This is a genomic window from Streptomyces sp. enrichment culture (assembly GCF_964273255.1).
In the GTDB taxonomy this organism is placed as follows: domain Bacteria; phylum Actinomycetota; class Actinomycetes; order Streptomycetales; family Streptomycetaceae; genus Streptomyces.
This window is the reverse complement of the sequence record NZ_OZ186835.1, coordinates 4,214,215-4,328,144: the sequence shown is the minus strand read 5'-3', so window position 1 is coordinate 4,328,144 and position 113,930 is coordinate 4,214,215. Positions and strand designations below refer to the sequence as shown.

The window sequence follows — 113,930 nt, the reverse complement described above, 5'->3', positions numbered from 1 at the left end:
AAGCCGGACTCGGACGACGTGCGGGACTCGCCCGCGCTGAACGTCGCCGGGCAGATCCACCTGCAGGGCGGCCAGGTCACGGTGTACGACCCGAAGGGCATGGACAACGCCCGTACGGTCTTCCCCACCCTGGGCTACGCCGATTCCGCGCTGGAGGCGGTGCGGGGTGCGGACGTGGTGCTGCACCTGACGGAGTGGCGGGAGTTCCGGGAGCTGGATCCGCAGGCGCTGGGCGAGGTGGCCGCGGAGCGGCTGATCCTGGACGGGCGCAACGCGCTGGACGCCGAGGTGTGGCGGCGGGCGGGATGGCGTTACCGCGCGATGGGACGTCCCACGGCCTGAGGCGCGACCGGGCGTGTGGCCCAACCGCCTGGGAGGCGACGGGCGTGCGTCCGACCGCCCGAGGGGCGATGGGCGGCTCACTGCCCGGGGGGCCGACGGGCGGCTCACCGTCTGAGAAGTGACCGGGCGGAACGCTCCGAGGACGACGGAAGGACGCCGGTTCGGCCGAGGCTCAGTCGGCCGAACCGGCGTCCCGTTGCACATTCTGCACCACGGGGCCCCGCCCGGGTGTGGTCACGGCCACTCCCGGGCCCGCCTCGTCGTGCCGACGCGCCCCGCGTCCCGGCCGCCCGGCGCCGCTACCGCGGGTCCTTCGCCCGGTAGCGGCGCATCTTGGCGCGGGCCCCGCACACCTGCATCGAGCACCAGCGGCCGCGTCCGGCGGGGCTGCGGTCGTAGTACGCCCAGTGGCAGGTGACCGCCTCGCAGGCCTTGAGGCGGGTCCAGGTGCCCGCCGAGACGGCTTCCGCCACGGCCGCGGCGATCCGGGAGAGCAGGGGGGCGCCGTCGAGGGGCGCGAGGGCGGCGGAGCCGTCGGCGGGGTCGACGGTGACGACGAGGGGGGCGCCGGCGAGCAGGTCGCCGAGCGGGCTCACCGGGCGGTGCGGCGGGTGGCCGGCGTGGGCGAGCAGCGTGGCGCGCAGCGATTCGCGCAGTTCCCGGGCGGCGGGAAGGTCCTCCTCGGTGAGTCCGAAGGGCGCGCGGCCGTCCGCCGTGTCGAGGGCGTCGGCGCCCGACTCCAGGTCCACCGTGTTGACCAGGGCCTGGATCAGCGCCGGCCCGCCGGGCGGGGCCGCTCTCTCACTCATGGCTGGACGGTACCTCTCGTCTTTTCCCTTGCGAGGTTACCGGCTATACGGGAGCATGCAGTAACCGTTACTGGTTACCCGCTTCAATGGGTAACAACCGAGGAGGAATCATGTCCGTTGCCAAGGTGGGCGCCGTCGTCCTGGACTGTCCGGACCCGCGGGCCCTGGCCGGTTTCTACGCCGACGTGGTCGGCGGCACCCCGGAGGGAGAGGGCGACTGGGTGCAGGTCCAGGTGCCCGGCGGACCGCTCCTCGCCTTCCAGGGCGCCCCCGGTCACGTGCCGCCGCAGTGGCCCGCGCCCGACCACTCGCAGCAGTTCCATCTCGACCTGGAGGTGGAGGACCTGGACGCGGCCGAGAAGGAGGTGCTGGCGCTCGGCGCCCGGCCGCTGGACACGGAGGACCGCACGCGGACCTTCCGGGTTTACGCGGACCCGGCGGGGCACCCGTTCTGCCTCTGCGCCTGCTGACCCAGGGAGGACCCATGGCCGCCGTGGCGCGTCTGCGCTCCGTCGTCGTCGACTGCCCCGACCCCCGTGAGCTGGCCCGCTTCTACGCGGCCGTCGGGGGCGGCGTCCCCGAGGAACAGGACGCCGACTGGGTGGTGCTCCAGATCCCCGCCGGGCCGCGGCTCGCCTTCCAGCGGGCCGAGGGGTACGCCCCGCCGGACTGGCCGAGCGCCGATCACGACTCGCAGCAGTTCCACCTCGACTTCGACGCCGGGGGCACCTGGGCGGAGGTCGACGAGGCCGAGGGCAAGGTGCTGGCGCTCGGCGCGCGGGTGCTGGACCGGGAGGACGACGAGAAGAAGGGCTTCCGGGTGTACGCCGACCCGGCCGGGCACCCGTTCTGCCTGTGCCGGGTCGAGCAGCCGTAGCGGAGCCCTATGCGTGGCCCGTCCCGTCGAGGTCGGTGAGGGTGGCCGTCGACGGGGGCCGCCGGTGCCGGGCCGCGCGGGCGGTGAAGTCCGCGGCGCGCAGCACCCGCTGCACGTTCCCCCAGGTCACGAGGCCCACCTCGGCCTCCGACCAGCCGCGCCGCAGCAGCTCGGCGACCAGCGTCGGGTAGGCGGCGGTGTCGGGGAGTTCCTGCGGGTGGGCCGAGCCGGTGTCGTAGGTCCCGGAGAGGCCGACGGACTCGGGCCCGGCCGTGCGGCGGACGTGGTCGAGGTGGTCGGCGACGTCCCGGACGGTCGGGCCGGCCTGTTCGGCGGTCAGCGGCACCAGGCACAGCCCGCCGGCCGCGCCCACCTCGGCGAGCAGGTCGTCGGGCAGGTTCGCCGGGTGGGGGCGCAGGGCGCGGGCGGCGGACCGGGTGAAGAGGACGGGCGCCCGGGAGACGTCGAGGACCCGGCGGACCGTCCGGGCGGAGGCGTCGGTGAGGTCCGGCAGCACGCCCAGCCGGTTCATCTCGCGCACCACCTCCTCCCCGAACCGGGTCAGCCCGGCGGCGCCCGCCCAGGAGGTGCCGTGCAGGGACAGCACCCGCAGGCCGAGGCCGTGCAGCGCGCGCAGCACCGCCGGCGAGTCACCCATCGCCGCCGCCCGGACGGGCCCGAACAGCACGGCGATCCTGCCCCGGTGGCGGGCGTCGGCGACCTCACCGGCGCTGCCGGCCGGGAGCAGGCCCTCGTCGTGCGCGGCGACGACCGACCGGGCGAGGTCCAGCTGGTCCAGGGCGGCCACGACGGCGCGTCCGCCGTCCCCCGCGTCCGGCAGGTCCAGCGACCAGAACACCGCACCGACGTGTCCCGCGCGCAGCCGCGGCAGGTCCGCCTCGACGGCGCTGTCCCCGAGGTCCAGGTCGTACCACGGCAGGGACCGCAGCACCTGCGGCAGCCCGCTGCACCCGTCGGCGACCGGGTGGACGGCGAGGACGGCGCGGGCACGGGTCAGCGGGCTGTCGTCCGGGCCGGAGAGGGGCGGGGCGGGGTCCGGGGGGACGACGATCCCCTCGTCCACGAAGGAGGGCGGCTCGGCCCGCTCGTCGAGGCGGCCGACCTCGGTCGCGGGGTGCAGGTCGTCCTGGAGATCGGCCATGACGGGCTCCGTACTCGTGACCTCGGGGCGCGGTCGCCGTGGCCGACCGCGTGTCCGTGTGCTCGCAGTGCTCGCAGTACGGCCACCGTGGCACGACGACCCACGAGAGTGCCTGGTGGGCGGGGCGTATGGGGGTACGGGCGGCCGGGGCCGGTGCGGCCGACGGCGCCGTGCGGCCGGGCATCGACGACGCTGCCGGTGCAACCCCGGCGGCTGGGCCGGCCGACGGCTTCCCCGCTGCCGGCCGTCACGGCCACATCCGGCCACAGCCTGAGGAGACGGTCCCGGACAGCCTGCCGGGGTTCAGCCGTAGCGGGCGAACAGGGACGCGATGTAGTCCTCCAGCCTGTGCGTCAGGACACGGGTGGTCAGATCGGTGCGGCCCAGTTCACGCCAGGGACCGGCGACCTTCTCCGCGTCCGGGGCGAACCCCAGCGCGTCCAGCAGGCGCCAGTAGAGGTGGTCGGTGCCGTCCTCGGCCAGTGTCCCTCCCGCCGCGATGTAGCGATCGGCGAAGCGCATACCCGCAGGAACCCCGTGCAGCAGGGCGAGAGCCGTCGAGCAATGCGCCACATCCAGGTCGGCCGGGCCCCAGGACGTCTCCACCCAGTCGACGACACCACTGATCCGGAGGTCATCGCCGGTTCCCGTGAAAAGGACGTTGCCGGGATGGAAGTCCCGGTGCAGGAAGCATCCCTGGTGGGCCGGGGGTTCGCGGCGGATGACGTCGACGGCCCGCTGCCACAGCCCGGGCCGCTCGGTGGCCGCGGGAGGAGTCACCCGCCCGGGCACGGCCCAGGGCTGGTAGGCGCGGGGGCGTCGCTGCCCGGTCACCGGCAGCCGATGGATGCGCACCAGTTGCCGGGCCAGCAGGTCGGCGCGGTCGTCGGCCCCCTGATCGCCCAGACGCACGGTCCCCGGCAGCAGCGACATCAGCAGCGAGGGGTGCTCGCAGTGCTGCGCCGTCGCATCCACCGCAGCGAGGGTGGCCGCGGGCACGTCCGTGTCACCGAGCAGGCGCAGGACAGTCGCCTCACGGGTCAGCAGACCCTCCGCGTGCCGGACGAAGAAGGGCTTGACGAAGGACCGCAGGACGAGTGAGCGCCGGCCGTCGGGACCGCAGAGGTCCAGGCGGCGCATCTGTGACGTCCAGCCGCCGCGCAGCCGCACCACCCTGTCGATGCGCTCCGCCCCCGACAGTTGCTTCTCCACCCAGGAGCGGGTCGCACTCCACCCACCACCGTCAGGATCCGTGCCCATGCCCGCGCCCCCTCACCCGGCACCGTGGAGGCGGACGGCCCGCCCCCGGCGATTGTCCCTGCGTCCAGCGCACCCCTCAGCCGTCGAGCGCCGCGAGCGTGGCGTTCGACGGGGCGCGGGTGGTGCGCAGGCCGCGGGCAACGTCCTCCGCCGCGCCCAGGACCCGTACCGCGTTCTGCCAGGTCAGCTTGGCCAGGTCGGCGCGGGACCAGCCGCGGTCCAGCAGTTCCGCGAGGAGGTTGGGGTAGCCGGAGACGTCGTCCAGGCCGTCGGGGGTGAAGGCGGTGCCGTCGTAGTCGCCGCCGATGCCGAGGTGGTCGATGCCGGCGACCTCGCGCATGTGGTCGAGGTGGTCGGCGACCGTGGCCACCGTGGCGACGGGGCGCGGGTGGCGCTCCTCGAAGGCGCGGTGCACCTTCATCGCCTCGGGGGTGGTGTCGAGGTGGTGGAAGCCGTGGGCCCGCATGTTCTCGTCGGCCGCGGCCGTCCAGTCGACGGCGGCCTGCAGCACGAACTTCGGCACGAAGGTCACCATCGCGACGCCGCCGTTGGCGGGCAGCCGTTCCAGGACGTCGTCGGGGATGTTGCGCGGGTGGTCGCAGACCGCGCGGGCGGAGGAGTGCGAGAAGATCACCGGCGCGGAGGTGGCGTCCAGCGCGTCCCGCATGGTGGTGGCGGCGACGTGGGAGAGGTCGACCAGCATGCCGAGCCGGTTCATCTCCCGCACGACCTCGCGGCCGAACGCGGTCAGGCCGCCCGCCCGGGGCTCGTCGGTCGCCGAGTCGGCCCAGTCCACGTTGTCGTTGTGGGTGAGCGTCAGATAGCGCACGCCGAGGTCGTACAACCCCCGCAGGGTGCCCAGGGAGTTGGCGATCGAGTGGCCGCCCTCCGCGCCCATCAGGGAGGCGATGCGGCCGTCGGCCCGGGCAGCCTCCATGTCGGCGGCGGTCAGCGCGGGCGCCAGGTCCTTGGGGTGGCGTGCCAGCAACTGGCGTACGCAGTCGATCTGTTCGAGGGTGGCGGGCACGGGGTCCGGCTGGTCCGCGCGGACGTACACCGACCAGAACTGCGCGCCGACGCCGCCCGCCCGCAGCCGGGGGATGTCGGTGTGCAGGTGGGCGGACTGGTCGCCGGCGATGTCGCGGGCGTCGAGGTCGTAGCGGACCTGTTCGCGCAGCGCCCAGGGCAGGTCGTTGTGCCCGTCGACGACGGGGAACTCGGCCAGCAGCGCGCGGGCGTCGTCGCGGGACGTCATGGCACCCACCCCGCTCACTTGCCGAAGCCGAAGCCGGCGCCGGAGCCCTCGGCACGGGCCCGCAGACGCTTGCCCTTCTCGGTGGCCTGGTCGTTGAGCTCCTGCTGGAACTCCCGCATGCGGCCGAGGAGTTCCTCGTCGTGGGCGGCGAGCATGCGGACCGCGAGCAGGCCCGCGTTGCGCGCGCCGGCCACGGAGACGGTGGCGACCGGGACGCCGGCCGGCATCTGCACGATGGACAGCAGGGAGTCCATGCCGTCGAGGTGCTTCAGCGGCACGGGCACGCCGATCACGGGCAGCGGGGTGACCGAGGCGAGCATGCCGGGCAGGTGGGCGGCGCCGCCCGCACCGGCGATGATCGCCTTCAGCCCGCGGTCCGCGGCCTGCTCGCCGTAGGCGATCATCTCGCGGGGCATGCGGTGCGCGGAGACGACGTCGACCTCGTAGGCGATCTCGAACTCGTCGAGGGCCTTGGCGGCAGCCTCCATGACGGGCCAGTCGGAGTCCGACCCCATGACGATGCCTACGACCGGGCTCGGGCTCATTCGGTGATCGTCCCTCTCAGGTAACCGGCTGCGTGACGGGCGCGCTCCAGCACGTCGTCGAGGTCGTCGCCGTAGGTGTTGACGTGGCCGACCTTGCGGCCGGGCTTCACGTCCTTGCCGTACATGTGGATCTTCAACTGCGGGTCGCGGGCCATGCAGTGCAGGTACGCGGAGTACATGTCCGGGTAGTCGCCGCCCAGGACGTTGACCATGACCGTCCACGGCGCGCGCGGGCGCGGGTCGCCGAGCGGCAGGTCGAGGACGGCGCGCACGTGGTTGGCGAACTGCGAGGTGATCGCGCCGTCCATGGACCAGTGGCCCGAGTTGTGGGGGCGCATCGCCAGCTCGTTGACGAGGATGCGGCCGTCGCGGGTCTGGAACAGCTCGACCGCGAGGTGGCCGACGACGCCCAGCTCCTTGGCGATGTTCAGCGCCATCTCCTCGGCGCGCAGCGCGAGCTCCTCGTCGAGGCCGGGAGCGGGCGCGATCACCGTGTCGCAGACGCCGCCGACCTGCCGGGACTCCACGACCGGGTAGGCGACGGCCTGGCCGTGCGGGGAGCGCACCACGTTGGCGGCCAGCTCGCGCACGAAGTCGACCTTCTCCTCGGCGAGCACGGGCACGCCGGCCTTGAACGGCTCGGCGGCCTCGGCCTCGGAGCCGACGACCCACACGCCCTTGCCGTCGTAGCCGCCGCGGACGGTCTTCAGCACGACGGGGAATCCGTCGCCCTCCGCGGCGAACGCGGCCACGTCCCGCGGGTCGGCGACGATGCGGTGCCGCGGGCAGGGCACGCCGATCGCGTCGAGCTTCGCGCGCATGACGCCCTTGTCCTGGGCGTGCACCAGCGCGTCGGGGCCGGGGCGGACGGGGATGCCGTCGGCCTCCAGGGCCCGGAGGTGTTCCGTGGGGACATGCTCGTGATCGAAGGTGATCACGTCGCAGCCGCGGGCGAACGCGCGCAGCGTGTCCAGGTCGCGGTAGTCGCCCACGACGACGTCACCGACGACCTGCGCCGCGGAATCCTGCGGAGTGTCGCTGAGGAGCTTGAACCTGATGCCGAGCGGGATGCCCGCCTCGTGTGTCATACGAGCGAGCTGACCCCCGCCGACCATGCCGACTACCGGGAATGTCACCTCCCCAGGGTATCCGCCGCGGCCCGGTGGCCGGTTCCGTCGGGTCCGCCCGGCCGGTCCGCCGCACGTCACGCCCGGCGGGGCCCCTCGCCCGGCCGCCCACCGGCGGTTTCCGGCCGGTTCGTCCATCCGTCCGCAGGAAGATCGCGCGAGCGGGTGGTTAGCATGGCTGGGTTGACGCATCCGACGGACGGGAGCCTGCTGGCGATGGAACGCGGTTCCTCGGGGCTCCGACGGCTCTGCCGCGAAGTGGCCAAGTTCGGCGCGGTGGGCGGGGCCGGTGTGCTGGTCAACCTGGGTGTGTTCAACCTGGTACGGCAGGTGACCGACCTGCAGGTGGTGCGGGCGAGTGTGATCGCGACGATCGTGGCGATCGTCTTCAACTACGTGGGCTTCCGCTACTTCACCTACCGCGACCGCGACAAGTCCCGGCGCACCCGGGAGATGTCGCTGTTCCTGCTGTTCAGCGCGGTCGGCCTGGTCATCGAGAACGGCGTGCTCTACACGGCGACGTACGGCTTCGGCTGGGACAGCCCGTTGCAGAGCAACATCTTCAAGTTCCTCGGCATCGGCGTGGCCACGCTGTTCCGCTTCTGGTCCTACCGCAGCTGGGTGTTCCGGGCGCTGCCGGTGCGCGAGCCCGCGGCGGGTCCGGTCGCCGGGGGCGGTCCGCAGCGGGCCCCCGCCCGGCAGCGCGTGCCGTAGGAAGGCAGCGCGGCACGTGCCGTGACCCCCGCCGTCCCTGCGGTCAGCGGACTGTGCGGCCGTGGTCGTCGGGGGACTTCTGCGGGGGTGTCCGGGACAGGAACAGGCCGAACACCGGAGGCTTGGCCTGCAGCATCTCCAGCCGTCCGCCGTCCGCCTCCGCGAGGTCCCGGGCGACCGCGAGGCCGATGCCGGTGGAGTTGTGACCGCTGATCGCCCGTTCGAAGATGCGGGCGCCCAGCTCGCCGGGCACCCCCGGCCCCTCGTCGGTGACCTCGACGACGACCTGGTTGCCGGTGACCCGGGTGCGCAGGGCGACCGTGCCGCCGCCGTGCATCAGGGAGTTCTCGATCAGCGCGGCGAGCACCTGGGCGACCGCCCCGGGCGTGCCCACCGCCCGCAGGTTGCGCTTGCCGGAGCTGACGATGGCGCGGCCCGCGCTGCGGTAGGCGGGGCGCCATTCGGCGAGCTGCTGCTGGATGACCTCGTCCAGTTCGAAGGTGACGGCGGAGCCGGTGCGCGGGTCGCGGGCGTTGGTCAGCAGCCGCTCGACCACGTCGGTGAGCCGTTCCACCTGCGTCAGCGCGATGGTCGCCTCCTCCTTCACGGTGTCCGGGTCGTCGGTGAGGGTGATCTCCTCCAGGCGCATGGACAGCGCGGTGAGCGGGGTGCGCAGCTGGTGGGAGGCGTCGGCGGCCAGGCGCCGCTCGGCGGTCAGCATGCGGGCGATGCGCTCGGCGGAGGAGTCCAGCACGTCGGCGACCCGGTCCAGCTCCGGTACGCCGTAGCGTCGGTGCCGGGGGCGGGGGTCGCCGGAGCCGAGGCGTTCGGCGGTCTCCGCGAGGTCGGTGAGCGGGGAGGCGAGCCGGTTGGCCTGGCGCACGGCCAGCAGCACCGCGGCGATCACCGCGAGCAGCGCCACCAGGCCGATGATCAGCAGGGTGCGGCCGACCTCGCGGGTCACGGAGGAGCGCGGCTCCTGCACGGTGACCGTCTCGCCCTCCTTGCCGGGGGCGGAGGCGCTGATGACGTCGCCGTCGGGTTTCGTGCCGATCTCTATGGGTGCGCGCCCGGGGATGGCGACGACGGCGTAGCGGTCCTCGGTGATCTGGTCGCTGAGGATCTCGGCGCTGATCTTCTCCTCGACGAGCAGCCGGCTGTCGACGATGCTGGCCAGCCGCACCGCCTCGGACTCCACGCGTTCACGCGCGGTCTCGCTGATGGTGCGCGTCTCGACGATCACCAGGGAGACGCCGAAGACGGCGATCACGACGAGCACCACGGCGAGCGTGGACTGGATCAGACGGCGACGCATGGCCTGTTACGCATGTCTCTCGTCCGGCGGCGGCCCCGGCGGGGGCTCAGCTCTTCTCGAAGCGGAAACCGACACCGCGCACGGTGGCGATGTAGCGGGGGTTGGCCGCGTCGTCACCCAGCTTCTTGCGCAGCCAGGAGATGTGCATGTCGAGCGTCTTGGTCGACGACCACCAGGTGGTGTCCCAGACCTCGCGCATGAGCTGGTCGCGGGTGACGACCCGGCCCGCGTCCCGGACCAGCACCCGCAGCAGGTCGAACTCCTTGGCGGTGAGCTGGAGTTCCTCCTCGCCCATCCAGGCCCGGTGCGACTCGACGTCGATCCGGACGCCGTGCGTGGCGGGCGGCTGCTGCGGTTCGGCGGCGCCGCGCCGCAGCAGGGCCCGGACCCGGGCGAGGAGTTCGGCGAGGCGGAACGGCTTGGTGACGTAGTCGTCGGCGCCGGCGTCGAGTCCGACGACCGTGTCCACCTCGTCGGCGCGGGCGGTCAGGATCAGCACGGGGACCGTGTGCCCCTCCGAACGCAGCCGGCGGGCCACCTCCAGCCCGTCCATGCCGGGCAGCCCGAGGTCCAGCACCACCAGGTCGACGCCGCCGCGCAGTCCGGCGTCGAGCGCGCTGGGGCCGTCCTCGCGCACCTCCACCTCGTACCCCTCCCGGCGCAGGGCACGGGCCAGCGGCTCCGAAATGGACGCGTCGTCCTCGGCGAGCAGTACACGGGTCATGGAGTGATGGTAGTCCCGCCGCCACCAGGCCAGGGGCGTGATCGCCGGGCCGGACCGCCCTCCGGTGCCGCTTCCGCTCCCGGGGCCGCCCGGGCGGGGGCGGCGGCCGGTGGTGCCCCGCCGTGCGTCCTGCGGCTGTGGGGTGCGAGGGTGGGACGGGCCTTCGAATGGGCGATCGAAGTGCCCGGAAACCTGTGATTCACGTCTCAAGTCCTTCCATGTCCGGTACTGTCCTGCCGTATGGTGAACCAACGCCTGTTGCACCACGGGGACCTTTGGCGCAGTTGACGCTGAAGGTCTCTTTTGTGTGCGGGCCGGTGCGGGTTCCGGCCCCGCCGGTCCCGGAAGGAATGACCTGTTGCCGGGCCTGTCGCGCGCATCGCCGCGCGGAAGGTGTGGATCCCGGTGGCCGCCGTCCGCCGCTCCGCGATCCGGAGCGGGATCCCCCGGGCGTGGGGGGGACGCACGGCCTGCCGGTGCCGGCTCCCCCCACCGGGCGCGTGCACCCTCGCGCGGACGCGTCCCGACCAGCAAGGAACGACCATGGCGTCCAGCCTGACGAAGGACTCGGTCAGTCCGGGTACCCCCGGTAACGAGAAGACCTTCTTCGGCCACCCCCGCGGACTGGCCACTTTGTTCATGACCGAGATGTGGGAGCGGTTCTCCTACTACGGCATGAAAGCCCTGCTCACCGTCTACCTGCTCTCCGGCGGTCCGGACGCGGGCAAGGACAGCATGGGCGGCGGCCTGGCCATGGACGTGGCCACCACCACCGTCATCGTGTCCGTCTACTCGGCGATGGTCTACCTGCTCGCGATGCCCGGCGGCTGGCTCGGCGACCGCGTCTGGGGCCCGCGCCGCACGGTGGCCATCGCCGCCGTCACGATCATGTCCGGCCACGTGGTGCTGGCCCTCCCCGGCGGCCAGGCTCCGTTCTTCGCCGGCCTGGCGCTCGTCGCGGTGGGTTCGGGCCTGCTCAAGGCCAACATCTCGACCATGGTCGGCCACCTGTACGACGGCCCGGAGGACCCGCGCCGCGACGGCGGCTTCACGATCTTCTACATGGGCATCAACATGGGTGCCTTCTTCGCCCCGCTGGCCATCGGCACCGTCGGCCAGAAGGTCAGCTGGCACCTCGGCTTCGGCATGGCCGCGGTCGGCATGGCGATCGGCCTCGCGGCCTTCCTTCTGGGCACCCGCAACCTGAGCCCGCAGAGCAGCGTCGTGCCCAAGCCGCTGGCGGCCGAGGAGCGCGTCGCGTGGCTGCGCAAGGGCCTCGTCTGGACGGCCGTCACCGCCGTCTTCTACGGCATCGTCGGCTTCACCGGCCACTTCACCCTGAACTGGGCGATGATCCCGCTGACCGTCATCGGCCTGCTCGTCCCGACGGGCGTGCTGGTGCGCATCAAGCGGGACAAGGAGCTCTCCTCCGACGAGCAGTCGAAGATGACCGGCTACATCTGGTTCTTCGTCGCGGCCGCCGTGTTCTGGATGATCTACGACCAGGGCGCGTCCACGGTCCAGGCGTTCGGTGAGGGCAAGGCCTCCGGCTCGCTGCTGGGCTTCGACTTCCCGTCCTCGTGGTACCAGTCGCTGAACCCGTTGTTCATCATGGCCCTGGCGCCGGTCTTCGCCTCGCTGTGGCTGTGGCTGAACCGCAAGGGCAAGGAGCCGAGCACGATCGTGAAGTTCGCGATGGCGCTGGTCCTGATCGGCGTGTCGTTCTTCTTCTTCCTGATCCCGCTGGGGATGGCGGCCGACGGCACCGCGGTCAGCCCGATGTGGCTGGTGGGCATCTACTTCATCATGACCGTGGGCGAACTGTGCCTCTCCCCGGTCGGTCTGTCGGTGACGACGAAGATGGCTCCCGCCAAGTACGCCAGCCAGATGATGGGCGTGTGGTTCCTCGCCGTCACCGCCGGCGACTCGATCACCGGCCTGATGTCCAACCCGGCCGTCGGCGGGGTGGACCTCAGCGGCTCCGCCGCGGTGGCCGTGCAGGCGGCCCTCGCCGCACTCGCCGGTGTCGCGGTGTTCATGTACCGGCGCAACGTCAAGGCGCGGATGGGCGACGTCCGCTGACACCACCTCACGACCGCGCGGAGGGCCGCCGCACCTTCAAGGTGCGGCGGCCCTCGCCGTGAGCGGATCCGGGCGTCCCGCCCGTGTGCCCGTGCGCCGGCTCGGCCGTCAGGCCTTCGTCTGCACGCTCCAGGACCGGGTGAAGCTGTACCGGTGGCCAGGAGCCCGGGGGTAGTGGAGCCCGGGGAGCGTGGAGCCCGGGGAGCGTGGACGGACGACCGGACACGGCCGTCCCGGGTGGCCGGGGCGCGGGGAGGGAACGGGCGGCTGGAGCCCGGGGGCAGGCTGGGGAGAGTGACCGGAAGCGCAGGGGGAGAGACGGCGCACGCCGGATCCGTGGTGATCCGGCGAGTGCGTGCGGGGTGACGAGGGGCGGAAGGGCCGGGGCGGCGTCAGGCCGGGGCGCCGAGTTCCGCCCAGACGGTCTTGCCGGGCATGCCCGGGGTGCGGACGACGCCCCAGTCCAGGCAGAGGCGCTGCACGATGAACATGCCGTGGCCGCCGGGCCGGCCCGCCCGGTGCGGGGTGCGCGGGGCCGGCTGTCCGGTGCCCCGGTCGGTGACCTCCACCCGGATCACCTTGTTGTCGCAGGTGATGCCGAGCTGGTCGGGTCCTTCGGCGTGCAGGCAGGCGTTGGTGACCAGTTCGGACACGACGAGCAGGACGTCCTCGGCGGCGGCCCGCTGCTCGGCGCCCGCGGCGGGCAGCCAGCCCCACGCGTACAGCGCCTGGCGGGTGAAGTCCCGGGCGAGCGGGACGACGCCGCTCTGGTCCTCGAAGCTCAGTCTGCGGGTCTGCCGTCCGCCCGGCCCGGGCGTCCCGCCCGCTGCGGCCGACGAGGCGTCCGTGGCCTTCTCCGCGGCGGGCTGCCCGGCCGGGGCGCCCCGCGCGCCGGACGCCTTCGTCATCCGCGCGGTGCCCCCGGACGCACCGGAAGCGCCGCTGGGCTCCGCACCGCGGTCGCCCGGCGGGTAGGGCCGGGTGGTGCTCATCAGCGCTTCACCTCACCGTGTCACCAGTTCACCATTCAAAATGTCCATGTTCAGTCAGTCACGCCGCGACGGCCCGGCCGGTTCCCGCCGGCGCCACGACCACGGCTTCCGATCCGTTCAGCATGTCTCCTGCCCGGGGGTACGCACGGGACACCCCCGTATTCGCACGAAAAGACACGACGGCCGGATCACGCGTGTCACCGCGGCGGCCAGGGAGCCCGTCGCCCGCGGCCGGCCCGCGTGCCCGGGTCACGCGGAATCGTCGGCCAGGGCCGCCTCGAGCGTGTCGTGGACGGCGAACACGGCGTCCGCCCCCGTGATCTCGAACACCCGCGCCACCACGGGCTGCATGCCCGCGAGGTGCACTCCGCCGCCGGCCGCCTCGGCCTTCAGCCGGGCGCCGAGCAGGACATTGAGTCCCGTGGAGTCGCAGAACTCCAGCCGGGAGCAGTCGATGACCAGCCTCTTGAATCCCTTGGCGAGGCAGCCCTCCAGCGGCTCGCGCAACAGGTCGGCGGTGTGGTGATCCAACTCACCCGCCGGTGTCACGACGGCACTGGGGCCTTCTTCTCGCACCTCGACCAGAAGCCGGCCCGACTGTGCGCTGCCGACCGTCCCGCGGTCCATGCCGCTCTCTCTCCTGCCGTCGTGACTGCTTGCTGACGCTCTCGAACATTACGCCTTCCCGCCGCGCTTCGACAGCCGAACAATCCCCCGCAAATGGACATATACCAACAAAACGCACTTGCGGCGGGCTCGGCAAAGCGGGTAGGGCTAGTAAAGACACGTACCCGACACGGCCGGCTTTGGAGGCGCCGCACACCGCAGTGCACGTATTTGGCTTCGGCAGCCATATGCCGAGAACGATGGAGGACATCATGTCACCCCGGCTCGACGCATCGCCTACCCATACAGCGACGTCGACACGCACTCCGGAACATCTGGATCCCATCGAGCCGGACGACGACCCCGTCGTCCTGGACGACCTGCTCGCCGGTCTCCCGGAGATCCCCCCGTACGACGAGGTGGCCCCGGTCGACGCCCGGGCCCTGTCCAAGACCCTCTTCGAGCGCCTCGAATCGCTGGACGAAGGCACCCACGAGTACTCGTACGTACGCAACACGCTCGTCGAACTCAATCTCGCCCTGGTCAAGTTCGCCGCCTCCCGCTTCCGCTCGCGCAGCGAGCCGATGGAAGACATCATCCAGGTCGGCACCATCGGCCTGATCAAGGCGATCGACCGCTTCGAGATGTCGCGCGGGGTGGAGTTCCCCACGTTCGCCATGCCGACGATCATCGGCGAGATCAAGCGCTTCTTCCGCGACACCTCGTGGTCCGTGCGCGTCCCGCGCAGGCTCCAGGAACTCCGGCTGGACCTGGCCAAGGCCGGTGACGAACTGGCCCAGCAGCTCGACCGCGCGCCGACAGTGGCCGAGCTCGCCGCCCACCTGGGCATCACCAACGACGAGGTCGTCGAGGGCATGGCCGCGTCCAACGCCTACACCGCCTCCTCACTGGACGCCCAGCCGGAGGAGGACGACGCCGAGGGCGCGCTGGCCGACCGGATCGGCTACGAGGACCACGGCCTCGAAGGCATCGAGTACGTCGAGTCCCTGAAGCCGCTCATCGCCGAACTGCCGTCGCGCGACCGGAAGATCCTGTCGCTGCGCTTCGTGGCCGGCATGACCCAGTCGGAGATCGGCGAGGAGCTCGGCATCTCCCAGATGCACGTCTCCCGGCTGCTCTCCCGCACCCTGGTGAAACTGCGCAAGGGTCTGACCGTCGAGGAGTGACCCGGCAGCGTCCCGCGTCCGTCCGGCACCGGCGCCCTCCTGGGGCACCGGGCTCCGGACGGGCGCGGGACGCTCTCGTTACCGATGGTCAGCCTTGTCCTCGCACGCCGTCTCCTCCACCCGGCTGACCGGCCTGCTGTGCCCCGCGCCACGCCCTCCCCCGTCCGGCGGTGACGCCGTGTCCGTGAGGGGCGGTCGGGCAGGGCGGCCAGCGTGGTGGGCGGGGAGCCGACGGGCGCTGCGCGGCGGGGGAGCCGCCTGCTCCGCCGTCCGCGTCGGCCCGCCGCCGGTCACACCACGCGTGCGCCGCGCCGCCACACCCCCGCGACCAGCGGGACGCCGGGGCGGTAGGCGAGGTGCACGTGGCTGGGGGCGTCGAGGAGCACCAGGTCCGCGTACGCCCCCGGGGCGATGCGCCCGACGTCGGTGCGGCGCAGGGCCGCCGCGCCGCCCGCGGTGGCCGACCAGACGGCCTCGTCGGGGGACATCCCCATGTCCCGCACCGCGAGGGCGATGCAGAACGGGACGGAGGACGTGAACGAGGAGCCCGGGTTGCAGTCGGTGGACAGCGCGACGGTGGCCCCCGCGTCCAGCAGGCGCCGCGCGTCGGGCCAGGCGGCCCGGGTGGAGAACTCGGCGCCGGGCAGCAGCGTGGCGACGGTCCGGCTGTTCGCGAGGGCGTCCACGTCGGCGTCGGTGAGGTGGGTGCAGTGGTCGGCGCTGGCGGCGTCGACCTCCACGGCGAGCCGGACGCCGGGGCCGTGGGTGAGCTGGTTGGCGTGGATGCGCGGGTGCAGGCCCCTGGCCCGGCCGGCGGTGAGGACGGCGCGGGCCTGGTCCCCGTCGAAGGCGCCCTTCTCGCAGAAGACGTCGATCCAGCGGGCGTGCGGCGCGCAGGCGTCCAGCATCTCCCCGGTGACGAGGTCCACGTAGGCGGCCGGGTCGTCCGCGAACTCGGGGGCGACGATGTGGGCGCCGAGGTAGGTGACCTCGTCGGTGTGGCGAGCGGCCAGGCGCAGGGCGCGGGACTCGTCGGCGACGGTCAGGCCGTAGCCGGACTTGGTCTCGAAGGTGGTGGTGCCCTGCCGCAGTGCCTCGGCGAGGTAGCGGGTGAGGTTCGCCTCCAGTTCCGCGTCGGAGGCGGCGCGGGTGGCGGCGACGGTGGTGCGGATGCCGCCCGCGCTGTAGGGGCGGCCGGACATGCGGGCGTTGAACTCCTCGGTGCGGTCGCCCGCGAAGACCAGGTGGGAGTGGGAGTCCACGAAGCCCGGCAGGACCGCCCGGCCGCCGGCGTCGACCCGGTGGTCGGTGGCGGGTGCCGTGCTTGCTTCACCGGTCCACACGACGCGCTCGCCCTCGATGACGACGGCCGCGTCGCGGATCAGGCCCAGGGGGGAGTCCCGTCCCAGGGAGGGGTCGTTGGTGACCAGCATGGCGATGCCGGTGATGACGGTGCTGCTCATGGTGTCCTCGTGGGTGGCTCGGCGGGCACGTCGGGCGGGGCGTCGGGGATGCGGGCGTCGGGGGTGCGGGCGTCAGGAGTGCAGGGCCCGGACGGCGTCCGCGAGGGCTCGCGGCACGTCGGGGACGAGGGTGTGCTCCCCGTCGCGCACGACGTGCCGGCCGCCCACGACCGTGTGGCGCACGTCGGCCGCCGTCGCGGCGAAGACGGCCGTCTCGGCGCCGAGTCGCGGTGGGGGCCCTGCGGTCCTGACCGAGTCCAGCGCGAGGGTGGTGAGGTCGGCGAGCGCTCCGGTGGCGAGGGTTCCGGCCCGGTCCCAGCCGAGGGCGGCGTGCCCGTCGGCGGTGGCGGCGCGCAGCAGGGCGGCGGCCGTCCAGTGGCCGCGGGTGCGGGTGCGCAGCCGTTCGTTCAGCTCCAGTGCGCGGGCCTCCTCCAGCAGGTCGACGACGGCGTGGCTGTCGGAGCCGAGGGAGAGCGGGGAGCCCTTGCTCTGCAGGGCCGCCGCGGGGCCGATGCCGTCGGCGAGGTCGCGTTCGGTGGTGGGGCACATGCAGGTGCCGGTGCCGCTGCCGCCGATCAGGGAGATGTCCGCGTCGGTGAGGTGGGTGTTGTGGACGCCGGTGGTGCGCGGGCCGAGCACGCCGTGGTCGGCGAGCAGTCGGGCCGGCGTGCGGCCGTGCGCCCGGTGGCAGGCGTCGTTCTCGGCGGTCTGCTCGGACAGGTGCACGTGCAGGGGGGCCCGCCGCTCCTCGGCCCACCCCGCCACGGTCGCCAACTGCCCGGCGGGCACGGCCCGTACGGAGTGCACGGCGGCCCCGATCCGTGCGTGGTCCGGCGCCGTGAGGCGGGAGACGCGGTCGGCCCAGGCGTCGGCGGTGCCGTCGGAGAAGCGCAGTTGGTGGTGGTTCGGGGGCTGCCCGAAGCCGGACGAGAGGTAGCAGGTGTCGAGGAGGGTGATGCGGATGCCCGCCTCGGCGGCTGCGGCGATCAGGGCCTCGCCCATGGCGTTGGGGTCGGCGTAGGGGGTGCCGCCGGGGCCGTGGTGCAGGTAGTGGAACTCGCCGACGGAGGTGATCCCGGCGAGGGCCATCTCGGCGTACACCGCGCGGGCGAGGGCGTGGTAGCTGTCGGGGGTGAGCCGGTCGGCGGCGGAGTACATCATCTCGCGCCAGGTCCAGAAGGTGCCGCTGCCGACCTGGACGATGCCGCGCAGGGCGCGGTGGAAGGCGTGCGAGTGGGCGTTCGCCAGTCCGGGCAGGGTGAGTCCGCGCAACACCTCGGCGCCGGGCGGCGGGGCGGTGACGCCCGGGACGACGGCGGTGAAGACGCCGTCCCGGACCTCCGCCGTGACGCCCGGTTCGACCCGGTCGCCCAGCCAGGCGTGCTCCAGCCAGTAGGTCCGCGCGGTGCTGCCGCCCGTGCTGCTGCCCTGCGTCACCTGCACGCCAGTCCCTCCAGTACGTCGGCGAGCGCGATCACCCCGGCCACGCAGTCGTCCTCGGCGGCGGACTCGGCCGGGGAGTGCGAGACGCCGGTGGGGTTGCGTACGAACAGCATGGCGGTCGGGATGCTCGCGGAGAGGATTCCGGCGTCGTGTCCCGCGCCGGTGCCGAGGACGGGCACCCGGTGGCCGGTGTCCCGGGCGAGGATGCGGCCGAGTTCGTCGCGCAGCGCGTGGTCGAAGCCGACCTCGGGCGTGAAGGACTCGCGCACCACGTCCAGGTCCACGCCGTGCGCGGCGGCGTGGTCGCGGGCGGCCTTCTCCACGGCCGCGGTCACGGTGTCGAGGGCCGCCTGGTCGGCGGCGCGCGAGTCGAGCCAGCCGCGCACCAGGGAGGGGATGGCGTTGACCCCGTTGGGTTCCACGCTGATCTTGCCGAAGGTGGCGACGGCACCGGCGAGTTGGGCCTCCCGGCGGGCGGCGAGGACGGTCTCGGCGTAGGGCAGCATGGGGTCGCGCCGGTCGGCGAGGCGGGTGGTACCGGCGTGGTTGGCCTCGCCCCGGAAATCGTAGCGCCAGCGGCCGTGCGGCCAGATGGCGGAGGCGATGCCGACCGGGTCGCCGGACAGGTCCAGGGCGCGGCCCTGTTCCACGTGCAGTTCCACGAAGGCGCCGATGCGGGCGAGGCGTTCGGGGTCCGGTCCGATCGCGTCCGGGTCGTACCCGGCGGCTTCCATGGCCTCGGGGAGGGTGATGCCCTCGCCGTCGGTGAGCCGGTGGGCCTGTTCCCGGGTGAGCTGCCCGGCGGTGAGGCGGGAGCCGACGCAGGCCAGGCCGAAGCGGGCGCCCTCCTCGTCGCCGAAGTTGACGATGCCGAGCGGCCGGGTGGGCCGGGCGCCCCGGTCGCGGAGTGCGTCCAGGGCGGCGAAGGCGGACACCACGCCGAGGGGGCCGTCGAAGGCGCCGCCGTCGGGCACGGAGTCCAGGTGCGAGCCGGTGACGACGGCGTCCCCGGCGGCCGGGTCGCCGAGCCAGGCCCACTGGTTGCCGTTGCGGTCGGTCTCGTGGGCCAGGCCGCGGGCGCGGGCCTGCTCCTCGAACCAGGCCCGGCAGTCGGCGTCGGCCCCGGTCCAGGCGTAGCGGCGGTAGCCGCCGGTGCCGGCGTCGCGGCCGACGGGCAGCAGCTGGGCCCACATGCGGTGGAAGCTCACGCCAGGTCACCCTCCCGCATGGGGATGCGCACGCCCCGGCTGTCCGCCACCGACTCCGCGAGGTCGTACCCGGCGTCGACGTGCCGGATCACGCCCATGCCGGGGTCGTTGGTCAGCACGCGCCGGATCTTCTCGCCCGCCAGGGCGGTGCCGTCGGCGACCGTGACCTGGCCGGCGTGGATCGAGCGGCCCATGCCGACGCCGCCGCCGTGGTGCAGGGACACCCAGGAGGCGCCGGACGCCACGTTGACCATGGCGTTGAGCAGCGGCCAGTCGGCGATGGCGTCGGAGCCGTCCCGCATGGCCTCGGTCTCCCGGTACGGGGAGGCGACGGAGCCGCAGTCGAGGTGGTCGCGGCCGATGACGACCGGGGCGGAGAGTTCGCCGCTGGCGACCATGTCGTTGAAGCGTTCGCCGGCCCGGTCGCGTTCGCCGTAGCCGAGCCAGCAGATGCGGGCGGGCAGGCCCTGGTAGTGGACGCGTTCACCGGCCATGCGGATCCAGCGGGCCAGCGACTCGTTCTCGGGGAAGAGGTCGAGGACCGCCCCGTCGGTCTTCGCGATGTCGGCCGGGTCGCCGGAGAGGGCGGCCCAGCGGAAGGGGCCCTTGCCCTCGCAGAACAGCGGGCGGATGTAGGCGGGGACGAAGCCGGGGAAGGCGAACGCCCGGTCGTAGCCGGCGAGCCGGGCCTCGCCGCGGAGGGAGTTGCCGTAGTCGAAGACCTCGGCGCCGGCGTCCAGGAAGCCGACCATCGCCTCGACGTGCCGGGCCATGGACTCGCGGGCGCGGGTGGTGAAGCCGGCCGGGTCCTTCTCGGCGGCCTCGGCCATGTCCTCGAAGGCGGTCCCGGCGGGCAGGTAGGCGAGCGGGTCGTGGGCGGAGGTCTGGTCGGTGACGATGTCGACCGGCGCACCCATGGCGAGGAACTGCGGCAGCAGTTCGGCCGCGTTGCCGAGCACGCCGATGGACAGCGGGCGGCGGGCGTCGCGGGCCTCGACGGCCAGCCGGAGGGCGTGCTCGGGCGAGTCCGCCTTCACGTCCAGGTAGCGGTGCTCGATGCGGCGGTCGATGGCGCGCGGGTCGCAGTCGACGCAGATCGCCACGCCGTCGTTCATGGTCACCGCGAGCGGCTGGGCGCCGCCCATGCCGCCGAGTCCGGCGGTGAGGGTGATGGTGCCGGCGAGCGTGCCGCCGAACCGCTTGGCGGCGACGGCGGCGAAGGTCTCGTAGGTGCCCTGGAGGATGCCCTGGGTGCCGATGTAGATCCAGGATCCGGCGGTCATCTGCCCGTACATGGTCAGGCCGAGGGCCTCCAGGCGGCGGAACTCCTCCCAGGTGGCCCAGTCGCCGACGAGGTTGGAGTTGGCGATGAGGACGCGCGGCGCCCACTCGTGGGTCTGCATGACGCCGACGGGCCGGCCGGACTGGACGAGCATCGTCTCGTCCTGCTTGAGGGTCTTCAGCGTGCGGACCATGGCGTCGAAGGAGCGCCAGTCGCGGGCGGCCTTGCCGGTGCCGCCGTAGACGACCAGCTTGTCGGGGTGCTCGGCGACCTCCGGGTCGAGGTTGTTCTGCAGCATCCGCAGGGCGGCCTCCTGCTGCCAGCCCAAGGCGCTCGGTTCGGTGCCGCGCGGCGCTCGGACGGTGCGGGGTCCTGACATGGTCTGCCTCCTGGGACGGCCACGGCTGCTCCTACGGTTATTCACATCCTCGTCGCCTGAATAGAACTAGTCAATACATCGGTGTGCCGACACGGGCGCGCGCCGGATGTTTGGCTGGACCCATGGGCACCGACGGGAAGAACGACGGCGGCTTCGGCCACGGTGACGGCGACGCCCCCGGTGCCGCCCGGGACGCGGCGGACCGGCGGAACGCGGCGGTGCGGGCCGCGGTGGAGCAGGGGCTGCTCGACCCGGACCGCCCCCTGGTGGCGCTGCTCGACGTCACCGGGATCCGGCGGTCGGCGGCGGCGCTGCGGGCCGCGTTCGCGGCGGTGACACCGCCCGGGACGCCCGTCCTGCACGCCTTCGCGGTGAAGGCCGCCCCGCTGGTGCCCGTGCTGCGGCTGCTGTACGAGGAGGGCATCGGCGCGGAGGTCGCGAGCCCGGGCGAACTGGCCCTCGCGCGGGCGGCGGGAGTGCCCGCGCGGCACACCGTGCTGGACTCGCCCGCGAAGACCCCGCGGGAACTGCGCGAGGCGCTGGCCCTGGGCATCGCCGTCAACGCGGACAACCCGCAGGAGCTGTCCCGGCTCGACGGGCTCGTCCCACGCTCCGGCAGCCGCTCCCCGCTCGGCCTCCGGGTGAATCCGCAGGTCGGGGCCGGCTCCATCGAGGCCCTGTCCACGGCCACGGCCACCTCCAAGTTCGGGGTGGCACTGCGCGACGAGGGCGCGCGCGAGCGGGTCGTACGGGCGTACCTGGACCGGCCGTGGCTGACCCGGCTGCACGCGCACACCGGCTCGCAGGGCGTCGCCCTGTCCCTGATGGCGCGCGGGGTGGCGGACGTGTACGCGCTCGCCGAGGAGATCAACCGGCGTGCCGGGCGGCAGCAGGTCGACACCCTCGACATCGGCGGCGGGCTCCCGGTGAACTTCGCCTCCGACGCCACCGACCCCACCCACGCGCAGTACGCGCGGCTGCTGAGCGAGGCGGTCCCGGGCCTGTTCGACGGGCGGTACGGGCTGGTCACCGAGTTCGGCCGGTCTCTGGTCGCCAAGCACGGCACGGTCGTGGCCCGGGTCGAGTACACCAAGAGCGCGGGCGGCCGGCCGGTGGCGGTGACGCACGCGGGCGTGCAGGTGGCGACGCGCACCGTGTACGCGCCGGGGGCGTGGCCGCTGAGGATCGCCGCCTACGACGCCAAGGGCCGACCGAAGGAGGGCCCGGCCGTGGTGCAGGACGTGGCGGGCCCGGCCTGCTTCGCGGGCGACCTGCTGGCCCGGGGACAGTCGCTGCCGCTGCTCGAACAGGGCGACCACGCGGCCGCCCTGGACACCGGCGCGTACTACTTCGCCCACCACTACGCCTACAACTCGCTCCCCCGGCCGGCCGTCCACGGCTTCGCCCCCGACGGCCGGGGCGGCATCGTCTTCTCCCCGGTCCGGCGCGCGCAGACCGTCGAGGAGGTCGTGGCCGAGTCGGGCGGCGGCTCCCCGGACGCCCTGACCCGCTTCCCGCCGGGCTGACCCGCTACCCGCCGGGCTGACCTGCTTCCCGCCGGCTCGGCCTGCCTTCCGCGGGGGCCTGCCTCGCGGAATGCGCGGCCGGACCGGGGGCCGGGCTGCCGGACCGGGCCATGCGGCGCGACCGGGCCATGCGGCGCGACCGGGCCCGGTCCTCGGTGAGCGGTTTCGTTCGGGCGAGGCGCCCGGGCCGGGGCGCCGGGGGCCTCGGGGCCGGGCAGGGGCCGGATCAAGCGCCGGGCGCCTCGGGGCCGGGCAGGGGCCGGATCAGGCGTCGGCCGGACCGGTCGGCGGCCGGGGGCGGTGGCGCGCCGGGGGCGGTGGCGCGCCGGTGTCCCCGGCGGCTGGGCGGCTGGGCGCCGGACCGGGCGCGGGCCTCGGAGTGGCTGCGGCCGGCCGTAGGGCGCCGGACGCACGGCTCGACGCGGGCGTCCCTCAGACGCCTGCCGGGGTGCGGCGGCGGGCGCCGCCGGGGGCCGCGTCGCCCGCGGCGATGCCGGTGGTGCGGTAGCCCTTGACCCGCTTGCCGCCGGCAGCGCCCGCGCGGCGGTCGAGCCAGTCGACGCGCACCCAGAGCAGGGTGTCGCCGGCCTGCTCCAGACGCCCGACCCAGGCCGCCTTCAGCCACAGGCCGACGCCGCAGCCCGCCATCAGCAGACCGCCCGCGGCGGGCAGCGCGAACGCGCTGCCGACGGCGGCGAGGAAGGCGAGCAGCAGCCACCAGCGGTGCCCGCGACGCCAGTTGCGCGCGGTCACCGCACGGTCCTGGAGCACGTCGTGCTTGCCCGCGCGGGCCGCCGAACGGGCCAGGGCGCGATACCGGCCCCGGCGCGTGTACGCCACGGCGGCCACCGCCACGAGGAACAGCGCCGCACCGGCGAGCACGCCGATCCGCCGCCCGGTCAGGCCCGGCACCAGCGCCCCGGTGCCCGCCGCACAGATCCCGGTCCACCACAGTGGCGCGGCTCCGGCCCGTACGACGACGGCCACCCGGGCCAGCCCCTGTCCTCCGCGCGTCACGTCCGGCCTCCTGTTCTCCCGTCCCACACGTCTGTCCCACCCGTCGGGGTGCTCCCGGGCGGTCGTCCCGGAAGAGGCAGGCTAGCGAGCCAAGGTGAGACGAGTCTGAGAATCGGCGCGGCCCGCCGCCTCCACCGTCACTCCCGTCACCCGGTCACCTCCACAGCCGTCGCCGGACCCCGCCGCCGCGCGCCCCGCGTCCGCCGTCATTCCACGAACAGACCGCGCGCCGCCGCCCGGGTGTCGAACTCCTCCAGGCGGGCCTGCGCGTCGGGCAGGCCGTCGCACATCGCCTCCAGCAGCACCCGCCCCAGCAGCATCGGCGCGCACGCCGTGTCGAAGGCGAGCCCGGTGCCGACGGCGGCGGGCAGCAGCAGGTCGGACACCTTGGCGACCGGCGCGAAGGCGGAGTCGGCCACGGTGACGACGGTCAGCCCCGCCTCCTTGGCGCGGGCGAGGGCGTCGACGACCTCACGGGGATGCCGGGGCAGGGCGAAGCACAGCAGCGCGTCCGCACCGGCCCGGGCGGCGGCGTCGATGCGGTCGTGGAGCATCGTGCCGCCCTCGTTCAGCAGCCGGACGTCGGGGTGGACCTTGGCGGCGAAGTAGGCGAACCCGTGCGCCTGGGCCGCCGCGGCCCGCAGGCCGAGGACGGGCAGGGGACGGCTGTGCGCGAGCACCCGGCCCGCCCGGCGGACCGGCTCCGGGTCGGCCAGCGCCTCCGCCAGGTGCCGCAGGTTCTCGATCTCGGCCTCGACGGCCTGCTGGTACTCGTTGGCGTCCGCGGCGGGGGGCGCGGGGTCGGCGGGCGCCACCTCGCGCAGGTGGCGGCGCAGGGCCGGGTAGCCGTCGAAGCCGAGCGCCACGGCGAACCGGGTCACCGAGGGCTGGCTGACCCCGGCCAGCTCGGCCAGTTCCACGCTGGACAGGAACGGCACGTCGGCGGCCCGCCGCACCATGCTGTGCGCGATGCGCCGCTGCGTCGGCGTCAGCCGGTGCCCCTCGAAGAGCGCCTGCAGACGCGCGGCGGGGCTGTCGGTGACGCTCATGGGCGGCTCCCCCTCGACCTCTTCACCTTCGCGGCCTCTTCACGTCCCGCAGGTCCTGTATGACTCCATACAACCGCACCGGGCGCCGGGCGGGCGGGTCAGGGAAGGTTTCGGCCCCAGGTCTGCAGGGCGTAGGGGCGCCCCTTCTCCTCGCCCTCGATCAGCGGGACGTCGAGCGGCCGGAAGCCCGCGCGGGTGGCGACGGCGACGCTGGCGGCGTTCTCGGGCTCCAGTTCAAGGATCACGCGGTCGGCACCCAGCTGCTGGTGCGCGTAGGCGGCCATCAGCCGGACCGCTCGCGCCGCGAGCCCCTGGCCGCGGTGCGCCGGGCCCACCGCGTAGCCGAGTTCGATGCCCGCGTCGCTCCGGCGGAGCATCACCTCGCCGCACGGGGTGCGGCCGTCGACCGTGATCGCGAGCAGGATGACGCTGCCCTCCGCCCGCAGGCGCCGGTCCCGCTCCAGGCGGGCGCGGGCGGCGGCCTCGTCGAAGGGGCTGGCGAGGGGCGTCCAGTACGCGATGTCCGGGTGGTCGAAGAGGGCGGGCATGGCGGGCAGGTCGTCCTCCGTCCAGTCCCGCAGGACCAGCCCCTCGCCCCGCAGTTCGAGGGGGGCCGGAAAGGGCGGGGCGGCGCTCGGCATGATGCGGGACCTTCCTGGTCGGCGGTCGGCGGTCGGCAGTGGCAGTCGGCACTCGGCCGTCGGCAACCGGCAACCGGCAGCCGGCGGTCGGCGCGGACGGCGGCGGCGACGACGCAGGATAGCCGGGACGGGGCCCGGCCCCCGCCCGGTTTTCCGTGCCCGGCCGGGCCGGCCGTACCCCGGCGGCCCCGCTCCCGGCCCCGTACCCCGGCCGGCCGTCCTCCGGGACCCCGCGCCCCACCCCCCGGCGCGCGGGCGCGCGGGAGCCCGGCAGGCCCGAGCCGCAGACGGGGGCTAACCCCAGTGCCGTCGGCGCGGGGCCTGCCTACCGTGGGTCCCATGACCGGAATGGAAGCGCGGGACGCCGATGTCAAGAAGGAACTCGCCGCCACCCTGCAGGCCCGCAGGGAACTGGGCGAGGAGTACGAGTCCGCGCTGGTCGACTCGTTCCTGGAGAAGGTCGACCAGCGCATCGACGGCGCGGTGGAGCGGCGGGTGCGCCGGCAGATGGCCGAACAGCAGATGACGGCGGCCCGCGACTCCCGCGCGCCCAAGGCCACGGACAGCTGGGGCGAGCGGTTCGGGTTCGGGATCGTCTCGCTGGTGCTCGCGGTGCCGCTGTCCGCCATCGGCGGCGGCGTGGGCCAGCTTCCCGGCCTGCTCGTCGCCTGGGCGGGCATCGTCGGCGTCAACGTGGTCCAGGCCGCCCGCATGTATCCCGGTCTCTTCGGCGGCCGGGGCGGCCGCGGGCCGCGCAGGGACGACGACTGGACGGAGTGATCCGCGGCGGGCCGGACGGGCCCGCGGCGGGCGCCACCGGGATGCGCGGGGACCGTCGTTCCCCCGTTGCCGGGGGACGGGACGACGACGGTCCCCGCGAGGGACGCGGGCCGGCCCACGGCCGGGAGCGCGTCCGTGGCGTCGGTGGAGATCCGGGAGCCGCTCCGGAAGGTCCTGACGCCGCTCGGTGCCGGCCGGGAGCGAAGTCTCCCCGGCGCTGTGTGCCCGGGAGGTGCGCCACCGCCCCTTGCCGACACCCCTGACTGTGCCGGACGCGTGTTAAGCGCGTGCTGCGTGCACGTGACACCCGCGTACCAGGTGCGCGAAGACCCCGGCGCGCCTGCCGCCGGCCGACGGTTTCCCTGGTCGGCGGGGCCGAGGAACCCGGGGTCCTCATGGCCGCGCGGCCGTCGCCCCGGCCGCCGCCCCGAGGCGGGAGGCCGCCCGCCGTCCGGCTCACGGCTCCCCTGCCGCCCGCCGTCCGGCTCACGGCTCCCCTGCCGCCCGCCGTCCGGCAGGCACGGAGCAGCGGGCGGAGCGGTCGGCGGGTTCAGCCGGCGGGCGCGAGCCCGTGCGTCACTTGCCGCCCTTGGCGAGGAACGCCAGCAGGTCCTGGCGGCTGACCACGCCGGTCGGCTTGCCCTCGACGAGGACGATCGCCGCGTCGGCCTTGCCCAGCACGGCCATCAGGTCCTCGACCGGCTCGCCCGAGCCGACCTGCGGCAGCGGGGCGGACATGTGCTTCTCCAGCGGGTCGTCCAGGGAGGCGCCCTTGCTGAACAGGTGGTCCAGCAGTTCCCGCTCCACCACGGAGCCGACGACCTCGGCGGCCATCACGTCCGGGTGACCGGCGCCGGGCTTGACGACCGGCATCTGCGAGACGCCGTACTCGCGCAGCACCTCGATGGCCTGGCCGACCGTCTCGTCCGGGTGCATGTGGACCAGGGACGGCATGTGGTCGCCGGCCTTGTCGTCCAGGACGTCGCCGACCCGGGCGCTGGGGCCCGCGTCCTCCAGGAAGCCGTAGTCGGCCATCCACTCGTCGTTGAAGATCTTGCTGAGGTAGCCGCGTCCGCTGTCCGGCAGCAGGACCACGACGACGTCGTCCTCGTCGAGCCGGGAGGCCACTTCGAGGGCCGCCACGACCGCCATGCCGCAGGAGCCGCCGACCAGCAGGCCCTCCTCCTTGGCGAGGCGGCGGGTCATCTGGAAGGAGTCCTTGTCCGACACGGCGACGATCTCGTCCGCGACGGTCCGGTCGTAGGCGGTCGGCCAGAAGTCCTCGCCGACGCCCTCGACCAGGTACGGGCGCCCGGAGCCGCCGGAGTACACGGAGCCCTCGGGGTCGGCGCCGATGACCTTGACGCGGCCGTCGCTGGCGTCCTTCAGGTAGCGGCCGGTGCCGGAGATGGTGCCGCCGGTGCCGACGCCCGTCACGAAGTGGGTGATCTTCCCCGCCGTCTGCTCCCACAGCTCGGGGCCGGTGGAGTGGTAGTGCGACAGCGGGTTGTTCGGGTTGGAGTACTGGTCGGGCTTCCAGGCACCGGGCGTCTCACGGACCAGCCGGTCGGAGACGTTGTAGTACGAGTCGGGGTGCTCGGGCGCCACGGCGGTCGGGCACACCACGACCTCGGCCCCGTACGCCCGCAGGACGTTGATCTTGTCCAGGGACACCTTGTCCGGGCACACGAAGATGCACTTGTAGCCCTTCTGCTGGGCCACGATGGCGAGTCCCACGCCCGTGTTGCCGCTGGTCGGCTCGACGATGGTGCCGCCCGGCTGCAGTTCCCCGCTCTTCTCGGCGGCCTCGACCATGCGCAGGGCGATGCGGTCCTTCACGGAGCCGCCGGGGTTGAAGTACTCGACCTTGGCCAGGACGGTCGCCCTGATGCCCTTGGTCACGCTGTTGAGCCTGACGAGCGGGGTGTTGCCGACGAGGCTGATCATCGAGTCGTGGAATTGCACCGTTGTCTCCGGATGCTGCAAAAGATGCGGTCGTAGTGGTCCAGCCAGCCTAGGCCCTTCACGACACGGACGGTCCGCGCCGGGCGCGGGCCCCGGCCGGGTCGTTCACTCACAGGTGAGATTGGACCACCGTGCGTACGGGGCAAGCACTGGGTGAGGGCTTCGGAGGAGGTGGCGGCGAGGCATGACGAGCATGTCGAGGGCGAGAGCGGCCCGGCGGATCGCGGCCGGCGCGGCGTACGGCGGCGGGGGCATCGGTCTCGCCGGGGCGGCCACCGTGGGACTGCTGGTGGCACAGGCGCAGCTCGCGCGGCGCCGGGTGGGCAACGGCAGGTCGCCGCACGTGCCGAACGCGGACGGCCTGTACGGCGCCGCCTACACGGTGCCCGGACGGCCGGCGCTGCGGTTGACCATGCTGGGCGACTCCACGGCCGCCGGGCAGGGCGTGCACCGGGCCGGGCAGACCCCGGGGGCCCTGCTGGCCTCCGGCGTGGCGGCGATCGCGGAGCGGCCGGTGGGGCTGAGCACGGTCGCGGTGCCCGGGGCCTGCTCCGACGACCTGGACCGGCAGGTGTCGCGGGCGCTGGCGGACCCGTCCCGGGTGCCGGACATGTGCGTGATCATGATCGGGGCGAACGACGTCACGCAGCGCATGCCGGCCACCCGCTCGGTGCGCCACCTGTCGGCGGCGGTCCGGCGGCTGCGGACGGCGGGCGCGGAGGTCGTGGTGGGCACCTGCCCCGACCTGGGCACCATCGAGCCGGTCCAGCAGCCCCTGCGCTGGCTGGCCCGGCGGGCTTCCCGGCAGCTGGCGGCGGCGCAGACGATCGGCACCGTGGAGCAGGGCGGCCGGACGGTGTCGCTGGGCGACCTGCTGGGCCCCGAGTTCGCCGAGAACCCGCGCGAGCTGTTCGGCCCCGACAGCTACCACCCGTCGGCCGAGGGGTACGCGACGGCCGCGATGGCAGTACTGCCGACCGTGTGCGCGGCGCTGGGCCTGTGGCCCGCGGAGGAGGAGCGTCCGGACGCCTCCCGCCGCGAGGGGTTCCTCCCGGTGGCCCGGGCGGCGGCCGAGGCCGCGTCGGAGGCCGGTACGGAGGTCGCCGCGGCGATGCCCTCGGGCCCGCGCGGCCCCTGGGCCCTGCTCAAGCGCCGCAGGCGCCGCCGCGTCCAGGAGACGGAGCCCGCGGCCCCGGCGGCCCCCACCACGTCCCCGTCCCGGCAGCCCTGAGGGCGGGCCCGGCCGGTGCGGTTGGCGTGCGGCGTGCTGGGCGACAGGCCCGGGGCATCGGGCGGGGCACGGGCGGTGCACCGGCGAGCGGGCGGGCGCGGTGGCCCCGGGAACCGGGAGGGGACGCCGGCGCCCCATCGCCCCGGTGAGGCACGTGGGCGGGCGTCACGGGGCGGCCGCCCCGGCTGCACGGTCGTGGCGGGCGCGACCGAGTGCCCGGCCTGCACGGTGACCGGGGCCTGTCGGACCGTCGCGGCCCGCCCGGTCGCCGCAGGCGGTACGGCCCCCGGCCGGGGGCGGACCGCCCGGCCGGGCGAAGGGGCCGGTGCAATCGGCGGTACCCGCCGTATCATCGGAGAGGACAGAAACAAAGCAAGCGCTTAGACAGTTGCGGCCCATGTCACACCGCGCCCCCCGTGACCCCGCCGATACGGCCGGGTAACTTCCCAGGCAGCCCTGCCCGACCGCGCGGTATGCGTCCCGCCGCCCGACCACCACCCCGACCGGCGCGAAGCGCCGCCCCTTCCCTCAGGAGCCGTGATGCCCGAAGCCGTGATCGTTTCCGCCGCCCGCTCCCCCATCGGCCGCGCCTTCAAGGGGTCCCTGAAGGACGTGCGTCCGGACGACCTCACCGCCACGATCGTCCAGGCCGCCCTCGCCAAGGTGCCCGAGCTGGACCCGAGGGACATCGACGACCTGATGCTCGGCTGCGGCCTGCCCGGCGGCGAGCAGGGCAACAACCTGGGCCGGATCGTGGCCGTGCAGATGGGCATGGACCACCTGCCGGGCTGCACCGTCACCCGCTACTGCTCGTCCTCGCTGCAGACCTCCCGGATGGCACTGCACGCCATCAAGGCCGGCGAGGGCGACGTGTTCATCTCGGCCGGCGTCGAGACGGTCTCCCGGTTCGCCAAGGGCAACTCCGACAGCCTCCCCGACACCCGCAACCCGCTGTTCGCCGAGGCCGAGGCGCGCACCGCCGCGGTCGCCGAGTCCGAGGGCTCCACCTGGCACGACCCGCGCGAGGACGGCCTGGTGCCCGACCCGTACATCGCGATGGGGCAGACCGCCGAGAACCTGGCCCGCCTCAAGGGGATCACCCGCGAGGAGATGGACGAGTTCGGCGTCCGGTCGCAGAACCTCGCCGAGGAGGCCATCAAGAACGGCTTCTGGGAGCGCGAGATCACTCCCGTCACGACGCCGGACGGCACCGTGGTCGCCAAGGACGACGGCCCGCGCGCCGGGGTCACCATGGAGGGCGTCGCCGGGCTCAAGCCCGTCTTCCGCCCCGACGGCCTGGTCACGGCAGGCAACTGCTGCCCGCTCAACGACGGCGCCGCCGCGCTCGTCATCATGAGCGACACCAAGGCCCGCGAGCTCGGCCTGACGCCGCTGGCCCGGATCGTCTCCACCGGCGTCTCCGGTCTCTCCCCCGAGATCATGGGCCTCGGCCCGGTCGAGGCGTCGCAGCAGGCCCTGCGCCGGGCCGGCCTGACCATCGACGACATCGACCTGGTCGAGATCAACGAGGCGTTCGCCGCCCAGGTGATCCCGTCCTACCGCGAGCTGGGCATCCCGCTGGAGAAGCTGAACGTCAACGGCGGCGCCATCGCCGTCGGCCACCCCTTCGGCATGACGGGCGCCCGGATCACCACCACGCTGATCAACTCGCTGCAGTACCACGACAAGCAGTTCGCGCTGGAGACGATGTGCGTCGGCGGCGGGCAGGGCATGGCGATGGTCATCGAGCGCCTGAGCTGAGCAGCGCAGCGTAGCCGCGGCGGCACCCTCCGTCCGCGTTCGGCCCGGAATCCCGGAACTGCCGGGGCTCCGGGCCGATTTGTGATCCAATCGCCCTCAGGATGTGACCTATCCCTCCCGCCACAGGGATTCACGCAGGTCAGAGCCCCACCCCTCACCCCCCTGGAAACAACACTCTGTCCGTTTCGTGACGTTACGCACTGACAGATGGTTAGTCCACCCTTCAAGCTGATGTAGGAAGTCGGGGGTCGACTTTGAACCGGGAGTACGTCAGTGAGCGCCATGCCGATCGCCCTGCTGATCACCACGGCCGCCACCGGCGCCGTGGGCGTCGCGGTCCTGCGCAGCATCTTGGTGCTGCGGCGACAGGTCGCGGCCCTGCACACCGAGCTCGTCGAAAGCCGAGCCGCCGCCACCCGCGCGCTGCTTCCATCGGCCCGGACGGCCGACGCCGACGAGATACGCGCGGCCGTCGCGGAAGCCCTCGCCGAGGAGCGGGAGCGGGAGCTGGCCGAGGCGCGGGCCTTCTGGGCCGCCCAGGAGGCGCGGGACGCCTCCGACGCGCCGTCCCTGCTGGGACTGTCCGACAGTGAGCTGTTCCTGCCCCGGCAGGCCGACTTCGTGGGCCTGGAGCCGGTGACCGAGGCGGGCCCCGAGGCCGACGAGCACCCCGCGGACTCGCCGGAGCTGGCCGCCGCCCGCCGCCGCCACCCCTCGCACCCGGACTTCGTGCCGAACCCGCCGCCGGCCGTCAACGACCACGAGCGCACCGTGGCGACGCTGGAGGAGCTGGCGGCCACCCGGGTGGAGCTGGCGGACGTCCGTCCGGGCCCGCTGGGCACCCTGGACGTCTACGTCTTCGCCGACGGCACCACCCTGTGCATGACGCCCGGTCACCGGGAGACCGCGGAACGCCTGGCGACGGCGCTGCAGGCGGGCGAGAGCCCGTTCCTGCTCGGCGGCTCCGGCATCTCGGGCGCGTACACCCTGACGTTCTCCTGCGGTGAGGACAACGTGTACATCCTGGCGGACCGGGTCATAGCGTCCCTCTGACGCCCCGGCCCCCCGGCCCCCGGCCGCGGGACCGGTCACGGGATCACCGGTCACCGGGTCACCGCCGCCTCGGACGCCGTACGCGTGTCCGCGTCCCGGCCGGCCCGCCGGACCGGCCCGCCCGCGGCCGTGGCCGCTTGGCGCCGGGTCCCCCCTCAGACCCCGGCGCGTTTCTGCGCCTCCTCCACCAGCCGGGCCGCCTCGGCGACCTCGTCCTCGTTCTTCAGTACGAGCGCCAGGTCGTGCCCGGCGACGGTGATCTGGTCGGCGGCGGCGAACATCCCGGCGTCGGGCATCTCGCGGGGCTCGGATCCCGGCTCCTCCGCCAGCTGGGTCCGCCGGGCGAACTCCCTGGCCAGGGCGAGCGCCTCGGCGGCCGCCCCCCGTTGCAGCCGGCTCTGCGGCGCGGCCCGCAGGCGGTCGGCGAAGTGATCCACGGCACGGGTGAGGGATGTCGTATCAACCACGCGGCGAGCGTACGCGGCGCGGCAGGACTGTTGCCAACGGACGAACGCTCGGGCACGGTGACCTGAAGGACCGGCTTTCATCCCCTGCGTCCGGAGGCGCCGATGTCCCAAGTCTTCTCCGAGGAGACCCATCGCAACCTGCTCGCCCGCATCCCCCAGTGCACCGGTCGTGAGATCTCCGACTGGCTGCGCACCGTCGACGACGGCCCGGCCCTCCGCTTCGAGGAGAAGGTCAGCTGGCTCCGTCACGAATACGACCTGGCGTACGGTCACGCCAAGGCGATCGTCCACGAGTACGACCTCAGAAGGGCCGCGCGCAAACTGCGCTAGCGCCGCCCGCCGGCACCGGCCGCGGTGCGGCACGACGAAGGGCCCCGGGACGGATCCCGGGGCCCTTCCGCGTGCCGTGCGGCGCGACGCGTCAGTCGCTGCTGTTGAAGATCGCGATGAGTCGCAGGAACTCGAGGTAGATCCACACCAGCGTCAGGGTGAGGCCGAAGGCGGCGAACCACGCCTCCTCGCGCGGCGCGCCGTAGGCCAGCCCGTCCTCGACCTGCTTGAAGTCCAGGGCGAGGAAGCAGGCACCGAGGATGATGCCGACGATGCCGAAGACGATGCCGAGCGGGCCGCTGCGGAAGCCGAGGCCGTCACCGCCGCCGAAGACCGCGAACAGCAGGTTCACGCCCATCAGCAGGATGAAGCCGAGCGCGGCCGCCATCACGAAGCCGTAGAAGCGGCGGTTGACGCGGATCCAGCCGGCCTTGTAGGCGACCAGCACACCGGCGAAGACCGCCATGGTGCCGAGCACGGCCTGCATGGCCGCACCGTCGGCGATGCGGTTGTCGACGATGCTGGAGATCACGCCGAGGAACACACCCTCGACGGCCGCGTACGTCAGGATCAGCGCCGGCGAGGCCTTGCGCTTGAACGACTGCACCAGCGCCAGGACCATGCCGAGCAGCGCGGCACCGATGCCGATGCCGTACGACCGGCTGATGTTGGCGTCGTCCACGGGCAGCAGGGCCCAGGCGAGCGCCGCGGTGACGACCAGGAGACCGAGGGTCGACCCGGTACGGATGATGACGTCGTCCATGGTCATCCGGCCGGGAGCGGCCGGAGCCTGCGGAGGCGCACCGTGCTGCAGGTCCTGCTGGGCGTACGGGTTCTGCGCGTACGGGTTCTGCGCGTAGGGGTTGCCCGTCGGCTGCGCGTACGGGTTGCCCTGCGTGGCGACAGCGGGACCCCCGGCCTGCGGCGCGGTGCCGAAGCCCGCGTAGCCGTTGTCGCGGCTGAACCCCCGTCGCGAGAAGACCGGGTTTCTGCTCCTCATTTCACTCCTCCATGGCCGCACTGCGCGGCCTTGGCTCAAGAGTAATAGGTAGGCAAAGGGAATGACCCAGTGCTTGGGGAGGATCTTTCCCTCGTCGTGCTGCTCAACACGCTACGCGGCCGGGTGATTCCCCTCACCGGCGGGCGCCGGACCATGACCGAGCCGGTACCTTCCCGGGACCTGCCGGAGATCAGCCGACGGTGTCGACGATCACGTGACGGCCCGAGATGCCGAGGGCGCGGCCCGGCAGCGGGACCCGTTCGGGCGGGGCGCCGGTGGCCCGGGTGTGGTCGCCCAGCGTCACGCCGGAGCCCCAGCTCCACAGGCGGCCGTCGGTGTCGATGGCGTAGCCGGTGAAGCCGTGGGCCGCGATGTGCCGGACGGCGGGCAGGCCGGGCACCTTCACCGGGCGGGCCGTGTGGTGGTCGGAGGTGTCGCCGTCCCCGAGGGTGCCGCTCACGCCGCGGCCCCACGCCCGGACGGTGCCGCTGCGGTCGAGCGCGAAGGCGACGTCGTTGCCGCCCGCGACCTGGACGACGTCCTTCAGACCGGGCACCCGCACCGGTTTGCCGCTCTGGCCGCCGCGGGGCTCGACGCCGAGCACGCCGTGGACGTTGTTGCCCCAGGCGCAGACCGCGCCGTCGGCCGTGGCCACGACCACGGCGCCGCCGGTCGAGGCCAGGGAGACGGCGTTGCGGACGCCGCCGATGCGGGTGAGCCGGGTGCTGTCGGTGTCGCCCAGCACGTCGGTGAGGTTGACGCCCCAGCCGATCACCCGTCCGTCGGAGCGCAGCGCGAACGCGGTCAGCGAGTCCGCCGCCATCGAGTGGACGCCGTCGGCGCGCGGCACGGGGCGGGGCCGGGGCACCCCCGCGTGGCCGTCCCGGCGTCCGGCGTTGACGAGGATGTTCTCCGAACCCCAGGCCAGCACGGAGCCGTCGGCGCGGACGGCGAAGAACGTGCTGCCCCCGTGGTGCACGGAGCGGGCGTCGGTGATCCCGGCCACCTGGCGCGGTGTGTCGAGGTGGCCGCGTTCCTGGGAACCGTGCCCGAGGGAGCCCTTGTGGTTGAGGCCGTACGTCCACACGGTCCCGTCGGCCCGTACCGCGGCGGTGCTGAAACCGTCGTCGGCCACGGAGACGACATCGGTCCAGCCGGGCACCAGCCCGCCGCCCCACCGGTCGGCCGCCCCGGCGCCCAGGTGGCCCCCGGACCACACGGCGCCGGGCTGGACCCGGGCGGACTGCGGGCGCCCGGACGCCCCCTCGGGGCAGTCCGGTGCCGCCATCACCGCCCGGTCGGCCTTGCTGCAGCCCGCGGCGCCCAGCACCACGAGCCCCGCCAGCAGCGTCCGCAGCCACCTGCCACGCCTCATCGCCCACCCCCGTCGGCTCCTGCCCGGCGCACGGTTCGTCCGGGCGGTCCGATCTTCGCATCAGTCCGCGGTGAACCGGGAGGCTCGGGTGCCGTGCCGTGCCGTGCCGTGCAGTGCGGTGAGCGGCGCGGCACGCCCCCCGGCCCCGACGGGCGCGGCCGGGGGGCGTGCCGGGCCCGCCGTCCCGCCGCCGGGCGGGCGGGCCGCTCAGGGGCCGGCGGCGGGCGGGGAGGGACGCGGAGGCGCGCGGTGGGGCGGGGAAGGGCGGGAGGGGGGCGAGGCAGGGGCCCGGCGGTCCGGGTGCGGCGCCGGTGCCGTCGCGAGGGCGGTGCGGGGCGTTCCGGGGGGGCGCCGCCGGGGGGTGCGAGGGCGTTGCCGGGCGCTGCCGGGGGGGGCGAGAGCGTTGCGCTCCCGAAGCCGGGGGCGGCCGTGTGCCGTTCCGGCCGGTGCCGCCCTCCGGCGGTGGAGGACGTGGTGGTGCCCGGAGCCGGACTTGAACCGGCACGCCCGCGAAGGGGCAGCGAGGTTTAAGCTCGCCGTGTCTGCTTTCCACCATCCGGGCAGGCCATGGGCTCCGCTTCGAGCGTGCCGAGCCTATCGGGCCGCCCCACGCGAACTACGGGGCGGTGGGCCGATGTTGTCTTATTTTATTGATGTCTGAGGGTGCATCAGCAACGGGAACGCGCCATCAGCACGTGCCACCAGCGTTGCGCGTCATGGCACACGCCGTGTGCGGAATGACGGAATTTCACCGTACGAACAAGGGCGCGCCACCTGTTCCGGTCATCACTCGGTCATCCGTCCCGTCAGGGGACCCCGTCATCCCCAGGTATGACACGGCGCCCGCCCGTCCCCCCTCAGTCGCCCCCCGGAACCGGCGCTGCGGGTGACTACGCGGCGGCAAACGGACGGAACGATGGAAGACGTCAGCGAGAACCACGTCGCCCGTCAGGAGAGCCATCCCGTGACCACCGCACCAACCGCCGCCCGGACCACCACCGTGGCCGCGCGCGCCGCGGAGCTGTCCAAGATCTACGGCCAGGGCGAGACCCGGGTCGTCGCCCTGGACCGGGTCTCCGTCGACTTCCAGCAGGCGGAGTTCACCGCGATCATGGGCCCCTCCGGCTCCGGCAAGTCCACGCTGATGCACTGCGTGGCCGGCCTGGACACCTTCTCGTCCGGCTCCGTGCGCATCGGCGAGACCGAACTGGGGTCGCTGAAGGACAAGCAGCTCACCCGGCTGCGCCGGGACAAGATCGGCTTCATCTTCCAGGCGTTCAACCTGCTGCCGACGCTGAACGCGCTGGAGAACATCACGCTGCCGATGGACATCGCGGGCCGCAAGCCCGACCGGGAGTGGCTGGACACCGTGATCCGGATGACCGGGCTGTCCGACCGGCTCGGCCACCGGCCCGCGCAGCTGTCGGGCGGCCAGCAGCAGCGGGTGGCGGTGGCACGGGCACTGGCCTCCCGGCCCGACATCGTCTTCGGTGACGAGCCCACCGGGAACCTGGACTCCCGCTCCGGCGCCGAGGTGCTGGGCTTCCTGCGCAACTCGGTGCGCGAGCTGGGCCAGACGGTGGTCATGGTGACCCATGACCCGGTGGCCGCCGCCTACGCCGACCGCGTGATCTTCCTCGCGGACGGCAGGGTCGTGGACGAGATGTACGGGCCCACGGCCGACAAGGTGCTGGACCGCATGAAGCAGTTCGACGCCCAGGGGCGCACCAGCTGACGTCCCGCGGCCCCGTCCGCCCCCGCCCCCTCTCCTCACCGCCGCCCCACGGCGCCGCGGGCCGCGCCCGGCCCGGCCCCGCCGCCCCGGGGCGCCGCCGCGTGCGCCGCGCGCGGCTCCGCACCCGCGCCCGCGTGCCCCGGCGGGTCCGCCGGCCCGGCCGGCGGCCTCCGCCCTTCGCCCTCACCGTCTGGACTCGAGAAGACACCCATGTTCCGTACCGCCTTGCGCAACGTGCTCGCGCACAAGGCCCGGCTCCTGATGACCGTGCTCGCCGTGATGCTCGGCGTGGCCTTCGTGTCGGGGACCCTGGTCTTCACCAACTCCGTCTCCGCCGCCCTGCAGAAGCAGTCCGCCAAGGGCTTCGACCACGTCGACGTCGCCGTCACGCCGGGCTGGAAGGACGCCGAGGGCGACCGGGTCGGCGAGCCGCACGAACTCACCCGCGCCCTGGTCGACGAGAGCGCCAGGGTGCCGGGGGCCGAGCAGGCCATCGGGATCGTCACCGGCTTCACCGCGCTCGCCGACAAGGACGGCCGTCTGATCGGCGACGACTTCCAGTCGCAGGGCGGCAACTACTGGGGGACGAAGGACCCCCGGTACCCGCTGACCGAGGGCCGCGCGCCCAAGGGCGAGGGCGAGATCCTCATCGACTCCGAGACGGCCCGGCGCGCCGGGTACGAGGTCGGCGACACCATCCGCATGTCCGTCGACGGCCCCGTCCTGGAGCCGGTCGTCACGGGCGTCTTCACCACCGACGACGGCAACGTGGCGGCGGGGGGCAGCCTCGCGCTGTTCGACACCGCGACCGCGCAGAAGCTGTTCGGCAAGACCGGCACCTTCGACGAGATCGCGGTCCGGGCGAAGGACGGCGTCAGCGAGTCGGCGCTGCAGGCGCAGCTGGAGAAGGCGCTGCCGTCCGGCGTCGTGGAGATGACGACCGGCACCGAACTGGCCGACAACCAGGCGGAGATGATCGCCTCCTCGATGAGCGGCCTGAAGCAGGCGCTGCTGGTGTTCGCCGGCATCGCGCTGTTCGTGGGGACGTTCATCATCGCCAACACCTTCACCATGCTGGTCGCCCAGCGCACCAAGGAACTGGCCCTGATGCGCGCCGTCGGCGCCTCCCGCCGCCAGATCACCCGCTCGGTGCTGATCGAGGCGTTCGTGGTCGGCACGATCGCCGCGGTCGCCGGTCTGGTCGCCGGCGTGGGCATCGGTGTCGGGCTGCGTTCCCTGATGGGCGCGCTGGACGCCCCGATGCCGGAAGGCCCGCTGGTGGTCAGTCCGGGCACGGTGGTCTCCGCGTTCGCCGTCGGCATCCTGGTCACGATGCTCGCCGCCTGGCTGCCGGGCCGCCGGGCCGCGAAGATCCCGCCGGTGGCGGCCATGAGCTCGGTGCACGCCAAGGCGACCACCAAGTCGCTGGTGCTGCGCAACACGCTGGGCGCACTGCTCTCGGCGGCCGGCATCGCGGTGGTCCTGGTGGCCACCGGCATGAAGGGCTCCGACGGCCAGGCACCGATGGGCATCGGCGCGGTGCTGCTGATCGTCGGCGTGTTCGTCCTGACGCCGCTGCTGTCCCGTCCACTGGTCGCCGCGGCCGCCCCGGTCCTGCGCGTGTTCGGGATCTCCGGCAAGCTGGCCCGGCAGAACTCGGTGCGCAACCCGCGCCGCACCGCGGCCACCGCGTCCGCGCTGATGATCGGGCTCACCCTGATCACCGGCATGACGGTGGCGGCCGGCAGCCTGCAGAAGTCCATCGACAAGATGGCGGCCTCGGCGATCGAGGCCGACTACATCGTGTCCATGGCGAACGCGAACGCGCTGTCCCCGGACGTCGAGAAGAAGCTGAAGAAGGCCGACGACGTCACCGCCACCAGCCCGATGCGCAACGCCGTGTCCCGCATCGACGGTGGGACGGAGTACCTGACGGGCGTGGACGGCTCCACCTTCGACCGGCTGACGCGGTTCGAGATCGAGTCCGGCCGCTTCGAGGTCGGCGGTTCGCGGGTCGTCGTCGACGACGACACGGCCGCCTCGTACGGCTGGAAGGCGGGCTCGCAGTTCACGGCCGCCTTCGAGGACGGCGAGAAGGAGCGGCTGACGGTCTCCGGCGTCTACCGGGGCAACGAGATGATCAGCGGCATCATGCTCGACACCGCCACGCTCGCTCCGCACGAGTCGGAGCCGAACGACATGCTGGTCATGGTCAAGACCGCCGACGGCCCGTCCGAGGCGTCGAAGGAGTCGCTGGAGAAGCTCCTCGGCAACAACCCGGGCATCAAGGTCCAGGACAAGAAGGACCTCTCCGCCGAGGTCGCGCAGATGTTCACGGTGGTGCTCAACATGGTCTACGGCCTGCTGGCGATGGCGGTGATCGTGGCGGTCCTCGGGGTGATCAACACCCTGGCGATGTCGGTGTTCGAGCGCGCGCAGGAGATCGGCATGCTGCGGGCGATCGGCCTGGACCGCGGCGGCATCAAGCGGATGGTCCGGCTGGAGTCGCTGGTGATCTCGCTGTTCGGCGGGGTGCTCGGCGTCGGGCTCGGGGTCTTCTTCGGCTGGGCCGCGGGCGAACTGATGGGCAACAGCATCCAGACCTACGAACTGGTGCTGCCGTGGGGCCGGATGGGCGTCTTCCTGGCGCTGGCCGCCGTGGTGGGCGTGCTGGCCGCGCTGTGGCCGGCCCGCCGCGCGGCCCGGCTGAACATGCTCCAGGCCATCAAGGCCGAGTAGCGGCCGGCCGTCCGGCCGCGACGACGGGGCCCCGTTCCGGTAAACGGGGCCCCGTTCCGGTGGACGGGGCCTCGTCGTCGGGTGCGGCGGCGCGCGGCGCGTCAGTTCCAGGTGCGGGTGCGCAGGGGCAGCCCGGACGCGCCCGACCCGGCGGGGCGGACGGCCAGGACCTGGTTGACGCCGATGCGGTTCTTCTCGAAGGCGAGGGCCGAGGCGGCCATGTAGAGCCGCCACACGCGGGCCCGGCCGGGCCCGGCGAGACGGGCCGCGCGGTCCCGGTCCGCCTCCAGGTTCGCCACCCACCGGCGCAGGGTGAGCGCGTAGTGCTCGCGCAGCGCCTCCACGTCCCGCACCTCGAACCCGGCGCGTTCCAGCAGGCTCACCGTGGTGCCGACGGGGGCGAGTTCACCGTCGGGGAAGACGTAGGCGTCGATGAACGGGTCCAGGTCGTACGCCCCTTCGTCGCGTTCGGGGCGGCGGCCGATCTGGTGGTTCAGCAGGCGTCCGCCGGGCGCGAGGAGCCCGTGCAGGCGGGTGGCGTACTCCAGGTAGCGGGGCGAGCCGACGTGCTCGGCCATGCCGATGGAGGAGATCGCGTCGAACGGGCCGTCGGCGACGTCCCGGTAGTCCTGCACGCGGATCTCCACCCGGTCGGCCAGGCCCTCCTCGGCGACGCGCTTGCGGGCGTAGGCGGCCTGTTCCCGGGAGAGGGTGATGCCGACGACGTCCGCCCCGTGCTCGCGGGCGGCGTGCACGGCCATCGCGCCCCAGCCGCAGCCCACGTCCAGCAGCCGCCGGCCGGGCTCCAGGGCGAGTTTGCGGCAGACCAGTTCCAGCTTGTCGTACTGGGCCTGTTCGAGGGTGGTCCGCGGGGGCGGGGCGGACCAGTAGGCGCACGAGTACACCATCGACGGGCCGAGGACGATCTCGTAGAAGTCGTTGCCGACGTCGTAGTGGTGGCTGACGGCGCCCCGGTCGCTGCGTCTGGTGTGCAGGCCGCGGCGGGGGCGGCGGACCTCCTCGGCGGGCCGTGCGGGCGGCAGCGGGGGCCCGGCCATGGCGAACAGGCCGCGCACGGCGGAGCGGAACGCCGGGTCGCGCAGGGAGCGGGCCAGGCCGGGGGCGTCCTCGTCACGCTCCCAGACGAGTCCCGCGAGCAGGTCCAGGGCGGTGTAGAGGTCGCCCTCGACGTCCAGGTCACCGGCCACCCAGGCGCGGGCGAGGCCGAGTTCGCCCGGCTTGAACAGCAGGTGGCGCACGGCCCGGCGGTTGCGCACCACGAGGGCCGGTGCGGACGGGGGGCCTGCCTGGGAACCGTCCCAGGCCCGGATCCGGACGGGAAGCGGTGTGCCCAGCAGCTGATCGACGTGGGCCTTCAGCCGCGACGCGGCGTCTGCCATGGTCTGCACCTCCGTGGGGGAATCCCGGAATGTCGTCACCACGTAAACACCCGCACGGCGACTTGGCAGCCCCCGGCGCGCGTCCCGCCCGCGCGGGCGGCCGCGGAAAGGCCCGCGGAGGCGGTCCCGGCAAGGTCCTCGCCGGCGGTTCCCGGAAAGGTCCGCGGAGGCGGTCCCGGGAAGGTCCTCGCCGGCGGTCCCGGGCATGCCGAAGGGGCCGCCCGCACCACGGATGGCGGGCGGCCCCTTCGGGCGTCACAGCGGCGGCCGGCGCGTCCCCGGGGCGGGGACGGCCGCGCGGCTCAGGAGGCCTTGGCCTCGGTCTTCTTCGGCTCGGCGGCGGCCACCGGGGCGGGCTTGGCCGCCTCGTAGAACTCCTCGCGCGGCGACTCGATCGCGCCCAGGGACACGACCTCGCGCTTGAGGAACATGCCGAGGGTCCAGTCGGCGAAGACGCGGATCTTGCGGTTGAAGGTCGGCATCGCCATGCCGTGGTACGCGCGGTGCATGTACCAGGCGAGCCGGCCCTTGAGCTTGATCTTCATCTTGCCGACGACGATCATCGCGACGCCCTTGTGCAGGCCGAGGCCCGCGACCGCGCCCTTGTTGGCGTGGCGGTAGTCCTTCTGCCGGAAGCCCCGCATGCCGGCGATCACGTTGTCGCCGAGGACCTTGGCCTGGCGCAGCGCGTGCTGGGCGTTCGGCGGGCACCAGGCGTTCTCGTTGCCCGCCTTGCGGCCGACGAGGTCCGGGACCTGGGCGTTGTCGCCCGCGGCCCAGATGTAGTCGGTGCCGGTGACCTGGAGGGTGGGCTGGGTGTCGACGTGGCCGCGCGGACCCAGCGGCAGGCCGAAGCGGGCCAGCGCCGGGTTGGGCTTGACGCCCGCGGTCCACACGATGGTGTTGGAGTCGACCTCCAGGCCGTTCTTCAGCACCACGTGGCCGTCGACGCAGGAGTCCATCGACGTGGACAGGTAGACCTCGACGCCGCGGCTCTCGAGGTGCTCCTTGCCGTACTGCCCCAGCTTGGGACCGACCTCGGGGAGGATCTTGTCGGCGGCGTCGACGAGGATGAAGCGCATGTCCTCGCGGGACACCGTCTTGTAGTACTTGGCCGCGTCCCGGGCCATGTCCTCGACCTCGCCGATGGTCTCCGCGCCGGCGAAGCCACCGCCGACGAAGACGAACGTGAGCGCCTTGCGGCGGATCTCCTCGTCCGTCGTGGAGTCGGCCTTGTCGAGCTGTTCGAGGACGTGGTTGCGCAGGCCGATGGCCTCCTCGACGCCCTTCATGCCGATGCCCTGCTCGGCGAGGCCGGGGATCGGGAAGGTGCGGGAGACCGCGCCGAGCGCGATCACCAGGTAGTCGAAGGGCAGCTCGTACGCCTCGCCGACCAGCGGGGCGATCGTGGCGACCTTGCGGTCCTGGTCGATGGTGGTGACCCGGCCGGTGAGCACCTCCGCCTTGGGGAGCACGCGCCGCAGCGGGACGACGACGTGTCGCGGGGAGATGTTGCCGGCGGCGGTTTCCGGGAGGAAGGGCTGGTAGGTCATGTACGACCGCGGGTCGACGACGGTGACGGTCGCCTCGCCGTAACGCATCTTCTTCTGGATGCGCCGAGCTGCGTACAGGCCTACGTACCCACCGCCTACTACGAGGATCCTGGGACGCTCCGTGGTGCTCATGCCATCGAGTATCCACCCGCCCGAGGGGGGTACCTCGTGCGCCCCTTCACAAGCTCGGGCACCCCCTGTGTTACACTCCGCGGCCCTTGTGACCCAGACCATGGCCGCGAACGGGAACCCACACCGTCGTCGTCACGTTGTCAATGCCGCGTGAGCTGCCTCTCCGGCAGTTCGGAGCCGGTGTGAGGCTCCTCGCGCGGGCGTCCCGGTGTGCTGCCGGTGCGATCGTCCGGCCGCCTTCTGAACATGTTCAAACGGGTGTTGAGCCCCCGAAAGGGCCAACCGGCCCCCATTTCGCGCACCACCGGGCCCCTTTCCTTGTGAAGAACTTCACGAACTTTCCGCCCGGAACCCCGCCCGAAGCGCCCCCAGGGCCCCCCACCAGCGCTCGGATGCTCCCCAACCCTGCTCGGGGGAGCGCCACGGAGGGACGGGAGGCGGCTCGACGGGGGACCCGGAAAGGGCCCCGCGTGGACCCCCGGTGACCCCCGGCGGCGCCCCGGCGGGACAGTGCGGGCGAGGGGGCGGGCGAGCGAGCGGCCGCGGGTGCGCCGCCTCAGCGCGCCCCGGCGGCGCAGCTCCAGGCGATGCCGTCCAGGATGTCGTGCTCGCTGGCGACGACCTCCCGGGCGTCCATGCGCTCCATCACGGCCAGCAGCACCAGCGCCCCCGCGGCGATCACGTCGACCCTGCCCGGGTGCATGGACGGGATCGCGGCGCGCTCGGCGTGCGTGGACCGCAGCAGCCGGTCGCTGATCTCCCGCACCCGCTCCCGGGAGATCCGGGAGTGGTGGATGGCCGCCGAGTCGTAGCCCGGCAGGTCCTGGGCGATCGCCGAGACGGTGGTGACCGAGCCGGCGAGCCCCACCAGCGTCCGCGCTTCGCGCAGCGGGACCGTCTTCTCGGCTAGGTCCAGGGCGGACTCGATGTCGGCGCGCATCGCCGCCACCTGCTCCGGCGTCGGCGGGTCCGTCACCGCGCCGTCCCGCACCAGGTGCCGTTCGGTCATCCGGACGCAGCCGATGTCGACGGAGCGGGCGGCGCGGACCCGGTCGTCGCCGACGACGAACTCCGTGGAGCCGCCGCCGATGTCGACGACCAGGAACGGGCGGTGCAGGTCGGTGCGGCCGGTCAGCTCCTTGGTGGCGCCCGTGAACGAGAACTCGGCCTCCTGGTCGCCGGTGATGACCTCGGGCTCCACGCCCAGGATGTCCACCACGCCGCGCACGAAGTCGTCCCGGTTCTCGGCGTCCCGGGAGGCGGAGGTGGCGACGAAGCGGAGGCGCTCCGCGCCGTGCCGCTCGATGATCTCCGCGTACTCCCGGCAGGCGGCGAACGTGCGCTCCAGCGCCTGCGGCGCCAGCCGGCCGGTGCGGTCGACGCCCTCGCCGAGCCGCACGATCGTCATGCGCCGGTCGAGGTCGGTCAGTTCACCGGTTCCGGGGTCGACGTCGGCCACCAGCAGCCGGATCGAGTTCGTGCCGCAGTCGATGGCGGCGACCCTGTTCATCGGGTGCCCTCCTGCTCCGCGGCGGCCGTGTCCTCCGGCGTCACGCACGGACCCTTGCGCCACCACTCGGGGAGCATGGCGAGCGCCTCGTCGCCCAGCGGGTTGACGCCGGGGCCCGCGGCCAGCGAGTGGGCCACCAGGACGTGCAGGCACTTCACGCGGTCCGGCATGCCGCCCGCGCTCGGGAAACCCGTCAGCTCCTCGATCTCGTCGCGCCGGCGGATGTAGTCCTCGTGCGCCTTCCGGTAGGAGGCCGCCAGTTCCGGGTCGGTGGCCAGGCGTTCGGTCATCTCCTTCATCACGCCGTTCGCCTCCAGCGTCCCGATCGCCGAGGAGGCGCGCGGGCAGGTCAGGTAGTAGAGCGTGGGGAAGGGGGTGCCGTCGGGCAGCCTCGGTGCCGTCTCGACGACGTCCGGCTGTCCGCAGGGGCAGCGGTGGGCGATCGCGCGCAGTCCGCGCGGGGGCCGGCCCAGCTGCTGCCGGAAGGCCGCGACGTCCGCGTCGGTGGGCTCGGTGCGCGGGGTCGTGGGCGGAGGAGTGTCCATCGTTGTCTTTCTTCGGGGTGTCACGGGTGCGGGACCGCCGGACGGCGGCGGTCACGGGCGCGGGTCACGGGTCTGCGGCGGTCACGGGCGCGGGGTCACCGGTCGGCCGCGTCGGCCTTGTCGACCCCGTCCCAGACGTTCGCGTACCAGGGGCGGTCGGCCGCCCGCGTGTCGGCGCGCGACCGCTTCACCGGGCCCGGGTCGACCACGACGAACCCGGTCTCGCCGGGCATGACGTAGTGCAGCCGGCGGCGGATCTCCTGCTCGGCGTAGGCGTCGTCCTGCCAGCGCGCCTTGAGGTCGCGCAGCTCCTCGACGCGCTGCCGGGCCTCCTCCTGCTGCCGCTGGAGGTCGGCGATCTCGGCGCGCTGGGAGACGTACTGCCGCATCGGGTAGGCGAGGGCCACGATCAGCGAGCAGACCACCAGGGCGAGCAGCGCGGCCCGGCCGGTGAGCCGGGAGCGGCGCGCCTGCCGCTTGGTCTGCGAGCGGTAGACCCGGGCCGCGGTCTGCTCACCGATGAGCCGGATCCTGGTCGCGGTGGAGAAACGGTCCCGGTCCTTCACCGCCATGTGCCCGCCTCCGGTTCGCCGTCGTCCGTGGGTCTACGTGCGTACGTCCCCGCACACGGTACGGGACCGGGCACGGGGACGTGACGACGACGCTTCCTGGGGAGCGGGCGCTCAGCCCTTGAAGCGGGGGAAGGCGCTGCGGCCGGCGTACACCGCGGCGTCGTCGAGGATCTCCTCGATGCGCAGCAGCTGGTTGTACTTGGCCACGCGCTCGGAGCGGGCCGGGGCGCCGGTCTTGATCTGGCCGCAGTTGGTGGCGACGGCCAGGTCGGCGATGGTGACGTCCTCGGTCTCGCCGGAACGGTGGGACATCATGCACTTGAAGCCGTTGCGCTGGGCCAGCTCGACGGCGTCCAGGGTCTCGGTGAGCGAGCCGATCTGGTTGACCTTGACCAGCAGGGCGTTGGCGGCGGCCTCGTCGATGCCGCGGGCCAGGCGCTCGGGGTTGGTGACGAACAGGTCGTCACCGACGAGCTGCACCTTGTCGCCCAGCTTGGCGGTGATGGTCTTCCAGCCGTCCCAGTCGTCCTCGAACAGCGGGTCCTCGATGGACACGAGCGGGTACGCCTCGACGAGCTCGGCGTAGTACTCGGTCATCTCGGCGGCCGTGCGCTCCTTGCCCTCGAAGACGTAGGAGCCGTCCTTGTAGAACTCGGAGGCGGCGACGTCCAGCGCCAGCGCGATCTGCTCGCCGGGGGTGTAGCCGGCTTCCTTGATCGCCTCCAGGATGAGGTCGAGGGCTTCACGGTTGGAGCCGAGGTTCGGGGCGAAGCCGCCCTCGTCGCCGAGGCCGGTGGCCAGGCCCTTGCTCTTCAGGACCTTCTTCAGCGTGTGGTAGACCTCGGTGCCCCAGCGCAGGGCCTCGGAGAAGGACTCCGCCCCGATGGGGGCGATCATGAACTCCTGGATGTCCACGTTGGAGTCGGCGTGCGAGCCGCCGTTCAGGATGTTCATCATCGGCACCGGCAGCAGGTGCGCGTTGGGGCCGCCCAGGTAGCGGAACAGCGGCAGGTCGCTCGCCTCGGAGGCGGCGTGGGCGACGGCGAGGGAGACACCCAGGATGGCGTTGGCGCCGAGGGAGCCCTTGTTGTCGGTGGCGTCCAGGTCGAACATGGCCTGGTCGATCAGGCGCTGCTCGGTGGCGTCGTAGCCGACCAGCTCCGGGCCGATCTGCTCGATGACGGCGAGGACGGCCTTCTCGACGCCCTTGCCCTGGTAGCGGTCGGGGTCCCCGTCCCGCAGCTCGACGGCCTCGAAGGCGCCCGTGGAGGCGCCGGAGGGAACGGCGGCACGACCCGTGCTGCCGTCGTCGAGGCCGACCTCGACCTCGACCGTGGGGTTGCCTCGGGAGTCCAGGATTTCCCGGGCTACGACGACGTCGATGGACGGCACGAGCATCTCCTTCGTGGATGTGACGCGTGGGCAGGGCCGCGGTGGCTCTGCGAGACCGAGCCTAACCGGCTCCGGGCGATCGGCCATCCGGTCGCCCATCCCCTGGACATCCGTGGCTCGTGCCCGGAGTGCCGCGGGGGACAGGGCAGAGCTTAGATTGTTTCTTCGCGGAACAAAGAGTCCGGGGAGACCGTGACCGGAAAGTGCCCGGCGGACGGCCCTGCGGTCGGGCCGCGATGTCGCTTCGCGTCGCGGTCGTGTCCCGGCACGCGCCCCGGGACATGACCCCGCCCCGGTGCGTACGGGGGAACACGCACCGGGGCGGGGAGCCTGGGAGGAGGGGGCCTGCGGCCGCTTCCTTACTTCAGGTGCAGCTGCTGACCCGGGTAGATGAGGTCGGCGTCCTGGACGACGTCGTCGTTCAGCTTGAACAGCTTGGCCCAGCCGCCCTCGACGTCGTGCTCCTCGGCGATCGAGCTGAGGGTGTCACCCTTGACGACCTTGTACTCGCCGTCGCCCTTCTTGACCTTCTTGCCGGTCGGGGTGGTGACGGTCTTCTTCTGGGCCGGACGCTCGGCGGAGCGGGACGCCTTCTGCTCGGTGGAGCGCTCGGCGGTGGAGCCGGTGTCCTGCTTCGGGGCGCTCTGCTGCGAGCCGCCGCCCTGGTTCTGGGTGGAGCCGCCACCGGTGTACGCGGCGCCGGACAGGCCCTTGCCACACACCGGCCAGGCACCCTTGCCCTGGCCCGCGAGGACCTTCTCGGCGATCTCGATCTGCTGGGCCTTGGTGGCCTGGTCGGCGGTGGAGGCGTACTTCGTGCCGCCGTAGCCGGCCCAGGTGGAGGCCGAGAACTGCAGACCGCCGTAGTAGCCGTTGCCGGTGTTGATGGACCAGTTGCCGCCGGACTCGCACTGGGCGACGGCGTCCCACTCGGCGGCGGTGGCGGCGGAGGCGTTGCCGGCCGCCATCAGCGGGGCGGCGACGGCGGCGCCGGTCACACCGGCGATGGCGATGGCGCGAGTGGCCTTGGACGGACGACGGTGCTTGCCCTTGCCGGAAAACAGCATGGTTGGATCCCCTCACCGACGCCTACGAGGTGAGCTGTCGGGTTCGGGCCGGTTGAGTTGCCCGGCCACGTCCCTCGCGGGACGCGGCTTCACCCCAAGCCGTCTCCGGTGTCAACCACCGGCTCCGGCGCTTACCTTGGGTCCCCCGCTCCTGCCTACGGCGCACTGATGCGACGACTGTTCCCGTGCTGCCACTGGCAGGATTCGGCGTGGCGGCAGCCGGGGCCCGCGATGGCGAGCGGTCATGACCGTAGACACGCGTTCGGCCGAATTTCAAAGACGATCACGGCTTCTGAGACCTATGTCTCACAAACTTTAAACCGGACATTCAGCGCGAATCATGACGCCAACTGGCGCCATTTTCGGGGCTTTTCGCCGGTCGTGGCGGGTGTCGCGCTTTTCGTCGCCGGGGGCGCTGCGAGCCCCCGACCGGCATGGCGGCCGGCACCGTTCCGCGAGCCGGGCGGCCCGGTTCCGGGGCGGCGAGTGGTCCGGTTCCGGGGCCGGCGAGTGGTTCGGTTCCGGGGCGGCGAGTGGTCCGGTTTCGGGGCCGGCGAGTGGTCCGGTTCCGGGGCCGGCGATTGGTCCGGTTCCGGGTTCGGGTGGCCCGGTTGCGGGGGTCGGGTGGGCTTGTTCGGTGCGTGAGGTGGGCTTGTTCTCGCGTGTCGAGGCGGCCTTGACCGTGCGCCGGGGTGGGCTTGCGTCGCGCGTCGGGTGGGCTGCTCCGTGCGGCGGAGCAGGCTCGTTCCGCGCGTCGCGGTGGGGTCGTTCCGCGCGTCGGGCGGTCTCGTCCCCGGGGATTTCCGCGTCGCGCACGGGGGCGGTCGGCGGTCGCGCTCCGAGGGGCGGTGAGCGCCGTTCTGCGGGCCGGGCGGTCACGTTCCGCCGGGGACTCCCGCCGCGTCCGGGTGCGTTGAGCAGTCACCGCCGTCACGCCGGGGGCGCGCCGGGGCGGCCGGCCGCGTGGTGCACGCCGGCGGCCTCGCTCCGCGGACCGAGGGGACTCCGGCCGCTTTTCGCCGTGTTCGGCGGCTGATGCCGCATGCGGCTTTCGCCCGGAACGCCCCCGGCCGGGGCATCCGACCGGGGGCGTGGTGGTTCACGTGGCCAGGCGGGGCCTACTGGTTCCAGGCGGAGAGACCCGCACCCTGCGCCGACGGGGAGGTCTCCGGCGCGGTGGTGGGTCCGGTCGGGGTGGCGGAGGGCGCGGGCGTGTCGGCGAGGGACCAGAGGCCCACCACGGCACTCACGCCCGCCGTCGCGTCCATCACGCCGCGCGCCGCTCCGGCGTCGGGCGCGGCGGGCGCGGCGCCCTGGTCGCCGGCCGCGACCTCTTCCTGGGCGGGAGCGCCGCGATGGCGGCCGGTGCCCTCGGTCGAAGGGGCCGCCGCCGACGGGGCGTCACTCGTGTCCGCCTTGCCCTTTTCCTCACCCTTGGCCGACGGGGAGGCGGACGGCGAGGCGCTCGACTCCGCCGACGGCTCGCCGGACGCCTCGGAGCCGGCCGGCGCGTCGGTCGCACCCTGGCCGCCCGGCGTCTGGGACGGCGTGGCGGACGCGGAGGCGGACGGAGCGTCCGTCTCGGGCGTGGCGGGCGGAGTCGAGGAGCCGCCCAGCCCCAGCGAGTTCGGGAGGTCCGTCCCGCCGGTACCGGTCTCGCCCTGCCCGGCGGCACCGTCGGGCGAGTCGGACTGGAGCCCCGCGATGAGCCCGCAGGTCGCCCAGTCGCCGACGCCCTCGGCGGCGAGCGCCTTGTCGGCTATCTCGATCTGCTGACGGCGGCTGGCCAGGTCGGCGCTCGCCGCGTACTCGAGCCCGCCGTACTTCTCCCACTTCTCCTGGCTCATCTGGAGGCCGCCGTAGTAGCCGTTGCCACTGTTCTCGCTCCAGGAGCCGCCGGTCTCGCACTCCGCGATCCGGTCCCACGTCTTGCCGTCGGCCGCACTGGCACTGCCGGCCGCCAGCAGCGGGAGAGCGATGGCGGAGCCGGTGACTCCGGCCGCGACGACGAAAGCCGGTGCCTGGCGGGGGCGACGGTGCCGACCGTTCCCGGAGAGCATGCGGAGACCTTTCACACGACAGCGGTTGCCACGCGGCGGACGCGAACTCACGTGCGCCACGCTGTTGATGGGTGAACGTATCGGGAAGGATCTCTTGTCACAAGTTAATGCCGCGCAGATCACGTGAAGATCACAGAGTGTGAGACTGTGTCACGTTTCCGCTGGTCGGATCGGGGGCAGGGCCGGGCCGTCCGGTTCGCTCAGCTTTGCGGAGGCGTGAATTCCACCGGCAGGGTACGCAGTCCGCGCATGATGAGCCCGCCCCGCCAGCGCAGTTCGGCCGGATCCGCCGCGAGCCGGAGGTCCGGCAGCCGGGTCAGCAGGGTGGCGAGCGCGGTCTGCCCCTCCAGGCGCGCCAACGGGGCTCCCAGGCAGTAGTGGATGCCGTGCCCGTATCCCAGGTGGGGATTGTCACGCCGCGCCAGGTCGAGCACGTCCGGCCCGTCGAACCGCTCCGGATCGCGGTCCGCCGCCGCGAGCACGACCAGCACCGGGTCCCCGGTGGCGATCCGCTGCCCGCCGATGGTGACCGGTTCGGTCGCGAACCGCCAGGTCGCCAGCTCCACCGGGCCGTCGTAGCGCAGCAGTTCCTCGACCCCGGTCTCCAGCAGTCCGCGGTCCCCGGCGGTCAGGGAGTCCTGGAGCAGGGCGCGCTGGGCGGGATGGGTGAGCAGGGCGTAGGTGCCGTTGCCGATCAGGTTGACGGTGGTCTCGAAGCCGGCGAACAGCAGGATGAACGCCATCGCGGCGGCTTCGTTCTCGGTGAGGTGCTCACCGTGGTCCGAGGCCCGGATGAGACCGGAGATGAGGTCCTCGCCGGGGGCGGGCTGGGCGGGCAGTGCCTCGCGCTTGCGGTGGATCAGGTCGGCGAGGTAGCCCCGCATCTTCTTCACCGAGCGCGCCACTCCGCCCCGGGGGCCGCCCTGGTGACGGATCATCATGCCCGCCCAGTCCCGGAAGTCGTCCTGGTCCTCCCGGGGAACGCCGAGCAGGTCGCAGATGGCGTAGATGGGGAGCGGGAACGCGAACTCGTGGATCAGGTCCGCGGAGCCGCGGGCGGCGAAGGCGTCGATGAGCCCGTCGGTGAGCTCCTGCACCCGGGGCGCGAACTCGGCCACCCGGCGCGGGGTGAACGCCTTGCTCACCAGCCGGCGCAGCCGGGTGTGGTCCGGCGGGTCGATGTTGAGCAGATGCGTCATCAGCTCCGCCTTGCGCTCCCCCGGAATGCCGGTCTTGCCCTTGGCGTGCGCGGGCTCGTCGTGGTGCGCCGGGTTCTTCGACAGGCGGTTGTCCGCGAGCGTCCGGCGCGCGTCGGCGTACCGGGTGACCAGCCAGGCCTCCACCCCGCTCGGCAGCCGCGTCCGGTGCACGGGCGCGTGCTCGCGCAGCCAGGCGTAGGCCGGGTAGGGGTCGGCGGCGAACTCCCAGCTGAACAGTTCGGGCGTGGGCCGCGTAGAGGTGGAGGGAGTGGGAGTGGGAGTGGGAGAGGGAGAGGGAGGAGGCAGCACGGGGGACGGTGATTCCGGGTTCTCGGGCGGGAGCTGGTCGGTCACCGTCCGACCGTATCCGGCCCGGCGGAGGAGGTCGGGGCGGGTGGGGGCGGGGGCGGAGCCTGTCCGTTTTCTGGAGGGGCCTCCCCCTCCCCCCTTCCCCCCACCCCTCCCTCCCCCGCCACCTCGCTCCCGCTACTCCCCGTTCGTCTTCCCCACTCCCTCCGCAGCCCGTACCGCGTCCCGGTAGGCGCGGGCCGCCGCGCGCAGGGCCGCCTCCGGGTCGGTGCCCTCCGCCTCGGCGCGGGCGGCGAGGGCGAGCAGGTCGTAGCCGATGCCCTCGCCCCGGGGCAGCGGCACGTCGAGCCCGGCGGTGCGCACCCGGGAGGCCAGCTTGGCGGCGAGGGCCAGGCCGGGCTGGCCGAGGGGGATGCCCTCGGTCACCGAGGTGCGCTGCTTCTCCTCGGCCTTGGTGCGCAGCCAGTGCTCCCTGACCTCCTCCGGGGTGGTCGCGGTGGCGTCGCCGAAGACGTGCGGGTGGCGGTGGACGAGCTTGGCGACGATGCCGCCCGCCACGTCGTCCAGGGAGAAGGGAGCCTCCGGGTGCTCCTCGGCTATCCGGGCGTGGAAGACGACCTGGAGGAGGACGTCGCCCAGTTCCTCGCGCAGTTCGTCGCGGTCGCCCTCCTCGATGGCCTCGACGAGTTCGTACGCCTCCTCGATGCCGTACTTGGCGAGACCCTGGTGGGTCTGGAGGGAGGACCACGGGCACTCGGCGCGGATCCGGTCCATGACCTGGACGAGGTCGAGGACCCGGGCGCCCGGCAGGTCGTAGGAGCCGGGGAGCAGTTCCAGCGCGGGCATGCGGACCCGGCCGCTGCCGGCCAGGCGGGCCAGGCCGTCGGTCAGTGCGGGCTCGCCCTCGCCCGTGGCGACGACCGCCACCGTCCGGCCGCCCGCGCAGGCGTCGACGAGTTCCTCGGCGGCCGGGGACGCCTCCTCGACGGCCAGGCCGGCCTCCCGCAGATACGGCAGCTGCGGGTGGGCGCCGTCCGCGCACAGCACCCGGTCGGCCGCGTGCAGGGCCTGCCAGGCGGGCCAGGACAGCAGGCCGGGGGCCACCCGGTGGGTGGTGGTGAGCAGGACGATGCGGCCGGGGTCGGCGGCGTCGGGGCTGGTCGGCGTGGCACTGGTTGCGTTCACGCTTCGAAACTAACGCACGGCGCCGACGGCCCCGGGTGGTTGTCCACAGGGCAGTCGGCGCGGTCGTACGGTCGTACCGGCGTCGTGCTCGCGGGGGCGGGCGGGGCCGGTCGGGTGGTCTGCCGGTCAGGCGGTCCGGGGGGCTCCGGCGTCGGTGACGTCGCGGACCCACGGGGTCGTGGCGTCGACGCGGCTGCTCTTCTCCGGGTCCCAGCTGCCGTAGCGCGGGTTGAGGTCCACGTCGAGTTCCTTGCCCGCCTTGGACAGGGCCTGCCAGAACTCGGGCCTGCTGGTGTCGGTGCCCAGGCTCTCGGCCAGCTTCTGCGCCTTGACCTGGAGGCGGAGGTTGGCGTCGAGGCGCTGCGGCGGGATGCCGTACTGCTGGAGCCAGGCCGCTTCCAGTGCCTCGGCGCCGCCCGCCTGCTCCTGGAGGTCGGAGCGCAGCTGCTGGACTTCGCGGTCGCTGACGGTCACCCCGGCGTCCTCGGCGGCGCGCTCCAGCACCCGGTCCAGGACCATGCCGTTCAGGGTGTCCCGGGTCAGGCTGCCGGTGCGGGCGACGGCCTGCTCGTACTGCGCCTCGTCGGCCACGGCCGCACGCTGGGCCTCGCGGACCTCGTCGACCCGCTCCTCCAGCTGCGCGACGGTGATCCGCTGGCCGCCCACGACGGCCGCCGCTCCCGGATGCGCGTCGTTCCCGCACGCGGTGAGCAGGGGTGCCGCCGCGACGAGCGCGGCGGTGAGCAGGAGCGCGGTGCGACGGCGGCGGTGCAAGGAAACCTCCTGAGGAGCTTGTGCGGCGGTGCACAAAGTCTTGCGATGATCGATGGTAGGCATCGGCCAAGCTCTGGCCAACCCATTCGACCAACGATTCACCGGCACTTCCGGCACCGCCGCGCGCCCGGGAGTCCGGTCCGCCGGCCTGCGTCCGCTATCCGCGCACTTGTCCCAGCCACTGCAGCGTCCGCCGGACCTCGGCGGCCGTCGGGTGGCCCGGGCCCTGGAGGCGTTCGACGTCGTGCAGCAGCCGCATCAGGGTGCTGTGGGCGGCGGCGCGGTCGCCGAGGGCGAGCAGCAGGTGGCCGATGCGGCGGCGGACGTCGTGGGCGAGCTCCGGGTCCCCCGAGACGTACTGGTTCTCGAAGTAGCCCAGCAGTGACCGGTATTCGGCGAGGGCCGCGGCCGGTTCGCCGAGCTGCTCCAGGCACTGGGCGGCCTCGTAGCGGTAGCGCAGCGACTGCGGGTCGGCCTGGCCCGCCTCGGCGGCGCGCTCCTCGGCGAGGCGGCGCAGCTCGGGCAGGGCGCGCCGGTACTGGCCGTCGTCCAGCAGGGTGGCCGCGTACTGCTTGCGCAGGGTGCGCACGACCGGGGAGTGCTCGCCGTGCTGTTCGGCGGCGACCGGCAGGATGCCGCCGAGGATGTCGACGGCCTGGGTGATCCGGCCCTCGCCGAGGAGCCGTTTGACCTCGTCGACGGCGACGGCGACGTCCGCCTTCTCCGCGGCGGGCGCCGGGGGCGTGGCGGGGGCGGGCTGCGGCGCGGGGGTGCGGGCGCGGTCGGGCCAGGGGGCGTGCGGGCGCAGGAAGGGGCGGGTGGGGTCGAGCGGGGCTCCGGTGGGTGTCCCGCGGGAGGGCAGCAGCAGGGCCAGGTGCTCGTAGACCTCCTGGGCGGAGGACGGGCGGTGCTGGGGGTCCTTGGACAGCAGGCGCAGCACCAGCGACTCCAGGGCCTCGGGGACCTCCGGGCGGAGCCTGCGGACGGGCACCGGGGGCTCGTAGAGGTGCCGGTGGAGCACGCCGAGGGCGGTGGACCCGGCGAAGGGCACGTCCCCGCTGAGCAGCTCGTGCATGAGGACGCCGAGCGCGTACAGGTCCGTGTAGGGGCCGACCGCGCCGCCCATGGCCTGCTCGGGGGCCATGTAGGCGGGCGAGCCGATGGGCGATCCGGTGTGGGTGAGGCGGGTGGTGTCGCTGTCCATGACGGAGGCGACGCCGAGGTCCAGCACGGTGACCGTGCCGTCCTGCTTGACCATGACGTTGCGCGGCTTGAGGTCGCGGTGGACGATCGGCACGGCGTGCACGGCGCTGAGCACGGCGCACAGCTGCGCGGCCACGGCCACCGTCCACTGCCACGGGTACGGGGCGTTCTCGGCGAGGTGGTCGCCGAGGTCGGCGCCGTCGACGTACTGCATGACGAGGAACAGTTCCTCGCCCTCGCTGCCCGCGTCGTGCACCGTGACCAGGCCGGGGTGGTCGACCTGGGCGGTCACCCGGCATTCGCGCACGAAGCGGCGGCGCAGTTCGTCGGCCTCCTGGCCGGCCACTTTGTCCGGGCGCAGCAGCTTCACCGCCACCCGCCGGTCCAGCCGCTTGTCGTAGGCCGTCCAGACCTGTCCCATGCCGCCCTGCCCGATCAGCGTGGACAGTTCGTAGCGGCCGGCGACGACTCGTCCCGCCGTCACGCTCACCTTCCGTTGTCGTGGGGTCCGCCGGGGCCGTGGTGGCCCTCGGGACCGTCGTGTCTGCGCAGGTAGTCGCTGAGCTCGTCGAGTTCGGCGCGCACCTGGTCGATGCGTTGCGGGGCGGGGGGCGGCGTCGTCGGCGGGACGGGGGCGGCCGGTCCCGGGTGCGGGGTCTGCTGCGGCACGGGGGGCTGCGGGTGCACGGGGTGCTGCGGCACGGGGGGCGGGGAGACGGCGGTGGTCGCGTACGGCGAGGGCGGCGTGGGCTGCGGGTACCCGTACGGGGCGGCCCCGTGGCCGTGGCCGAGACCCAGCGGGCCCGGGTAGGGGTGCGGCCGGCTGTAGTGACGGATGTCGATCGTCAGGTAGTAGGCGGAGGCGCCGGCGCCCAGCAGCAGCATCAGCACCACGGCCATGTCCGTGCGGATGTCCGACTCCGGCAGCGAACCGACCACCATCAGCAGGACGATGGACAGCGGGATGCTCACCCACGCGACGGCCCAGTCCAGGGCGCGGCCCCGCAGCAGCGCCACCCGGAACAGCGGTACGCAGGACAGCAGGCCGCACGAGAGGAATCCGGCGACGGCGATCAGCACGCGCAGGGTGATCACCGTTGCCGCGCTGCGAGGGGGCTGCGGCGCGCCGTGGCCGTACATGACTGCTCCTGAACCGGTGTGGCCGACGAGGACTGTAGTGCGAGTGTCGAAGCTCGGTCGAGCCATGAGCGTATAGGCCGTGGGGGACAACTGGTCCCGCGTTGTACCGAACCGTTGTCCACCCGATCACTTCCGTCATCTTCCCCTCCGGGCGCCGGGGGCCGTCCGCGGGGCCGGGCACCGGGGCCGCCGAGGCGCACGGGGGCGCCCCCGGGTGCGCCCGGACGGGCGGAGTCCGGGGCGCGCCACGCCCGTTGGGGATGCACACCGGTCCGGACCGTGCCCGGCGTGCCCGGTGCGGGGACGTGCAGGGCCGTGCGGACGGGAGCGGGGCTGTGGGGGCGGTGCGGTGCAGACCGGTGCGGACCGGTGCGGGGCGCACCCGGGCGGCCGGTCATGACCCGTCGTGTCCGGCCGCGTCGCCATGCCGCTCAGGACGCCTGCACCTTCTGCGTGGCCACCGAGGGCGAGCCCTACCTGCTCCGGCTGGACAACACCTCCCCCGAGGACCCCGGGTCCATCACCTTCAGCGAGTTCGACGAGCCGGTCCCGGCCCGCAAGCCGTCCGGCCCGGTCCGGGACCTCGACGGACTGGGGTGACCCTCGGGCCGGACGTCAGCCGCCGCACTGCCGCAGCATCATCTCCTTGTCGGCCTTCGTCACCGGCATCTCGTACTTGACGGCGACCTGGGCGAAGCGGACCGCGTACGCGCACCGGATGCTCCGGCTCGGCGGCAGCCAGGACGCCGGGCCGGAGTCCGACTTCGCGGAGTTGGCGCGGCCCTCGACGGGGAGGAGGTTGAGGGCGTCGTTCGCGAGCTGCCGGCGCTTGCTCTCCGGCCAGCGCGAGGCGCCCATCTGCCAGCTGTAGGAGAGCGGCACGACGTGGTCTATCTGGACCTCCGCGGCCTTCGCCTTCTTCCAGGCGATGTCCTTGCCCGTGTACGGGTCGTACAGGTCCATGGAGACGACCACGCAGTCGGAGCCGCTGCGGAACTCGACGTTGCGCCCGTGGAGTCTGAGCAGGTCGTTGCGGGTGTCGCAGCCGTTCCTGGCGAACGGGACGCCGTCGGCCGTGTCCATCCAGGCGTAGCCGAACTCGTCGCGGTCGTAGCCGGTCCTCGGACCGCGGCCCTTGGTGGCCACCTTCTCGATGAGGGCGACGGCCCGGTCGCGGTCCGCCCCCTCCGTCACGGGGGCGAGTCCCGGCTCGGTGCCGTCGGGGTTGTCCAGCGGGCTCGTGGCCCGGCCGTTCCCCGCGGCGCCGGCGGCCGATCCCGGTGCGGGAGCCTCCGCGTCGTCCAGCGCCTCGCAGCCCGTCAGGAGGACGACGGCCGCGCACACCGCCGCCCCGGCCGACCGGACCGCTCCTCCTCTGCCCCGCCGCCTCGCGTACCACGTCACGGTGGCCCCTCCCCTGGTGCTGTCGTGCCCGGCCCGCACGGGCCGGTGGTGCCGGGCCCACCGTAGCGAGTCGGAGGTCCAGACCACATCAGGGCGAAAGTGCGCATTCCTCGCAACCGGCGCGTATGGTCGTAGATGAGTCACCTCGGAAGGAGCTCCTGGATGGGCATCTTCGACAAGTTCAAGAGCAACAAGTCGGCGCAGGACAAGGCCAAGCAGGCTTCCGACGCCGCGGAACAGAAGATCAACGAGAGGACCGGCGGCAAGCACGCCAAGCACGTCGACACCGCGCAGCAACAGGCTGAGCGCCGCCTCGGCATGGAGGGCGACCGTACCGACGAGCCGTAGGTCTCCCGCAGCCATCGGACCGGGACCCACCAGGTGTCAGTCGTGACCCGAACACCCGAACCGGAGCCGCCTCACGGCCTGCTGCCGTGAGGCGGCTTCCGTGTGTCCGGGTCCCTGTCCCCTGTGCCCCGGCCCGTCTGCCCGGACCCGTCTGCCCGGACCCGTGTGGCGCGTATCGCGCCCTCAACGTCGGAGCCGCCCCGTAAGGGCCCTCCCCTCAGGGCCTTCGCCTTCCCGTCAGCCCGTCAGGACCCGAGGACCGAGGTGAGGAACTCGCCGACCCAGCCCAGCAACTCCCGCCCGACCAACGGCTTGCCGCCGACCCTGGCCGTCTTCGGACGGGGCACGAGCACCTGGTGCGCGGCCGGTTTGATGACCGTGCCCGGGTAGAGGCGCTTCACGCGCAGCTCCTGCGACTCGCGCAACTCCACCGGCGCGAAGCGGATGTTGCTGCCCTGGAGCACGATCTCCCCGACCCCGCACGCGCGGGCCAGCATCCGCAGCCCCGCCACCAGCAGCAGGTTCTCCACCGGCTCCGGCAACTTGCCGTAGCGGTCGACGAGTTCCTCCCGTACGCCCTTGATGTCCTCCTCGGAGTTGGCGGACGCGATCGCGCGGTACGCCTGGAGGCGCAGCCGCTCGCCGGGCGCGTAGTCGTGCGGGACGTGGGCGTCGACGGGCAGCTCGATCTTGACCTCGAGCGGCGGCTCCTCCTCGATCTCGCCGGTCTCCAGCTGCCGCCGGTAGTCCGCGACCGCCTCGCCCACCATCCGCACGTACAGGTCGAAGCCGACGCCGGCGATGTGGCCGGACTGCTCGCCGCCGAGCAGGTTTCCGGCGCCGCGGATCTCCAGGTCCTTCATCGCCACGTACATGCCCGCGCCCATCTCGGTGTGCTGGGCGATGGTGGCGAGGCGTTCGTGCGCGGTCTCCGTCAGCGGCTTCTCCGGCGGGTACAGGAAGTACGCGTACCCGCGTTCCCGGCCCCGGCCCACCCGGCCGCGCAGCTGGTGCAGCTGGCTGAGGCCGAAGTTGTCGCCGCGCTCCACGATCAGGGTGTTGGCGTTGGAGATGTCGATGCCGGACTCGACGATCGTCGTGGAGACCAGCACGTCGAACTTCTTCTCCCAGAAGTCGACGACGACCTGCTCCAGCGCCGCCTCCGACATCTGGCCGTGGGCGGTGGCGATGCGCGCCTCGGGCACGATCTCGCGCAGCCGGGCCGCCGCCCGGTCTATGGACTCGACCCGGTTGTGGATGTAGAAGACCTGGCCCTCGCGCAGCAGTTCGCGGCGGATGGCGGCACCGATCTGCTTCTGCTCGTAGGGGCCGACGAAGGTGAGCACCGGGTGGCGCTCCTCCGGCGGCGTGGTGATCGTCGACATCTCGCGGATGCCGGTTACCGCCATCTCCAGGGTGCGCGGGATGGGGGTGGCGGACATGGTCAGCACGTCGACGTTGGCGCGCAGCTTCTTCAGCTGCTCCTTGTGCTCGACGCCGAAGCGCTGCTCCTCGTCGACGATGACCAGGCCCAGGTCCTTGAACTTGGTCTCCGAGGAGAACAGGCGGTGGGTGCCGATGACGACGTCGACCGAGCCGTCCCGCAGCCCCTCCAGGACGGCCTTGGCCTCCGTGTCGCTCTGGAAGCGGGACAGGGCCTTCACGACGACCGGGAACTGGGCGTACCGCTCGCTGAAGGTGCCGAAGTGCTGCTGCACCAGCAGCGTGGTGGGCACCAGGACGGCGACCTGCTTGCCGTCCTGGACGGCCTTGAAGGCGGCCCGCACCGCGATCTCCGTCTTGCCGTAGCCGACGTCGCCGCAGATCAGGCGGTCCATGGGGACCGTCTTCTCCATGTCCTCCTTGACCTCGGCGATGGTGGTCAGCTGGTCGGGGGTCTCCGCGTAGGGGAAGGCGTCCTCCAGTTCACGCTGCCAGGGGGTGTCCGGGCCGAACGGGTGCCCGGGGGCCGCCATGCGCGCGCTGTACAGCTTGATCAGGTCGGCGGCGATCTCCTTGACGGCCTTCTTGGCGCGTGCCTTGGTCTTGGTCCAGTCGGCGCCGCCGAGCCGGTGCAGGGTGGGGGCCTCGCCGCCGACGTACTTGGTGATCTGTTCCAGCTGGTCGGTGGGGATGTAGAGGCGGTCGCCGGGCTGGCCCCGCTTGGCGGGCGCGTACTCGACGACGAGGTACTCGCGGGTGGCGCCCTGCACGGTGCGCTGCACCATCTCGATGTATCGGCCGACGCCGTGCTGCTCGTGGACGATGTAGTCGCCCGCCTCCAGGGTGAGCGGGTCGATGGTCTTGCGGCGCCGGGCGGGCATCCGCGCGCCCTCCCGGCCGGACGCCTTCTGCCCGGTCAGGTCGGTCTCGGTGAGCACGGCCAGCTTGAGCGCCGGGTCGACGAAGCCGTGGTCGATGCAGCCGCAGGAGACGTGCACCACGGAGGGGGCGATCTCCCCGAGGTCGGCCTCCAGGCGGGCCGCGATGCCCTCCCCGCCCAGCACCTCCACGGTGCGGGACGCCGGGCCGTGTCCCTCGGTGAGGTACACCGTGCGCCAGCCGTCGGCCAGCCAGCCCTTGGTGTCGGCGAGCGCCCGCGCGGTGTCGCCGCGGTAGCTCTCGGGGGCGTGCATGCCCAGCTTCAGGGTGGTCTCGTCGAGTTCCTCGTCGGCGGCGAACGGTGACACCGACCACCACATCATGCCCAGCTCGCGGGCCCGCTCGCGGACGTCCGCGAGCGGCCACAGGGAGGCGGCGCCGACGTCGATGGGCGCCTCGCCCCCGCCCGCCGTGGCGGCCCAGGACGCCTGCAGGAACTCCTGGGACGTGGCCACCAGGTCCGACGCGCGCGTGCGGACCCGCTCCGGGTCGCACACGACGGCCATGGCGCCCTCGGGCAGCACGTCGAGCAGGAGCTCCATGTCGTCGACGAGGACGGGCGCCAGGGACTCCATGCCCTCCACGGCGATGCCCTCGGCGATCCGGCCGAGCAGGTCGCCCAGCTCGGGGTGCTCCTCCGCGAGGGCCCGGGCACGCTCGCGCACCTCGTCGGTGAGCAGCAGCTCGCGGCAGGGCGGGGCCCACAGGCCGTGCTCGGCGATCTCCAGGGACCGCTGGTCGGCGACCTTGAAGTAGCGGATCTCCTCGACGTCGTCGCCCCAGAACTCGACGCGCAGGGGGTGTTCCTCGGTGGGCGGGAAGACGTCCAGGATGCCGCCGCGCACGGCGAACTCCCCGCGCTTCTCGACCAGCTCCACGCGCGTGTACGCGGCGGCGGCGAGCCCTGCGACGACCTCCTCCAGGTCGGCGCTCTGCCCGGTGCTCAGCGCCACCGGCTCCAGGTCCCCGAGCCCTTTGACCTGCGGCTGGAGCACGGAACGCACCGGCGCCACGACGACGGAGACGGGACCGGTCTCCGGGTCGTCGGGGCGGGGGTGGGCGAGCCGGCGCAGCACGGCCAGGCGGCGGCCGACGGTGTCGCTGCGCGGGCTGAGCCGCTCGTGCGGCAGCGTCTCCCAGGACGGGTACTCCACGACCCCCTCGGGCGGCAGCAGCGACCGCAGGGCCGCGGCCAGGTCCTCGGCCTCCCGCCCGGTCGCGGTGACCGCCAGGACCGGCCGACCGGTGTCTCGGGCCAGGGCGGCGACCGCGAAGGGGCGGGCAGCGGGGGGCCCGACCAGGTCGACGTGCATGCGGTTGCCGTCGGTGGCCGCCGCGATCGCTTCCGCGAGGGCGGCGTCCTTGACGACGGCGTCGAGCAGACCGTGCAGGCTCATGCGGGGCGGGATCCCTCCGGGGGTGTGCAACACGACGGGCCCGACACGCGCTGCGGGCCGGGGGTGTCCAGCGTACGACGCCGGGCCCGCGGGTGCGGCGGGCCGAGGACGGCACGGGTACCCGGGAGACGGCCTGCGATGCCGCCTGACCTGGTCCGTCGGCCACGGTCGAGCGCCGGCACCGGTCCCGGCTGCCGCGGGGGCGGTCACCGCGAGGCGGTCCGGCTCCCGCCGGGGCGGTGGCACCGACGGGGTCCGCCGTCCCCCGAGGCGTCGCCGGGGGCGCCTCGGGAGTCTCCACGGCGCGGATCGCGGGGCGCGAAACGCGGGCCGGGGGCCCCCGGCCGTTGCGCCCCGCCGCACGCGTCCGGCGCCGGGGTCCCGTGGGACGCCCGGCGCCGGATGTTCACCGCAACCCCCGTGTGCGGTGGTCGTGCGGTGGCCGTGCCGTGTCGGGGCGGTGGCCGTGGTGGTGCGGTGGCCGTGCCGTGGTGGGCGGGCCGCCGGCCGGTACCCGTTCCGGTACCGGCCGGCGCCTTCGGCGCTAGTCGGTGGCGATGGCGTTCAGGACGTTCATCCGGCCCGCCCGGAAGGCCGGGACCAGGGCGGCGAACAGGCCCACGAAGGCCGATCCGACGAAGACCCCGATGATCGTCGGCCACGGGATGTCCAGGACCTTCAGGCCCTCCAGGGCGAGGAGCTGCTGGGCGGTCGCGCCCCAGCCCAGGCCCAGCCCGAGGCCCAGCAGGGCGCCGAAGAGGGCGATGACGACCGACTCCATCCGGATCATGCGGCGCAGCTGCCGGCGCGAGAGGCCGATGGCCCGCATCAGGCCGATCTCCCGGGTCCGCTCGACGACCGACAGGGCCAGGGTGTTCACCACCCCGAGCACCGCGACGACGATCGCCAGGGCCAGCAGGCCGTAGATCATGTTGAGCAGCTGGCCGATCTGGTCCTTCAGGGCCTCCTTGTAGTCGGTCTGGTCGCGCACGTCGTACTTCGGGAACGGGTCGAGGGACTTCTTGAGCGCGGCGTACGCGGCGTCCTTCTGACCGTCCTCGGCCGCGGCGAACATCATCTGGTTCAGCGGCATCCGGTCGGCCGGGACGTACCGGGACATCGTCTCGATCGACGTGTACATCGCACCGGCGTCGATGACGCTCTCGCTGCTGGTGATGGCACGGACCGTCAGGTCACCGGCCGTGCCGTCCCGGAACGCGACCTTCACCTTCGAGCCGATCGTGATGCCGTGGTCCTTCGCGAAGTCCTCGTGGACGGACATCGCGCCGGGCAGGTAGGCGTCCGAGAGCTTGCCGGCGACGGTCTCGACCCGCAGGTCGGTCGCGTACGTCGGGTCGGCGGCCGTGATCGAGGAGTCCTTGGTGGTCTTCCCGTCGGGCGTGGTGAAGTCCGCGTCGGTCCACCGGTACTCGGTGACGTGGTCCAGGCCCGGGGTGGCCTTCACGGCCGCGGCGGCCTCCGGGGTGAGGAGCACCCCCTGGTCGTTGCCGATGATGAAGTCCGTGCCGACCGTCTTGTCGAGTTCCTCGGTGGCCGAGGCGACCATGGAGGAGCCGACCACGGACAGGCAGGCGACCAGGGCGAGACCGATCATCAGGGCGGCGCCGGTCGCGCCGGTGCGGCGCGGGTTGCGCAGCGCGTTGCGCTCCGCCATGCGGCCGACGGGGCCGAAGGCCCGCAGCAGGACCGCGCCGAGCACCCGGACCACGCCCCCGGCGAGGAGCGGGCCGACGGCGATGAAGCCGACCAGCGACAGCACCACGCCGAGTCCCAGCCACAGCGAGCCCTCGGTGGCCTTGTCGGCGGAGCCCGCCAGGTAGAGGAAGAGCGCGCCGCCGCCGGTCAGGACCGTGCCGATGATGCCGCGCACCCAGCCGGCCCGGGCGTCGGCGGGGGCGCCCGCGTCGCGCAGGGCGGCCATCGGGGAGATCCGGCCGGCCCGGCGGGCGGGCAGGTAGGCGGCGAGGACGGTGACGACGACACCGAGGAACAGGCCGATCGCGGGGGTGGTCCAGGCGACGGTGAGGTCCCTGGTGGACAACTCCATGCCGATGGAGCCCATGAGCTTCATCAGCCCGATGGCCAGCCCGATGCCCGCGGCCACGCCCAGCACCGAGCCGACCAGGCCGAGGAGGAGTGCCTCCGCGAGGACCGAGCGGTTGACCTGCTTGCGGGAGGATCCGATGGCCCGCATCAGGCCGATCTCCCGGGTGCGCTGGGCGACCAGCATGGAGAAGGTGTTGATGATCAGGAAGATGCCGACGAGGAAGGCGATGCCGGCGAAGCCGAGCATGGCGTACTTCATGACGCTCATGAAGCCCTCGACGTCCTTCTGGTTCTCCTCCGCGGTCTCCGCGGCGGTCTGCACCTTGTAGCCGGTGCCGAGCTCGGCCCGCACGTTCTTCTTGAGCTGCTCGTGACTGACGCCGTCGGCGGCGGTGACCTGGACGTTGGTGTAGACGCCGCCCTTGCCGACCAGGGCCTGCTGGGCGGTCTTCGTGTCGAGGAAGAAGATCGCGGCGCCGGGGTTGGTGACGGTGAAGTCGGTGATGCCGGAGATCTTGGCGCGGTGGGTGCCGACGGCGCCCATCACGCCGATCTCGTCACCCAGCTCCAGGCCGTGCTTGTCGGCGGTGTCGGAGTCCACCATGATCTGGTCCGGGCCCTTGGGCGCCGCGCCGGAGGTGATCTCCATGGTGCGGGCGTCGTTGGAGTTCCAGGAGCCGACGATGGTGGGCCCGCCGTTGGTCGGGGACAGGTCGTTGCGGTCGGCGTCGACGACGGTGACCGCGGTGGAGAACACGGTGCCCTCCGCGACCCGCACGCCGTCCGCCTTGCGCACCTCGTCCAGGACGGACGCGGGGATCACCGGCGGCTTGCCGTTGCGGGAGGTGGTCTCGCCGGTGTTCGAGGCGTCCTTCCCGCTCACCGTGACGTCCGCCGAGGTGGCCGCGAACAGCTTGTCGAAGGTGGTGGACATGGTGTCCGTGAACACCAGGGTGCCGCAGACGAACGCCACCGACAGCAGCACCGCCACCGCCGACAGGGCCATCCGCCCCTTGTGCGCGAAGAAGTTGCGCATCGAGGTCTTCAGGACGGTCATGACGTGCGCCCCCGGGCGTCGAAGTCCTTCATGCGGTCCAGGACCTGCTCGGCGGTCGGCTGGTGCATCTCGTCGACGATGCGGCCGTCCGCCAGGTACAGCACGCGGTCCGCGTAGGAGGCGGCGACCGGGTCGTGGGTGACCATCACGATGGTCTGGCCCAGCTCGTCCACCGAGCGGCGCAGGAAGCCGAGAACCTCGGCGCCCGCCCGGGAGTCGAGGTTCCCGGTCGGCTCGTCACCGAAGATGATCTCCGGCCGGGCCGCCAGTGCCCGCGCCACGGCGACGCGCTGCTGCTGCCCGCCGGACAGCTGCGTCGGCCGGTGCTTCAGCCGCTCCGCGAGCCCGACGGTCTCCACCACCCGGTCCAGCCACGCCTTGTCGGGCTTGCGGCCGGCGATGTCCATGGGCAGCGTGATGTTCTCGAGCGCGTTCAGCGTGGGCAGCAGGTTGAACGCCTGGAAGATGAAGCCGACGCGGTCGCGGCGCAGCCGGGTCAGCTTCTTGTCCTTCAGGCCGGTGATCTCGGTCTCGTCCAGATAGATCTGACCGCTGGTGACGGTGTCGAGCCCGGCGAGGCAGTGCATCAGCGTGGACTTGCCGGACCCCGAGGGGCCCATGATCGCGGTGAACCGCCCGCGGTCGATGTCCACGTCGACGTGGTCGAGGGCGACGACCCGGGTCTCCCCGGACCCGTACGCCTTCACGACCTGCCGCGCCCGCGCGGCAACGGCCGTACGCCCTCCAGTACCCCCGTGCCTGGGAATGGTCACAGCCGATGTCACGGTAAGTCTCCTATGTCGGTCATCAGATGAATGCGGTGGTGCCGTCGGCCGTCGTCGGTCGTGCCCGGGACGGCCGCTCCTCGTTCTCGTGGTGCGACGTGCTTCAGTCTGGCGGCGGACGGGGGTCGGGCGCCCTGGTGTTCAGCGCAGTCTTCTGCTGAGGAAAACCCCACCCCCGTTACTGGGCCAGGCCGCCCCCCAGCGGCGTAAAGCCAGGTTAAGGACGCCCCCCGGCCTCGTACGTCCTCCGACGGAACGAACCCTCCCCGAGCCGATGTACGGAGGGACCCCTAAGGGCTCTCCCCCCACGGGCGGAGACGGACTCGGGGTCGCGTCCGCCCACGGGTCCGCCCAGACTGCACCCTCCCGCTGCGTCAGGGTCAATGCGAAGCTGTCCCGCGACAGGTAGATGCAAGGGGCACAGAAACCGGACGGGACCGGAGAGGACACCACCGGACGATGCGGGACGGCCACGGAGCAGCAGGAGGGGACCGCGCGGTGCACGGCACCGGTCCCGCGGCCGGCGGCACCGCGCGCACCGCCGCGACCGGCCGGCGCGGAACCGTCGTCGCCGCCCTGATGCTGGCCATGGCCCTGTCGGCCCTCGACTCGACGATCGTCTCCACGGCCGTCCCCCAGATCGTGGGCGACCTCGGCGGCTTCTCCTACTTCTCCTGGCTGTTCTCCGGCTACCTGCTCGCCGTCACGGTGACCCTCCCTGTCTACGGCAGGCTGTCCGACACCTTCGGCCGCAAGCCCGTCCTCGTCGCGGGCGCGGTGGTGTTCCTGGCCGGCTCCCTGCTGTGCGCGCTGGCCTGGAACATGGGCGCCCTGGTCGCCTTCCGCATCGCGCAGGGCCTGGGCGGCGGAGCCCTCCAGGCCACCGTGCAGACCCTCGCCGCCGACCTCTACCCGCTGGAGCAGCGCCCCAGGATCCAGGCCCGGCTGTCCACCGTGTGGGCGGTCTCGTCCGTCGCCGGGCCCGGCCTGGGCGGGCTCCTCGCCACCTACGCCGACTGGCGCTGGATCTTCCTCGTCAACCTGCCCGTCGGGGCCCTCGCCCTGTGGCTGATCGTCCGTCACCTGCACGAGGTGCGCCCGCCCGCGCCGTCCCGGCCGCGCATCGACTGGGCGGGCGCCCTCACCGTGTTCACCTGCGGCGGCGCGCTCCTGACCGCCCTGGTGCAGGGCGGGGTGGCCTGGGACTGGCTGTCGCCTCCCTCGCTCGCCCTCTTCGGCACGGGACTCGCGCTGGTGGCGGTCCTGGCCGCCGTGGAACGCCGGGCGGCCGAGCCCATCATCCCCGGCTGGGTGTGGCGGCGCCGCACCATCGCCGCCGTCAACCTCGCCCTCGGCGCCCTCGGCCTGCTGATGATCGCCCCGGCCGTGTTCCTTCCCACCTACGCCCAGACCGTCCTCGGACTGGCCCCCGTGGCCGCCGGGTTCGTGCTGTCGGTGTGGACCCTGACCTGGCCCGTGTCGGCGGCCCTCAGCCAGCACGTCTACCGCCGGATCGGCTTCCGCGACACCGCCCTGCTCGGCATCGGCGTGGCCGCCCTCACCCTCGCCGCGTTCCCGCTCCTGCCCTACCCGGGCCACGCCTGGCAGCCGATGCTGCTGATGACGGTACTCGGCGCGGCCCTCGGCCTGTTCCAGCTCCCGTTGGTGGTGGGCGTCCAGGCGTCGGTGCGGTGGGAGGAGCGCGGCACGGCCACGGCGTCGGTGCTGTTCTGCCGCCAGACCGGCCAGACCGTCGGCGCGGCCCTGTTCGGCGCCGTGGCCAACGGGGTCCTGGCCGCCCGGCTCGGCGGCTCGGGCCACCTGGACACGGCGACCGGCTCCCTCGGCGGAGGCGCCGTCACGGAGGCGACCCGCCGGGCCGTCGCCGACGCCGTCGAGGCGGTCTACCTGGGTGCGGCAGGCGCGGCGGCCCTGGCGTTCCTGGTGCTGCTGTTCCTCGCCCCGCGGACATTCCCCGTGCTGAAGGAGTGACCGCTGCGTAGGCTGCCCGGCATGGCCACCCTGACGCTGGAACGCCTCCGCGCGGAACACGCGCCCGCCGTGCTGGCGTTCGAGCGCGCCCACCGCGCCCACTTCGCCCGCACGGTGCCCGACCGGGGCGACGCGTACTTCACGCCGGCCGGTTTCGCCGCCCGGCACGCGGCCCTGCTGGCCGAACAGGACGCGGGCGTCTGCCACTTCCACGTCGCGCTGGAGGACGGCACGCTCGTGGCCCGCGTCAACCTCGTCGACGTGGCGGACGGCTCCGCCGAACTCGGGTACCGGGTGGGCGCGGACGCCACCGGCCGGGGCGTGGCGACGGCCGCGGTGGCCGAGACCTGCCGGCTCGCCGCCCGGTCCTACGGCCTGACCACGCTGACCGCGGCCACCACCCTCGACAACCCGGCGTCCCTGCGCGTCCTGACCCGCAACGGCTTCACCCGCGCCGGGGACACCGTCCTCTCCGGCCGCCCCGGCGTGCGCTACATCCGCCGGGACCTGACCGCCTGAAGCCCCGGCGTGCGCCCCGTAGGCCGGGACCCGACCGCCTGAAGCCCCTGCCCCCTACGGGTCCCCGCCCCGCCGCTCCGCCGCTCCGCCGTCCGCCGTCCGCCGTGCGCCCGACGCGCGTTTCGCGCCTCCGCCGGCCGGTTCCACACCCCCGGTTCCGGCCGCGTCCCACGGCAGCCGCACCGTCCGCCGCCGGTCCCTCACCCGCCGAAAAGTCCGGGTTAACGCCGGTAACACCCCTGGTCAGCACGGTCCGGACCCACCGGCCGAACAGTTCGGCCAAAACGCAGCGCGACCCGGTACGCGGGGGTAACGTGCGCGTGGCTCGATCCCGCCCCCCACCTCCCTGCCGTCCCCGCACGGACCCGAGCCCGCAAGGAGTACGGGATGTCCTTCGATCCGTACACGTCCCACTGGGACCCGCCCCCACCGCGGTCCCCGCAGTCCTCCCCCCACCAGGGCGTCCCCGCCCGCCCCGCTCACGACCCGTTCGCCCCGTCCCCGCCGCCGCCCTCCTCCCCCTCCCACGCCACGTACCCGTGGCAGCCGTCGCCCGCCCCGCCGGAGCCGCCGCGGCGCGCCCGGGAACGGACGGCTCTCGGCCACCACAGCGACCTGCGGATCCTGCGCACCGCCTACCGGTGGCAGCGGCGGGTGGCGACCCTCACCGCGCTCGGCTACTTCGTCCTCTTCCTCGTCCTGTCCGCGTTCGCCCCCTCGTTCATGGCGTCCACGGTCACCGACGGCCTCCCGGCCGGACTGCTGCTCGCCCTCGTCCAGGTCCCGGTCACCTGGCTGGCCATCGTCCTGTACGAGCGCACCGCCCGGCGGCGCGTCGACCCCCTCGCCGACCTCATCCGCAAGCACGCCGAACTCGACGCCCGCCGGGGGGAGACGCGATGAACACCGGATTCAGCGGAAACGCCCAGGCGATGTCCCTCGTCGGCTTCTCCGCCGTCGCCACCGTCACCCTGCTGCTGTGCGTGATGACCGGCCCCGACCGCGACGACCTCGACGAGTTCTACACCGGCTACGGCTCCCTCTCCCCGCTGCGCAACGGGCTGGCCATCGCCGGCGACTACATCTCCGCCGCGACCGTGCTGGGCACCAGCGGCATCATCGCCCTCTTCGGCTACGACGGCACGGTCCTCGCCCTGAGCACCGCCCTGTCCCTGATGCTGCTGATGTTCCTGCTGGCCGAACCCCTGCGCAACGCGGGCCGGTTCACCATGGGCGACGCACTGACCCGGCGCATGCCCGGACGCGGCATACGCATCACCGCCTGCGCGGTCACCCTCGCCGCGCTGCTGCCCCTGATGGTGGTCCAGCTCGCCGGCACCGGACAGCTGCTGGCGTTCATCCTCGGCTTCTCCGGCGAGTCGCTGCAGACCGGCTGCATCATCGGCGTGGGCGCCCTGATGATCAGCTACGCGGCCATCGGCGGTATGAAGGGCACCGCCCTCATCCAGTTCCTGAAGATGGTGATCCTGCTCGGCTCCGGCCTCGTCGTCGCCGCGCTGATCCTCAACCGCTTCGACTGGAGCCCCGGAGCCCTGTTCGCCGCCGCCGCCGACCGCAGCGGCGTGGGCGACGCCTTCCTCTCCTCCGGCCTGCAGTTCACCGGCAGCGCCCACCCCCGCCTGGACATGATCAGCTCACACCTGACGGTCGTCCTCGGCGGCGCCTGCCTCCCCCACGTCACCATGCGCATGTACACCGCCTCCAGCGCCCGGCAGGTACGCCGCTCCATGACCTGGGCCGTCTCCACCGTCGCCCTGTTCGTCCTCGTCCTCACCGTGGTCGGCTTCGGCGCCACCGCCATGATCGGACGGGAGACGATCGCCGGGATCGACCCGCAGGGCAACACCGCCTACCTGCTCGGCTCCCAGGCCGCGTTCGGCGCGGAGGTGTCCACCGCCGAGACCTTTCTCTTCACCACGGTCACCACCGCCGTCTTCCTCACCCTGCTCGCCTCCGTCGCCGGCATGATCCTCGCCTGCGCCAACTCCCTCGCCCACGACGTCTTCGCCTCCCGCGTGCGGGAGATGTCCCCCCGTCGCGAGATGGCCCTGGCCCGCCTCTCCGCCCTCGCCGTCGGCGCCCCGGCCATCCTCATCGCCACGCAGGTGCAGCACCGCAGCCTCCACCCCCTGATCACCCTGGCGTTCTGCCTCGGCGCCTCCGCCATCGCCCCCGCCCTCGTCTACAGCCTCTTCTGGCGCCGCTACACCCGCACCGGCCTGCTCGCCACCCTCATCGGCGGCACCCTCGCCGTCCTGCTGCTCATGCCGGGCACCAACCTCGTCTCCGGATCCCCCGTGTCCGCCTTCCCCGAGGCCGACTTCGCCTGGCTGCCGCTCACCACTCCCGGCATCCTCACCGTCCCCATCGGCTTCGCGTGCGGCTGGCTCGGCACCCTCGCCTCCGGCCGCGCCCGCTCCGAGGAACACCGCCGCCGGTACGAGGCGGTCGAGGGCTGGATCCTCGCCGGCGCCGCCCGCCGCAAGAACTGAACCGCCGCCGGGGGAAACGGGGCCGGGCCCGGTCGGACCACTCCGACCGGGCCCGGCCCGTCACACCTCAGGGACGCCGCCTCACAGCAGCCCGTCCCACATCTGCTCCAGCAGCACCGACCACCAGCTCTCCGGCGACCCCAGCGCGGCCGGGTCCAGCGCGGCCAGCTGCGCCTGGAAGTCGACCGTCCAGCGGCCCGCCTGCTCCTGGTTCAGCCCGAACCGCAGCCGCCACATCCGGCCCAGCAGCGCGAGGCAGCGCGCGAACTCCAGCAGCCCGGTGTTCACGAACTGCGGCGGCACGGACGTCCCGCCCGGGCCCGCCTCCACCGGCACCGCGACGATGTTCGCCGTGCCGTACTGGACGCAGAGCGCCTTGCCGAAGTCGCTGCCCATGACCAGGTACGACCCGGCGTCCGGCGCGGGCTGCACGCCCCGCTCCGCCGCCAGCTCCGCCAGCGTCGGCACCGGACGGCCCGGCTGCGCCTGGGCCCAGAAGAACGGGCCCATGTCCAGCGGCAGACCGGCCACCACCAGGGTGTGCGCCACCACCGGCGGCACCCCCTGACGGGACACCGCCGCCTGCTCGAACCGGAAGACCCCCGGGCCGAACGCCGCCGCCAGCTCCTGCGCGACGGCTTCCGGCGGCACCGGCGGCACCGGCGGCACCGCAGGAATCGGCGCCCGCACCGGCGCCGGCCGCGCCGGGCCGTCCGCCACCTGGTGCAACTCGCCCTGGTGCGCCAGCAGTTGCTGCATGCCCTGCTGCCGGCTCGCGTGGTCCGTGCCGTACGGTGCGATGCTCGTGATCCGCGCCTGCGGCCACTGCTCGCGGATCATCCGCGCACAGTACGCGCCCGGCAGCTCGCACGACTCCAGCTCGGTGTGCAGCTCCAGCACCTGGTCCGGGGGCACGTTCATGCCCCGCAGCTCGTGGAAGATCTGCCACTCCGGGTGCGGCGTGCCCGGCGCCGAACGCCGGATCAGCTGCTGCTCGGACCCGTCCTGCGCCCGGTAGCGCAGCACCGCCTGGTAGCCCGGACCGACGGTCGGCAGCCCCGTCGGCTGCGGCGGGTAGCCGTAGGCCGGCGGCTGCCCGGGCACCGGACCGCCCGGCGGCATCCCGTGGAGCGCACCCGGCGCCCCGGGCACGCCCTGCGGCGGCGTGCCGGGCACGCCCGGAGCCGGCGCGGGCGGCGGCGGGGGAGGCGGAGGCGCACCGGGGCCGGCGACCGGGGGTGCGGCCAGCACCGTCTCGGCATGGTGCACGGGCCCGGTACCACCCGGCGCGCCGGGAGCTCCGGGCGCACCCGGGGGCTGCGGGGCGCCGCCCGGCTGCTGCGGTCCCGGGCCGGCGAGCATCGTCGCCGCGTGGTGCACCCCGCCCGGCGGCGTACCGGGCGCGTTCGGCGGACCCGGGGGCGGCGGGGTCGGGGGGCCGGGCGGCCGGACACCGCCCGCCGAACCCTGCGAGGCGTCCGGAGCCCCGGACCCGTCGAGCCGCAGCGCCGAGCCCAGCTGCGTCGGCACGTACGCGCCGGAATCCCCGGCGCCCGGCCCACCGGACGAGCCGGAGGACGCGCCCGGTACGCCCGGAGGCGGCGGAGGCGGCGGCGGGGTGCTGCCGGGCCGCGCGCCCGGGGTGCCCGGAGCGCCCGGCGGAGGCGGAGTCGTCGGCCCCGTGCTCCGGCGCGGCGGCGGGGTGGCCTTGCTGGTCGCGGCGTCGGCGATGTCCCCGGCGTTCGGCGCGAGCGGCCGCTGCGGGGCCGCCGTTCCCCCGCCCTGCGACCCGTCGTACGGGGGGCCCGCCTGGGTGGGCGGCGGCGGGGGCGTGCCGCCCCGCTGCGCGTCCGTGCCCGCGGGCGCCTGGGCGCCCGGTTCCGGCACCGCCGGCGCGAGGGCGGTGGGCGGCAGCTGGCTGCCGCCGGACATCAACGCCGTCTGGGCGTCCGCCGTCGCCGACGGGCCCGGCGGCGTGTCCTCGCCGGACTCGCTCAGCGACGGCGCGAACACGGTGTCGGGCAGCGGGACGGATCGGTCCTCACCGGCGTCCGCGGTGATGTCGGTACCGGCCCACGGGGTCGCCCCGGCGGCTCCGCCCGGCACCGCGTCCCGCGGCTCCTCGCCCCCGGCGGCCGGCCAGGCGGTCGCGCCGCCGGCCGAGGCGTCGGAGACGGGGGCGGGCGCGGGCGCCGCGGTCCCGGGGGAGGACGGAGCGGGCCCGGCCGAAGGGGAGGGGGAAGGGCCGGACGCGGGGGCGGCGTCGGCGGCGGGCACCTCCGTCGCCCGGGTCGGCGCGGGCACCTCGGGCACCTCGGCACCCGGCCCTGCAGTCCCCGGCGTCCCCGGCGCTCCCGTGTCCCCGCCGCCGGTCCCGGCGGCCGGAGCCGCCCCGGACGCCGGCTCCCCGCGACGGTCCGGGATGCCCATCCGGTCCGCCGCCTCCTGCAGCCACTCCGGCGGACTCAGCAGGAACGACGTCTGGTTCAGATCCACCCGGGCGGCCGGCGCGGGCAGCGGCTCCGGCTGCTCCTCCGCACGGCCGTACTCCTCCTCGAACCGGCGGATCACCTCGCCCACCGGCAGCGCCGGCCACAACGTGGCCTCACCGCTGTCCCGGGCGATCACCAGCCGGTGCGCGCCCCCGTCCGAACGCGGACCGTCCGCACGGTCCTCCGCCCACACCACGAACCCCAGGTCGAACTCCCGCACCCGCACCTCACGGTGCTGGTACGCCGGCACATCGCCGTTGACCCACTCCTCCGCGCGCTCCTGCGCCTGCGCGAACGTCACCATCGCTACAGCTCACTCCCCGCGGAAGAAACCGGGACGACCTCCGCGAAGCCGCCGTCCACCATCAGATTCGCCACCGTCTCCAGCTCCGGCGGCGACCCCGCCAGCCGGGACAGGAACACGTCGAAGTCGTCCCCGCACGGCAGCAGCAGCCGCTCCACCCGCTCGGCCGGAGGCAGCGCCGGGTCCACGTCCCGCACGTCGTCGTACGCGCAGAACCACACCGACCCCACGCGGTCACCGCGCACCTTCACCGCCAGCAGACCGCCCTGCACGAAACCGACGCACAGATAGTCCTTCGTCAGGTGATCACGCAGACACTTGTTGACGTACACGAGGTCGTTGACCGCCGCCTCGTCCCGCACCGTGAAGAACGGCTGGTCCACCAGCAGCCCCAGCTCGGCGTCCAGCGCCGTGCCCACCGGGGCGCAGCCGCCCGCCGCCTTCAGGAACGAGCGGTACGCACCCGGCAGCCGGTACCCCAGGTCCTCCTCGACCCCCAGCACCTGCGCCTCCGACACCGCCACACCCGACTTCGGCAGCCCGAAGTGCGCCGGCCGCGTCTCCTGCAGCGGACGCGTGCCCCGCTTGGCCTGGTCCACGTGCGACGTCGCCACCCCGCCGTGGTGCCGCAGCAGCGCCTTCACCTCGACCGGCACCAGCTCCAGCCGGCGCGAGTCCACCACGTGGTGCCACGTCCAGCCGTGCGGCGTCGCCACCGCCGGGACCGTGTCCCACAGCGGGTGGCCGCTCGCCGACAGGGCGGCGTTCGCCGACACGTAGTCCGTCAGCCGCAGCTCGTCGACACCGAAACCCTCCGGCGGCTCCGCGATCCGCACCGCCGCGCGCGCGTAGGGCGAGAAGTCGGGGTAACCGCGCTCGTCCACCCGTACCCCTCTCGGGTGACGGGCCGCCCGCACCGGATCCGGGAAGTGCACGACCTGCCCGGCATAGGCCGCGTTCGGCGGCGCGGCTTGCTGCCCGAGCCGACCTGTCGTCATGGCGGTTGCCCCCTGCGGCACTCTGTACGACCCGCACCGACCACGTGTGGACCACTACGGAACGTATTCGACTCTCACGTCTGTTTCGACTGCTTACCGTCCCGCGCCCCGCCCGCGCACCCCACGCGGACGTGCGGCGCACCGCCGGAATCGCGGTGCCGACAGCCTAAGCGGTACGACGACACCGGTCACCGGCCCCAGCCCCCGACCCCTCCGCTTCCGTGACCAACCGTCACCCTCCGGTGACAGCCCGCCCAAACCCGGGCGTGTCGTTCCGCCCCAGCTTCCGCATCAGCCACGCCATTTGGCACTCTGTGACCACCGGGGGGATGCTCGGGAGGGGAAGACGATCATGAACATGGCGCAAACGGGACCGCACACCGGGCACACCGGCGACCCCCGGACCGGCGACCCCCGCATCGACTGGAGCGCCACCCACGCCACCCCCGCACCCCTCCTCCACCACCGACGCGACGGCATCCTGCCCACCGTCGCCGCCGCCCTCTCCGTCCGCGGCGCCACCCTCACCGGCACCCCCGCCCGCGCCGACACACCCCCCGCGCTGCACCCCCTCGTCCAGGACTTCCTCGACACCCTCACCAGCACCCAGCGCGACCGCTTCACCGGCCGCTGCGCGGAAACCCTCCTCATCTCCCGCCACCTCACCGCCGCCGACGCAGCCCGCAGCAAGCGCGCCGCGCGCAAGCCCATGACCAACGGCGAGGCCCGCAAAGCCCTCAAGCACGCCAAACTCACCACCCGCCGCATCCGCGAGGACGGCGACCCCCTCCACGGCGCCTTCGCCGCCCCCTGCCGCGCCTGCACCGCCCTCAGCGCCCACTTCGGGGTCCGCATAGTCGACCCCGGCACCACCCGCGACTGACCCGCCGGCCCGCCGGCGCACCGTCCACCACCCCCCGCGCGAGGCACCCGCACCACCGGGCCCACCGAACCGGCCCCGCCCCCGTCCCCGACGAACGAACGGCAGATGCACACCGACAGCGCCCCCGCCCCCCGCCCCTCGGCCTCGATCGAGCAGGGGGCACCCGCCGCCCGCTTCCCCGAACCCGTCGACGCCGCCCTGCGCACCGCGGGCTGGCAGCCGGGACGCTGGGACATCAAGCAAGCCGAGATCTGGGCCGACTCCCTGCGCGACCACACCTCACCCGCCGGGCACCGCCACCACGTCTTCCCCGCCGCCGTCGAAGCCTGGGCCGAATTCGGCGGACTCACCGTCCACCCCGCCGCACCCGGCCGGCAGGTCGCCCCCGCCACCCTCCACCTCGACCCGCTCCACGGCCTCCACCTCGCCCGCACCCTCGGCGACCTCGGCCGCGCCCTCGACACCCGGCTCAGCCCCCTCGGCGCCGAGACCGACACCGACGCACTCCTCGCCATCGACGCCGAAGGCCGCGTCTACACCCTCGACCACACCGGCGACTGGTACCTCGGCCCCGGCATCGACCACGCCCTCACCGCACTCCTCACCGGCACCCAGCCCACCCGCCTCACCACCGGCTGACCCGGCCCGGCACCCGGCACCCCCGCCGCCGGGCCACAGCACCGGACGCCGCCGACCCGACCAACCCGGGGCGGCACCCCCGTGCGGGCGACCGACAGGGACCGGGCCGGTTCGCGCTCGGCGGGCATCCCGCACTGCCGAGCCAGGGACACCGCCTTCACGCCCCCGGCGGCGACCCCCACGCCCCCACGGCACCGGAAACACCACCGGCCGCCACGCCGCAAACACCGCCGACTACGACGCCGGAATCACCGCCGACACCCGGAAACCCCCCGCGTCCGTCGGCCCCGACACGAACACCCCGCCCAACGCCGACACCCGCTCCTTCATCCCCACCAGACCGTTCCCCCCGGACGGCAACCGCGCCGACGACGCCGCCTCCGGCGGCGGCTCGTTCTCCACCTGCATCGCGATCTCCGACACCCGGTGCGCCAGACGCACATACGTCTTCGCCCCCGCCGCGTGCTTGTGCACGTTCGTCAACGCCTCCTGCACCACCCGGTACGCCGTCGACTCCACCCGGGGCTCGTACGACCGGCTCTCCCCCACCACCGACAGATCGACCACCATCCCCGCGGCAGCCGACTGCGCCACCAACTCGTCGATCTCCGACAGCCACGGCCCCTGCCCCTCGCCCGCGTCCTCCCCCGCCTGAGCCGCACGCGACGCCGCCGCGGCCGCCGCCGCACCCACCGCCACCAACGGCACCGACTCCGGCTCCGCCACCCGGCCGGACCGCAGCACGCCCAGCATCTCCCGCAACTCCGTCAGCGCCTGCCGCCCCATGTCCCCCACCAGCGCCGCGTTCTTCACCGCCTTCTCCGGATCCTTCCGCGCCACCGCCTGCAACGCCGCCGCGTGCACCACCATCAGACTCACCCGGTGCGCCACCACGTCGTGCATCTCCCGCGCGATCCGCGTCCGCTCCTCGTTCCTGGCCCACTCCGCGCGCTCCTCCGCACGCTCCGCCAGCAACTGCAGCTCCCGCTCCAGACTGTCCGCCCGCTCCCGCAGACTCTCCATCAGCCGCCGCCGCGCACCCACGTACAGACCCAGCAGCACCGGCGGCGCCGTCAGCCCCAGCGCCGTCGTGATCGACGCGAACGGCAGGAACCAGGCCCCCACGCCCACATCCCCGTGCGCCATGTCCTGCCGCACCATCACGAACGTCACGATCAGCGTCCCGACCACCGACATCCCCGCCAGCAGCCCGATCACCCGCCGCGGCAGCTCCGACGCCGCCAGCGTGTACAGACCGACCACCGCCAGCACGTACCCCATCTGCGCCGGGGTCACCGCGATCGCCACCAGCACCACGGCGATCGGCCACCTCCGGCGCACCAGCAGCACCGACCCCGCCAGCAGCCCGAACAGCACCCCCACGACCACCGGGATCCCGGTCTCCCGCGCGAACGGCACGCCCTGCAGCCCGCACTCCAGCGCGGACACCGCCGCGAGACCCACGTCCAGCGCCGCACTGCGCCGCCGCGCCCACCACCAGGGCCCACCGCGGGCCGTCACGTGCTCTTCCCCCGTCGTGGTCATGCCTCCAGCCTACGGGCGGCCGCCCCCGCTTTTCCGGGGAGTTTCCGCTCCTGGTCCACACCACACAGGGTGACCGTTCGGATGCGGTACGACCCGAATTCCCTCGAACTGCTGAATCGCTCACCGTTCGAACCCGGAAGGGATCATTCCGGCCGGACGGTGGGGATGTGACACACGCACACGGCAAATACGCCGACTTCGAAGGACTACGGGAACAGGCGGTGGCGCTGCGGAGGTCGGGGCTCAGCCGGCGCCAGATCCGCGACCGCCTCCACGTCGACAACAACGACATCCTCAACCGCCTCCTCCAGGGCGAGCCCGCCCCGGAATGGACCAAACGCCCGAACGCGAAGGACGACCTCCGCGCACGGGCCCGCGAGCTCCGCCTCCAGGGCTGGACGTACGACCGCATCCAGGTCGAGCTGGGCTGCTCGAAGAGTTCGATCTCCCTCTGGGTGCGCGACCTGCCGAGGCCGGAGCGGCGCGATCCGACCGAGCAGGCCAAACTGGCCGCCCGGAAACGCTGGGAGCACGAACTGGCGGTCCGCGACGAGCAGCGTCGACGGACGAAGGAAGCCGCGGCGCTGGAGATCGAGGCCATGTCGGACCGGGATCTCTTCATCGCCGGCGTCGCCCTCTACTGGGCCGAAGGCGCGAAGGACAAGCCGTACGACCGGCGGGAGAACGTGCTCTTCGTGAACAGCGACCCCGGAGTGATCGGGCTCTACCTCGCCTGGCTGCACCTTTTGGGGGTCGAACCCGAGCGGATCCGCTATCGCGTCATGATCCACATGACGGCCGACGTGGAAGGCGCCAAGCGGTACTGGGCCGACCTCGTGGGAGTGGAGACTGCCTGCTTCCAGAAGACCACGATCAAAAAGCACAATCCGAAGACCGTGCGCAAGAATGTGGGCGAGGCCTATCACGGCTGCCTGGTCATCCGCGTCTCGCAAGGGGCGGAACTGTACCGACGCATCGAAGGCTGGTGGGCCGGGATGCTCTCCGGGATCACGAGGCGGCCCGCCTCGGGTAAGGTCTGACGCAGCCATCCGCCATGGGGTAACTGGTAGCCCGCGAGCCTTTGAAGCTCTGTAGTGCTGGTTCGAATCCAGCTGGCGGAGCTGCTCGGTTCGGGCCCTGACCTCAAGGTCGGGGCCCGCACTCATTCCCCCCACGAACCCCCCGCTATCCTGCGGAGGTCCACCCCCACCCCACACAGCCGAAGGGCATCCCGTGAGCGCCATTCGCCCGGCAGCCGTCGTCGTTCTCGCAGCGGGTGAGGGCACCCGCATGAAGTCGGCCACTCCGAAGGTCCTGCACGACATCTGCGGCCGTTCCCTGGTGGGCCATGTCCTCGCCGCCGCCGGCGAGCTGGAACCGGAGAACCTGGTCGTCGTCGTGGGGCACGCCCGCGAGCAGGTGACCGCGCATCTCGCGGAGGTCGCCCCGGGTGTGCGCACCGCCGTGCAGGCGGAGCAGAACGGCACCGGGCACGCCGTGCGGATGGGCCTGGAGGAGCTGGGCGGTGCCGTCGACGGGACGGTGATCGTGGTGTGCGGGGACACGCCGCTGCTGACCGGCGAGACGCTGCGCGGCCTGGCGGCGACGCACGCGGCGGACGGGAACGCGGTGACGGTGCTGACGGCCGTGGTGCCGGACGCGACCGGGTACGGCCGGATCGTGCGGGACGAGGCGTCGGGTGCGGTGACGGCGATCGTGGAGCACAAGGACGCGTCGGAGGAGCAGCGGGCGGTCCGTGAGATCAATTCGGGTGTGTTCGCGTTCGACGGTGCGTTGCTGGCGCAGGCGTTGAAGCAGGTGCGGACGGACAACAGTCAGGGTGAGGAGTACCTGACGGATGTCCTGGGGATTCTGCGGTCGGCGGGTCATCGGGTGGGGGCGTCGGTGGCGGGTGATCACCGGGAGATCGCGGGGATCAACAACCGGGTGCAGTTGGCGGAGGCGCGGCGGATTCTGAACGACCGGTTGCTGACGGCGGCGATGCTGTCGGGGGTGACGGTGGTGGATCCGGCGTCGACGTGGGTGGATGTGTCGGTGACGTTCGAGCGGGACGTGGTGGTGCATCCGGGGACGCAGTTGCACGGGTCGACGCATTTGGCGGAGGGCTGCGAGGTGGGCCCGAACACGCGGTTGACGGATACGCGGGTGGGTGCGGGTGCCCGGGTGGACAACACCGTGTCGGTGGATGCCGAGGTGGGTCCGGAGGCGTCGGTGGGGCCGTTCGCGTATCTGCGGCCGGGGACGCGGTTGGGCCGTGGGGGCAAGATCGGCACGTATGTGGAGACGAAGAACGCGTCGATCGGTGAGGGGACGAAGGTTCCGCATCTGTCGTACGTGGGGGATGCGACGATCGGCGAGTTCTCGAACATCGGTGCGGCGAGTGTGTTCGTGAATTATGACGGTGAGCACAAGCACCACACGACGGTGGGGTCGCACTGCAAGACGGGTTCGGACAACATGTTTGTGGCACCTGTCACGGTCGGGGACGGCGCGTACACGGCCGCGGGCTCGGTGATCACGAAGGATGTGCCGCCCGGTTCGCTGGCCGTGGCCCGTGGTCAGCAGCGGAATATCGAGGGTTGGGTGGCGCGCAAGCGTCCGGGGAGTGCTGCCGCGAAGGCGGCGGAGGCTGCTGCCCGGGAGGCGTCCGGGGAGGGCTGACCGGATGGGCGGGGCCGGAAACAGGCGTACCGTGATAACTGCACATCCGCACCCCACCTGCTGTGATGGCCTCGTTCGCGGGGGCCGGCGGCCGGTGGTGACCGAGCTGCGACACCTCTGAGGAGAAAGTGCTGTGACCGGGATCAAGACGACCGGCGAGAAGAAGTTGATGTTCTTCTCCGGCCGCGCCCACCCCGAGCTTGCCGAGGAGGTCGCCCAGGAGTTGGGTGTCGGGGTCGTCCCGACGAAGGCCTTCGATTTCGCGAATGGCGAGATCTATGTGCGGTATCAGGAGTCGGCGCGGGGTGCCGACTGCTTCCTGATCCAGAGCCACACGGCGCCGATCAACAAGTGGATCATGGAGCAGTTGATCATGATCGACGCGTTGAAGCGTGCGTCGGCCCGGTCGATCACGGTGATCGTGCCGTTCTACGGTTATGCGCGGCAGGACAAGAAGCACCGGGGGCGTGAGCCGATCTCGGCGCGTCTGATCGCCGATCTGATGAAGACGGCGGGGGCGACGCGGGTGCTGACGGTGGATCTGCACACGGATCAGATCCAGGGTTTCTTCGACGGTCCGGTGGATCACCTGTTCGCGTTGCCGCTGCTGGCGGACTACGTGGGCGCGAAGGTGGACCGGGAGAAGCTGACGGTGGTGTCGCCGGACGCGGGCCGGGTGCGGGTGGCGGACCGGTGGTGCGACCGGCTGGGTGCGCCGCTGGCGATCGTGCACAAGCGGCGGGACAAGGACGTGGCGAATCAGGTCACGGTGCACGAGGTGGTCGGTGAGGTGCGCGGCCGGGTGTGTGTGCTGGTGGACGACATGATCGACACGGGTGGCACGATCTGTGCGGCGGCGGACGCGTTGTTCGCGCACGGTGCGGAGGACGTCATCGTGACGGCGACGCACGGTGTGCTGTCGGGTCCGGCGGCGGACCGGCTGAAGAACTCGCGGGTGAGCGAGTTCGTGTTCACGGACACGTTGCCGACGCCGGTGGAGCTGGGCAAGGACCTGGACAAGCTGACGGTGCTGTCGATCGCGCCGACGATCGCGAGTGCGGTGCGTGAGGTGTTCCGGGACGGTTCGGTGACGAGCCTGTTCGACGAGCAGTAAGGGTTCTGCAGCGGGGTCCGTCCGGGGTTCCGGGCGGGCCCCGGTGATCGTTTTGAGTACGGCCTCCCCCTCCGAGTAGACTGCGGCAGTTGCTCGGCGAGGGAGGCCGTGCCGCTTCGTGAGGAGACGGCTCGGCGGTCCGTTATCGACGCGCTCTTCGTAGCAGGCCGTTCGTGGCCGGGTGACCACGTCCGTTTTCTGACTCCGAGGAGTGATGAGCATGGCAGACGTCGTTCTGCACGCCGAGACCCGCAACGAGTTCGGCAAGGGCGCCGCGCGCCGCATCCGCCGTCAGGACAAGGTTCCCGGCGTGGTGTACGAGCACGGCCTGGAGCCGCTGCACGTGTCCCTGCCCGGCCACGAGCTGCTGCTGGCGCTGCGTACGCCGAACGTCCTGATCGAGCTGGTCGTGGACGGCAAGGGCAGCCAGCTGGCGATTCCGAAGGCCGTGCAGCGTGACCCGCTGAAGGGCTTCCTGGAGCACGTGGACCTGCTGATGGTGAAGCGCGGCGAGCGCGTCACCGTCGAGATCCCCGTGGTCGCCGAGGGCGAGCTGGCCCCGGGCGGCAACCTGCTGGAGCACGTCCTGTCGTCGGTCTCGGTGGAGATCGAGGCGACGAACATCCCCGACACCCTGCCGGTGTCGGTGCAGGGCCTGGACGCCGGTGCGGCGATCCTCGCCAAGGACCTGGTCCTGCCGAAGGGCTCCGTGCTGGTCACCGAGGAGGACGCCACGGTCCTGCAGGTGCTGGCGCCGCAGGCCGAGGAGCTCCCGGGTGACGAGGACGAGGACGCCGAGGTCTGATCGTCCCGGTATCCGTTCCACGTTCGGCCGCTGCTCCCGTGCGGGGCAGCGGCCGTCGTGTGCGGTGGGCGGGGACCGTGGGACCCGGAGTGAGGAGACTGGGACGTGACGACCGATGCGGCGGCCCCCTGGCTGGTCGTGGGGCTGGGCAATCCGGGCCCCGAGTACGCGATGAACCGGCACAACGTGGGGTTCATGGTGGCGGATCTGCTGGCCGGGCGGGTGGGGGGCCGGTTCAAGCGGGCCGGCAAGGCGCAGGCGCAGGTGGTGGAGGGCCGGATCGGGCCGCCGGGGCCGGGGAGCCGGCGGGTGGTGCTGGTGAAGCCGATGTCGTACATGAATCTGTCGGGGGGCCCGGTCAACGCCCTGCGGGAGTTCTACAAGGTGCCGCCGGAGCGGGTGGTGGCGGTGCACGACGAGCTGGACATCGACTACGGGGTGCTGCGGCTGAAGCTGGGTGGCGGGGACAACGGCCACAACGGGCTGAAGTCAATGACGAAGGCGTTCGGGCGGGAGTACCACCGGGTGCGGTTCGGGATCGGGCGGCCGCCGGGGCGGATGCCGGTGGCGGATTTCGTGCTGCGGGACTTCTCCTCGGCGGAGCGCAAGGAGCTGGACTACTTCGTGGACCGTGCGGCGGACGCGGTGGAGTGTCTGGTGATCGACGGTCTGGAGCGGGCGCAGAGTTCGTACAACTCGTGAGGTGCTGTGCTGCCTTGTGCCGTGTTGTCCCCCACCTGAGTTGACGCCTCGTACAACGATGGCCAAGGATCTCGGCCATGCGTTCTGCGGTCGTGTCCGGACGGGGTTCCTCCGTGCTGCGGCTGTGCCGGTTCGCCGCGATGGGCACGGTCACGGCGCTGATCCTGATCGCGGGTGTGTGGGCGTCGTGGGGCACGGCGCAGCACGTGATGCTGACGAAGGGGCGCGAGCACGGCACGGTCGAGGTGACGGAGTGCGGCGACGGCTCCTGCGCGGGTCCGTACGCGCCGCTGTCGCCGGGGTCGCAGCCGCGTGCGGAGGTGGTCCTGGAGGACTCGGTGGCCGTGGAGGTGGGGCGCACCTACACGGTGGTGCTGAAGCCGGGCGGTGACCGGGCGGTGCGTTCGGGTCCGGCGGGGGTGCTGTACGCGTGGGTGCCGTTCGCGGGTGGGCTGCTGCTGGCGTCGGTGGTGGTGGCGGGCGGTCTGCTGCGCCCGCGGCTCGCGTGGGTGATGGGGCTGTCGGGCGCGGGGCTGCTGACGGCGGCGTTCCTGGCGGTGTGATCCCTCGGCCACGTGGCCCGGCCCGCTGACGGCGTGCACACACCGGTGCCCCCGTCCCTCGCGTACGGCGCGCGGGGCGGGGGCACCGGTGTGTTCCGGGCCGGGGCCGTCCGGTCAGCCGGTGTTGCGCAGGCCGGCGGCGACGCCGTTGACGGTGAGCAGCAGGGCGCGGGAGAGCAGCGGGTCGACCTCCTGGCCGGCTTCGGCCGCTTCGCGGTGCCGCTTGAGGAGGGCGACCTGGAGGTAGGAGATCGGGTCGAGGTAGGCGTCGCGGATGGCGAAGGTCTGCTTCAGGACGGGGTCGGCGTCCAGCAGTTCCTGCTCGCCGGTGACGCGCAGCACTTCGGTGACGGTCAGTTCGTGCTCGGCGCGGATGGTGTCGAAGATGTGCTTCAGCTCGTCGGGGACGAGGGTGTCGACGTAGTGGCGGGCGATCCGCAGGTCGGTCTTGGCGAGGGTCATCTCGACGTTGGAGATGAAGTTGCGGAAGAAGTGCCACTGCTGGTGCATCTCGTCGAGCACGGTGTCGAGGCCGGCTTCGCGCAGGGCCTTGAGGCCGGAGCCGACGCCGAACCAGCCGGGGACGATCTGCCGGGACTGGGTCCAGCCGAACACCCAGGGGATGGCGCGCAGTCCGTCGAGGGAGACGCCGGAGCCGGGGCGGCGGGAGGGCCGGGAGCCGAGGTGCAGGTCGGCGAGCTGGTCGACGGGGGTGGAGGCGAGGAAGTACGCCGGCAGGCCGGGGTCCTCGACCAGCTTGCGGTAGGCGGTGTGGGCGGCGTCGGAGACGACGTCCATGGCGGCGTCCCAGCGGGCGAGGGCCTCGTCGGACTGGCGGGGCGCGGTGTGCAGGGCGGACGCCTGGAGGGTGGCGGCGACGGAGAGTTCGAGGTTCTCCCGGGCGAGGGCGGGGATGAGGTACTTGTCGGAGATGACCTCGCCCTGTTCGGTGACCTTGATCTCGCCCTCGAGGGTGCCCCAGGGCTGGGCGAGGATGGCGTCGTGGGTGGGGCCGCCGCCGCGGCCGACGGTGCCGCCGCGGCCGTGGAAGAGGCGCAGGCGGACGCCGTAGCGGTGGGCGACGTCGCGCAGGCGGCGCTGGGCGCGGTGGATCTCCCACTGGCTGGTGGTGATGCCGCCGAACTTGGAGGAGTCGGAGTAGCCGAGCATGACCTCCTGGACGTCGTCGCGCAGGGCGACGAGGCGCCGGTAGGAGGGGTCGGCGAGCATGTCCTCCAGGATGGTGTCGGCGGCCCTGAGTTCGTCGGTGGTCTCCAGCAGGGGGACGATGCCGATCTTCGCCCAGCCGGCGTGGAGGTCGATCAGTCCGGCCTCGCGGGCGAGGACGGTGGCGGCGAAGACGTCGTCGGCGCCCTGGCACATGGAGATGATGTAGGACTCGATGACCTCGGGGCCGAAGACCTCCAGGGCGCGCTTGACGGTCTGGAAGACGCCGAGGGTCTTCTCGCCGGCGGCGTCGACGGGGGCCGGGGTGGGGGCGAGCGGCCGGCGGGAGCGCAGTTCCTTGGCGAGGAGCTTGGTGCGGTAGTCGCGGGGCATGTCGGCGTAGCGCCAGGACTCCTCGCCGAGCCGGTCGAACAGCTGGCCGAGGGCGTGGTGGTGGGCGTCGGCGTGTTCGCGGACGTCCATGGTGGCGAGGTGGAGGCCGAAGGCGGCGAGGGTGCGGATGGTGCGGGCGAGGCGGCCGTCGGCGAAGAGTCCGCCGCGGTGTTCGCGCAGGGACGCCTGGATGATCCGCAGGTCGGCGAGGAGGCCCTCGGTGCCGAGGTAGTCGCGGCCGGGGGCGTGGGGGGTGCCCTTGGCGAGGCGGAGCTTGGTGTTCTCCAGCTTCTGGCGGATGCAGGTGGCCTTGAGCCGGTAGGGCTCCTCGGCGTTGAGGCGCTTGTAGCGGGGGCTGATCTCGGGGAGGTGGTCGAGGTCGGCGCGCAGGGAGGTGAGGAGTTCCTCGGTGGCTCCGGTGTAGCGGATGGAGTTGGACAGGAAGCCGCGCAGTTCGTCGATCATCTCCAGGGCGTCGTTGATGCCGTGTTCATGCTGGAGGATGAGGACGTCCCAGGTCACCTCGGGGGTGACGTTGGGGTTGCCGTCGCGGTCGCCGCCGATCCAGGTGCCGAAGGTCAGGGGGCGGGTGTCGTCGGGCAGGACGACGCCGGCGCGTTCGAGTTCGGCGGTGAGGTCCTCCAGGACCTCGCCGACGGCTCCGGCGTGGAGTTCGTCGAGGTAGTAGATGGCGTTGCGGGCCTCGTCGGCGGGCTCGGGGCGTACGACGCGCAGTTCGTCGGTCTGCCAGACGAGGTCGATGTTCTCGGCGAGCCGGGTGTCGAGGCGGCGCCGGTCGGAGGCGATGACGGGGGTGTCGAGGAGGGCGGCGATGCGGCGCAGCTTGTTGAGGACGGAGCGGCGGGCGGCCTCGGTGGGGTGGGCGGTGAACACGGGCCGGATGTTGAGGTGCCGCACCGTGGCGCGCAGGTGTTCGGGGTCGGCGTCCTTGAGGCGGTCGGCGGTGCGGGCCAGCAGGCCGCCCTCGGCGGCGCGGCGGGCGCGCAGTTCGCGGCCGCGGTGCACCTGCTCGGTGACGTTGGCGAGGTGGAAGTAGGTGGAGAAGGCACGGACCAGCTTGGCGGCCGTTTCCAGCTCGGTGCCGCGCAGGAGTGCGGCGGCGGCCTCGCCGTCCTCGCGGGTGAGGCGGCGGACCTTCTCGACGAGGTCGAGGAGTTCGGGGCCCTCCTGCCGGACGAGGGTCTCCCCGAGGAGGTCACCCAGTCGGCGGATGTCGGCACGCAGCTCGCTGCTCGTCGTGGCCTGGTCGTCGGCACTGCTCACAGGTGCGGCTCCTTGCAGTGTGTGAAGCTCAGCTGGAAGGGCCCGGACGTCGTCCCGTGCGGGGCTGCCGCTTAGGGGGGCGGGCATCCGGGAACAAGTTCAGAGCGGACCGCGCTGTCCGACCGGTCTCCAGGATAGGTGTCGGGTCGGACGCGCTGGGCCACGGGCTCTTGCCGCGGGGCGGCACACTGCCATACTTACGTCGGCGTAGGTTACGGGACCGTAGGAAGTACGCGGTGCCGGTCACCGGGCGCCACCCTCCATCCACACACCCCCCAGGGGACAGGTATGACCTCACGCTCCGATGTGATCGAAGAAGCCTCGAAGAAACCCCGCACGGCCGATGCCGCGCCCTCCGCCACACTGGGCGGTGAGCGCAAGCGTTCGATCGAGCAGATCACGCTGCTGCTCTTCATCACCGTTCCGTTCCTGGCGCTGCTGGCGGCGGTGCCGCTGGCCTGGGGCTGGGGGGTGAGCTGGCTGGACCTCGGTCTGCTGGTGTTCTTCTACTTCCTCGGGTGCCACGGCATCACCATCGGTTTCCACCGGCACTTCACGCACGGCTCGTTCAAGGCGAAGCGCCCGCTGAAGATCGCGCTGGCGATCGCGGGTTCGATGGCGGTGGAGGGGCCGCTGGTGCGGTGGGTGGCCGACCACCGCAAGCACCACAAGTTCTCCGACGGCGAGGGCGACCCGCATTCGCCGTGGAAGTACGGCGAGACGGTGCCGGCCCTGCTGAAGGGCCTGTGGTGGGCGCACATCGGCTGGATGTTCGACGAGGAGCAGACGCCGCAGGAGAAGTACGCGCCCGATCTGATCAAGGACCCGGCGCTGCGGGCGATCTCCCGGCAGTTCATCCTGTGGACGGCGGTGTCGCTGGCGCTGCCGGCGCTGATCGGCGGCCTGGTGACGATGTCGTGGTGGGGGGCGTTCACCGGCTTCTTCTGGGGGTCCCTCGTCCGGGTGGCGTTGCTGCACCACGTGACGTGGTCGATCAACTCGATCTGCCACGCGGTCGGCAAGCGGCCGTTCAAGTCGCGGGACCGCTCGGGCAACGTGTGGTGGCTGGCGGTGCTGTCGTGCGGTGAGTCCTGGCACAACCTGCACCACGCGGACCCGACGTCCGCGCGGCACGGTGTGGAGCGGGGCCAGCTGGACTCCTCGGCCCGGCTGATCCGCTTCTTCGAGCAGGCGGGCTGGGCGTACGACGTGCGGTGGCCGTCACGCTCGCGTATCGATTCCCGCCGCACCGGTGCGGAAGGCGGCTCCCGGCGCGGGAAGGAGCCGGCCGAGGCGGCATGATGGTCGCTGTGGCGACCGACTCGAGCACTCCCAGCAATGACAAGCCGCGGCGGACGCGCCGCACCCGGATGACCGGTGCCGAGCGCCGCCAGCAGCTGCTGGAGATCGGCCGGACGCTGTTCGCGGCGAAGGGGTTCGAAGGCACGTCGGTGGAGGAGATCGCGGCGAAGGCCGGGGTCTCCAAGCCGGTGGTGTACGAGCACTTCGGCGGCAAGGAGGGCCTGTACGCGGTGGTCGTGGACCGCGAGATGCGGCGCCTGCTGGACATGGTGACCAGTTCGCTGACCGCGGGGCATCCGCGGGAGCTGTGCGAGCAGGCGGCGTTCGCCCTCCTGGACTACATCGAGGAGTACACGGACGGGTTCCGCATCCTGGTGCGGGACTCCCCCATCCCGCAGTCGACCGGGTCGTTCGCCTCCCTGATCTCGGACATCGCCACCCAGGTGGAGGACATCCTGGGCCGCGAGTTCAAGAGCCGCGGTTTCGATCCGAAGCTGGCGCCGCTGTACGCGCAGGCGCTGGTGGGGATGGTGGCGCTGACGGGCCAGTGGTGGCTGGACGTGCGCCGGCCGAAGAAGGCCGAGGTGGCCGCGCACCTGGTGAACCTGGCGTGGCACGGGCTGGACGGCCTGGAGCCGAAGCCGCGGCTGATAGGTCACAGGAAGAGCTGAATCAATGGCTCACTGGATTAATGTTGTGTCATCATGCGTGCATGACTGAGATCACGATCAGCGCTGCCCGTGCCCAGCTCGGTGACCTCGTCCGTCGTGCCGCCCACGGACGCGAGACCATCGCCCTCACGGATCACGGGCACGTGGCCGCGCTGCTCGTGTCGCCGCAGGTGATAGAGGATCTGGAAGATGCCTTGGCGGTCGCCGAGTACGAGCGCCGCAAGGCCGAGGGGACCCTCGGTCCGGGCATCCCCATGGCCGAGGTGCGCCGGCGGTTGGGGCTCGAGCAGAAGTGACGTACGAGATCGTCTTCGAGCCGCACGCCCTCGATTCCGCAGCCCGATTCCTTAAAGAGGACGCAAGTGGCCTGGCGCTGGTCCTCGACACCATCGACAAGCTCGCCGAGAACCCTCGACCCGCAGGGTCGGTTCCGTACGGATCGGCAGACATCCGGCGTCTGCGCATCGGCGACTACCACGTCCTGTACGTCATCGACGACCACGTCATCCGCATCCTGGTCACCCACATGGGGCGCACCCTCTGAGATCAACCGCCCTTCGTCGCGACCGCGAAGATCCGGCGGAAGGGGAACGGGGTGCCGTGGAGGCCGGCCGGGTAGGCGGTCCGCAGGGCCGTCCGGTACTCGGCGACGAAGGCGTCCCGGGCCTGCGGGTCGTCGGCGAGGGCGGTGAGCACGGGCCGCAGCCCGGTGCCCTCGACCCAGTCGAGGACGGGGTCCTCCCCCTGCAGCAGGTGCACGTACGTCGTCTCCCACGCGTCGGTCGCGCAGCCCAGGGCGGTCAGCCGCGCCAGGTACTCCTCCGGGCGGAGGACCGCGTCGCCGTGGCGCAGGACGCCGGACAGGCGGTCGCGCCACCGCGGGGAGCCGGCCAGTTCGCGCATCAGGACGTGACTGGGGGCGTCGAAGTTGCCGGGCACCTGGAAGGCGAACGTGCCGCCGGGGGTGAGCCCGTCGATCCAGTCGCGGAACCGCTCGGTGTGGCCGGGGACCCACTGCAGGGTGGCGTTGCTGATGATCAGGTCGCAGGGGTGCTCGGGCGTCCAGGTCCGGACGTCGGCGTGGGCGAAGTCGAGGCGGCCCCCGCCCGGGGTGGGGCCGGCGTGGTCGGCGCGGGCGCGGTCGAGCATCTCGGGTGAGGAGTCGTAGCCGGTGACGCGGGCCGTGGGCCAGCGGTCGGCGAGCAGGGCGGTGACGTTGCCGGGGCCGCAGCCGAGGTCGGCGATGCGGGGCCGGCCGGAGGGCAGGGCGGGGACGCGGGCGAGGAGGTCGGTGAAGGCGCGGGCGCGGTGGCCGGCGTGGCGCAGGTACGGGTCGGGGTCCCAGGCGGGGGTCGTCGCGGGCACGGTGCCTCCCGGTGGCCGGTGGTCTCCCGTCCAGCGTCACCCACCCAATATTTCGATGCCAAGATGCTCGATATCAAGAGACTTCACGTCGACACAACCACTACACTGATCGTCATGGAGGACGAGGTCGATCGGCTGGTCGCAGCGTGGCGCCGGGAGCGCCCGGACCTCGACGTGGAACCGCTCGAAGTGCTCAGCCGGGTGAGCAGACTCGCCCGGCACCTGGACCGTGCCCGGCGGCTGGCGTTCGCGGAGCACGGCCTGGAACCCTGGGAGTTCGACGTGCTGACCGCGCTGCGCCGCGCGGGCACCCCGTATCAGCTCTCCCCCGGGCAGCTCCTCACCCAGACGCTCGTCACCTCCGGCACCATGACCAACCGGATCGACCGGCTGGCCAAGAAATGCCTGGTGGAACGCCTCCCGGACCCGAGCGACCGGCGCGGCGTCCTGGTCCGTCTCACCGACGTCGGCCGCGACCGCGCCGATCAGGCCCTGGCGGGGCTGCTGGCCCAGGAGCGCGCCATCCTCGCGGAGCTGTCCACCGCCCAGCGCGCCGAACTGGCGGCCCTGCTGCGGCAGCTGACCGCCCCGTTCGACAACATCCCCGGCTGACCGGCGGGCCGCCGCCGGCGCCCGGGCGTGCCCCGTCAGGCGCTGCTGCTCTCCTCCGGGACGCGGGCGGGCGGGCCCAGGTCGGCCGGGCCCACGCCCGCGCGGCGGGCCAGGGCGACGGCGGCGAGGGTGGAGTGGACGCCCAGTTTGCCGAGGACGTTCTGCATGTGGGTGCGCACGGTGTGCGGGGACAGGTACAGGCGTTCGGCGACCGCCTTGCGCCCCAGGCCCGCGACCATGCACCGCAGGACCTCCCGCTCGCGCGGGGTGAGGGACTCCACCAGCCGCTCGCTCTCGGTGCGGTGCTTGCGGGCCGCGGTCAGCTCGCGCAGCACCCCGGTGAGGAGCGCGGGCGGCAGGTGCGTCTCGTCGCGCAGCACACCCCGGATGACGGTGAGCAGCCTGCTCAGCGAACAGTCCTTGGCCACCCAGCCCGAGGCTCCGGCCTGGAGGGCGAGGGCGGCCCGGCGCGGGTCGTCCCGGTCGGCGAGGACGACGGTGCGGACCTGGGGGTGGGCCGAGCGCACGCCGCCGACCAGCGCGATCCCGTCCACCAGACCGTCCGCGTCGCCGTCCTGCACGGGCACGGCGGGACGGCCGCCCGGTGCTCTGCCGCCCAGGTCGGCGTCGACGAGCAGCACGTCGAACCGGCGGCCCTCGGTGGCGGCGCGCTCCAAGCTGCGCAGGGCGGCCGGACCGCTGCCCGCGGCGGACACGTCGACATCGGGTTCTGCCGCCAGGGCCGCGGCGAGTGACTCGGCGAAAATACGATGGTCGTCGACGACCAGGACTCGGATGCGAACCACGAAACCCCCTTCCCCGAGCTCTCCGTAGAGCAGGGGATTACCCCGACGCCGGAGGACGACACCACCGCGCACACGACGACGGGCCTCGCTCCGTCGCGCCAGGACGCCGGACGGACCGTCGCGGGACCCGCCCGGCCGCTGCCGCGCGGTGACCGCACCGCCGCCCGGGCGTCGTGCCCGGCACTCCCGCTCTCCGACCGGCACCGGCCCCCACCGGCGCTGTGCTTCAGAGTACGGGCGGGGGCCGGGAGCGGAAGGATATTTGCAGAACTGGCGCACTCGCGCGTTTATGGTGAGCCCCATGTTTCGTCTGGAGACAGAAGTCGACAAAGCACGACGTGATCTGCTCCGGAGGCGGCTCCGGGAGACCAACACGGCGGCCTCGCCGGTGCTGCGGGCGCTGCGCGGGACCCCCGGCGAACGGGAGGCGCCTTTGCACGTGTGGGTGATGGACCCGGGCGGCGCGCTGGCCGGCGGTCTGGTCGGCCACACCTGGACCACGTGGCTGCACGTGACGTACCTCTGGGTCGACGCGCCGCACCGCGGGGCGGGCATCGGGTCCCGCATCCTGGCCGAGGCGGAACGCCTCGCGGTCACGGAACGGGGGGCCCGGCACGCGCGGGTGGAGACCTGGGACTTCCAGGCGCCGGACTTCTACCGCCGGCACGGCTACGAGGTGGTGTGCGCGATCCCCGACTACCCGCCGGGGATCACCGAGTACACGCTGACCAAGTGCCTGCGCTGAGCGGGGTCACAGCAGGCGGCGCGCCCCCTCGGACGGCACCGCCCCGAAGGTGCGCGGCGCGGTGAGGCCGGCCGCCGCGAAGGCCTCCTCGACCGCCTTGGTGACGGCCGGGACGGCGTCCTCCTCGGTGAGGACGACGGCCGAGCCGCCGAAGCCGCCGCCGGTCATCCGGGCACCGAGGGCGCCGGCGGACAGGGCCGTCTCGACGGTCAGGTCGAGCTCCGGGCAGGACACCCGGAAGTCGTCGCGCAGCGAGGCGTGCCCCTCCACCAGGACGGGCCCGATCGCCCGGGGGTCGCCCGCCCGGAGCAGGGCCGCCACCCGCCGCACCCGCTCGTTCTCCGTCACGACGTGGCGGACCAGCCGGCGCACCTCCTCCTCGCCGGCGAGGAGGGCGAGCGCCGCGTCCAGGTCCGCGTACGCCACGTCGCGCAGCGCGTCGACGCCCAGCAGGGCGGCGCCCCGCTCGCAGCCCTCGCGGCGCCTGCCGTACTCGCCCTGGCTGTGGCTGTGCTCGACGCGGGTGTCGACGACGAGCAGGCGCATGCCCTCGGCGGACAGGTCGAAGGGGATCTGCTCCCGGGTCAGGTCGCGGGTGTCGAGGAACAGGGCGTGGCCGGCCTCGCAGCAGGCGGACGCGGTCTGGTCCATGATGCCGACGGGCGCGCCGACGTAGGCGTTCTCCGCGCGCCGGCACAGCAGGGCGAGGCGGCCGCCGTCCAGGCCGAGTCCGTACAGGTCGTTCAGCGCGAGGGCGACGGCCACCTCCAGGGCCGCCGAGGAGGACAGTCCGGCGCCCGGCGGGACCGTGGAGGCCAGGTGGACGTCGGCGCCGGTGACCGGGTGGCCGGCCTCGCGCAGCGCCCAGACCACGCCGGCCGGGTAGGCGGTCCAGGTGCGGTCGGTGCCGGGGGCGAGATCGTCGACGGCGATCTCGGTGACGGGGGCGCCGATGTCGGCCGAGTGCAGGCGCAGCAGGCCGTCGGTGCGGGGGGAGACCGCCGCCGTGGTGCGGTGGGGCAGGGCGAACGGCATGACGAAGCCGTCGTTGTAGTCGGTGTGCTCGCCGATCAGGTTGACCCGGCCGGGCGCCGCCCACACTCCGTGCGGCCCGGTTCCGTACAGCTCGGTGAAGCGCTGCGCGACCTGCTGTGCCTCCACTACTGCTCCCTCGTCAGGTGCTGTGCGAACTCCCACGCGTCGCGGACGATCGCGGCGAGGTCGGTACGGGTCGGGGCCCAGCCCAGCCGGGCGCGGGCGGTGTCGGCGGAGGCGACGAGGACCGCGGGGTCGCCGGCCCGGCGGGGGGCGGCCACCTCGGGGACGGGGTGGCCGGTGACGCGGCGGACGGTCTCGACGACCTCGCGGACGGAGAAGCCGTTGCCGTTGCCGAGGTTGCACACGAGGTGCTCGCCGGGGGTGGCGGCGTCCAGCGCGAGCAGGTGGGCCTCGGCCAGGTCGGCGACGTGGATGTAGTCGCGGACGCAGGTGCCGTCGGGGGTGGGGTAGTCGTCGCCGTAGACGGAGACGGCCTCGCGGCGGCCCTGGGCGACCTGGAGGACGAGGGGGATCAGGTGGGTCTCCGGCTGGTGCCGCTCGCCGTACGCACCGTGGGCGCCGGCGACGTTGAAGTAGCGCAGCGAGACGGCGCCCAGGCCGTGGGCCGCGGCCTCCGAGGCGATCATGTGGTCGACGGCCAGCTTGGAGGCGCCGTAGGGGTTGGTGGGGCGGGTGGGCGCGGACTCGGTGACGGGGACCCGGTCGGGTTCGCCGTAGGTGGCCGCGGTGGAGGAGAACACCAGCCGCCGCACGCCCGCCTCGCGCATCGCGCCGAGCAGGGCCATGGTGCCGCCGACGTTGTTGTCCCAGTACTTCTCGGGGCGGACGACCGACTCGCCGACCTGGGAGAAGGCGGCGAAGTGCAGGACGGCGTCGAAGGAGGGGTCCAGCCACTTGGCGGCGTCGCGGATGTCGCCCTCGACGAAGGCGGCCCCGGCGGGGACGCCGGCGCGGAAGCCGGTGGAGAGGTTGTCGAGGACGACGACCTCGTGACCGGCCGTCAGCAGGTGGTCGGCGACGACGCTGCCGACGTATCCCGCGCCCCCGGTGACCAGGTACTTCCCGCTCATGAACTCGCTACCTCCCGCAGTCGCTGGGCCGCCCGTTCCGGCGGCACGTCGTTGATGAACACGTTCATGCCGGATTCGGAACCCGCGAGGAACTTCAGCTTGCCGGAGGTGCGGCGGACGGTGAAAAGCTCGAGGTGCAGGGCGAAGTCGTCGCGGGTGAGCCCGTCGGACTCCACCGGTCCGCGGAACGGCGCCTGGTGCCAGGCGGCGATGTACGGCGTGGGCGGTTCCGCCTCCCCGAAGATCCGGTCGAAGCGCCCCAGCAGCTCCAGGTAGACGCGGGGGAACTCGGCGCGGGCGGCCTCGTCCAGGGCGAGCAGGTCGGGCACCCGCCGCTTGGGGTAGAGGTGCACCTCGTAGGGCCAGTGCGCGGCGTACGGCACGAAGGCGGCCCAGTGTTCACCCTCCAGGGCGACCCGCTCCCCGGCGAGTTCGCGGCGGAGCACCACGTCGAAGAGGTTCTCCCCGCCGGACTCCCGTTTGTGTGCGGCCACCTGGCGGAGCATCAGGGCGGTGCGGGGGGTGGTGAACGGGTAGGCGTAGATCTGCCCGTGCGGGTGCTGGAGCGTGACACCGATCTCGGCGCCCCGGTTCTCGAAGCAGAAGACCTGTTCCACGGCGGGCAGGTGCGACAGTTCGGCGGTCCGGTCGGTCCAGGCGTCCAGGACGAGGCGGGCCTGCTGCTCGCTCAGGTCGGCGAAGGAGGCGTCGTGGTCGGAGGTGAAGCAGACGACCTCGCAGCGCCCCGAGTCGCCGGCCAGGGACGGGAAGCGGTTCTCGAAGACGACCACGTCGTAGGAGCTGTCCGGGATCTCGCTGAGCCGGTCCCCGCGGGAGGGGCACAGGGGGCACTGGTCGGCGGGCGGGTGGTAGGTGCGGGCCTGGCGGTGGGAGGCGATGGCGACCCGGTCGCCGAGCAGGGGGTCGGAGCGGATCTGAGAGGTGGTGACGGTGGGCGCGAGGGGTCGGCGGTCGACCGCGTCGCGCACGGTGGCGTCGCTGAGGTCGTAGTAGATGAGCTCACGACCGTCGGCCAGTCGGGTCGAGGTCTTCTTCACGCCGGACGCTCCATTCGGGCCGCTCGGATCAGGACGCCAGTCTCACCGTCCCTTCCAACAGAACCCAACGTACCAAAACACAACCCACCAGACCCCCTCAACATCACAATCCAACAAAGATCACCATCAGAAGTGTTCATTTTCTGAACGCGGAGGCGTAGGTTCCGCGGCGTATCGGTTCGCGCAACGAAGCGAGTACTCATGCACACCCCCACAGGCCCGACACCCCCCGCCCTGCTGGCCGCCGAGCTGCGGCTGCCGACCAACTGGCTCGACTACACGATCCTCGGGATCTACTTCGTGGTCGTCCTCGGCATCGGCTTCGCCGCCCGCCACTCGGTGAAGACCAGCCTGGACTTCTTCCTCTCCGGCCGGTCCCTGCCCGCCTGGATCACCGGCCTGGCGTTCATCGCCGCCAACCTGGGCGCCACCGAGATCCTCGGCATGGCCGCCAACAGCGCCCAGTACGGCGTCTACACCACGCACTGGTACTGGATCGGCGCCATCCCCGCCATGGTCTTCCTGGGCCTGGTGATGATGCCGTTCTACTACGGCAGCAAGGTCCGCTCGGTCCCCGAGTTCCTGCTGCTGCGCTTCGACAAGTCGGCCCACCTGCTCAGCGCGATCCTCTTCGCGGCGGCCGCCATCCTGATCGCCGGGGTGAACCTCTACGCCCTCGCCATCGTCGTGGAGGCCCTGCTGGGCTGGCCCCAGTGGGTGTCCATCGTCGTCGCCGGGTTCTTCGTCCTGGCCTACATCACCCTCGGCGGCCTCTCCTCGGCCATCTACAACGAGGTCCTGCAGTTCTTCGTCATCCTCGCCGCGCTCATCCCGATCACCGTGCTCGGCCTGAAGAGCGTCGGCGGCTGGGACGGCCTGTCCGACTCCCTCACCGCGGCACGCGGCGACAACTTCATGACCGCCTGGGGCGGCACCGGCATCGGCAGCGACAACCCGCTGGGCGCCAACTGGCTGACCATCGTCCTCGGCCTCGGCTTCGTCCTCTCCTTCGGCTACTGGACGACCAACTTCGCCGAGGTGCAGCGCGCGCTGTCCGCGAAGAACCTCTCCGCGGCTCAGCGCACCCCGCTCATCGCCGCCTTCCCGAAGATCTTCATCGTGTTCCTGGTGATGATCCCGGGACTGGTCGCCGCCGTCCTGGTCCCGAGGATCGGCACCGCCGGGTCGGACCTGCAGTACAACGACGCGATCCCCTACCTGATGCAGCAGTTCCTGCCCAACGGCGTGCTCGGCATCGCGGTGACCGGTCTGCTGGCCGCGTTCATGGCGGGCATGGCGGCGAACGTGTCGTCCTTCAACACCGTCTTCACCGCCGACATCTGGCACCGGTACGTGGTCAAGGACCGCGAGGACGCCTACTACGTCCGCTTCGGCCGCCTGATCACCGCCATCGGGGTGCTCGCGTCGATCGGCACGGCCTTCCTCGCGTCCTCGTTCTCCAACATCATGGCCTACCTGCAGACGCTGTTCTCCTTCTTCAACGTGCCGATGTTCGTGGTGTTCATCATCGGCATGTTCTGGAAGCGCGCGTCGATGAAGTCGGGCTTCTGGGGCCTGCTCGCCGGCACCACCGCCGCGATGGTGAACTACTTCGTGTTCTACAAGCAGGGCGTCATCGGCATCCCCACCGACCAGGGCGCCAACTTCGTCTCCGCGATCGCCGGCTTCGTCGCCGGCGGTGTGGTCATGGTCGCGGTGTCCCTGTTCACCGCGCCCAAACCGGCCGCGGACCTGGAGGGCCTCGTCTACGGCACCCGTTCCCCCGGCATGGCCGAGCCGCCGGCCGAGGGCGACGACGCCTGGTACCGCAAGCCCGCCCTGCTCGGCTGGGGCGCGGTGATCCTGGCCGCCGCCTGCTACATCCCGTTCTCGTTCTGATCACGTCCCGATCGGGGAGATGGAGAGACCATGTCCGAGCACTACTCCGACCGTGACCTGCAGCGGGAGATCTCCGAGCTGGAGGCCAGGTCCACCACGGCCGCCCGCCTCTTCGACATCCGCCGCATCATCGGCGTCCTGTTCGTCGTGTACGGGATCATCGTCACGATCGCGGGCATCGTCGCGTCCGACGAGGACATCGACAAGGCGGAGGGCGTCAACATCAACCTGTGGACGGGCCTGGGGATGCTCGTCCTGGGCCTGCTGTTCCTGCTGTGGCTGAAGCTGCGGCCCACCGCCCCGCCCCCGCCCGACGTCCCGGCGGACGACGCCGGCACCCCCGGCGGCACACCCGCCGGCGGCCGGGGGTCCGGCGGGACGGAAGGCCCCACCGGCGGCCCCGGCGGCCCGGGGAAGGGCTGAGCGGACCCGCGGACGGCGGGGGCACCGTGCGGCGGACCACGCCGGACGGTGCCCCCGCCGTCGCCGTGCGGGGCGCCGCTCAGGGGTCCCGGCGCGGCGGGACGGCGGGCCGGAGCGGGCCCGCCCGGTCCAGCAGGCCGGTGCGGGCCGCCAGCGCCGCCGCCTCCAGCCGGGAGCCCACCCCCAGCTTCATCAGCACCCGCTGGACGTGCGTGCGGGCCGTCGACGGGGCGATGTTCATGCCCGCCGCGATCTGCCGGGTGTCCTCGCCCTCCGCGACCCGGACCAGCACCTCCACCTCGCGCGGGGTCAGCATCTGCAGCAGCCGCTGCCCCTCGTCGTCCGGCTGCGCCGCCGGGTGGAGCAGGTCCCCGAACGCTCCCTGGAGCAACTGCGGAGCGACCGCGGCCTCCCCGGCGCGTGCCTTCATGATCGCGCGCTCGACCGTCTCGATGCGCTCGTCGTGCCGCACGTAGCCGGACGCCCCGGACGCGAACGCCGCCGCGATCCCGCGCGGGCTGGGCACCGGGCCCAGCACCAGCACCGCCACCTGTGGCCGCTCCCGCTTGATCTTCACCACCGGGTCGAAGATGCCCGGCTCGGCCGGTGCCGCCGTGCCCAGCACGCACACCTCCGGCGCCCGGCTGATCACCAGGTCCGCGGCCCCCGCCACGGGCGCCGCCGCGGCCAGCACCCGGTGCCCCCGCAGCTTCAGCGCCGAGGCCAGTGCCTCCGCCAGCAACCGGTGGTCGTCGACCACCATCAGCCGCACTGCCATCCAGCAACCCCCCAAGTCCCCCACCGGACACCCACGCACACCCGCGACGCCCCCGCGCCCATCCCCTGGATGCCCCCGGAAGCTACACGCTTGTTCGACGTCGCGCTCCCCCTACCGGCGAGAATCGCCCCGGATCACCGAAATTCTCTCATTCGGCGGCGAAGGGCACCGGATGCGCGGTACGCGCACGGCCCCGTCCCTGAGCAGGGACGGGGCCGCGGGGCGGGAGGACCGGAACCGATCAGCCGGTTCCGAACGCGACCACCAGGTATTCCTTCCTGCTGCTCTCGTAGTCACTGGCGTACACGGCCGACATGTACAGCCGTCCGCCGGAGAACAGGATCTCCGAGTACTCGGGCAGCATGCCCGTCTCGGCGTCGCGCACCGCCTCGTCCGAGGGGTTGCGCAGCAGCGTCGTCTGCTTGAACGAACCGCCGTCGATGCTGACGATCTCGCCGCCCTTGTCGTACGGCGGCCGCTTGTAGGCGATGACGTTGGCGCCGTCCATGCGCAGCGGGGTCAGCGTGTAGCCGTCGCCCGCGTCGGCCCGCTCGCCGGTCTGCTTGCCGGTGGCCAGGTCGAAGGCGATGACCTCGTTGGTCTCGCTGTACTTGCCGCTTCCCTCGTGCTCCTCGGTCGCGATGTACAGCTTGTCCTGGCCGACCGCGAGCCCGGAGCACTTCTCGATCTTGGTGATGCCGTCGCAGCGGGCCGCGTAGTCGTCTCCGGGGGCGGAGATGCGGGCGCGCAGCTTGCCGGTCTTGTTGTCGACGGAGAAGAAGTCCGAGATGCCGCTGCCGTCGCCGGCCGAGTCGCCGACGTCGGCGGCCACGACCAGCGGGTCGGTGGACACCACGCTGGCGTACTCGATGCCCTCGCTCATCTTGTACTCGGTGACCACCTTGCCGGACTTCGGGTCGATGGTCTGGATGTGCAGCTGGCGCTGGGAGTACGTGCCGCACTTGCGCACCGCGACCAGCTTGGCGCCGCCGCCGTAGCCGGAGTCGTAGCAGGCGTCGGACGTCTTGGGCGCCCACAGCTGCTTGCCGTCGCTCATCTCCCAGGCGGCGCCGCCGCTGGTGCTGCCCGCGGCGACGGTGTCACCGCTGACGGTGACGTTGTTGAAGCTGATCGGCCGGGTGCCCGCCTTGGCGGTCTTGCTCCACAGCTCCTTGCCCTCGTCGAGGTCGATCGCCGCGACCTCCGTGCAGGACTGCGGCTCGGACTTGGTGGGCATCTTGGGCTTGTAGACGATGGCCGTCCTGTTGTCCTCGGTGGCGTGCCTGCTGGCCTCGCACACCGGACCGGGCAGCTCGATCGTCCACAGCTTGGTGCCCTTGTCGCGGTCGTAACCGACGATCTCGGCGATGCCGCTCTTGGCGTACACCTTGTCGGTGAGCCAGGAGCCGGCGGTGACGATGGTGGTGCTGTCCTTGGGCGGCTTCGGCGACGGCACCTGGAACAGGACCTTGGAGGCGGGGTCGTCCGGAGCCTTCTCGGCGGAGCCGGAGGTGCCGCCGCTCGTGCCGCCGGTGTCGCCGCCCTTGTCGTCCTGGCCGCCCTTGCCGTCGCCGTCGTCCGCGGTGGTCCGCTTGTCGTCGTCCTTGACGTTCGCGTAGAGCACGCCGCCGCCGATGATCAGGGCGATGGCCGTGACCGCCGCGACGATGATCGCCAGCTGGGCGTTGACCTTGCGGCCGCCGCCCGGCGGCTGGGCCTGCGGCTGCATCGGCACGGTGGCGTGCGGGTAGCCGTAGCCGGGCTGGCCGTAGGGGCCCGGCTGCTGCGGCTGGCCGTAGGGCGCGGTCTGGCCGTAGCCGGCCGGCGGGGTGGGGTGGTCGTACGGTCCCGGCTGCCGGCCCGGGTAGCCGTAACCGGCCGGGGGCTGCTGCGGGTAGCCGTAGCCGGGGCCCTGCGGGGGCGTCGGCGGGCCGGCCGGAGGTGCCGGCGGACCGGCCGGAGGCGGGGCCTGCGGGTAGCCGTAGCCGGGCTCGGGGGCCTTGGTGAGGTCCGGGGCGGCGGGCGGCTGCGCCGGCGGAGCGGGCTGGGCGGGCGGCTGCGCCGGCTGCTGCGGGGGCTGCGACGGCTCCGGCTGCGGGGCGTCCGCGGACGGCTCCGGCTGCGCCGGCGCGGAGGACGGCTGGTCCGACTGCTGCGCGGGGTCCTGCGGCGGGCCGAATCCCGGCTGCTGTGGGGGCTCGTTGGGCGGCTGGGTCATGACGGGAACACCTCGGTGACGGGGACGGGCGACGGGGAAGTGACCGGACGGAGCGAGGGCGCCGGCCGCCGTCGGCCGACGCTCCTCACCGCTGTCACGCGCCTCACTTGCCGTAGGCGAGCATCAGCTTCTCCTTCGCGTCGTCATTGCCGGACAGCCGCGTGGTCGAGATGTAGAAGCGGCCGTCGACCCAGTCGACGGTCTTGTTGAAGAAGCCGTTCTCGATCCGCGCGACGCCCTGCGGGTTCTGCATCAGCTTGACCGGCTTGTGGCTGCTGCCGGTGAGCGGGATGGACACGACCTGGCCGCCCGCGTCGTAGGACGGGTCCACGTAGGCGATGAGCTTGCCGCCCTCCACCTTGATGGGCCGCATAGGCTCGCCGACGGGGGACTTCACCCGCCACTTCTCCTTGCCGGTGGCCAGGTTGACGGCGACGATCTCGTTGGCCCCGGTCCGGGCCTCGGTCGGCAGGTAGAGCGTGTCGGCGTCGGCGGCGACGCCCTCGCAGCCCTCCAGGTTCCGGGCGAGGACGGCCCAGCCGCACTGGGGGGCGAAGTCCTCGTCGAAGCCGACCTGGGAACGGAACTTCCCGGTGGACGTGAAGGTGGAGATGTTCCAGGCCTTCTTGTCGTTGTTGGTGCTGTAGATGACCACCGGGTCGACGGAGTAGGCGCGCGAGATGCGCCAGCCCTTGTCGAACTTCTGGGTCCACTTCACCTTGCCGGTCTTCGGGTCCAGCTCGCGCAGCTCGTCGTGCTCGTTCTTGCCGCCGGCGCCGCACGAGGCGACCTGGAGCAGCTTCTTGCCGCCCGCGAAGGCGGTCGGGAAGCAGGCGTCGCCGTACTTCTTGCTGTCGAACAGCTTCTTGCCGCTGTTGACGTCGTACGCCGTGCCGGACTGCGAGCGGCCGACCATGAGGGTGTCGCCCGCCAGGGACATCTCGATGGAGGTCGCGCTGTCGAACAGGGCGCCGTCGGCGACCTCCTCGGACCAGCCCTTCTCACCGGTCCTCAGGTCGACCTGCTGGAGCTGGTTGCACTTGGCGCGGCTGCTGCTGCCGCTCATGGAGGCCACGACGATCTTGTCGTCGTCCGTGGTGCCCTTGGTGACGGCGCAGATCTTCTCCGGGAAGGTCAGCTCCTCCCAGGCGGGGCGGCCGTCGGCGGCCTTGTACGCGAAGAGCTGCTTGTAGGCGGCCTTCACCGCCGTGTCGCCGGTGATCCACATGCCGGGGGCCTCGGCGCCGGAACCGGGCGCGTCGGGCGCCTCCTTGTACCAGAGCACCTTGGACTCGCCCGCCTGGCGGCCCGCGTTGAGGTCCTCGGGGTCGGAGTCGCCGTCACCGCTGCCGTCGCCGGGGTTGACGGGGTCGTCGGAGGCGGAGGGCTTGGGGTCGTCGCTCGTGCGGGCGACGGGCTTGTTGTCCTTCTTGCCGTCGTCGTCACCGCCGACGAGCGCCCAGGTGGTGCCCCCGGCGACGAGCAGCGCCGCCACGGCGGCACCGATGATCATGGCCGGCTTGCCCTTGAACGGGCTGCGGGAACCGCCGCCGGGCGGGGTGCCGGGCGCACCGGGGAACTGGGGCTGCGGGTAGCCGTAGCCGGGCTGCGCGTAGGGGCCGGGCTGCTGCGGCCGGCCGTAGGGACCCGGCTGCTGCGGCTGGCCGTACGGACCGGAGGCGTACGGCCCGGGCTGTTGTCCGTAGGGCCCCGCCTGCTGCGGAGGCTGCTGCGGGTAGCCGTACCCCGGCTGCGGCGCACCGGACGGCGGGCCCTGCGGAGGCGGCGGCGTCGAGGGCTGCCCCTGCGGGGGCGGCGGCGTCCCGGGCGGTCCGAAGCCCCCTGCGGACTGCGGATCCTGCGGCGCTCCGAAGCCGCCCTGCGGCGGCTGGTTGGGCGGCTGAGACATCAGCGCGTTCCCCCTTACTCACTGATTTTTAGCCACGCCCTGAGGTAGCGGTGAACCCAGAGTCGTATTCAGACGTTTCTCAGACGGGCCCTTTCTATCACCCGGCACCGACACGTCATCGGGCCGAGTCCGCCCCTGTTCCCAAGGGAGGACCGGCCCGTGATGCCCCCGTTACGCGCCTTCACCGCCCCTTCACGACTCGCGCGCCCCGTGCGCGCGCCCCGGGGCGCGCGGTCAGGCGTCCTCGGCGAGTTCCAGCCACCGCAGCTCCAGCTCCTCGCGCTGACCAGTCAGTTCCCGCAGCTCGGCATCGAGTTCGGCCACTTTCGCGAAGTCGGTGGCGTGCTCGGCGATGGCCGCGTGCAGCGCGGTCTCCCGCTCCGTCACCTTGTCCAGCCGGCGTTCGATCTTCTGCAGTTCCTTCTTGGCGGCGCGCTGGTCGGCGGCGCTGCGCTCCGGCGTCGTGGCCGGGGTCACGGCGGCCGGGGCGGGTGACGCCGAGGCGGCGGCCTCCTCCATCCGCTTGCGGCGCTCCAGGTACTCGTCGATGCCGCGCGGCAGCATCCGCAGGGTGCCGTCGCCGAGGAGGGCGAAGACGCGGTCGGTGGTGCGCTCGATGAAGAACCGGTCGTGGGAGATGACGATCATCGAACCGGGCCAGCCGTCGAGGAGGTCCTCCAGCTGGGTGAGGGTCTCGATGTCGAGGTCGTTGGTGGGCTCGTCGAGGAACAGCACGTTGGGCTCGTCCATGAGCAGCCGCAGCAGCTGGAGCCTGCGCCGCTCACCGCCGGACAGGTCCCCGACCGGCGTCCACTGCTTCTCCTTGCCGAAGCCGAAGGTCTCGCACAGCTGCCCGGCGGTCATCTCGCGGCCCTTGCCGAGGTCGACGCGCTCGCGCACCTGCTGCACGGCCTGCAGGACCCGCCAGGCGGGGTCGAGTTCGGCGACCTCCTGGGAGAGGTAGGCCAGCTTCACGGTCTTGCCGACGCGGATGCTGCCGGCCGCGGGCTGCACCTGCCCCTCACTGCGGGCGGCCTCGGTGAGCGCGCGCAGCAGGGACGTCTTGCCGGCGCCGTTGACACCGACCAGGCCGACGCGGTCGCCGGGGCCGAGCTGCCAGGTGACGTGCCGGAGCAGCACCTTGGGCCCGGCCTGGACGGTGACGTCCTCCAGGTCGAAGACCGTCCTGCCCAGCCGTGAGGAGGCGAACTTCATCAGCTCGCTGGTGTCCCGGGGCGGCGGCACGTCCTTGATCAGCTCGTTGGCGGCCTCCACCCGGAAGCGCGGCTTCGACGTCCGCGCGGGGGCGCCGCGCCGCAGCCAGGCCAGCTCCTTGCGGACCAGGTTCTGCCGCTTGGCCTCCTCGGTGGCGGCGATGCGCTCGCGTTCGGCGCGGGCGAAGACGTAGTCGGAGTAGCCGCCCTCGTACTCGTAGACGTCACCGCGCTGCACGTCCCACATGCGGGTGCAGACCTGGTCGAGGAACCAGCGGTCGTGGGTGACGCAGACGAGCGCGGAGCGGCGGGCGCGCAGGTGCTCGGCGAGCCAGGCGATGCCCTCGACGTCGAGGTGGTTGGTGGGCTCGTCGAGGACGATCAGGTCCTGTTCCTCGATGAGCAGCTTGGCCAGCGCGATGCGGCGCCGCTCACCGCCGGACAGCGGTCCGATGACGGTGTCCAGCCCCTTGGGGAAGCCGGGCAGGTCCAGCCCGCCGAACAGCCCGGTCAGCACGTCCCGGACCTTGGCGTTGCCGGCCCACTCGTGGTCGGCCAGGTCCCCGATGACCTCGTGGCGGACGGTGGCGGCGGGGTCGAGGGAGTCGTACTGGGTGAGCACGCCGATGCGCAGCCCGCCGGAGTGCGTCACCCGGCCGGTGTCGGCCTCCTCCAGCTTGGCGAGCATCCGGATGAGGGTGGTCTTGCCGTCACCGTTGCGCCCGACGACCCCGATCCGGTCCCCTTCGGAGACGCCGAGCGACACCCCGTCGAGCAGCGCACGGGTGCCGTACACCTTGCTCACGTTCTCGACATTGACCAGGTTGACGGCCATTTCTCTCCTGCCCGGTGGATCGATCAGCTTTCCAGCGTAGGGCCTGACGGAGGACGCTCCGCGCGCGAGGTGACCGTCACTCGATGTCATGACGTGATCGGAAAGAGGCGACTACCGTGGTCTCAGGCAGCAGGATCCCGTCCATGGGAGGAACCATGACCGCCGATTCCGTAGAGCACCACGTCCAGTGGCCGGTGCCGCCCGTGGACGGCTACACCGTGGACGATCTGTTCACGCTGCCTGATCTCCCGCCGCACACCGAGCTGATCGACGGGAGTCTGGTTTTTGTGAGTCCGCAGCGGGATTTCCACAGCATCGTCATCGACCTGTTGGTCAACGGACTTCGTCAGACTGTGCCGCCCGGGCTCAGGATCAGGCGGGAGATGACCATCGTCCTCGACCGGCGCAACGGCCCGGAGCCCGATGTGAGCGTCGTCCACACCGACGCGATCACCGGATCGGGCCAGACGCGCTACGCGGCGAAGGACGTGCTGCTCGCCGTCGAGGTCGTCTCGCCGGACTCCGAATCGCGCGACCGCACCACCAAGCCGCAGAAGTACGCGGCTGCGGGCATCCCGAGCTTCTGGCGCGTCGAGGAGAACGGTACGAGCGGCAGGCCCGTCATCCACGTCTACGAACTGGACCCGCTCACCCGGGCGTACGTGCACATGGGCATGCACCGTGATCGCATCAAGGTCGACAAGCCCTACTCCATCGACATCGACCTGACCGCCGTCGACGAGCTCTGAGCCGCTCCCCTCAGAGGACCGTCGCCCCGGGGACCGGCCCCGCCGCCGTGCGGACCGTGCGGCAGGTGTCCGAGGTGCGCAGGGCGGCGGCGATCGACTCCGCCGCGTCCGCGTCCCGGGCGAGGAACGCCGTCGTCGGGCCCGAGCCCGAGACCAGGCAGGCGAGTGCTCCCGCCGCGCGCCCCGCCGCCAGCGTGTCCGCCAGTTCCGGGAACAGCGACAGCGCGGCCGGCTGGAGGTCGTTGGAGACGGCGGCGGCGAGGGCGTCCGCGTCGCCCTTGGCGAGGGCGGCGAGCAGGTCCTGCGAGGCGGTGGGCGCGGGGACGTCCCGGCCCTCGGCCAGCCGGTCGAACTCGCGGAACACCGCCGGGGTGGACAGCCCGCGCGGGGCCATCGCGAACACCCAGTGGAAGGTGCCGCCGACCTCCAGCTCCGTCAGCCGCTCGCCCCGCCCGGTCCCGAGGGCCGCGCCGCCGGCCAGGCTGAACGGCACGTCGCTGCCCAGGTCGGCGCAGATGCCGAGGAGTTCCTCCCGCGAGGCACCGGTGCCCCACAGCGCGTCGCAGGCGAGCAGGGCGCCCGCGCCGTCCGCGCTGCCGCCCGCCATGCCGCCGGCGACGGGGATGTCCTTGGCGATGTGCAGGTGCACGTCGGCGGGGCGCCCGTAGCGCTCGGCCAGAGCGACGGCGGCCCGGGCGGCGAGGTTGGTGCCGTCCAGGGGGACCTGTCCCGCGTCGGTGCCCGCGCACGTGACGCGCGGTCCCCCGGGGAACGGGGTGGCGGTGACCTCGTCGTACAGGCCGACGGCGAGGAAGACGTTGGCCAGGTCGTGGAAGCCGTCGGGCCGGGCCGCGCCGACCGCGAGCTGGACGTTGACCTTGGCGGGGACACGGACGGTGACGCCTGCGCTCACGCGGCGGACTCCTTGTTCGGGGCGTGCTCGGCGATCCGCGCGAACTCCTCGACGGTCAGGGACTCCCCGCGCGCCTGCGGCGACACACCGGCCGCGACCAGGGCGGCCTCGGCCGCCGCCGCCGAACCGGCCCAGCCGGCGAGCGCGGCCCGCAGCGTCTTGCGGCGCTGCGCGAAGGCCGCGTCGACGACGGCGAAGACCTCCCGCCGGGTGGCGGTGGTCCTCGGCGGCTCGGCCCGGCGGACCAGGGACACCAGTCCGCTGTCGACGTTGGGGGCGGGCCAGAACACGGTCCGGCCGATCGCGCCGGCCCGCTTGACCTCCGCGTACCAGTTGGCCTTGACCGAGGGCACGCCGTACACCTTCGAGCCCGGCGCGGCGGCGAGCCGGTCGGCGACCTCCGACTGGACCATGACCAGGGTGCGTTCGATGCTCGGGAACGTCTCCAGCATGTGCAGCAGCACCGGGACGGCGACGTTGTAGGGCAGGTTGGCGACGAGCGCGGTGGGGGCGGGTCCGGGCAGCTCGGTGACGTGCATCGCGTCGGAGTGGACCAGCGCGAACCGGTCGGCCCGCTCGGGCATCCGGGCCTCGACGGTGGCGGGCAGCGCGGCGGCCAGCACGTCGTCGATCTCGACGGCGATGACCCGGTCGGCGGCCTCCAGCAGCGCCAGGGTGAGCGAACCGAGCCCCGGGCCGACCTCGACGACCACGTCGTCGGGGCGCACCTCGGCGGTGCGGACGATGCGGCGGACGGTGTTCGCGTCGATGACGAAGTTCTGGCCGCGCTGCTTGGTCGGCCGTACGCCGAGGGCGGCCGCGAGGTCGCGGACGTCGGCGGGGCCCAGGAGGGCGTCGGGGGTGGGGCTGGTCACGGGACAAGGGTACGGGGCTCCGGGACCGGCCCGGTCACCTGCGCGGGTGCCCGGGGCGGCGGGTGCCCGGCGCCGGGAGGCCGGGCGCACGGGCCGCGGACGCTCAGTCGTGCAGCCGGGACCCGCAGTGCGGCCACGGGCTGGTGCCGCTGCGGGCGTACAGCTGCTGCGCGCGGTACGTCTGCTCCGCGGCCGGGGCGTCCTGGGGCCGCCCCCGGCCGCCCAGGCTCTGCCAGGTGCGGGTGTCGAACTGGTACAGCCCGCCGTACGTCCCCGAGGCGTCCACCGCGTCGGGCCGGCCGCCGGACTCGCAGAGCGCCAGCCGGTGCCAGGCGAGCCGTCCGGCCGGGGCGGGTGCCGTGCCGGTGCCGACCCGCACCTGCTGCGGCCGTGGCTCGCGGACCACCTCGGCGTGCAGCCTGCGCGGCTTCTGCCGGACCCCGTTGACGGTGCGCAGCGCGTACGTGACGCGGCGGACGCCCGGCCGGCCGGGCCGGTCGACGACCTCGGTGCCGCGCGGCAGGGAAGGGTCCTCGACCCGCACCTCGTCGAACGGGACGAGCTCGTCGCGGACCTCCCGTCCGTCGGTGACGCGCAGCACGGTGACGGTCTGGCCGTCGCGCGGGAAGCTGTCCGGGGCGACCGAGAGGGTGTCCCGGCCGCGCAGCCCGACCCCGGCCTGGGCGACGGCCTCGCGCACCGTCGCGGCGTTGGTGCGGATGGTGCGGGCCCGCCCGTCCGCCATCACCGTCACGGTGCGTTCGGTGCGCACGTCCAGGGCGAGGCCCTCCCGCCCGATCCGGCGGGAGCGCGAGGCGGACAGGCGGGCGCCCTCCGCGCGCACCCCTAGCTCGCGCAGCGCCCCCTCGACGGTGTCGGCCGTGGTCCACACCTCCCGGCGGCGGCCGTCCAGGGTGAGCACCAGGGGCCGGCCGTGGCGGACCTCGACCTCGTCGCCGTGGCCGAGTTCCGTGCCGGGCCCGGGGGTCACCACGTCGTGCGGGCCGACCCGTACGCCTTCCTCGGCGAGGAGTTCGGTGACGTCGTCGGCGAAGGTGTGCAGGGTGCGGGTCCGGCCGTCGACGTCGAGCCGTACCGCCTTGTCCTCGGCGACGAAGGCGGCGGTGCCCCCGGCCAGGAACGCGACGACGAGCGCCTGCGGCAGCAGGCGGCGCACGCCGTCCGCCCGGTCCGCGCAACGCGCGCGGCGCCGGTGCGCGGACCGGCGGCCGGGGGCGGGGTCGGGGCGGGATCCTGCCCCGGGGCCGGGGCCGGGGGCGGGGTCGGGGTCGGGGTACGTGCTCGGTCCGGTGCCGGTGCCGGACCCGGGCTCGGTCTCGATGCCGGGGCCGGTCTCGGTGTCGGGGCCGGTGGCGATGTCGGTGTCGGGCAGGGTGGGCGGGCCGTAGGAGAACGGTCCGCCCGGGAGGCCGTACCCGACGGTCTCCGCGAGGTGCAGGGCGTCACCGGGGATCGTCCGAGGGGCCGCGCCGTGCGCGGGGTGCGTCTCGAACCGCGCGTTGCTCACGCCGACACGCTCCAGGGTCGCAGGGGTCCGGTCGAACCCCCGCAACGTAGCCGAGCGCCCGTCACTCTCCAAAGCGACGCGGCCACGGAACGTGTGCGCGAGGGCCGCCCCTCGACCGGCCGGTCAGTAGTCGAACGCGCGTGCCGTGTTGGCGCCGAGCGCGGCCGCCAGCGTGTCCTCGTCGATCCCCCGCACGGCCGCCATGGCCCGCACGGTCACCGGCACCAGGTAGGGGGCGTTGGGCCGCCCCCGGTACGGCACCGGGGTGAGGAAGGGGGCGTCGGTCTCGACCAGCACCAGTTCGAGCGGGGCGACGGCGAGGGCGTCGCGCAGCTTCTGGGCGTTCTTGAAGGTGACGTTGCCGGCGAAGGACATGAAGTAGCCGGCGCGGGCGCAGATCTCCGCCATCTCCGCGTCCCCCGAGTAGCAGTGGAAGACGGTGCGCTCGGGGGCGCCCTCCTCCTTCAGCACGCGCAGGACGTCGGCGTGGGCGTCGCGGTCGTGGATCACCAGGGCCTTGCCGTGCCGCTTGGCGATCTCGATGTGGGCGCGGAAGGACCGCTCCTGGGCCTCCTTGCCCTCCGGCCCGGTCCGGAAGTAGTCCAGTCCCGTCTCTCCGACGCCCTTGACCTGCGGCAGCGCGGCCAGCCGGTCGATCTCGGCGAGCGCCTCGTCCAGCGCCGCGTCGCCGCCGGGTTCCCGCGCGCCCTGCCGGGACCAGCCGTCGGGGTCGCCGTGCACGATGCGCGGTGCCTCGTTGGGGTGGAGGGCGACGGTGGCGTGCACGGCGTCGTGCGCCGCCGCCGTGTCGGCCGCCCAGCGCGAGCCGTTGACGTCGCAGCCGACCTGCACGACCGTCCCCACGCCCACCGACGCGGCCTTGGCGAGCGCCTCCTCGACGGTCCCGGACTGCATGTCGAGGTGGGTGTGGGAGTCCGCCACCGGCACCCGCAGGGGTTCGGGGAGCGGCGGGGCGGCGTTCTTGTCGGGGGCGTCGGCAGGCATGCCCCCGATCCTACGGAAGGCCGCGCCGGTGCCGGACGGGCCTCAGTGGGCGCCCCGCAGGGAGCGCAGCAGACCGGCCAGGTGCCACGGGTGCCGCGGGTGCTCCCGGCGCCGCCGGTCGGTGTCCGGCACCCCGGCGGGGCTGTCGGCCGGCGTCCGGGGGTGACCGGGGTCGGTGCCCCGGGCGGAGGCGACGCGGGCGGAGGCGACCCGGCCGGGGGGCAGGATCCGCGCCAGGTGGCCACCGCAGTTGCCGCACGTCGGCCGGCTCAGCGGGGAGGGCACGACGGCGCCGTTCGCGACGTAGACGAGCAGGTCCGTGCCGTCGGCCCGGGTGTGGTGCTCGATCTCGTACGTCTCCTCCCAGCCGAACCCGCACCGCATGCAGGCGAAGGAGTACGACTCGTTGACGACGGCGGTGGCACCTGCGCGCAGCCCGTGCGGCTGCCCTGCGTTCCCTGTCATGCCCGCTCCTGTCGGTCCGCTCGAGGGCCGGATCCGTTCCTGTCTCCAGTGGACTCCTCGGCGGACCCGGAGGCACCCGGCCTGTGAAGTGTTGGGAGCGATTTGGGCGTTCCTTGCCGGAGCGGCCGGTCCCCTTGGCAAGCCCGTGGGGCGACGGGGAGAAAACCGTGGGGCGGGCGGCCCACCGGGCGTCCGGGGGCCGCCGTCAGCTGCGGGCGGCCGGGAGCCACCGCCGTCCGCGAGCGCCCCTGGGGTCACCTCCGTCCGCGAGCGGCCCCGGGGTCACCTCCGTCCGCGAGCGGCCCACCGGGCAGCCGGGAGCCACCGTCCTCCGCGGGCAGCCCCGGGGGTCCTGGGGCGACCGGCGGTCACCCGTCCGCGCGCTTGGCCGCCACCACCGCGTCGAACACCTCGCGCTTCGGCACGCCCGCCTCGACCGCCACCGCCGCGATCGCCTCCTTGCGCCGCTCCCCGGCCTCCTCACGCACCCGCACCCGGCGCACCAGCTCGTCGGCGTTCACGTCCCCGGGCCCCGGCTCGGGCGCCCCTTCCACGACGACGGTGATCTCGCCGCGCACGCCCTCGGCGGCCCACGCCGCCAGCTCGGCCAGCGGACCGCGCCGGACCTCCTCGTAGGTCTTGGTCAGCTCGCGGCAGACGGCGGCGCGGCGCTCCGCGCCGAACACCTCGGCCATCGCGGCGAGGGTGTCGTCCAGGCGGTGCGGGGCCTCGAAGTAGACGAGGGTGCGCCGCTCCCCGGCGGCCTCCCGCAGCCGCCCCAGCCGTTCGCCGGCCTTGCGGGGCAGGAACCCCTCGAAGCAGAACCGGTCGACCGGCAGCCCGGACAGGGCGAGCGCGGTGAGCACGGCGGACGGCCCGGGCACCGCGGTGACCCGCACGTCCCGCTCGACGGCCGCGGCGACCAGCCGGTACCCGGGGTCCGACACCGACGGCATGCCCGCGTCCGTCACCAGCAGCACCCGCGCGCCGCCGGTCAGTTCCTCCACCAGCTCGGGCGTGCGGGCGGACTCGTTGCCCTCGAAGTACGACACGACGCGCCCCTTGGGCGTGACGCCGAGCGCCTGGGTGAGCCGGCGCAGCCGCCGGGTGTCCTCCGCGGCGACGATGTCGGCGGCGGCGAGCTCCTCGGCGAGCCGGGGCGGGGCGTCGGAGACGTCGCCGATGGGAGTGCCTGCGAGTACGAGGGTTCCGGTCACTCCCCCATCCTCCCAGGGCCCGGCACGGCCGGAGCCGGGGCATACCGCCCATGCGCGGGACTCGCACCGCACGGTTCCCTACGATGGCGCGGTGACCAGTACCGCGTCCTCCACGGACACCCGGCAGGAGCAGGCGCCGCACGAACAGCGGCCGTCGTGGCAGCACCGGCTGCGCCGTTTCGGCTACACGGCGTCGGGGCCGAGAGGCGACGTCCGCGACCAGCTGGTCCCGCCGTACACCGAGCCCTCCGGACGGCTCTGGTCGTCGCTGGGCGTGCCGCCGGACCGGGCGCAGCGCCTCGTCCGCTGGTCGGCGTGGGGCGGTCCGCTGCTGGTCACCCTGCTGGCGGGCGTCCTGCGGTTCTGGAACCTGGGCAGCCCCCGGGGCGTGATATTCGACGAGACGTACTACGCCAAGGACGCGTGGGCGCTGGTCCACCGCGGCTTCGAGGTCAACTGGGCGAAGAACGCCAACAGCCAGATCCTGTCCTCCGGCGGGGACGTGCCCCTCCCGACGGACGCGGCCTACGTGGTCCATCCGCCGGTCGGCAAGTACGTCATCGGCCTCGGCGAACTGATCTTCGGCTTCGAGCCGTTCGGCTGGCGGTTCATGACGGCGCTGCTCGGCACGCTGTCCGTGCTGATGCTGTGCCGGATCGGCCGCCGGCTGTTCCGGTCCACGTTCCTGGGCTGCCTCGCGGGCGCGCTGATGGCCGTGGACGGGCTGCACTTCGTCATGAGCCGGACCGCCCTGCTCGACGGCGTGCTGATGTTCTTCGTGCTGGCCGCCTTCGGCTGCCTGCTGATCGACCGGGACCGGGGCCGGGCGAAGCTCGCCGCCGCGCTGCCCGTCGACGCGGACGGCCGGGTCCGCCCGGACGCCCGGATCGCGGAGGACACCCGGATCGGCTTCCGGCCGTGGCGGCTGGCCGCGGGCCTGATGCTGGGCCTGGCGATCGGCACCAAGTGGAACGGGCTGTACGTCATGGCCGCGTTCTGCGTGATGGCGGTGCTGTGGGACGTCGGCGCGCGCAGGGTGGCGGGCGCCCGCCACCCCTACCGGGCGGTGATCCGGCGCGACCTGGGCTGGGCCTTCCTGTCCACGGTGCCCGTCGCCGTCGTCACCTACATCGTCTCCTGGACCGGCTGGATCCTCTCCCCCTCCGACGGCACCGGCGGCTACTACCGCGACTGGGCGGTCAAGGACGGCCGGAGCAGCGACTGGTCCTGGCTGTTCCCCGACTGGTGGCGCAGCCTGTGGCACTACGAGGCCCAGGTGTACGAGTTCCACGTCGGCCTGTCCTCGCCGCACACCTACGAGTCCAACCCGTGGAGCTGGCTGGTCACCGGCCGCCCGGTCTCCTACTTCTACGAGTCCCCGGCCCCCGGCACCGACGGCTGCCCCGCCGACGCGGCCGAGAAGTGCGCCCGCGAGGTCCTGGCGATCGGCACCCCGGTGCTGTGGTGGGTGGCCTGCCTGGCCCTCCTCTACGTCCTGTGGCGCTGGTTCTTCCGCCGCGACTGGCGCGCGGGCGCCATCGCCTGCGGCGTCGCCGCCGGTTACCTGCCCTGGTTCCTCTACCAGGAGCGCACCATCTTCTACTTCTACGCCGTCGTCTTCCTCCCCTTCCTGTGCCTGGCCGTGGCCATGCTCCTGGGCGCCCTCGTCGGCCCGCCCCGCTCCACCGACACCCGCCGCGTCGCGGGCGCCACGGCGGCGGGCGTGCTGACCCTGCTGATCGCCTGGAACTTCATCTACTTCTGGCCGATCTACACCGGCACGCCCATCCCGATCGAGGACTGGCGGTCGCGGATGTGGTTGGACACGTGGGTTTAGCTGGGCAGACACACCATGAGGGCGCGGCAAACTGCCGTGCCCTCATGGTCGTAGTCGGTCGTTGCTGGCCGTCGTTGGTCCCCCTCTCACGGCCCAGTGACGGCCCACGTGGAGGGCACAGCAGAGATATGGGGGACCGGTTGGATCGGTATATGGCGGGGTTGCAGAAGCGCAATGCGATCAACCGCGGTCAGGCTGGCTAGACGTCCGCACGCCGGCCGGGCCGGTGCCCGTCACAACGCCACCCGCACGCATACGGTCGCACCCTCCCCGTGCAGTCCGACCGGATCTCGCACACGCCGGGAACCGGACGCGCCACGACCGGGCCCGAGCGGCCGCCACTTGAGTGGGTGAGCTGCACCGGGATCAGCGGCTCGTGGTCCTCGGCCGCCGACAACCGTGAATGCCCGTACCCCTCACGGCGGGACGCCGACGGCACCCGTGGCAGCGCCGGCCCGTCCCCTGCCCCAGGATGGTGCTCCCGGTAGATCTCGTAGTCGCGGGCGCTGATCCAGTAACCGAGCCGGTCCATCGGGCGCACCGGCACAACCAGCCCGGCCGGCGCCTGACGGATGAAGTCGTCCAGGGTGATCGCTCCCGGCTCCGTGCCGTAATGGTCCTTCCCGCAGCCGGTGAAGCGGCGGTCCGGGCAACGGTGCCCATCGCGGGCGGTGCACTTCCACGCCATGGCCTTGCGGAACCCACCCAGGATCCTCAGCTGGTAGTTGGGATTCTCGATCTGCGGGAGCTTCGCCTGGTTCGAGCGGAGCATCGCGACCTTCGCCGAGTTGGCGATGGTAGGGGAGTCGGTGTGCCAGGCGACGGCGTCTCGCTTGGCGGCGAGGGCACGGCGCGTGCGTTCCGTGGCGCCGTAGCCCTGCTTGAACGGGGAGTGCTGCATCTCGTAGGCCACCTCCCGGTCGCCGACGAGGAGGACGTCGGATCGAGTCCGACCGTCCGGGGCCACGCTCTCGCGGCGGGCCCCGTACCCCTCTGCGGTGCCGACGCGCTCCACGCGGTCGCAGTACGCCTTGTGCTCGTCGGACTCAAGAGCTCGGTACGGGTGGTCGGTGCCCTCGCCGGGCTGGTGGGACACAACACGGGTGCCGTTGGCCCGGCTGTAGGTCCTCATCCAGTGCGTGACCTGGTCCTCGTCCCAGCACCAGGCGCACTTCACGAGCTTGCGGCGAGTGGAGAGACGGTTGTCGGTGACAAGTCGCGCCCATTCGTGGTCCGGCATGGTTGCGGCGTTGACCTTGCCTCGCCCGTCAGTGAGGTAGATCAGATTGTTGAACATGCCAGATCTGCCCTTCTACCGGACGGGATGCACGGAGTGCCAGCGGTTTCGGCAATGGTGGAAACCTTGCGTCAGTTTGGCATGCCTCTCTGACAACGGGCCTTGAGCGGCACGGAGTTGCTGGTCAGGGCATACGAAGACCCCGGCTGCCGGGAGAGATTCGGCGGCCGGAGCCCGGGCCCTACGGAGCTTCGCGCGGTACAGGACCTCCCACAGGGTTGCGGCGGGTGAGCCACCTGGGCGGGCGCGGGGTCAGTACGGAACAGAATTCGGAGAGCGATCAGAAGTGTGTACTGGACATCGGGTTGCCAGGCATGGGCTATTGAGGGCGGCATGATGGCGGGCGGATACCCGGCCACGATTGAGAGCATGGCAAGTCGCGACATACCCACCCATTGGGGACGAGATCCACGCCAGCCACGACTGGGATGTCGAAGAAGTGATCGCGTGCCGCCCCCACCTCTGGATCCTCTTGGCGGAGTGAGGCTGATCAGGATGCACGCTGTGAGAGCCCCATCAGAGCCAGACCTCACAGGGCCAGCCAGCACCACGGCGGCAAACAA

96 protein-coding genes, 2 tRNA genes and 1 riboswitch (1 of these 99 running past the window's edge) are annotated in these 113,930 nt (G+C 73.0%); of the genes, 39 read left to right on the top strand and 59 right to left on the bottom strand.

Annotation, left to right across the window (positions count from 1 at the left end; translation table 11 throughout):
- A protein-coding gene (locus ACSU53_RS18795; protein ID WP_437029233.1) for a UDP-glucose dehydrogenase family protein crosses the window boundary here: on the top strand, positions 1-342 show its 3' portion. It extends 1,002 nt beyond the left edge of the window; 342 of the gene's 1,344 nt are visible here — the last part of the coding sequence; its start codon lies off the left edge, out of view; its stop codon occupies positions 340-342.
- Between the two features lie 299 nt (positions 343-641).
- On the opposite strand, the gene ACSU53_RS18790 is transcribed toward ACSU53_RS18795, so the two are convergent.
- The gene (locus tag ACSU53_RS18790) at positions 642-1,151 is read right to left on the bottom strand and encodes a CGNR zinc finger domain-containing protein (RefSeq protein ID WP_437029231.1); all 510 of its coding nucleotides are present in this window, start codon (positions 1,149-1,151) and stop codon (positions 642-644) included.
- Positions 1,152-1,261: 110 nt separating this feature from the next.
- On the opposite strand from ACSU53_RS18790, the gene ACSU53_RS18785 reads away from it, so the two are divergent.
- Together ACSU53_RS18785 and ACSU53_RS18780 are read left to right on the top strand one after the other, a co-directional pair.
- Entirely contained in the window at positions 1,262-1,621 is a 360-nt protein-coding gene (locus ACSU53_RS18785; protein ID WP_437029229.1) for a VOC family protein, read from the top strand.
- 14 nt (positions 1,622-1,635) lie between these two features.
- Complete coding sequence (locus ACSU53_RS18780) at positions 1,636-2,028, top strand: VOC family protein (protein WP_164351252.1); 393 nt, start codon at positions 1,636-1,638, stop codon at positions 2,026-2,028.
- Between the two features lie 7 nt (positions 2,029-2,035).
- Here ACSU53_RS18780 and ACSU53_RS18775 read toward each other — a convergent pair whose 3' ends face one another.
- The 5 genes from ACSU53_RS18775 to ACSU53_RS18755 all read right to left on the bottom strand — a co-directional run bounded on the left by ACSU53_RS18775 (position 2,036) and on the right by ACSU53_RS18755 (position 7,386).
- Positions 2,036-3,190 carry a dipeptidase gene (locus tag ACSU53_RS18775; RefSeq protein WP_437029226.1) on the bottom strand — a complete coding sequence of 385 codons (1,155 nt, stop codon included), beginning with the start codon at positions 3,188-3,190 and terminating at the stop codon, positions 2,036-2,038.
- Positions 3,191-3,493: 303 nt separating this feature from the next.
- Positions 3,494-4,450 carry a phosphotransferase family protein gene (locus ACSU53_RS18770; protein WP_437029224.1) on the bottom strand — a complete coding sequence of 319 codons (957 nt, stop codon included), beginning with the start codon at positions 4,448-4,450 and terminating at the stop codon, positions 3,494-3,496.
- A 76-nt stretch (positions 4,451-4,526) separates the two neighbouring features.
- Positions 4,527-5,705, bottom strand: coding sequence for a dipeptidase (locus ACSU53_RS18765; RefSeq protein WP_437029222.1), 1,179 nt, complete (start codon positions 5,703-5,705; stop codon positions 4,527-4,529).
- A 14-nt stretch (positions 5,706-5,719) separates the two neighbouring features.
- Positions 5,720-6,250, bottom strand: a complete 531-nt coding sequence (gene purE, locus ACSU53_RS18760; protein ID WP_239063991.1) for a 5-(carboxyamino)imidazole ribonucleotide mutase — start codon at positions 6,248-6,250, stop codon at positions 5,720-5,722.
- Positions 6,247-7,386, bottom strand: coding sequence for a 5-(carboxyamino)imidazole ribonucleotide synthase (locus ACSU53_RS18755; RefSeq protein ID WP_437029220.1), 1,140 nt, complete (start codon positions 7,384-7,386; stop codon positions 6,247-6,249). The genes purE and ACSU53_RS18755 overlap by 4 nt, the downstream gene beginning before the upstream one ends.
- A gap of 207 nt (positions 7,387-7,593) precedes the next feature.
- Here ACSU53_RS18755 and ACSU53_RS18750 point away from each other — a divergent pair, with 207 nt between their 5' ends.
- Complete coding sequence (locus tag ACSU53_RS18750; RefSeq protein ID WP_437033280.1) at positions 7,594-8,091, top strand: GtrA family protein; 498 nt, start codon at positions 7,594-7,596, stop codon at positions 8,089-8,091.
- Positions 8,092-8,134: 43 nt separating this feature from the next.
- On the opposite strand, the gene ACSU53_RS18745 is transcribed toward ACSU53_RS18750, so the two are convergent.
- Positions 8,135-9,406 (bottom strand): ATP-binding protein, encoded by a 1,272-nt coding sequence (locus tag ACSU53_RS18745; protein ID WP_437029218.1) that lies wholly within the window; start codon positions 9,404-9,406, stop codon positions 8,135-8,137.
- A 46-nt stretch (positions 9,407-9,452) separates the two neighbouring features.
- Complete coding sequence (locus ACSU53_RS18740; RefSeq protein ID WP_437029216.1) at positions 9,453-10,130, bottom strand: response regulator transcription factor; 678 nt, start codon at positions 10,128-10,130, stop codon at positions 9,453-9,455.
- 543 nt (positions 10,131-10,673) lie between these two features.
- On the opposite strand from ACSU53_RS18740, the gene ACSU53_RS18735 reads away from it, so the two are divergent.
- Positions 10,674-12,212 (top strand): peptide MFS transporter, encoded by a 1,539-nt coding sequence (locus ACSU53_RS18735; RefSeq protein WP_437029214.1) that lies wholly within the window; start codon positions 10,674-10,676, stop codon positions 12,210-12,212.
- A 392-nt stretch (positions 12,213-12,604) separates the two neighbouring features.
- Here ACSU53_RS18735 and ACSU53_RS18730 read toward each other — a convergent pair whose 3' ends face one another.
- Positions 12,605-13,204: an ATP-binding protein gene (locus ACSU53_RS18730; protein ID WP_437029211.1), complete on the bottom strand. Its 600-nt coding sequence runs from the start codon at positions 13,202-13,204 to the stop codon at positions 12,605-12,607.
- 249 nt (positions 13,205-13,453) lie between these two features.
- Complete coding sequence (locus ACSU53_RS18725; RefSeq protein ID WP_437029209.1) at positions 13,454-13,831, bottom strand: STAS domain-containing protein; 378 nt, start codon at positions 13,829-13,831, stop codon at positions 13,454-13,456.
- Between the two features lie 239 nt (positions 13,832-14,070).
- Between ACSU53_RS18725 and ACSU53_RS18720 the strand changes: the two genes are divergently transcribed.
- Positions 14,071-14,997, top strand: coding sequence for an RNA polymerase sigma factor SigF (locus ACSU53_RS18720; RefSeq protein WP_437029207.1), 927 nt, complete (start codon positions 14,071-14,073; stop codon positions 14,995-14,997).
- Positions 14,998-15,287: 290 nt separating this feature from the next.
- Here the strand turns inward: ACSU53_RS18720 and hutI are convergent, their stop codons facing one another.
- From hutI to hutU, 4 genes are all read right to left on the bottom strand, one after another.
- A complete protein-coding gene (gene hutI / locus ACSU53_RS18715; protein WP_437029206.1) occupies positions 15,288-16,460 on the bottom strand; it encodes an imidazolonepropionase in 1,173 nt (390 codons plus the stop codon).
- 72 nt (positions 16,461-16,532) lie between these two features.
- Positions 16,533-17,897, bottom strand: coding sequence for a formimidoylglutamate deiminase (locus ACSU53_RS18710; RefSeq protein ID WP_437033279.1), 1,365 nt, complete (start codon positions 17,895-17,897; stop codon positions 16,533-16,535).
- The gene (locus tag ACSU53_RS18705; RefSeq protein ID WP_437029205.1) at positions 17,894-19,111 is read right to left on the bottom strand and encodes an allantoate amidohydrolase; all 1,218 of its coding nucleotides are present in this window, start codon (positions 19,109-19,111) and stop codon (positions 17,894-17,896) included. Before ACSU53_RS18705 ends, ACSU53_RS18710 begins: the two co-directional genes overlap by 4 nt.
- Entirely contained in the window at positions 19,108-20,772 is a 1,665-nt protein-coding gene (gene hutU / locus ACSU53_RS18700) for a urocanate hydratase (protein WP_437029203.1), read from the bottom strand. Before hutU ends, ACSU53_RS18705 begins: the two co-directional genes overlap by 4 nt.
- 122 nt (positions 20,773-20,894) lie before the next feature.
- Here hutU and ACSU53_RS18695 point away from each other — a divergent pair, with 122 nt between their 5' ends.
- A complete protein-coding gene (locus ACSU53_RS18695) occupies positions 20,895-22,298 on the top strand; it encodes a diaminopimelate decarboxylase (protein ID WP_437029201.1) in 1,404 nt (467 codons plus the stop codon).
- Between the two features lie 432 nt (positions 22,299-22,730).
- Here the strand turns inward: ACSU53_RS18695 and ACSU53_RS18690 are convergent, their stop codons facing one another.
- The 3 genes from ACSU53_RS18690 to ACSU53_RS18680 form a co-directional block, all read right to left on the bottom strand.
- Complete coding sequence (locus ACSU53_RS18690) at positions 22,731-23,315, bottom strand: hypothetical protein (protein ID WP_437029199.1); 585 nt, start codon at positions 23,313-23,315, stop codon at positions 22,731-22,733.
- A gap of 206 nt (positions 23,316-23,521) precedes the next feature.
- Positions 23,522-24,364: a MurR/RpiR family transcriptional regulator gene (locus ACSU53_RS18685; RefSeq protein ID WP_437029197.1), complete on the bottom strand. Its 843-nt coding sequence runs from the start codon at positions 24,362-24,364 to the stop codon at positions 23,522-23,524.
- Between the two features lie 98 nt (positions 24,365-24,462).
- Positions 24,463-25,005 (bottom strand): GNAT family N-acetyltransferase, encoded by a 543-nt coding sequence (locus ACSU53_RS18680; protein WP_437029195.1) that lies wholly within the window; start codon positions 25,003-25,005, stop codon positions 24,463-24,465.
- Between the two features lie 348 nt (positions 25,006-25,353).
- Here ACSU53_RS18680 and ACSU53_RS18675 point away from each other — a divergent pair, with 348 nt between their 5' ends.
- Entirely contained in the window at positions 25,354-25,785 is a 432-nt protein-coding gene (locus tag ACSU53_RS18675; protein ID WP_437033278.1) for a hypothetical protein, read from the top strand.
- Between the two features lie 576 nt (positions 25,786-26,361).
- Here the strand turns inward: ACSU53_RS18675 and ACSU53_RS18670 are convergent.
- A complete protein-coding gene (locus tag ACSU53_RS18670) occupies positions 26,362-27,750 on the bottom strand; it encodes a cystathionine beta-synthase (RefSeq protein ID WP_437029193.1) in 1,389 nt (462 codons plus the stop codon).
- A gap of 184 nt (positions 27,751-27,934) precedes the next feature.
- On the opposite strand from ACSU53_RS18670, the gene ACSU53_RS18665 reads away from it, so the two are divergent.
- The 3 genes from ACSU53_RS18665 to ACSU53_RS18655 all read left to right on the top strand — a co-directional run bounded on the left by ACSU53_RS18665 (position 27,935) and on the right by ACSU53_RS18655 (position 31,795).
- Positions 27,935-28,981, top strand: a complete 1,047-nt coding sequence (locus ACSU53_RS18665; RefSeq protein WP_437029191.1) for an SGNH/GDSL hydrolase family protein — start codon at positions 27,935-27,937, stop codon at positions 28,979-28,981.
- A gap of 540 nt (positions 28,982-29,521) precedes the next feature.
- On the top strand, positions 29,522-30,742 hold the full coding sequence (locus ACSU53_RS18660; RefSeq protein ID WP_437029189.1) for an acetyl-CoA C-acetyltransferase: 1,221 nt from the start codon (positions 29,522-29,524) through the stop codon (positions 30,740-30,742).
- 273 nt (positions 30,743-31,015) lie between these two features.
- Positions 31,016-31,795: a hypothetical protein gene (locus ACSU53_RS18655; protein ID WP_437029187.1), complete on the top strand. Its 780-nt coding sequence runs from the start codon at positions 31,016-31,018 to the stop codon at positions 31,793-31,795.
- A 155-nt stretch (positions 31,796-31,950) separates the two neighbouring features.
- On the opposite strand, the gene ACSU53_RS18650 is transcribed toward ACSU53_RS18655, so the two are convergent.
- On the bottom strand, positions 31,951-32,262 hold the full coding sequence (locus ACSU53_RS18650) for a hypothetical protein (RefSeq protein ID WP_437029186.1): 312 nt from the start codon (positions 32,260-32,262) through the stop codon (positions 31,951-31,953).
- 102 nt (positions 32,263-32,364) lie between these two features.
- On the opposite strand from ACSU53_RS18650, the gene ACSU53_RS18645 reads away from it, so the two are divergent.
- Positions 32,365-32,592 (top strand): DUF4287 domain-containing protein, encoded by a 228-nt coding sequence (locus tag ACSU53_RS18645; RefSeq protein WP_437029184.1) that lies wholly within the window; start codon positions 32,365-32,367, stop codon positions 32,590-32,592.
- A gap of 91 nt (positions 32,593-32,683) precedes the next feature.
- Here ACSU53_RS18645 and ACSU53_RS18640 read toward each other — a convergent pair whose 3' ends face one another.
- The 3 genes from ACSU53_RS18640 to ACSU53_RS18630 form a co-directional block, all read right to left on the bottom strand.
- A complete protein-coding gene (locus ACSU53_RS18640) occupies positions 32,684-33,592 on the bottom strand; it encodes a Bax inhibitor-1/YccA family protein (protein WP_437029182.1) in 909 nt (302 codons plus the stop codon).
- Positions 33,593-33,782: 190 nt separating this feature from the next.
- Positions 33,783-34,967, bottom strand: coding sequence for an RCC1 domain-containing protein (locus ACSU53_RS18635; protein ID WP_437029181.1), 1,185 nt, complete (start codon positions 34,965-34,967; stop codon positions 33,783-33,785).
- A gap of 475 nt (positions 34,968-35,442) precedes the next feature.
- Positions 35,443-35,529: transfer RNA gene (locus tag ACSU53_RS18630), tRNA-Leu, on the bottom strand.
- A 402-nt stretch (positions 35,530-35,931) separates the two neighbouring features.
- Between ACSU53_RS18630 and ACSU53_RS18625 the strand changes: the two genes are divergently transcribed.
- Both ACSU53_RS18625 and ACSU53_RS18620 read left to right on the top strand, forming a co-directional pair.
- A complete protein-coding gene (locus ACSU53_RS18625; protein WP_437029179.1) occupies positions 35,932-36,702 on the top strand; it encodes an ABC transporter ATP-binding protein in 771 nt (256 codons plus the stop codon).
- Positions 36,703-36,912: 210 nt separating this feature from the next.
- Entirely contained in the window at positions 36,913-39,441 is a 2,529-nt protein-coding gene (locus ACSU53_RS18620) for an ABC transporter permease (protein WP_437029177.1), read from the top strand.
- A 101-nt stretch (positions 39,442-39,542) separates the two neighbouring features.
- On the opposite strand, the gene ACSU53_RS18615 is transcribed toward ACSU53_RS18620, so the two are convergent.
- The 13 genes from ACSU53_RS18615 to ACSU53_RS18555 form a co-directional block, all read right to left on the bottom strand.
- Positions 39,543-40,841 (bottom strand): class I SAM-dependent methyltransferase, encoded by a 1,299-nt coding sequence (locus ACSU53_RS18615; RefSeq protein ID WP_437029175.1) that lies wholly within the window; start codon positions 40,839-40,841, stop codon positions 39,543-39,545.
- A 302-nt stretch (positions 40,842-41,143) separates the two neighbouring features.
- Positions 41,144-42,526, bottom strand: coding sequence for an NAD(P)/FAD-dependent oxidoreductase (locus tag ACSU53_RS18610; RefSeq protein WP_437029174.1), 1,383 nt, complete (start codon positions 42,524-42,526; stop codon positions 41,144-41,146).
- A gap of 556 nt (positions 42,527-43,082) precedes the next feature.
- On the bottom strand, positions 43,083-44,036 hold the full coding sequence (locus tag ACSU53_RS18605; protein WP_437029172.1) for a Ppx/GppA phosphatase family protein: 954 nt from the start codon (positions 44,034-44,036) through the stop codon (positions 43,083-43,085).
- On the bottom strand, positions 44,033-44,581 hold the full coding sequence (locus ACSU53_RS18600) for a DUF501 domain-containing protein (RefSeq protein WP_437029170.1): 549 nt from the start codon (positions 44,579-44,581) through the stop codon (positions 44,033-44,035). The genes ACSU53_RS18605 and ACSU53_RS18600 overlap by 4 nt, the downstream gene beginning before the upstream one ends.
- Before the next feature lie 95 nt (positions 44,582-44,676).
- A complete protein-coding gene (locus tag ACSU53_RS18595; protein WP_432056146.1) occupies positions 44,677-45,153 on the bottom strand; it encodes an FtsB family cell division protein in 477 nt (158 codons plus the stop codon).
- Positions 45,154-45,264: 111 nt separating this feature from the next.
- A complete protein-coding gene (gene eno / locus ACSU53_RS18590; protein WP_164349917.1) occupies positions 45,265-46,545 on the bottom strand; it encodes a phosphopyruvate hydratase in 1,281 nt (426 codons plus the stop codon).
- 359 nt (positions 46,546-46,904) lie between these two features.
- On the bottom strand, positions 46,905-47,612 hold the full coding sequence (locus tag ACSU53_RS18585) for a transglycosylase family protein (RefSeq protein WP_437029168.1): 708 nt from the start codon (positions 47,610-47,612) through the stop codon (positions 46,905-46,907).
- 4 nt (positions 47,613-47,616) lie between these two features.
- Positions 47,617-47,785, bottom strand: a riboswitch (cyclic di-AMP (ydaO/yuaA leader).
- A 945-nt stretch (positions 47,786-48,730) separates the two neighbouring features.
- Positions 48,731-49,672, bottom strand: a complete 942-nt coding sequence (locus ACSU53_RS18580; RefSeq protein WP_437029166.1) for a transglycosylase family protein — start codon at positions 49,670-49,672, stop codon at positions 48,731-48,733.
- A gap of 200 nt (positions 49,673-49,872) precedes the next feature.
- Entirely contained in the window at positions 49,873-51,177 is a 1,305-nt protein-coding gene (locus ACSU53_RS18575) for a cytochrome P450 family protein (protein ID WP_437033276.1), read from the bottom strand.
- A 180-nt stretch (positions 51,178-51,357) separates the two neighbouring features.
- Positions 51,358-52,365, bottom strand: coding sequence for a nucleoside triphosphate pyrophosphohydrolase (locus tag ACSU53_RS18570; protein WP_437029164.1), 1,008 nt, complete (start codon positions 52,363-52,365; stop codon positions 51,358-51,360).
- Positions 52,366-52,491: 126 nt separating this feature from the next.
- On the bottom strand, positions 52,492-53,139 hold the full coding sequence (locus tag ACSU53_RS18565; protein ID WP_437029162.1) for a SurA N-terminal domain-containing protein: 648 nt from the start codon (positions 53,137-53,139) through the stop codon (positions 52,492-52,494).
- A gap of 157 nt (positions 53,140-53,296) precedes the next feature.
- Complete coding sequence (locus tag ACSU53_RS18560) at positions 53,297-54,790, bottom strand: protein kinase domain-containing protein (protein WP_437033274.1); 1,494 nt, start codon at positions 54,788-54,790, stop codon at positions 53,297-53,299.
- A gap of 38 nt (positions 54,791-54,828) precedes the next feature.
- Complete coding sequence (locus tag ACSU53_RS18555; RefSeq protein WP_437029160.1) at positions 54,829-55,482, bottom strand: hypothetical protein; 654 nt, start codon at positions 55,480-55,482, stop codon at positions 54,829-54,831.
- A 396-nt stretch (positions 55,483-55,878) separates the two neighbouring features.
- Between ACSU53_RS18555 and ACSU53_RS18550 the strand changes: the two genes are divergently transcribed.
- Positions 55,879-56,082 (top strand): hypothetical protein, encoded by a 204-nt coding sequence (locus ACSU53_RS18550; RefSeq protein WP_437029158.1) that lies wholly within the window; start codon positions 55,879-55,881, stop codon positions 56,080-56,082.
- 15 nt (positions 56,083-56,097) lie between these two features.
- Here ACSU53_RS18550 and ACSU53_RS18545 read toward each other — a convergent pair whose 3' ends face one another.
- Positions 56,098-56,886, bottom strand: coding sequence for an HNH endonuclease family protein (locus tag ACSU53_RS18545; RefSeq protein WP_437029156.1), 789 nt, complete (start codon positions 56,884-56,886; stop codon positions 56,098-56,100).
- Positions 56,887-57,048: 162 nt separating this feature from the next.
- On the opposite strand from ACSU53_RS18545, the gene ACSU53_RS18540 reads away from it, so the two are divergent.
- Positions 57,049-57,234 carry an antitoxin gene (locus ACSU53_RS18540; protein ID WP_437033272.1) on the top strand — a complete coding sequence of 62 codons (186 nt, stop codon included), beginning with the start codon at positions 57,049-57,051 and terminating at the stop codon, positions 57,232-57,234.
- Between the two features lie 245 nt (positions 57,235-57,479).
- Here ACSU53_RS18540 and mfd read toward each other — a convergent pair whose 3' ends face one another.
- The 3 genes from mfd to ACSU53_RS18525 form a co-directional block, all read right to left on the bottom strand.
- Complete coding sequence (gene mfd / locus ACSU53_RS18535) at positions 57,480-61,013, bottom strand: transcription-repair coupling factor (protein ID WP_437029154.1); 3,534 nt, start codon at positions 61,011-61,013, stop codon at positions 57,480-57,482.
- Between the two features lie 544 nt (positions 61,014-61,557).
- A complete protein-coding gene (locus tag ACSU53_RS18530; protein WP_437029152.1) occupies positions 61,558-64,137 on the bottom strand; it encodes an ABC transporter permease in 2,580 nt (859 codons plus the stop codon).
- Positions 64,134-64,922 (bottom strand): ABC transporter ATP-binding protein, encoded by a 789-nt coding sequence (locus tag ACSU53_RS18525; RefSeq protein WP_437029150.1) that lies wholly within the window; start codon positions 64,920-64,922, stop codon positions 64,134-64,136. Before ACSU53_RS18525 ends, ACSU53_RS18530 begins: the two co-directional genes overlap by 4 nt.
- Before the next feature lie 498 nt (positions 64,923-65,420).
- Here ACSU53_RS18525 and ACSU53_RS18520 point away from each other — a divergent pair, with 498 nt between their 5' ends.
- The 4 genes from ACSU53_RS18520 (at position 65,421) to ACSU53_RS18505 (ending at position 69,946) form a co-directional block, all read left to right on the top strand.
- On the top strand, positions 65,421-66,914 hold the full coding sequence (locus ACSU53_RS18520) for an MDR family MFS transporter (protein WP_437033270.1): 1,494 nt from the start codon (positions 65,421-65,423) through the stop codon (positions 66,912-66,914).
- Between the two features lie 21 nt (positions 66,915-66,935).
- On the top strand, positions 66,936-67,433 hold the full coding sequence (locus ACSU53_RS18515; RefSeq protein WP_437029148.1) for a GNAT family N-acetyltransferase: 498 nt from the start codon (positions 66,936-66,938) through the stop codon (positions 67,431-67,433).
- A 387-nt stretch (positions 67,434-67,820) separates the two neighbouring features.
- Complete coding sequence (locus ACSU53_RS18510; protein ID WP_437029147.1) at positions 67,821-68,336, top strand: DUF485 domain-containing protein; 516 nt, start codon at positions 67,821-67,823, stop codon at positions 68,334-68,336.
- Positions 68,333-69,946: a cation acetate symporter gene (locus ACSU53_RS18505; protein WP_437029145.1), complete on the top strand. Its 1,614-nt coding sequence runs from the start codon at positions 68,333-68,335 to the stop codon at positions 69,944-69,946. Before ACSU53_RS18510 ends, ACSU53_RS18505 begins: the two co-directional genes overlap by 4 nt.
- Before the next feature lie 81 nt (positions 69,947-70,027).
- Here ACSU53_RS18505 and ACSU53_RS18500 read toward each other — a convergent pair whose 3' ends face one another.
- Complete coding sequence (locus ACSU53_RS18500; protein WP_437029143.1) at positions 70,028-72,742, bottom strand: SUKH-4 family immunity protein; 2,715 nt, start codon at positions 72,740-72,742, stop codon at positions 70,028-70,030.
- A 2-nt stretch (positions 72,743-72,744) separates the two neighbouring features.
- Positions 72,745-73,740, bottom strand: a complete 996-nt coding sequence (locus ACSU53_RS18495; RefSeq protein WP_437029141.1) for an SMI1/KNR4 family protein — start codon at positions 73,738-73,740, stop codon at positions 72,745-72,747.
- A 352-nt stretch (positions 73,741-74,092) separates the two neighbouring features.
- Here ACSU53_RS18495 and ACSU53_RS18490 point away from each other — a divergent pair, with 352 nt between their 5' ends.
- Both ACSU53_RS18490 and ACSU53_RS18485 read left to right on the top strand, forming a co-directional pair.
- Positions 74,093-74,623, top strand: coding sequence for a YwqJ-related putative deaminase (locus tag ACSU53_RS18490; protein WP_437029139.1), 531 nt, complete (start codon positions 74,093-74,095; stop codon positions 74,621-74,623).
- A 105-nt stretch (positions 74,624-74,728) separates the two neighbouring features.
- Positions 74,729-75,262: an SUKH-3 domain-containing protein gene (locus ACSU53_RS18485; RefSeq protein WP_437029137.1), complete on the top strand. Its 534-nt coding sequence runs from the start codon at positions 74,729-74,731 to the stop codon at positions 75,260-75,262.
- Positions 75,263-75,496: 234 nt separating this feature from the next.
- On the opposite strand, the gene ACSU53_RS18480 is transcribed toward ACSU53_RS18485, so the two are convergent.
- Positions 75,497-76,807, bottom strand: coding sequence for a sensor histidine kinase (locus ACSU53_RS18480; protein ID WP_437029136.1), 1,311 nt, complete (start codon positions 76,805-76,807; stop codon positions 75,497-75,499).
- Positions 76,808-76,974: 167 nt separating this feature from the next.
- Between ACSU53_RS18480 and ACSU53_RS18475 the strand changes: the two genes are divergently transcribed.
- From ACSU53_RS18475 to ACSU53_RS18445, 7 genes are all read left to right on the top strand, one after another.
- Positions 76,975-77,847: a hypothetical protein gene (locus tag ACSU53_RS18475; RefSeq protein ID WP_437029134.1), complete on the top strand. Its 873-nt coding sequence runs from the start codon at positions 76,975-76,977 to the stop codon at positions 77,845-77,847.
- Between the two features lie 8 nt (positions 77,848-77,855).
- Positions 77,856-77,928 (top strand) — tRNA-Gln (locus ACSU53_RS18470).
- 112 nt (positions 77,929-78,040) lie between these two features.
- Positions 78,041-79,489: a bifunctional UDP-N-acetylglucosamine diphosphorylase/glucosamine-1-phosphate N-acetyltransferase GlmU gene (gene glmU / locus ACSU53_RS18465; RefSeq protein WP_437029132.1), complete on the top strand. Its 1,449-nt coding sequence runs from the start codon at positions 78,041-78,043 to the stop codon at positions 79,487-79,489.
- Between the two features lie 133 nt (positions 79,490-79,622).
- Positions 79,623-80,603, top strand: a complete 981-nt coding sequence (locus ACSU53_RS18460) for a ribose-phosphate diphosphokinase (RefSeq protein WP_362100849.1) — start codon at positions 79,623-79,625, stop codon at positions 80,601-80,603.
- Positions 80,604-80,823: 220 nt separating this feature from the next.
- Positions 80,824-81,408 (top strand): 50S ribosomal protein L25/general stress protein Ctc, encoded by a 585-nt coding sequence (locus ACSU53_RS18455; RefSeq protein WP_437029130.1) that lies wholly within the window; start codon positions 80,824-80,826, stop codon positions 81,406-81,408.
- A gap of 105 nt (positions 81,409-81,513) precedes the next feature.
- A complete protein-coding gene (gene pth, locus ACSU53_RS18450; RefSeq protein ID WP_164334607.1) occupies positions 81,514-82,110 on the top strand; it encodes an aminoacyl-tRNA hydrolase in 597 nt (198 codons plus the stop codon).
- A gap of 77 nt (positions 82,111-82,187) precedes the next feature.
- The gene (locus ACSU53_RS18445; protein WP_437029128.1) at positions 82,188-82,673 is read left to right on the top strand and encodes a hypothetical protein; all 486 of its coding nucleotides are present in this window, start codon (positions 82,188-82,190) and stop codon (positions 82,671-82,673) included.
- 114 nt (positions 82,674-82,787) lie between these two features.
- On the opposite strand, the gene ppc is transcribed toward ACSU53_RS18445, so the two are convergent.
- Positions 82,788-85,517 carry a phosphoenolpyruvate carboxylase gene (gene ppc, locus ACSU53_RS18440; RefSeq protein WP_437029126.1) on the bottom strand — a complete coding sequence of 910 codons (2,730 nt, stop codon included), beginning with the start codon at positions 85,515-85,517 and terminating at the stop codon, positions 82,788-82,790.
- A 288-nt stretch (positions 85,518-85,805) separates the two neighbouring features.
- Between ppc and ACSU53_RS18435 the strand changes: the two genes are divergently transcribed.
- The 4 genes from ACSU53_RS18435 to ACSU53_RS18420 are packed head-to-tail and all read left to right on the top strand — an operon-like array spanning position 85,806 to position 88,034.
- Positions 85,806-86,819: an acyl-CoA desaturase gene (locus ACSU53_RS18435; protein WP_437029124.1), complete on the top strand. Its 1,014-nt coding sequence runs from the start codon at positions 85,806-85,808 to the stop codon at positions 86,817-86,819.
- Positions 86,816-87,490: a TetR/AcrR family transcriptional regulator gene (locus ACSU53_RS18430; RefSeq protein WP_361290367.1), complete on the top strand. Its 675-nt coding sequence runs from the start codon at positions 86,816-86,818 to the stop codon at positions 87,488-87,490. Before ACSU53_RS18435 ends, ACSU53_RS18430 begins: the two co-directional genes overlap by 4 nt.
- 41 nt (positions 87,491-87,531) lie before the next feature.
- The gene (locus ACSU53_RS18425) at positions 87,532-87,786 is read left to right on the top strand and encodes a type II toxin-antitoxin system Phd/YefM family antitoxin (RefSeq protein WP_437029121.1); all 255 of its coding nucleotides are present in this window, start codon (positions 87,532-87,534) and stop codon (positions 87,784-87,786) included.
- Positions 87,783-88,034, top strand: a complete 252-nt coding sequence (locus tag ACSU53_RS18420; protein WP_437029119.1) for a type II toxin-antitoxin system RelE family toxin — start codon at positions 87,783-87,785, stop codon at positions 88,032-88,034. The genes ACSU53_RS18425 and ACSU53_RS18420 overlap by 4 nt, the downstream gene beginning before the upstream one ends.
- 2 nt (positions 88,035-88,036) lie before the next feature.
- Here the strand turns inward: ACSU53_RS18420 and ACSU53_RS18415 are convergent, their stop codons facing one another.
- Complete coding sequence (locus ACSU53_RS18415) at positions 88,037-88,855, bottom strand: trans-aconitate 2-methyltransferase (RefSeq protein WP_437029117.1); 819 nt, start codon at positions 88,853-88,855, stop codon at positions 88,037-88,039.
- A gap of 114 nt (positions 88,856-88,969) precedes the next feature.
- Here ACSU53_RS18415 and tamR point away from each other — a divergent pair, with 114 nt between their 5' ends.
- Positions 88,970-89,467: a MarR family transcriptional regulator TamR gene (gene tamR, locus ACSU53_RS18410; protein ID WP_362100824.1), complete on the top strand. Its 498-nt coding sequence runs from the start codon at positions 88,970-88,972 to the stop codon at positions 89,465-89,467.
- 35 nt (positions 89,468-89,502) lie between these two features.
- Here the strand turns inward: tamR and ACSU53_RS18405 are convergent, their stop codons facing one another.
- Positions 89,503-90,273, bottom strand: a complete 771-nt coding sequence (locus ACSU53_RS18405; RefSeq protein ID WP_437029115.1) for a LuxR C-terminal-related transcriptional regulator — start codon at positions 90,271-90,273, stop codon at positions 89,503-89,505.
- 289 nt (positions 90,274-90,562) lie between these two features.
- On the opposite strand from ACSU53_RS18405, the gene ACSU53_RS18400 reads away from it, so the two are divergent.
- On the top strand, positions 90,563-91,018 hold the full coding sequence (locus ACSU53_RS18400) for a GNAT family N-acetyltransferase (RefSeq protein ID WP_437029113.1): 456 nt from the start codon (positions 90,563-90,565) through the stop codon (positions 91,016-91,018).
- A gap of 6 nt (positions 91,019-91,024) precedes the next feature.
- On the opposite strand, the gene galK is transcribed toward ACSU53_RS18400, so the two are convergent.
- From galK to galT, 3 genes are read right to left on the bottom strand one after another with little or no spacing between them, the layout of a single operon-like run.
- Entirely contained in the window at positions 91,025-92,179 is a 1,155-nt protein-coding gene (gene galK / locus ACSU53_RS18395; protein ID WP_437029112.1) for a galactokinase, read from the bottom strand.
- The gene (galE, locus tag ACSU53_RS18390) at positions 92,179-93,147 is read right to left on the bottom strand and encodes a UDP-glucose 4-epimerase GalE (RefSeq protein ID WP_437029110.1); all 969 of its coding nucleotides are present in this window, start codon (positions 93,145-93,147) and stop codon (positions 92,179-92,181) included. The genes galK and galE overlap by 1 nt, the downstream gene beginning before the upstream one ends.
- Entirely contained in the window at positions 93,144-94,205 is a 1,062-nt protein-coding gene (galT, locus tag ACSU53_RS18385) for a galactose-1-phosphate uridylyltransferase (protein ID WP_437029108.1), read from the bottom strand. Before galT ends, galE begins: the two co-directional genes overlap by 4 nt.
- 201 nt (positions 94,206-94,406) lie before the next feature.
- On the opposite strand from galT, the gene ACSU53_RS18380 reads away from it, so the two are divergent.
- Together ACSU53_RS18380 and ACSU53_RS18375 are read left to right on the top strand one after the other, a co-directional pair.
- Positions 94,407-96,104, top strand: a complete 1,698-nt coding sequence (locus ACSU53_RS18380) for a sodium:solute symporter family protein (RefSeq protein ID WP_437029106.1) — start codon at positions 94,407-94,409, stop codon at positions 96,102-96,104.
- Between the two features lie 30 nt (positions 96,105-96,134).
- The gene (locus tag ACSU53_RS18375; RefSeq protein WP_437029104.1) at positions 96,135-96,527 is read left to right on the top strand and encodes a hypothetical protein; all 393 of its coding nucleotides are present in this window, start codon (positions 96,135-96,137) and stop codon (positions 96,525-96,527) included.
- 79 nt (positions 96,528-96,606) lie between these two features.
- Here the strand turns inward: ACSU53_RS18375 and ACSU53_RS18370 are convergent, their stop codons facing one another.
- From ACSU53_RS18370 to ACSU53_RS18355, 4 genes are all read right to left on the bottom strand, one after another.
- Positions 96,607-97,305, bottom strand: coding sequence for a helix-turn-helix transcriptional regulator (locus ACSU53_RS18370; RefSeq protein ID WP_437029103.1), 699 nt, complete (start codon positions 97,303-97,305; stop codon positions 96,607-96,609).
- Between the two features lie 241 nt (positions 97,306-97,546).
- Positions 97,547-99,523, bottom strand: coding sequence for an outer membrane protein assembly factor BamB family protein (locus ACSU53_RS18365; RefSeq protein WP_437029101.1), 1,977 nt, complete (start codon positions 99,521-99,523; stop codon positions 97,547-97,549).
- A gap of 103 nt (positions 99,524-99,626) precedes the next feature.
- Positions 99,627-101,432, bottom strand: coding sequence for an outer membrane protein assembly factor BamB family protein (locus ACSU53_RS18360; RefSeq protein ID WP_437029099.1), 1,806 nt, complete (start codon positions 101,430-101,432; stop codon positions 99,627-99,629).
- Between the two features lie 234 nt (positions 101,433-101,666).
- The gene (locus ACSU53_RS18355; protein ID WP_437029097.1) at positions 101,667-103,481 is read right to left on the bottom strand and encodes an ABC-F family ATP-binding cassette domain-containing protein; all 1,815 of its coding nucleotides are present in this window, start codon (positions 103,479-103,481) and stop codon (positions 101,667-101,669) included.
- 143 nt (positions 103,482-103,624) lie between these two features.
- Between ACSU53_RS18355 and ACSU53_RS18350 the strand changes: the two genes are divergently transcribed.
- Positions 103,625-104,230 carry a Uma2 family endonuclease gene (locus tag ACSU53_RS18350; RefSeq protein ID WP_437029095.1) on the top strand — a complete coding sequence of 202 codons (606 nt, stop codon included), beginning with the start codon at positions 103,625-103,627 and terminating at the stop codon, positions 104,228-104,230.
- Between the two features lie 10 nt (positions 104,231-104,240).
- Here the strand turns inward: ACSU53_RS18350 and ACSU53_RS18345 are convergent, their stop codons facing one another.
- From ACSU53_RS18345 to rsmI, 6 genes are all read right to left on the bottom strand, one after another.
- Entirely contained in the window at positions 104,241-105,143 is a 903-nt protein-coding gene (locus ACSU53_RS18345; protein WP_437029093.1) for a 4-(cytidine 5'-diphospho)-2-C-methyl-D-erythritol kinase, read from the bottom strand.
- Entirely contained in the window at positions 105,140-106,018 is an 879-nt protein-coding gene (rsmA, locus tag ACSU53_RS18340; RefSeq protein ID WP_437029091.1) for a 16S rRNA (adenine(1518)-N(6)/adenine(1519)-N(6))-dimethyltransferase RsmA, read from the bottom strand. The genes ACSU53_RS18345 and rsmA overlap by 4 nt, the downstream gene beginning before the upstream one ends.
- Positions 106,019-106,121: 103 nt before the next feature.
- Positions 106,122-107,546 carry a ubiquitin-like domain-containing protein gene (locus ACSU53_RS18335; protein WP_437029090.1) on the bottom strand — a complete coding sequence of 475 codons (1,425 nt, stop codon included), beginning with the start codon at positions 107,544-107,546 and terminating at the stop codon, positions 106,122-106,124.
- Between the two features lie 123 nt (positions 107,547-107,669).
- Positions 107,670-108,551, bottom strand: a complete 882-nt coding sequence (locus tag ACSU53_RS18330) for a TatD family hydrolase (protein WP_437029088.1) — start codon at positions 108,549-108,551, stop codon at positions 107,670-107,672.
- 42 nt (positions 108,552-108,593) lie between these two features.
- Positions 108,594-109,016 (bottom strand): hypothetical protein, encoded by a 423-nt coding sequence (locus ACSU53_RS18325; protein ID WP_437029086.1) that lies wholly within the window; start codon positions 109,014-109,016, stop codon positions 108,594-108,596.
- Between the two features lie 368 nt (positions 109,017-109,384).
- Positions 109,385-110,233, bottom strand: a complete 849-nt coding sequence (rsmI, locus tag ACSU53_RS18320) for a 16S rRNA (cytidine(1402)-2'-O)-methyltransferase (RefSeq protein ID WP_437029084.1) — start codon at positions 110,231-110,233, stop codon at positions 109,385-109,387.
- Between the two features lie 91 nt (positions 110,234-110,324).
- Here rsmI and ACSU53_RS18315 point away from each other — a divergent pair, with 91 nt between their 5' ends.
- Positions 110,325-112,070 carry a dolichyl-phosphate-mannose--protein mannosyltransferase gene (locus ACSU53_RS18315; protein ID WP_437029082.1) on the top strand — a complete coding sequence of 582 codons (1,746 nt, stop codon included), beginning with the start codon at positions 110,325-110,327 and terminating at the stop codon, positions 112,068-112,070.
- Between the two features lie 199 nt (positions 112,071-112,269).
- Here the strand turns inward: ACSU53_RS18315 and ACSU53_RS18310 are convergent, their stop codons facing one another.
- Positions 112,270-113,367, bottom strand: coding sequence for a hypothetical protein (locus ACSU53_RS18310; protein ID WP_359752157.1), 1,098 nt, complete (start codon positions 113,365-113,367; stop codon positions 112,270-112,272).
- Positions 113,368-113,930: the final 563 nt, after the last annotated feature.

What these genes read in the sequence shown, in the direction of transcription:
- ACSU53_RS18790 (WP_437029231.1), bottom strand. Translation starts at nt 1,151, where the DNA reads ATGAGTGAGAGAGCGGCCCCGCCCGGCGGGCCGGCGCTGATCCAGGCC.
- ACSU53_RS18785 (WP_437029229.1), top strand. Translation starts at nt 1,262, where the DNA reads ATGTCCGTTGCCAAGGTGGGCGCCGTCGTCCTGGACTGTCCGGACCCG.
- ACSU53_RS18780 (WP_164351252.1), top strand. Translation starts at nt 1,636, where the DNA reads ATGGCCGCCGTGGCGCGTCTGCGCTCCGTCGTCGTCGACTGCCCCGAC.
- ACSU53_RS18775 (WP_437029226.1), bottom strand. Translation starts at nt 3,190, where the DNA reads ATGGCCGATCTCCAGGACGACCTGCACCCCGCGACCGAGGTCGGCCGC.
- ACSU53_RS18770 (WP_437029224.1), bottom strand. Translation starts at nt 4,450, where the DNA reads ATGGGCACGGATCCTGACGGTGGTGGGTGGAGTGCGACCCGCTCCTGG.
- ACSU53_RS18765 (WP_437029222.1), bottom strand. Translation starts at nt 5,705, where the DNA reads ATGACGTCCCGCGACGACGCCCGCGCGCTGCTGGCCGAGTTCCCCGTC.
- purE (WP_239063991.1), bottom strand. Translation starts at nt 6,250, where the DNA reads ATGAGCCCGAGCCCGGTCGTAGGCATCGTCATGGGGTCGGACTCCGAC.
- ACSU53_RS18750 (WP_437033280.1), top strand. Translation starts at nt 7,594, where the DNA reads ATGGAACGCGGTTCCTCGGGGCTCCGACGGCTCTGCCGCGAAGTGGCC.
- ACSU53_RS18745 (WP_437029218.1), bottom strand. Translation starts at nt 9,406, where the DNA reads ATGCGTCGCCGTCTGATCCAGTCCACGCTCGCCGTGGTGCTCGTCGTG.
- ACSU53_RS18740 (WP_437029216.1), bottom strand. Translation starts at nt 10,130, where the DNA reads ATGACCCGTGTACTGCTCGCCGAGGACGACGCGTCCATTTCGGAGCCG.
- ACSU53_RS18735 (WP_437029214.1), top strand. Translation starts at nt 10,674, where the DNA reads ATGGCGTCCAGCCTGACGAAGGACTCGGTCAGTCCGGGTACCCCCGGT.
- ACSU53_RS18730 (WP_437029211.1), bottom strand. Translation starts at nt 13,204, where the DNA reads ATGAGCACCACCCGGCCCTACCCGCCGGGCGACCGCGGTGCGGAGCCC.
- ACSU53_RS18725 (WP_437029209.1), bottom strand. Translation starts at nt 13,831, where the DNA reads ATGGACCGCGGGACGGTCGGCAGCGCACAGTCGGGCCGGCTTCTGGTC.
- ACSU53_RS18720 (WP_437029207.1), top strand. Translation starts at nt 14,071, where the DNA reads ATGGAGGACATCATGTCACCCCGGCTCGACGCATCGCCTACCCATACA.
- hutI (WP_437029206.1), bottom strand. Translation starts at nt 16,460, where the DNA reads ATGAGCAGCACCGTCATCACCGGCATCGCCATGCTGGTCACCAACGAC.
- hutU (WP_437029203.1), bottom strand. Translation starts at nt 20,772, where the DNA reads ATGTCAGGACCCCGCACCGTCCGAGCGCCGCGCGGCACCGAACCGAGC.
- ACSU53_RS18695 (WP_437029201.1), top strand. Translation starts at nt 20,895, where the DNA reads ATGGGCACCGACGGGAAGAACGACGGCGGCTTCGGCCACGGTGACGGC.
- ACSU53_RS18685 (WP_437029197.1), bottom strand. Translation starts at nt 24,364, where the DNA reads ATGAGCGTCACCGACAGCCCCGCCGCGCGTCTGCAGGCGCTCTTCGAG.
- ACSU53_RS18680 (WP_437029195.1), bottom strand. Translation starts at nt 25,005, where the DNA reads ATGCCGAGCGCCGCCCCGCCCTTTCCGGCCCCCCTCGAACTGCGGGGC.
- ACSU53_RS18675 (WP_437033278.1), top strand. Translation starts at nt 25,354, where the DNA reads ATGGAAGCGCGGGACGCCGATGTCAAGAAGGAACTCGCCGCCACCCTG.
- ACSU53_RS18665 (WP_437029191.1), top strand. Translation starts at nt 27,935, where the DNA reads ATGACGAGCATGTCGAGGGCGAGAGCGGCCCGGCGGATCGCGGCCGGC.
- ACSU53_RS18660 (WP_437029189.1), top strand. Translation starts at nt 29,522, where the DNA reads ATGCCCGAAGCCGTGATCGTTTCCGCCGCCCGCTCCCCCATCGGCCGC.
- ACSU53_RS18645 (WP_437029184.1), top strand. Translation starts at nt 32,365, where the DNA reads ATGTCCCAAGTCTTCTCCGAGGAGACCCATCGCAACCTGCTCGCCCGC.
- ACSU53_RS18640 (WP_437029182.1), bottom strand. Translation starts at nt 33,592, where the DNA reads ATGAGGAGCAGAAACCCGGTCTTCTCGCGACGGGGGTTCAGCCGCGAC.
- ACSU53_RS18635 (WP_437029181.1), bottom strand. Translation starts at nt 34,967, where the DNA reads ATGAGGCGTGGCAGGTGGCTGCGGACGCTGCTGGCGGGGCTCGTGGTG.
- ACSU53_RS18620 (WP_437029177.1), top strand. Translation starts at nt 36,913, where the DNA reads ATGTTCCGTACCGCCTTGCGCAACGTGCTCGCGCACAAGGCCCGGCTC.
- ACSU53_RS18615 (WP_437029175.1), bottom strand. Translation starts at nt 40,841, where the DNA reads ATGGCAGACGCCGCGTCGCGGCTGAAGGCCCACGTCGATCAGCTGCTG.
- ACSU53_RS18610 (WP_437029174.1), bottom strand. Translation starts at nt 42,526, where the DNA reads ATGAGCACCACGGAGCGTCCCAGGATCCTCGTAGTAGGCGGTGGGTAC.
- ACSU53_RS18605 (WP_437029172.1), bottom strand. Translation starts at nt 44,036, where the DNA reads ATGAACAGGGTCGCCGCCATCGACTGCGGCACGAACTCGATCCGGCTG.
- ACSU53_RS18600 (WP_437029170.1), bottom strand. Translation starts at nt 44,581, where the DNA reads ATGGACACTCCTCCGCCCACGACCCCGCGCACCGAGCCCACCGACGCG.
- ACSU53_RS18595 (WP_432056146.1), bottom strand. Translation starts at nt 45,153, where the DNA reads ATGGCGGTGAAGGACCGGGACCGTTTCTCCACCGCGACCAGGATCCGG.
- ACSU53_RS18585 (WP_437029168.1), bottom strand. Translation starts at nt 47,612, where the DNA reads ATGCTGTTTTCCGGCAAGGGCAAGCACCGTCGTCCGTCCAAGGCCACT.
- ACSU53_RS18580 (WP_437029166.1), bottom strand. Translation starts at nt 49,672, where the DNA reads ATGCTCTCCGGGAACGGTCGGCACCGTCGCCCCCGCCAGGCACCGGCT.
- ACSU53_RS18555 (WP_437029160.1), bottom strand. Translation starts at nt 55,482, where the DNA reads ATGTACGGCCACGGCGCGCCGCAGCCCCCTCGCAGCGCGGCAACGGTG.
- ACSU53_RS18550 (WP_437029158.1), top strand. Translation starts at nt 55,879, where the DNA reads ATGACCCGTCGTGTCCGGCCGCGTCGCCATGCCGCTCAGGACGCCTGC.
- ACSU53_RS18540 (WP_437033272.1), top strand. Translation starts at nt 57,049, where the DNA reads ATGGGCATCTTCGACAAGTTCAAGAGCAACAAGTCGGCGCAGGACAAG.
- mfd (WP_437029154.1), bottom strand. Translation starts at nt 61,013, where the DNA reads ATGAGCCTGCACGGTCTGCTCGACGCCGTCGTCAAGGACGCCGCCCTC.
- ACSU53_RS18530 (WP_437029152.1), bottom strand. Translation starts at nt 64,137, where the DNA reads ATGACCGTCCTGAAGACCTCGATGCGCAACTTCTTCGCGCACAAGGGG.
- ACSU53_RS18515 (WP_437029148.1), top strand. Translation starts at nt 66,936, where the DNA reads ATGGCCACCCTGACGCTGGAACGCCTCCGCGCGGAACACGCGCCCGCC.
- ACSU53_RS18510 (WP_437029147.1), top strand. Translation starts at nt 67,821, where the DNA reads ATGTCCTTCGATCCGTACACGTCCCACTGGGACCCGCCCCCACCGCGG.
- ACSU53_RS18505 (WP_437029145.1), top strand. Translation starts at nt 68,333, where the DNA reads ATGAACACCGGATTCAGCGGAAACGCCCAGGCGATGTCCCTCGTCGGC.
- ACSU53_RS18500 (WP_437029143.1), bottom strand. Translation starts at nt 72,742, where the DNA reads ATGGTGACGTTCGCGCAGGCGCAGGAGCGCGCGGAGGAGTGGGTCAAC.
- ACSU53_RS18495 (WP_437029141.1), bottom strand. Translation starts at nt 73,740, where the DNA reads ATGACGACAGGTCGGCTCGGGCAGCAAGCCGCGCCGCCGAACGCGGCC.
- ACSU53_RS18490 (WP_437029139.1), top strand. Translation starts at nt 74,093, where the DNA reads ATGAACATGGCGCAAACGGGACCGCACACCGGGCACACCGGCGACCCC.
- ACSU53_RS18485 (WP_437029137.1), top strand. Translation starts at nt 74,729, where the DNA reads ATGCACACCGACAGCGCCCCCGCCCCCCGCCCCTCGGCCTCGATCGAG.
- ACSU53_RS18480 (WP_437029136.1), bottom strand. Translation starts at nt 76,807, where the DNA reads ATGACCACGACGGGGGAAGAGCACGTGACGGCCCGCGGTGGGCCCTGG.
- ACSU53_RS18455 (WP_437029130.1), top strand. Translation starts at nt 80,824, where the DNA reads ATGGCAGACGTCGTTCTGCACGCCGAGACCCGCAACGAGTTCGGCAAG.
- ACSU53_RS18445 (WP_437029128.1), top strand. Translation starts at nt 82,188, where the DNA reads ATGCGTTCTGCGGTCGTGTCCGGACGGGGTTCCTCCGTGCTGCGGCTG.
- ACSU53_RS18435 (WP_437029124.1), top strand. Translation starts at nt 85,806, where the DNA reads ATGACCTCACGCTCCGATGTGATCGAAGAAGCCTCGAAGAAACCCCGC.
- ACSU53_RS18430 (WP_361290367.1), top strand. Translation starts at nt 86,816, where the DNA reads ATGATGGTCGCTGTGGCGACCGACTCGAGCACTCCCAGCAATGACAAG.
- ACSU53_RS18425 (WP_437029121.1), top strand. Translation starts at nt 87,532, where the DNA reads ATGACTGAGATCACGATCAGCGCTGCCCGTGCCCAGCTCGGTGACCTC.
- tamR (WP_362100824.1), top strand. Translation starts at nt 88,970, where the DNA reads ATGGAGGACGAGGTCGATCGGCTGGTCGCAGCGTGGCGCCGGGAGCGC.
- ACSU53_RS18400 (WP_437029113.1), top strand. Translation starts at nt 90,563, where the DNA reads ATGGTGAGCCCCATGTTTCGTCTGGAGACAGAAGTCGACAAAGCACGA.
- galE (WP_437029110.1), bottom strand. Translation starts at nt 93,147, where the DNA reads ATGAGCGGGAAGTACCTGGTCACCGGGGGCGCGGGATACGTCGGCAGC.
- ACSU53_RS18380 (WP_437029106.1), top strand. Translation starts at nt 94,407, where the DNA reads ATGCACACCCCCACAGGCCCGACACCCCCCGCCCTGCTGGCCGCCGAG.
- ACSU53_RS18375 (WP_437029104.1), top strand. Translation starts at nt 96,135, where the DNA reads ATGTCCGAGCACTACTCCGACCGTGACCTGCAGCGGGAGATCTCCGAG.
- ACSU53_RS18370 (WP_437029103.1), bottom strand. Translation starts at nt 97,305, where the DNA reads ATGGCAGTGCGGCTGATGGTGGTCGACGACCACCGGTTGCTGGCGGAG.
- ACSU53_RS18365 (WP_437029101.1), bottom strand. Translation starts at nt 99,523, where the DNA reads ATGACCCAGCCGCCCAACGAGCCCCCACAGCAGCCGGGATTCGGCCCG.
- ACSU53_RS18360 (WP_437029099.1), bottom strand. Translation starts at nt 101,432, where the DNA reads ATGTCTCAGCCGCCCAACCAGCCGCCGCAGGGCGGCTTCGGAGCGCCG.
- ACSU53_RS18355 (WP_437029097.1), bottom strand. Translation starts at nt 103,481, where the DNA reads ATGGCCGTCAACCTGGTCAATGTCGAGAACGTGAGCAAGGTGTACGGC.
- ACSU53_RS18350 (WP_437029095.1), top strand. Translation starts at nt 103,625, where the DNA reads ATGGGAGGAACCATGACCGCCGATTCCGTAGAGCACCACGTCCAGTGG.
- ACSU53_RS18330 (WP_437029088.1), bottom strand. Translation starts at nt 108,551, where the DNA reads ATGCCTGCCGACGCCCCCGACAAGAACGCCGCCCCGCCGCTCCCCGAA.
- ACSU53_RS18325 (WP_437029086.1), bottom strand. Translation starts at nt 109,016, where the DNA reads ATGACAGGGAACGCAGGGCAGCCGCACGGGCTGCGCGCAGGTGCCACC.
- ACSU53_RS18310 (WP_359752157.1), bottom strand. Translation starts at nt 113,367, where the DNA reads ATGTTCAACAATCTGATCTACCTCACTGACGGGCGAGGCAAGGTCAAC.